This is a genomic window from Lactobacillus sp. WILCCON 0149, assembly GCF_057197965.1.
Genome location: NZ_JBUBHO010000001.1, coordinates 1,611,365 through 1,724,963, shown reverse-complemented (window position 1 = coordinate 1,724,963; position 113,599 = coordinate 1,611,365). Strand labels below are relative to the sequence as shown.

General features: G+C 51.7%; 111 protein-coding genes, 3 tRNA genes and 1 other RNA gene (2 of these 115 cut by a window edge). 102 read left to right on the top strand and 13 right to left on the bottom strand.

Annotation, left to right across the window (positions count from 1 at the left end):
• Nucleotides 1-210 carry the 5' end (the start) of a lactonase family protein gene (locus ACYVUV_RS07950; RefSeq protein WP_439775289.1) on the bottom strand. Its footprint begins 801 nt before the window's first position, so 210 of the gene's 1,011 nt are visible here — the first part of the coding sequence; its start codon is at nt 208-210; its stop codon lies off the left edge, out of view.
• Nucleotides 211-374: 164 nt separating this feature from the next.
• Between ACYVUV_RS07950 and ACYVUV_RS07945 the strand changes: the two genes are divergently transcribed.
• The 13 genes from ACYVUV_RS07945 (at nt 375) to ACYVUV_RS07885 (ending at nt 14,788) form a co-directional block, all read left to right on the top strand.
• Nucleotides 375-755: a PTS glucitol/sorbitol transporter subunit IIA gene (locus ACYVUV_RS07945; protein WP_439775290.1), complete on the top strand. Its 381-nt coding sequence runs from the start codon at nt 375-377 to the stop codon at nt 753-755.
• A 9-nt stretch (nt 756-764) separates the two neighbouring features.
• Nucleotides 765-1,946, top strand: a complete 1,182-nt coding sequence (locus ACYVUV_RS07940; protein WP_439775291.1) for an AI-2E family transporter — start codon at nt 765-767, stop codon at nt 1,944-1,946.
• Nucleotides 1,943-2,500 (top strand): tRNA (cytidine(34)-2'-O)-methyltransferase, encoded by a 558-nt coding sequence (locus ACYVUV_RS07935; RefSeq protein WP_439775292.1) that lies wholly within the window; start codon nt 1,943-1,945, stop codon nt 2,498-2,500. The genes ACYVUV_RS07940 and ACYVUV_RS07935 overlap by 4 nt, the downstream gene beginning before the upstream one ends.
• 32 nt (nt 2,501-2,532) lie before the next feature.
• Complete coding sequence (locus tag ACYVUV_RS07930; protein ID WP_002877037.1) at nt 2,533-2,928, top strand: DUF1149 family protein; 396 nt, start codon at nt 2,533-2,535, stop codon at nt 2,926-2,928.
• A gap of 19 nt (nt 2,929-2,947) precedes the next feature.
• Nucleotides 2,948-5,326, top strand: a complete 2,379-nt coding sequence (locus ACYVUV_RS07925; RefSeq protein ID WP_439775293.1) for a DNA translocase FtsK — start codon at nt 2,948-2,950, stop codon at nt 5,324-5,326.
• Between the two features lie 5 nt (nt 5,327-5,331).
• Nucleotides 5,332-6,555 (top strand): M16 family metallopeptidase, encoded by a 1,224-nt coding sequence (locus ACYVUV_RS07920; RefSeq protein WP_439775294.1) that lies wholly within the window; start codon nt 5,332-5,334, stop codon nt 6,553-6,555.
• Complete coding sequence (locus tag ACYVUV_RS07915) at nt 6,552-7,805, top strand: M16 family metallopeptidase (protein WP_439775295.1); 1,254 nt, start codon at nt 6,552-6,554, stop codon at nt 7,803-7,805. The genes ACYVUV_RS07920 and ACYVUV_RS07915 overlap by 4 nt, the downstream gene beginning before the upstream one ends.
• The gene (gene ymfI, locus ACYVUV_RS07910) at nt 7,802-8,530 is read left to right on the top strand and encodes an elongation factor P 5-aminopentanone reductase (RefSeq protein ID WP_439775296.1); all 729 of its coding nucleotides are present in this window, start codon (nt 7,802-7,804) and stop codon (nt 8,528-8,530) included. Before ACYVUV_RS07915 ends, ymfI begins: the two co-directional genes overlap by 4 nt.
• 68 nt (nt 8,531-8,598) lie before the next feature.
• Nucleotides 8,599-9,744, top strand: coding sequence for a helix-turn-helix domain-containing protein (locus tag ACYVUV_RS07905; RefSeq protein WP_439775297.1), 1,146 nt, complete (start codon nt 8,599-8,601; stop codon nt 9,742-9,744).
• A 44-nt stretch (nt 9,745-9,788) separates the two neighbouring features.
• A complete protein-coding gene (gene pgsA, locus ACYVUV_RS07900) occupies nt 9,789-10,352 on the top strand; it encodes a CDP-diacylglycerol--glycerol-3-phosphate 3-phosphatidyltransferase (RefSeq protein ID WP_439775298.1) in 564 nt (187 codons plus the stop codon).
• Between the two features lie 207 nt (nt 10,353-10,559).
• Nucleotides 10,560-11,672: a recombinase RecA gene (recA, locus tag ACYVUV_RS07895; RefSeq protein WP_439775299.1), complete on the top strand. Its 1,113-nt coding sequence runs from the start codon at nt 10,560-10,562 to the stop codon at nt 11,670-11,672.
• 148 nt (nt 11,673-11,820) lie between these two features.
• A complete protein-coding gene (gene rny / locus ACYVUV_RS07890; protein WP_439775300.1) occupies nt 11,821-13,464 on the top strand; it encodes a ribonuclease Y in 1,644 nt (547 codons plus the stop codon).
• Between the two features lie 103 nt (nt 13,465-13,567).
• Entirely contained in the window at nt 13,568-14,788 is a 1,221-nt protein-coding gene (locus ACYVUV_RS07885) for a glycosyltransferase family 4 protein (protein ID WP_439775301.1), read from the top strand.
• Between the two features lie 51 nt (nt 14,789-14,839).
• Here ACYVUV_RS07885 and ACYVUV_RS07880 read toward each other — a convergent pair whose 3' ends face one another.
• On the bottom strand, nt 14,840-15,499 hold the full coding sequence (locus ACYVUV_RS07880; protein WP_439775302.1) for a YigZ family protein: 660 nt from the start codon (nt 15,497-15,499) through the stop codon (nt 14,840-14,842).
• A gap of 44 nt (nt 15,500-15,543) precedes the next feature.
• On the opposite strand from ACYVUV_RS07880, the gene ACYVUV_RS07875 reads away from it, so the two are divergent.
• From ACYVUV_RS07875 to whiA, 18 genes are all read left to right on the top strand, one after another.
• The gene (locus ACYVUV_RS07875) at nt 15,544-16,821 is read left to right on the top strand and encodes a DEAD/DEAH box helicase (protein ID WP_439775303.1); all 1,278 of its coding nucleotides are present in this window, start codon (nt 15,544-15,546) and stop codon (nt 16,819-16,821) included.
• Nucleotides 16,818-17,504 (top strand): ComFC family protein, encoded by a 687-nt coding sequence (locus ACYVUV_RS07870; protein ID WP_439775304.1) that lies wholly within the window; start codon nt 16,818-16,820, stop codon nt 17,502-17,504. The genes ACYVUV_RS07875 and ACYVUV_RS07870 overlap by 4 nt, the downstream gene beginning before the upstream one ends.
• A gap of 79 nt (nt 17,505-17,583) precedes the next feature.
• Complete coding sequence (gene hpf, locus ACYVUV_RS07865; RefSeq protein ID WP_439775305.1) at nt 17,584-18,141, top strand: ribosome hibernation-promoting factor, HPF/YfiA family; 558 nt, start codon at nt 17,584-17,586, stop codon at nt 18,139-18,141.
• A 159-nt stretch (nt 18,142-18,300) separates the two neighbouring features.
• Nucleotides 18,301-20,703, top strand: coding sequence for a preprotein translocase subunit SecA (gene secA / locus ACYVUV_RS07860; protein ID WP_439775306.1), 2,403 nt, complete (start codon nt 18,301-18,303; stop codon nt 20,701-20,703).
• A gap of 89 nt (nt 20,704-20,792) precedes the next feature.
• Nucleotides 20,793-21,909 (top strand): peptide chain release factor 2 gene (gene prfB / locus ACYVUV_RS07855; protein ID WP_439775307.1). Its coding sequence is split into 2 segments (ribosomal slippage): nt 20,793-20,864 and nt 20,866-21,909, totalling 1,116 coding nucleotides; the frame shifts between segments, so codons are not numbered across the junction.
• A gap of 10 nt (nt 21,910-21,919) precedes the next feature.
• The gene (locus ACYVUV_RS07850; protein ID WP_439775308.1) at nt 21,920-22,222 is read left to right on the top strand and encodes a hypothetical protein; all 303 of its coding nucleotides are present in this window, start codon (nt 21,920-21,922) and stop codon (nt 22,220-22,222) included.
• Entirely contained in the window at nt 22,197-23,156 is a 960-nt protein-coding gene (gene hprK / locus ACYVUV_RS07845; protein ID WP_439775321.1) for an HPr(Ser) kinase/phosphatase, read from the top strand. Before ACYVUV_RS07850 ends, hprK begins: the two co-directional genes overlap by 26 nt.
• The gene (lgt, locus tag ACYVUV_RS07840; RefSeq protein ID WP_439775309.1) at nt 23,156-23,989 is read left to right on the top strand and encodes a prolipoprotein diacylglyceryl transferase; all 834 of its coding nucleotides are present in this window, start codon (nt 23,156-23,158) and stop codon (nt 23,987-23,989) included. The genes hprK and lgt overlap by 1 nt, the downstream gene beginning before the upstream one ends.
• Before the next feature lie 5 nt (nt 23,990-23,994).
• Nucleotides 23,995-25,011: an NAD(P)H-dependent glycerol-3-phosphate dehydrogenase gene (locus ACYVUV_RS07835; RefSeq protein ID WP_439775310.1), complete on the top strand. Its 1,017-nt coding sequence runs from the start codon at nt 23,995-23,997 to the stop codon at nt 25,009-25,011.
• 74 nt (nt 25,012-25,085) lie between these two features.
• Entirely contained in the window at nt 25,086-26,018 is a 933-nt protein-coding gene (gene trxB / locus ACYVUV_RS07830) for a thioredoxin-disulfide reductase (protein ID WP_439775311.1), read from the top strand.
• A gap of 122 nt (nt 26,019-26,140) precedes the next feature.
• A complete protein-coding gene (gene uvrB / locus ACYVUV_RS07825) occupies nt 26,141-28,183 on the top strand; it encodes an excinuclease ABC subunit UvrB (protein ID WP_439775312.1) in 2,043 nt (680 codons plus the stop codon).
• The gene (uvrA, locus tag ACYVUV_RS07820; protein ID WP_439775313.1) at nt 28,173-31,031 is read left to right on the top strand and encodes an excinuclease ABC subunit UvrA; all 2,859 of its coding nucleotides are present in this window, start codon (nt 28,173-28,175) and stop codon (nt 31,029-31,031) included. Before uvrB ends, uvrA begins: the two co-directional genes overlap by 11 nt.
• 96 nt (nt 31,032-31,127) lie before the next feature.
• Nucleotides 31,128-31,670 (top strand): HdeD family acid-resistance protein, encoded by a 543-nt coding sequence (locus ACYVUV_RS07815; RefSeq protein ID WP_439775314.1) that lies wholly within the window; start codon nt 31,128-31,130, stop codon nt 31,668-31,670.
• 120 nt (nt 31,671-31,790) lie between these two features.
• On the top strand, nt 31,791-32,594 hold the full coding sequence (locus tag ACYVUV_RS07810; RefSeq protein ID WP_439775315.1) for a M55 family metallopeptidase: 804 nt from the start codon (nt 31,791-31,793) through the stop codon (nt 32,592-32,594).
• Nucleotides 32,595-32,602: 8 nt separating this feature from the next.
• Complete coding sequence (locus tag ACYVUV_RS07805) at nt 32,603-33,661, top strand: DmpA family aminopeptidase (protein WP_439775316.1); 1,059 nt, start codon at nt 32,603-32,605, stop codon at nt 33,659-33,661.
• A 101-nt stretch (nt 33,662-33,762) separates the two neighbouring features.
• Nucleotides 33,763-34,641, top strand: a complete 879-nt coding sequence (rapZ, locus tag ACYVUV_RS07800) for an RNase adapter RapZ (RefSeq protein ID WP_439775322.1) — start codon at nt 33,763-33,765, stop codon at nt 34,639-34,641.
• Nucleotides 34,642-34,650: 9 nt separating this feature from the next.
• A complete protein-coding gene (locus tag ACYVUV_RS07795; RefSeq protein WP_439775317.1) occupies nt 34,651-35,670 on the top strand; it encodes a gluconeogenesis factor YvcK family protein in 1,020 nt (339 codons plus the stop codon).
• Nucleotides 35,671-35,677: 7 nt separating this feature from the next.
• Nucleotides 35,678-36,610 (top strand): DNA-binding protein WhiA, encoded by a 933-nt coding sequence (whiA, locus tag ACYVUV_RS07790; protein WP_439775318.1) that lies wholly within the window; start codon nt 35,678-35,680, stop codon nt 36,608-36,610.
• Nucleotides 36,611-36,678: 68 nt separating this feature from the next.
• Here whiA and ACYVUV_RS07785 read toward each other — a convergent pair whose 3' ends face one another.
• Complete coding sequence (locus ACYVUV_RS07785) at nt 36,679-37,263, bottom strand: ATP-dependent Clp protease proteolytic subunit (protein WP_008461710.1); 585 nt, start codon at nt 37,261-37,263, stop codon at nt 36,679-36,681.
• 184 nt (nt 37,264-37,447) lie between these two features.
• Between ACYVUV_RS07785 and ACYVUV_RS07780 the strand changes: the two genes are divergently transcribed.
• From ACYVUV_RS07780 to ACYVUV_RS07765, 4 genes are all read left to right on the top strand, one after another.
• On the top strand, nt 37,448-38,944 hold the full coding sequence (locus tag ACYVUV_RS07780; protein WP_484499236.1) for an SH3-like domain-containing protein: 1,497 nt from the start codon (nt 37,448-37,450) through the stop codon (nt 38,942-38,944).
• A 361-nt stretch (nt 38,945-39,305) separates the two neighbouring features.
• Complete coding sequence (gene trpX / locus ACYVUV_RS07775; RefSeq protein ID WP_439775929.1) at nt 39,306-40,286, top strand: tryptophan ABC transporter substrate-binding protein; 981 nt, start codon at nt 39,306-39,308, stop codon at nt 40,284-40,286.
• An 18-nt stretch (nt 40,287-40,304) separates the two neighbouring features.
• Nucleotides 40,305-41,201 (top strand): ABC transporter permease, encoded by an 897-nt coding sequence (locus ACYVUV_RS07770; protein WP_439775930.1) that lies wholly within the window; start codon nt 40,305-40,307, stop codon nt 41,199-41,201.
• Entirely contained in the window at nt 41,194-41,958 is a 765-nt protein-coding gene (locus ACYVUV_RS07765; protein ID WP_439775931.1) for an ABC transporter ATP-binding protein, read from the top strand. The genes ACYVUV_RS07770 and ACYVUV_RS07765 overlap by 8 nt, the downstream gene beginning before the upstream one ends.
• A 72-nt stretch (nt 41,959-42,030) precedes the next feature.
• Here the strand turns inward: ACYVUV_RS07765 and ACYVUV_RS07760 are convergent.
• A tRNA-Arg gene (locus ACYVUV_RS07760) sits at nt 42,031-42,102 on the bottom strand.
• A gap of 296 nt (nt 42,103-42,398) precedes the next feature.
• Here ACYVUV_RS07760 and ACYVUV_RS07755 point away from each other — a divergent pair.
• The 5 genes from ACYVUV_RS07755 (at nt 42,399) to ACYVUV_RS07735 (ending at nt 47,623) form a co-directional block, all read left to right on the top strand.
• Nucleotides 42,399-43,442, top strand: a complete 1,044-nt coding sequence (locus ACYVUV_RS07755) for a sugar-binding domain-containing protein (protein WP_439775932.1) — start codon at nt 42,399-42,401, stop codon at nt 43,440-43,442.
• 37 nt (nt 43,443-43,479) lie between these two features.
• Nucleotides 43,480-44,496 (top strand): type I glyceraldehyde-3-phosphate dehydrogenase, encoded by a 1,017-nt coding sequence (gene gap / locus ACYVUV_RS07750; protein WP_201330120.1) that lies wholly within the window; start codon nt 43,480-43,482, stop codon nt 44,494-44,496.
• A gap of 96 nt (nt 44,497-44,592) precedes the next feature.
• Nucleotides 44,593-45,804 carry a phosphoglycerate kinase gene (locus ACYVUV_RS07745; protein ID WP_439775359.1) on the top strand — a complete coding sequence of 404 codons (1,212 nt, stop codon included), beginning with the start codon at nt 44,593-44,595 and terminating at the stop codon, nt 45,802-45,804.
• Nucleotides 45,805-45,822: 18 nt separating this feature from the next.
• Nucleotides 45,823-46,581: a triose-phosphate isomerase gene (gene tpiA, locus ACYVUV_RS07740; protein WP_439775358.1), complete on the top strand. Its 759-nt coding sequence runs from the start codon at nt 45,823-45,825 to the stop codon at nt 46,579-46,581.
• Nucleotides 46,582-47,056: 475 nt separating this feature from the next.
• Nucleotides 47,057-47,623 carry a GNAT family N-acetyltransferase gene (locus tag ACYVUV_RS07735; protein ID WP_439775357.1) on the top strand — a complete coding sequence of 189 codons (567 nt, stop codon included), beginning with the start codon at nt 47,057-47,059 and terminating at the stop codon, nt 47,621-47,623.
• Here the strand turns inward: ACYVUV_RS07735 and ACYVUV_RS07730 are convergent.
• Together ACYVUV_RS07730 and ACYVUV_RS07725 are read right to left on the bottom strand one after the other, a co-directional pair.
• A complete protein-coding gene (locus ACYVUV_RS07730) occupies nt 47,580-48,149 on the bottom strand; it encodes an LURP-one-related family protein (RefSeq protein ID WP_439775356.1) in 570 nt (189 codons plus the stop codon). The two genes, ACYVUV_RS07735 and ACYVUV_RS07730, sit on opposite strands and share 44 nt — an antisense overlap.
• Complete coding sequence (locus ACYVUV_RS07725) at nt 48,146-49,030, bottom strand: Cof-type HAD-IIB family hydrolase (protein ID WP_439775355.1); 885 nt, start codon at nt 49,028-49,030, stop codon at nt 48,146-48,148. Before ACYVUV_RS07725 ends, ACYVUV_RS07730 begins: the two co-directional genes overlap by 4 nt.
• Before the next feature lie 161 nt (nt 49,031-49,191).
• On the opposite strand from ACYVUV_RS07725, the gene ACYVUV_RS07720 reads away from it, so the two are divergent.
• The 3 genes from ACYVUV_RS07720 to tsaE are packed head-to-tail and all read left to right on the top strand — an operon-like array spanning nt 49,192 to nt 51,377.
• The gene (locus ACYVUV_RS07720) at nt 49,192-49,875 is read left to right on the top strand and encodes a uracil-DNA glycosylase (protein ID WP_439775354.1); all 684 of its coding nucleotides are present in this window, start codon (nt 49,192-49,194) and stop codon (nt 49,873-49,875) included.
• A gap of 19 nt (nt 49,876-49,894) precedes the next feature.
• On the top strand, nt 49,895-50,884 hold the full coding sequence (gene pta / locus ACYVUV_RS07715; RefSeq protein ID WP_439775353.1) for a phosphate acetyltransferase: 990 nt from the start codon (nt 49,895-49,897) through the stop codon (nt 50,882-50,884).
• 7 nt (nt 50,885-50,891) lie between these two features.
• Nucleotides 50,892-51,377, top strand: coding sequence for a tRNA (adenosine(37)-N6)-threonylcarbamoyltransferase complex ATPase subunit type 1 TsaE (gene tsaE / locus ACYVUV_RS07710; protein ID WP_439775352.1), 486 nt, complete (start codon nt 50,892-50,894; stop codon nt 51,375-51,377).
• Between the two features lie 65 nt (nt 51,378-51,442).
• On the opposite strand, the gene ACYVUV_RS07705 is transcribed toward tsaE, so the two are convergent.
• Nucleotides 51,443-51,976, bottom strand: a complete 534-nt coding sequence (locus tag ACYVUV_RS07705) for a 3'-5' exonuclease (protein ID WP_439775360.1) — start codon at nt 51,974-51,976, stop codon at nt 51,443-51,445.
• 124 nt (nt 51,977-52,100) lie between these two features.
• Between ACYVUV_RS07705 and murB the strand changes: the two genes are divergently transcribed.
• The 20 genes from murB to ACYVUV_RS07605 all read left to right on the top strand — a co-directional run bounded on the left by murB (nt 52,101) and on the right by ACYVUV_RS07605 (nt 75,816).
• Nucleotides 52,101-52,994 (top strand): UDP-N-acetylmuramate dehydrogenase, encoded by an 894-nt coding sequence (gene murB, locus ACYVUV_RS07700; RefSeq protein WP_439775351.1) that lies wholly within the window; start codon nt 52,101-52,103, stop codon nt 52,992-52,994.
• A 46-nt stretch (nt 52,995-53,040) separates the two neighbouring features.
• Nucleotides 53,041-54,129, top strand: a complete 1,089-nt coding sequence (locus ACYVUV_RS07695; RefSeq protein WP_439775350.1) for an ABC transporter ATP-binding protein — start codon at nt 53,041-53,043, stop codon at nt 54,127-54,129.
• 2 nt (nt 54,130-54,131) lie between these two features.
• Nucleotides 54,132-54,944: an ABC transporter permease gene (locus ACYVUV_RS07690; RefSeq protein WP_484499235.1), complete on the top strand. Its 813-nt coding sequence runs from the start codon at nt 54,132-54,134 to the stop codon at nt 54,942-54,944.
• On the top strand, nt 54,941-55,744 hold the full coding sequence (locus ACYVUV_RS07685; protein ID WP_439775348.1) for an ABC transporter permease: 804 nt from the start codon (nt 54,941-54,943) through the stop codon (nt 55,742-55,744). Before ACYVUV_RS07690 ends, ACYVUV_RS07685 begins: the two co-directional genes overlap by 4 nt.
• Nucleotides 55,741-56,823: an ABC transporter substrate-binding protein gene (locus tag ACYVUV_RS07680; protein WP_439775347.1), complete on the top strand. Its 1,083-nt coding sequence runs from the start codon at nt 55,741-55,743 to the stop codon at nt 56,821-56,823. Before ACYVUV_RS07685 ends, ACYVUV_RS07680 begins: the two co-directional genes overlap by 4 nt.
• A 31-nt stretch (nt 56,824-56,854) precedes the next feature.
• Complete coding sequence (cdaA, locus tag ACYVUV_RS07675; RefSeq protein WP_270447548.1) at nt 56,855-57,694, top strand: diadenylate cyclase CdaA; 840 nt, start codon at nt 56,855-56,857, stop codon at nt 57,692-57,694.
• Nucleotides 57,694-58,644 carry a CdaR family protein gene (locus tag ACYVUV_RS07670; RefSeq protein WP_439775346.1) on the top strand — a complete coding sequence of 317 codons (951 nt, stop codon included), beginning with the start codon at nt 57,694-57,696 and terminating at the stop codon, nt 58,642-58,644. The genes cdaA and ACYVUV_RS07670 overlap by 1 nt, the downstream gene beginning before the upstream one ends.
• 25 nt (nt 58,645-58,669) lie before the next feature.
• A complete protein-coding gene (gene glmM / locus ACYVUV_RS07665) occupies nt 58,670-60,022 on the top strand; it encodes a phosphoglucosamine mutase (protein WP_439775345.1) in 1,353 nt (450 codons plus the stop codon).
• 150 nt (nt 60,023-60,172) lie between these two features.
• Nucleotides 60,173-60,985, top strand: coding sequence for a Cof-type HAD-IIB family hydrolase (locus tag ACYVUV_RS07660; protein WP_439775344.1), 813 nt, complete (start codon nt 60,173-60,175; stop codon nt 60,983-60,985).
• A 52-nt stretch (nt 60,986-61,037) separates the two neighbouring features.
• Nucleotides 61,038-62,006 carry a serine hydrolase domain-containing protein gene (locus ACYVUV_RS07655; RefSeq protein WP_439775343.1) on the top strand — a complete coding sequence of 323 codons (969 nt, stop codon included), beginning with the start codon at nt 61,038-61,040 and terminating at the stop codon, nt 62,004-62,006.
• Between the two features lie 79 nt (nt 62,007-62,085).
• Nucleotides 62,086-62,529, top strand: coding sequence for a CopY/TcrY family copper transport repressor (locus ACYVUV_RS07650; protein WP_439775342.1), 444 nt, complete (start codon nt 62,086-62,088; stop codon nt 62,527-62,529).
• Complete coding sequence (locus ACYVUV_RS07645) at nt 62,523-62,897, top strand: cupredoxin domain-containing protein (protein WP_439775341.1); 375 nt, start codon at nt 62,523-62,525, stop codon at nt 62,895-62,897. Before ACYVUV_RS07650 ends, ACYVUV_RS07645 begins: the two co-directional genes overlap by 7 nt.
• On the top strand, nt 62,897-64,813 hold the full coding sequence (locus ACYVUV_RS07640; RefSeq protein WP_439775340.1) for a copper-translocating P-type ATPase: 1,917 nt from the start codon (nt 62,897-62,899) through the stop codon (nt 64,811-64,813). The genes ACYVUV_RS07645 and ACYVUV_RS07640 overlap by 1 nt, the downstream gene beginning before the upstream one ends.
• Before the next feature lie 140 nt (nt 64,814-64,953).
• Nucleotides 64,954-65,340 (top strand): fluoride efflux transporter FluC, encoded by a 387-nt coding sequence (locus tag ACYVUV_RS07635; RefSeq protein WP_439775339.1) that lies wholly within the window; start codon nt 64,954-64,956, stop codon nt 65,338-65,340.
• A 4-nt stretch (nt 65,341-65,344) separates the two neighbouring features.
• Nucleotides 65,345-65,704 carry a fluoride efflux transporter CrcB gene (gene crcB / locus ACYVUV_RS07630; protein WP_439775338.1) on the top strand — a complete coding sequence of 120 codons (360 nt, stop codon included), beginning with the start codon at nt 65,345-65,347 and terminating at the stop codon, nt 65,702-65,704.
• The gene (locus tag ACYVUV_RS07625; protein ID WP_439775337.1) at nt 65,701-66,456 is read left to right on the top strand and encodes a hypothetical protein; all 756 of its coding nucleotides are present in this window, start codon (nt 65,701-65,703) and stop codon (nt 66,454-66,456) included. Before crcB ends, ACYVUV_RS07625 begins: the two co-directional genes overlap by 4 nt.
• Before the next feature lie 226 nt (nt 66,457-66,682).
• Entirely contained in the window at nt 66,683-70,258 is a 3,576-nt protein-coding gene (locus ACYVUV_RS07620) for a GGDEF domain-containing protein (protein ID WP_439775336.1), read from the top strand.
• 35 nt (nt 70,259-70,293) lie between these two features.
• A complete protein-coding gene (locus tag ACYVUV_RS07615) occupies nt 70,294-74,520 on the top strand; it encodes an EAL domain-containing protein (protein WP_439775335.1) in 4,227 nt (1,408 codons plus the stop codon).
• Between the two features lie 84 nt (nt 74,521-74,604).
• Nucleotides 74,605-75,063 (top strand): low molecular weight protein-tyrosine-phosphatase, encoded by a 459-nt coding sequence (locus ACYVUV_RS07610; protein ID WP_439775334.1) that lies wholly within the window; start codon nt 74,605-74,607, stop codon nt 75,061-75,063.
• 96 nt (nt 75,064-75,159) lie between these two features.
• Nucleotides 75,160-75,816 carry an NAD(P)H-binding protein gene (locus tag ACYVUV_RS07605; protein WP_439775333.1) on the top strand — a complete coding sequence of 219 codons (657 nt, stop codon included), beginning with the start codon at nt 75,160-75,162 and terminating at the stop codon, nt 75,814-75,816.
• Nucleotides 75,817-75,910: 94 nt separating this feature from the next.
• On the opposite strand, the gene ACYVUV_RS07600 is transcribed toward ACYVUV_RS07605, so the two are convergent.
• Nucleotides 75,911-77,542 (bottom strand): APC family permease, encoded by a 1,632-nt coding sequence (locus tag ACYVUV_RS07600; RefSeq protein WP_439775332.1) that lies wholly within the window; start codon nt 77,540-77,542, stop codon nt 75,911-75,913.
• Nucleotides 77,543-77,801: 259 nt separating this feature from the next.
• On the opposite strand from ACYVUV_RS07600, the gene msrA reads away from it, so the two are divergent.
• Together msrA and ACYVUV_RS07590 are read left to right on the top strand one after the other, a co-directional pair.
• Nucleotides 77,802-78,329 (top strand): peptide-methionine (S)-S-oxide reductase MsrA, encoded by a 528-nt coding sequence (gene msrA / locus ACYVUV_RS07595; protein ID WP_439775331.1) that lies wholly within the window; start codon nt 77,802-77,804, stop codon nt 78,327-78,329.
• Between the two features lie 22 nt (nt 78,330-78,351).
• Nucleotides 78,352-79,200 (top strand): patatin-like phospholipase family protein, encoded by an 849-nt coding sequence (locus ACYVUV_RS07590; RefSeq protein ID WP_439775330.1) that lies wholly within the window; start codon nt 78,352-78,354, stop codon nt 79,198-79,200.
• Nucleotides 79,201-79,259: 59 nt separating this feature from the next.
• On the opposite strand, the gene ACYVUV_RS07585 is transcribed toward ACYVUV_RS07590, so the two are convergent.
• A complete protein-coding gene (locus ACYVUV_RS07585) occupies nt 79,260-80,141 on the bottom strand; it encodes a metal ABC transporter solute-binding protein, Zn/Mn family (protein ID WP_439775329.1) in 882 nt (293 codons plus the stop codon).
• Between the two features lie 106 nt (nt 80,142-80,247).
• Here ACYVUV_RS07585 and ACYVUV_RS07580 point away from each other — a divergent pair, with 106 nt between their 5' ends.
• The 14 genes from ACYVUV_RS07580 (at nt 80,248) to ACYVUV_RS07515 (ending at nt 90,899) form a co-directional block, all read left to right on the top strand.
• On the top strand, nt 80,248-80,769 hold the full coding sequence (locus ACYVUV_RS07580) for a VanZ family protein (RefSeq protein ID WP_439775328.1): 522 nt from the start codon (nt 80,248-80,250) through the stop codon (nt 80,767-80,769).
• 82 nt (nt 80,770-80,851) lie between these two features.
• Complete coding sequence (locus ACYVUV_RS07575) at nt 80,852-81,583, top strand: YebC/PmpR family DNA-binding transcriptional regulator (RefSeq protein WP_439775327.1); 732 nt, start codon at nt 80,852-80,854, stop codon at nt 81,581-81,583.
• 168 nt (nt 81,584-81,751) lie between these two features.
• On the top strand, nt 81,752-82,723 hold the full coding sequence (gene comGA, locus ACYVUV_RS07570; protein ID WP_439775326.1) for a competence type IV pilus ATPase ComGA: 972 nt from the start codon (nt 81,752-81,754) through the stop codon (nt 82,721-82,723).
• Nucleotides 82,695-83,693 (top strand): type II secretion system F family protein, encoded by a 999-nt coding sequence (locus tag ACYVUV_RS07565; RefSeq protein ID WP_484499234.1) that lies wholly within the window; start codon nt 82,695-82,697, stop codon nt 83,691-83,693. Before comGA ends, ACYVUV_RS07565 begins: the two co-directional genes overlap by 29 nt.
• 22 nt (nt 83,694-83,715) lie before the next feature.
• On the top strand, nt 83,716-84,039 hold the full coding sequence (gene comGC, locus ACYVUV_RS07560) for a competence type IV pilus major pilin ComGC (RefSeq protein ID WP_439776416.1): 324 nt from the start codon (nt 83,716-83,718) through the stop codon (nt 84,037-84,039).
• A complete protein-coding gene (locus tag ACYVUV_RS07555; protein ID WP_439776417.1) occupies nt 84,036-84,473 on the top strand; it encodes a pilus assembly FimT family protein in 438 nt (145 codons plus the stop codon). Before comGC ends, ACYVUV_RS07555 begins: the two co-directional genes overlap by 4 nt.
• Nucleotides 84,463-84,729 carry a type II secretion system protein gene (locus ACYVUV_RS07550; protein WP_439776418.1) on the top strand — a complete coding sequence of 89 codons (267 nt, stop codon included), beginning with the start codon at nt 84,463-84,465 and terminating at the stop codon, nt 84,727-84,729. The genes ACYVUV_RS07555 and ACYVUV_RS07550 overlap by 11 nt, the downstream gene beginning before the upstream one ends.
• Complete coding sequence (locus ACYVUV_RS07545) at nt 84,698-85,315, top strand: type IV pilus modification PilV family protein (RefSeq protein ID WP_484499373.1); 618 nt, start codon at nt 84,698-84,700, stop codon at nt 85,313-85,315. The genes ACYVUV_RS07550 and ACYVUV_RS07545 overlap by 32 nt, the downstream gene beginning before the upstream one ends.
• 141 nt (nt 85,316-85,456) lie before the next feature.
• Nucleotides 85,457-86,455, top strand: coding sequence for a class I SAM-dependent methyltransferase (locus ACYVUV_RS07540; RefSeq protein ID WP_439776419.1), 999 nt, complete (start codon nt 85,457-85,459; stop codon nt 86,453-86,455).
• A gap of 33 nt (nt 86,456-86,488) precedes the next feature.
• Entirely contained in the window at nt 86,489-87,676 is a 1,188-nt protein-coding gene (locus ACYVUV_RS07535; RefSeq protein ID WP_439776420.1) for an acetate/propionate family kinase, read from the top strand.
• 66 nt (nt 87,677-87,742) lie between these two features.
• Nucleotides 87,743-88,104, top strand: a transfer-messenger RNA (tmRNA) gene (gene ssrA, locus ACYVUV_RS07530).
• A 173-nt stretch (nt 88,105-88,277) separates the two neighbouring features.
• On the top strand, nt 88,278-88,433 hold the full coding sequence (locus tag ACYVUV_RS07525) for a hypothetical protein (protein ID WP_439775790.1): 156 nt from the start codon (nt 88,278-88,280) through the stop codon (nt 88,431-88,433).
• 178 nt (nt 88,434-88,611) lie between these two features.
• Nucleotides 88,612-89,337, top strand: coding sequence for a winged helix-turn-helix domain-containing protein (locus ACYVUV_RS07520; protein WP_439775789.1), 726 nt, complete (start codon nt 88,612-88,614; stop codon nt 89,335-89,337).
• Nucleotides 89,334-90,899: a sensor histidine kinase gene (locus ACYVUV_RS07515; protein WP_439775788.1), complete on the top strand. Its 1,566-nt coding sequence runs from the start codon at nt 89,334-89,336 to the stop codon at nt 90,897-90,899. The genes ACYVUV_RS07520 and ACYVUV_RS07515 overlap by 4 nt, the downstream gene beginning before the upstream one ends.
• Before the next feature lie 57 nt (nt 90,900-90,956).
• Here the strand turns inward: ACYVUV_RS07515 and ACYVUV_RS07510 are convergent, their stop codons facing one another.
• Nucleotides 90,957-93,161 (bottom strand): LTA synthase family protein, encoded by a 2,205-nt coding sequence (locus ACYVUV_RS07510; protein ID WP_484499233.1) that lies wholly within the window; start codon nt 93,159-93,161, stop codon nt 90,957-90,959.
• A 149-nt stretch (nt 93,162-93,310) separates the two neighbouring features.
• On the opposite strand from ACYVUV_RS07510, the gene ACYVUV_RS07505 reads away from it, so the two are divergent.
• The 3 genes from ACYVUV_RS07505 to ACYVUV_RS07495 all read left to right on the top strand — a co-directional run bounded on the left by ACYVUV_RS07505 (nt 93,311) and on the right by ACYVUV_RS07495 (nt 97,130).
• A complete protein-coding gene (locus ACYVUV_RS07505; RefSeq protein ID WP_439775786.1) occupies nt 93,311-93,937 on the top strand; it encodes a VanZ family protein in 627 nt (208 codons plus the stop codon).
• A 76-nt stretch (nt 93,938-94,013) separates the two neighbouring features.
• A complete protein-coding gene (locus ACYVUV_RS07500) occupies nt 94,014-95,354 on the top strand; it encodes a glucose-6-phosphate isomerase (protein WP_439775785.1) in 1,341 nt (446 codons plus the stop codon).
• Nucleotides 95,355-95,528: 174 nt separating this feature from the next.
• Entirely contained in the window at nt 95,529-97,130 is a 1,602-nt protein-coding gene (locus ACYVUV_RS07495) for a peptide ABC transporter substrate-binding protein (protein WP_439775784.1), read from the top strand.
• Nucleotides 97,131-97,240: 110 nt separating this feature from the next.
• Here the strand turns inward: ACYVUV_RS07495 and ACYVUV_RS07490 are convergent.
• Together ACYVUV_RS07490 and ACYVUV_RS07485 are read right to left on the bottom strand one after the other, a co-directional pair.
• Nucleotides 97,241-97,313 (bottom strand) — tRNA-Gln (locus ACYVUV_RS07490).
• 5 nt (nt 97,314-97,318) lie between these two features.
• Nucleotides 97,319-97,390, bottom strand: a tRNA-Glu gene (locus tag ACYVUV_RS07485).
• A gap of 170 nt (nt 97,391-97,560) precedes the next feature.
• Here ACYVUV_RS07485 and ACYVUV_RS07480 point away from each other — a divergent pair.
• Both ACYVUV_RS07480 and ACYVUV_RS07475 read left to right on the top strand, forming a co-directional pair.
• Nucleotides 97,561-98,565 carry a serine hydrolase domain-containing protein gene (locus tag ACYVUV_RS07480; RefSeq protein WP_439775783.1) on the top strand — a complete coding sequence of 335 codons (1,005 nt, stop codon included), beginning with the start codon at nt 97,561-97,563 and terminating at the stop codon, nt 98,563-98,565.
• A gap of 15 nt (nt 98,566-98,580) precedes the next feature.
• Entirely contained in the window at nt 98,581-98,832 is a 252-nt protein-coding gene (locus tag ACYVUV_RS07475) for a hypothetical protein (protein WP_439775782.1), read from the top strand.
• 86 nt (nt 98,833-98,918) lie between these two features.
• Here the strand turns inward: ACYVUV_RS07475 and ACYVUV_RS07470 are convergent, their stop codons facing one another.
• On the bottom strand, nt 98,919-100,274 hold the full coding sequence (locus ACYVUV_RS07470; RefSeq protein WP_439775781.1) for a MurT ligase domain-containing protein: 1,356 nt from the start codon (nt 100,272-100,274) through the stop codon (nt 98,919-98,921).
• A 140-nt stretch (nt 100,275-100,414) separates the two neighbouring features.
• On the opposite strand from ACYVUV_RS07470, the gene ACYVUV_RS07465 reads away from it, so the two are divergent.
• The 18 genes from ACYVUV_RS07465 to ACYVUV_RS07380 form a co-directional block, all read left to right on the top strand.
• Nucleotides 100,415-101,017, top strand: a complete 603-nt coding sequence (locus ACYVUV_RS07465) for a thymidine kinase (RefSeq protein ID WP_439775780.1) — start codon at nt 100,415-100,417, stop codon at nt 101,015-101,017.
• Nucleotides 101,018-101,040: 23 nt separating this feature from the next.
• The gene (prfA, locus tag ACYVUV_RS07460; RefSeq protein ID WP_439775779.1) at nt 101,041-102,126 is read left to right on the top strand and encodes a peptide chain release factor 1; all 1,086 of its coding nucleotides are present in this window, start codon (nt 101,041-101,043) and stop codon (nt 102,124-102,126) included.
• A complete protein-coding gene (gene prmC / locus ACYVUV_RS07455; RefSeq protein ID WP_439775778.1) occupies nt 102,119-102,961 on the top strand; it encodes a peptide chain release factor N(5)-glutamine methyltransferase in 843 nt (280 codons plus the stop codon). Before prfA ends, prmC begins: the two co-directional genes overlap by 8 nt.
• Nucleotides 102,961-103,956 (top strand): L-threonylcarbamoyladenylate synthase, encoded by a 996-nt coding sequence (locus ACYVUV_RS07450; RefSeq protein WP_439775791.1) that lies wholly within the window; start codon nt 102,961-102,963, stop codon nt 103,954-103,956. Before prmC ends, ACYVUV_RS07450 begins: the two co-directional genes overlap by 1 nt.
• Nucleotides 103,957-104,055: 99 nt before the next feature.
• The gene (gene upp / locus ACYVUV_RS07445; RefSeq protein ID WP_002880062.1) at nt 104,056-104,685 is read left to right on the top strand and encodes a uracil phosphoribosyltransferase; all 630 of its coding nucleotides are present in this window, start codon (nt 104,056-104,058) and stop codon (nt 104,683-104,685) included.
• Nucleotides 104,686-104,794: 109 nt separating this feature from the next.
• Nucleotides 104,795-105,514 carry a F0F1 ATP synthase subunit A gene (atpB, locus tag ACYVUV_RS07440; RefSeq protein ID WP_270448249.1) on the top strand — a complete coding sequence of 240 codons (720 nt, stop codon included), beginning with the start codon at nt 104,795-104,797 and terminating at the stop codon, nt 105,512-105,514.
• Between the two features lie 18 nt (nt 105,515-105,532).
• Nucleotides 105,533-105,760 carry a F0F1 ATP synthase subunit C gene (gene atpE / locus ACYVUV_RS07435; RefSeq protein ID WP_412135881.1) on the top strand — a complete coding sequence of 76 codons (228 nt, stop codon included), beginning with the start codon at nt 105,533-105,535 and terminating at the stop codon, nt 105,758-105,760.
• 49 nt (nt 105,761-105,809) lie between these two features.
• Nucleotides 105,810-106,316: a F0F1 ATP synthase subunit B gene (atpF, locus tag ACYVUV_RS07430; protein ID WP_439775777.1), complete on the top strand. Its 507-nt coding sequence runs from the start codon at nt 105,810-105,812 to the stop codon at nt 106,314-106,316.
• Nucleotides 106,316-106,858: an ATP synthase F1 subunit delta gene (gene atpH, locus ACYVUV_RS07425; RefSeq protein WP_439775776.1), complete on the top strand. Its 543-nt coding sequence runs from the start codon at nt 106,316-106,318 to the stop codon at nt 106,856-106,858. Before atpF ends, atpH begins: the two co-directional genes overlap by 1 nt.
• A gap of 22 nt (nt 106,859-106,880) precedes the next feature.
• The gene (gene atpA / locus ACYVUV_RS07420; protein ID WP_439775775.1) at nt 106,881-108,392 is read left to right on the top strand and encodes a F0F1 ATP synthase subunit alpha; all 1,512 of its coding nucleotides are present in this window, start codon (nt 106,881-106,883) and stop codon (nt 108,390-108,392) included.
• Between the two features lie 10 nt (nt 108,393-108,402).
• Nucleotides 108,403-109,365 carry a F0F1 ATP synthase subunit gamma gene (locus tag ACYVUV_RS07415; RefSeq protein WP_439775774.1) on the top strand — a complete coding sequence of 321 codons (963 nt, stop codon included), beginning with the start codon at nt 108,403-108,405 and terminating at the stop codon, nt 109,363-109,365.
• A 19-nt stretch (nt 109,366-109,384) separates the two neighbouring features.
• A complete protein-coding gene (atpD, locus tag ACYVUV_RS07410; protein ID WP_439775773.1) occupies nt 109,385-110,824 on the top strand; it encodes a F0F1 ATP synthase subunit beta in 1,440 nt (479 codons plus the stop codon).
• Between the two features lie 11 nt (nt 110,825-110,835).
• Complete coding sequence (locus tag ACYVUV_RS07405; protein ID WP_296228114.1) at nt 110,836-111,276, top strand: F0F1 ATP synthase subunit epsilon; 441 nt, start codon at nt 110,836-110,838, stop codon at nt 111,274-111,276.
• Nucleotides 111,277-111,323: 47 nt separating this feature from the next.
• On the top strand, nt 111,324-111,554 hold the full coding sequence (locus ACYVUV_RS07400) for a DUF1146 family protein (RefSeq protein WP_439775772.1): 231 nt from the start codon (nt 111,324-111,326) through the stop codon (nt 111,552-111,554).
• Between the two features lie 85 nt (nt 111,555-111,639).
• Nucleotides 111,640-112,629 (top strand): rod shape-determining protein, encoded by a 990-nt coding sequence (gene mreB / locus ACYVUV_RS07395; protein ID WP_439775771.1) that lies wholly within the window; start codon nt 111,640-111,642, stop codon nt 112,627-112,629.
• 2 nt (nt 112,630-112,631) lie between these two features.
• Complete coding sequence (yidD, locus tag ACYVUV_RS07390) at nt 112,632-112,919, top strand: membrane protein insertion efficiency factor YidD (protein WP_003617406.1); 288 nt, start codon at nt 112,632-112,634, stop codon at nt 112,917-112,919.
• Between the two features lie 12 nt (nt 112,920-112,931).
• The gene (locus ACYVUV_RS07385; RefSeq protein WP_002880076.1) at nt 112,932-113,159 is read left to right on the top strand and encodes a DUF2969 domain-containing protein; all 228 of its coding nucleotides are present in this window, start codon (nt 112,932-112,934) and stop codon (nt 113,157-113,159) included.
• A 24-nt stretch (nt 113,160-113,183) separates the two neighbouring features.
• A protein-coding gene (locus ACYVUV_RS07380; RefSeq protein ID WP_439775770.1) for an FtsW/RodA/SpoVE family cell cycle protein crosses the window boundary here: on the top strand, nt 113,184-113,599 show its start. 775 nt of this gene lie beyond the right edge of the window; only the first 416 of its 1,191 coding nucleotides appear in the window; its start codon is at nt 113,184-113,186; its stop codon lies off the right edge, out of view.

Below are 113,599 nucleotides of genomic sequence, written 5' to 3'. Positions count from 1 at the left end.
GTCGTTTTGAAAGGCCGCGATGCCCCCCTGGCCGTTTTCATTCTTAATAGTAAAAATGAACTGGCCGTCTTTTTGGAAATAGGTTGGCCCGCCAACTTCGACGACGTTTCTTCTTTGTTCCAGATGGGCTTGGTCACCGGAGCCGATAAAGTCGAACTGGTAGATCCCGGCTGACTCGTGCTTGGTGTAGCCGCCAATTAAAATATGCAATTTAAACCTCCTTATTTACTCCACAATAAGTCTAGTTTAAATATTAAGCTTATCTTTGGCAAATGTCGATAAGAGATAGTCGTCCGTAAAGAATAATTAACAATTCTGTCCTTCTTTGCTTTAAGTTAGCAGGGAGTATGTTAGAATTTAACCAGGTGATAAAAATGAAATGGATATCTACAATTAAAGAAATCGGACCAAACGCGATCAGCGAAAAAGACCGCGTTGTAATTTTGTTTGGCCAGACGGCCAATGATGAACTGCAGGACGTTTCCGTCATTCAAGCCTTTGACGATGAACAGGCTGCCCAGGCGATCGTGCTCAAAAAGGGTGACACGGTAACCATCGACGGAACGACCTTTTTGATCAACTATGTTGGCCCTATGGCGGTCAGCAACCTGCGGGCTTTGGAACACGCCAGCCTCTTTTTCACTGACAAGCTGCCAAAGAAGCCAATGTCCAACGCCCTCTACCTGGACTTGCCAGAAGACCAGGAAATGCCTAAGTTCAGAGTCAACGACGAAATCGTTTACGAACACCTGTAGGCTGGATTGATGAAGAAAAGAGACACGAGCCTCTTTACGGAATGGGTGCTCAACAACCGCTTCAGCGTCGGCTTAATCAACGTGCTTTTGGCTCTGGTGATCGTGCTGGTCTTCAACAAGATCTCTTTTGTCTTGAATCCGGTCAACACCTTCATCAATGCCATCCTGCCGCCAGTCTTGGTGGCCATGGTCCAGTACTATCTGATGGAGCCGCTGGTGGACAAGCTGGAAGAGAAGTTCAAGGTGCCGCGGACGGTCACCATCCTGGTGATTTTTGCCATAGTAACGGTCTTCTTGATCTGGGCAATCAATTCCTTGATCCCGGTCGTCCAGAGCCAGATTGATTCTTTGGTCAAGAACTGGCCATCGATTTGGAAGAATTCGACCAACGCGGTTGACGACCTCCTGCACAGCCCGAAGTTCAGCGGCTTGCGTGATTCTTTGCAAAAGCAGATGACGTCTTTGCAGAAGAACTTTAGCAAAAGCATGGGGTCAACCGTCTCCAGTGCCCTGGGCAATTTGACCAGCGCGGTCAGCGTGGCGACGGCCGTCTTCACGACCCTGGCCACGGCACCATTTTTGCTCTTCTTTATGCTGAAAGACGGGCACAAATTGCGGCCGTTTCTGGTCAAGTTTGCTCCCCAGCGCTGGGAGCAGGCAACCAGCAACCTGCTCCACGAAGTCAACCAGGCCGTGTCCTCTTACGTGATCGGCCAGGTCTCCGTGGCCATCTGCGTAGGGATCATGTTCTTCATCGGCTATACGGTTATCGGCGAGCCTTACGGGGCAGCCCTGGCAATCTGCGCCGGCTTTTTGAACCTGATCCCTTACTTTGGGACCTTTATTGGTTTGATTCCGGCCTTGATCATTGCTTTAGTAACTAATTTGCCGATGGTGGCGAAAGTTCTGGCTGTCTTCTTTATCGAGCAGATCATCGAAACCCGGGTCATCAGTCCGCTGGTTGTCGGTAACCGGCTGAAGATGCACCCGGCGACGACAATTATCGTCATGCTGGGGGCGGGCTCAGTCTGGGGCCTGTGGGGCGTGGTCGGCGGGATTCCCGCCTACGCGGTGATGAAGATCCTCTTGACCCATATCTACCAGTACTACCGGAAGGTTTCCCACCTGTATGACGACAGTTTCCAGGATGAAGGCCAGGCTGAACAAGAAGAAAAGAAAGGAAATAAATGACCAACCATATTGTTTTGTTTGAGCCGGAAATTCCCGACAATACTGGCAATATTGCCAGAACCTGCGCGGGAACCAACACGGTCTTGGACTTGATCGAGCCCTTGGGCTTCCGCTTGGATGACAAGCACCTCAAGCGGGCCGTTCTGGATTACGGCGGTGAAGTCGAAATCCGCCGCCATGACGACCTGCGGGCCTTTCTGGCCTCTTTGCCGGACAATGCCGAGATGTACTTGATCTCCAAGTTCTCCAGCAAGTCCTACACTGACGTTGACTACACGGACGAAAGCAAGGACTACTACTTTGTTTTTGGCCGGGAAACGACCGGCCTGCCGGAAACCTTCATGCGGCAATATGAGGACCGCAACCTGCGCATCCCCATGTCTGACAAGATCCGGGCCTTCAACTTGTCCAATTCGGCGGCAATCGTAATTTTTGAAGCCCTGCGCCAGCAAGGCTTTCCCCACATGGAAAAGTCCCACCACTATGACAACGACAAGCTTAAGGACGACTACAACCGTCCTGGCCGCTACCAGCGGAACTTGCCCAAGCATTAGTGATTAAAAAAGAAATTTAATGAGGTAAAATCATGGAATTTAACAAGCAGACCCCAATCATCGTTCGTGCCTTTCACTATGACCTGCTCGACGAACCAGAAGAAAAGAACGAAGTCAACGTAGCTATCCGCCAAGTGGTTGCTACCGGCGAAGACGGTGTTGAAGATGCCGGTGAAGCAGGCGGCTACTACGAAGTAGCCGTTGTCTACGACGTTACGCCAGACGAAGACAATATCATCGAAATCAGCGGGGTCAACACCCAAGTCGTTCAGCTTTTAGGCTACCACGGCGACGGCCAGGACCTGGACCAGGAAACCTACCGTCTGCTCAGCCGGCCGCTGGTTGAATACATCGAAACCTTGACTTACGAAGTTAGCCAGGTTGCCTTGGATGAACCGATCAACTTGGACTTTGAACCTAATTTCTAAGAATTGAGCAGGTGAAAAAATGCCTCGAAAGAAAAGGCAGGCTAATCGTAAAAACAAGAATAAAAAGAAAACAGAAGAATCTTTGAGCTGGGTGGTTACCGGGATCGTCTTGATCTTGGTAGCCATTTTGGCGTTATTGCGCTTTGGCTGGCTGGGCAAGCAGCTGGCCAACCTCTTGCGGCTCTTGATTGGGGACAGCTACCTTTTGGGCGGCGCCTTTCTGGCTATTTTGGGCCTGGTCATGCTGATTTACGGGCAGCCGCCCCGCTTTGGCTTTAAGCGGACCAGTGGCTTGACTTTGGCTTACCTGGGCCTTTTGTACATTCTGGCCAGCCGCTTTTTCAATATCAGAAGCGTCCACAGCGAATTTTTGCCGGCCTTCAAGAATGTGATCTTTGAAGAATTAGCCCGGGCCAATGTCACTGTCAGTGTCGGCGGGGGCTGGATCGGGAGCTTTTTGTACGGGATCTTCTACCAACTTTTAGGTCAAATTGGGGGCCTGTGCCTGGCCATTTTGAACATAATCAGCGGGGTCTTGATGTTCTTTGACGTCAAATTCCGTGACCTGGTCGCTGCTTTTCAAAAAATCAGCCGGGCCTTCATCCAGCAAAGCAAGGACGGAGCCGGCCAGCTGAAGGAAAAGTACTCTGAGTATAGAGAGCAGCAAAAAAGGGAACCCAACAACCGGGAGAAGTTGACCGACCCTTGGGGGACTAGCCGGGAAGAAGCTAAGCCCGCAAAGCCAGAGAAAAAAGCAAAAGAAGAGAAGCAAGAGAAGAAGGCAGCCAAGCCTTCCCTGCCGGAAATCCAGGTGGCTGAGCAGCATCCTGACCCGCCAGTTACCCATTCACTGGAACTGGATGACCTGCCCAAGCCCCGCAGCCAGGCTGAAGACGACCAGAAAATGATTCTGGCTGACCAGCAGCTTGACCATGGACTGGACAAGGGCATGGTCAGCTATGACGACAACTACCAGTTCCCGCCCCTGTCTCTGTTAAAGGCTGTCCAAGCCAGCGACCAGACGAGCGACAAGGACAAAATCGGGCAAAACACGGCCATTTTGGAGGAAACCTTCAAGAGCTTCGGGGTGGAAGTCAATGTTAAAAAGGCCATCCTGGGCCCGACCATCACCCGCTATGAAGTCCAGCCAGCCGTCGGGGTCAAGGTCTCCCGGATCGTCAACCTGGCCGATGACTTAGCTCTGGCCCTGGCCGCCAAGGACATCAGAATTGAAGCCCCGATTCCGGGCAAGCCTTATATCGGGATCGAAGTGCCCAACCAAAAGGCCCAGTCCGTGGCCTTTAAAGACGCTATGGAGCACCAGGACCAAAAGGCCAAGGACCATCCTTTGATGGTGCCTTTAGGCAAGGACGTGACCGGGCAGATCATCAGCGCTGACTTGACCAAGATGCCCCACCTGCTGGTAGCCGGGTCAACCGGTTCAGGCAAGTCCGTGGCCATCAACACGATCTTGACCAGCATTTTGATGAAGGCCCGGCCGGATGAAGTCAAGCTGGTTTTGATCGACCCGAAGATGGTCGAACTGTCTGTTTACAGCGGGGTACCCCACTTGATGATCCCAGTTGTCACTGACTCCCGCCTGGCTTCCAAGGCCCTCAAAAAAGTCGTCGACGAAATGGAGCGGCGCTACAAGCTTTTTGCTGCCGGCAGCGTCCGCAACATGGGCGAATACAACCGCAAGGTGGCTGAGAACAACCAGGACGCCAGCCGGCCAGTAATGGAGCCTTTGCCGTATATCTTAGTCGTTGTCGATGAATTGAGCGACTTGATGATGGTCGGCGGCCACGACGTGGAAAACTCCATCGTCCGTCTGGGCCAGATGGCCCGGGCTGCCGGCATTCACATGATTCTGGCTACCCAGAGACCGAGCGTGGACGTCATTACCGGTTTGATCAAGGCCAATGTGCCGTCAAGAATTTCCTTTGCCGTCTCCAGTGGGGTCGACTCCCGGACTATTTTGGACCAAGTCGGCGCTGAAAAATTGCTGGGCAGAGGGGACATGCTCTATCTGCCGATCGGGGCTTCCAAGCCAGAACGGATTCAAGGGGCCTACATCGACGTCGACGAAGTGGAAGCTGTCGTTGACTGGGTCAAGGGCCAGCAAAGCGCTGAATATGATGAGGAAATGATTCCACAGGCCGGGGATGATGACGAAAAGGGCGATGACGACGTTGACGACGAGTACTACCAGCAGGCCGTGGACCTGGTCCGCCGCCAGCAGTCAGCCAGCACCTCAATGCTGCAGCGGCGGTTCAGAATCGGCTACAACCGGGCTGCCCGCCTCATTGACGAGCTGGAAGAGCACGGGGTAGTCGGCCCGCCAGAAGGCTCCAAGCCGCGCAAGGTGCTTTTGCCGCCTGAAGGACAAGAAGAATAAAAATAATGAACGAAGAAAATATCAGCATTCAAAGCAATCAAAAATTTACCAGCGGCAACCTGGGCCTGTTTGTCCGCCTGCCGCTAACCAAGCACAATATGGCCATGGCCAGCCTGCTCTGCCGCATGCAGATGAACGAAAGCGAGCTTTTTCCAGATCCCGCCATCCAGCAGCTTGAACTGCAGCAGCGCTATTCCTTCCAGTTTGAAGCAGTCGTGCAGCTTTTTGGCAAGGAAATGATCATTTCCTACCTGGCCAATTTCGTTGAGCCCCAGGAGATCCTGGACCCGGACTACAACTACCGGCAGATAGCGGAAACTTTTACCGGCCTGGCAGCCAGACCCTTGATTACGCCAAGCTCCGTCCAGCTGGCCCAAAGGCAGCTGGAAGAAGAATACCAGGAGCTCATGGCTGAGCCAAGCAACGCGGCCTTAAGCGCCTTTTTCAACAACTGGTACGCGGATCAGCCAGATTACGCGGCCAGCTTCATCGGCTCAATTGCAGATATTAAGGCCGCCACTAGCCAGGATGTCCGCCGCTTTGCTGACGCTATCAAGACTCAAGCCAGCTGCATCTTTGGTCATGTCTACGATGCCCGCCAGGTCAAGCGGCTCTTAGCCAAAAAGCTGCAAGAAGAAGGCTGGCCGGGGCTGGCCTTGGAATTTGGCAAGCGGGATCTGTTGATTCCGGCTCCTGACTTGCGGATTGAGAAAGAAGACAAGCAAGCTAAGCAGCAGGCCCAGCTTTTCCTGGGCTATGCCTACAAGGGCCAGCCAAGCCTGCAGGACTTGGCGACCGGGACAGTTTTGCGCCAGTACTTGACTGGCGACCAGTCTTCCCGGCTCTTCAGCAAGGTAAGAGAAGAAAATGGGGCGGCTTACGCGGTGGAAAGCAACTGGTATGCCGACAATGCCCTCTTTTTGGTCAACGCCGGCTTGGACCCGGACAAATTGGACCTGGCCGGGCAGATCATCGGCAAGGAAATGCAGATGGTGGCTGACGGCCGGATCGACCCGGGCCTGCTCAAGCAGAGCCGACAGGCTCTGGCCAACCGCCACTTGCTCAACCAGGACCATGCCAGCTGGCTTTTGGCTAAAGACCTCCGCTACAAGCTTCATGCCGATTACGAGGACTTCGACATGATGGCTGCCGTCAGCCGGGTGACAAGCGGCCGGCTGGCCGACTTTGCCAAGAAGCTGTATCTGAATGAAAGCTATGTATTAAAATGATCAAACCAGAAATTATCAGAAAAGACTTCCCTTCCGGCTTCAAGGCCCAGGTGATCAGGCGCAAGGGCTTTAACCAGCGCTTTTTCGGCATCATCGTCGACTTCGGCAGCGCTGATCCCCAGCCCGTGGCCGGCCTGGCCCACTTTTTGGAGCACAAGCTTTTTGCCACGGAAGAAGGCGACTTGTCCCTGGAATTTGAAAAAATGGGGGCCAGCGTCAATGCCTTTACCTCTTTCAATGAAACCATGTACTACGCCAGCGGGGTAAAAAATGTCGGCCCCATGATCGACCTGCTCTTCAAGCTGGTTGGCCAGCCTTACTTTACTGATGAGAACGTGGAAAAAGAAATTCCCATCATCCAGCAGGAACTGGCCATGTACCAGGATGAGCCTGACTGGATCCTGGGCGACCAGCTTTTGCGGGGCAGCTACGGAGACTGCAACTTGGCCATTGACGTGGCCGGGACCAAGGAATCGATTGCCAGCGTGACCAAGGAAAAGCTCCAGGCGGCTTATGACGAAAACTATGTAGCCTCCCGCATGTCCTTTGTTGCCTGCGGGGATTTTTCCGACAACCAGGTTCAGACTATTCTCCGCCAGGCCAAGAAACTGTCAGACCAATACCTGCGCCCCGGGAGCCCGCAAAAAGAAGCAGACTTAGTGCCGCTTTTATCAAGCGGCCAGGACTGGCTTTTGCCAGGCGGGGAAGTGCCCCTGTTTGCGGCAGCCATTCCTTTGCCAAACTTTAAGAAAGTCTTAGCAAGTCGGGATATGAGTCAAATTTTGCTGGAAATCATGCTAGAATCAAAGCTAGGTGCCGCCAGCCAATGGTTTGCCGGTGCCAGAAAAGCCGGCTTGGTCAGCCAGCCGCTTCAGATCAGCGTGACTTATACCCGGCAAGGGGCCTACGCGGTCTTATTGGGGATGAGCCAGGAAGCAGAAACTGTTTTAAGCCAGATCAAAGAAGAATTGGCGCCAGGCAGTCTTTTTGCCCCAAAGCAAGAAAAGGCAATGCGGCAGCTCTTTGAAATCCATAAAAGAAGCTGGCTGGCCCAAACCGTGCGCAGCTTGGACAATTTGTCCGGCTTTGCCGTGGAAATGGCTGAAGAAAGCCTGGATGAGGAAGACCTGTTTGCCAATGTTGAGCAGATGCAGGCCATGAATTTTGCTGATTACCGGGCTTATTGCCAGGAACTTTGCAAGGGCGCCAGCATTAACACTGCCCGCCTGCTTGAGGGGGAGGAAGAATGAAGCGAGCATTGATTTTCGGGGCAACCGGCGGCATTGGCCAAGCAATTGCCACCCGTCTGGCTGAGTCTGGCTGGTCTATGTATTTGCACTGCAACAGCAACTGGGAAGAGGCCAGCAAATTAGCTGAGGCATTGGCTGAAAAGCATCCCTTGCAGGACTTCATGCCGATCAAACTGGATTTTTTAGCAGGCGACGACCAGCTTAGGGCTTTTGCCAGCGGACTTTTGCCAGTCAACGCGGTTGTTTTTGCCCAAGGAATCACCAACTATGACTTTCTGGGCAGCCAAAGCTCCCAGGTTATCGACCAGATCATCAAGGTCAATTTGGAGAATCCAATCAAACTGACCAAGCTTCTGGAAGGCCAGCTCCTAAAGCAAGAACACAGCCGGATCGTCTACCTGGGCTCAGTTTACGGGGGCCAGGGCAGCGCCATGGAAGCTGTCTACAGCGCCACAAAAGGCGGGATCAGCCGCTTTGCCCAGGCCTATGCCCGGGAGGTTGCCGCCAGCCATTTTACGGTCAACGTCGTGGCGCCAGGGGCGGTCAACACAGCCATGAATGCCATGTTTTCCCCGGAGACCCTGAAGGAACTGGCAGAAGAAATTCCAGCCGGCCACTTGGCCAAGCCCAAGGAAATTGCCTACTGGGTCGACTGCCTGCTGAATCCGGAAAGCGACTACCTGACCGGGCAAACGATTTACGTCAGTGGCGGCTGGCTGGAATAGGGCGACACAGCCTGGGCCATTGTGCTATAATTTATAAACGAATTTTAAAGTGATTGAAGAGGTTAATAATGTCAGGCATTGGAGAACAATTACGTAAAGCAAGAGAGGCCAAGGGCCTTTCAATTTCCGATATTGAGAAGGCTACGAAGATCCAGAGCCGCTACCTGGAAGCGATCGAAAACAACGAATTCGACAAGCTGCCAGGCGACTTTTATGTCCGGGCCTTCATCCGGCAATACGCGCAAATCGTCGGCTTGGACGGCAAGGAATTGCTGAGCCAGTACCAAGGCGAAGTTGCAAACGAAGTCACGAATGAAGTCAGTCAGCCGGCAGAAAGCCCGGCCCAAGAAGTTCATGAAGAAGCTGAAGTGCCAGCTCCAGCAGAGCCGGCGGAAAAGGAAACAGTCCGTCCAGTCAGCCGGCCAGCCAAGCGGGAAATCGCTGAAGAACCTGCCAAGGACGCCAAGTGGCGCAAGCTGGTTCCGCGCCTGGCCCTGGGCTGCGGGATTGCTCTCCTGCTTTTGATCGGGGGGATGGTCGTTGCCAACATGAGAAAGACCGGGTCAAGCAGCCAGAAGGAAAATGCTGGCTCCAGTGTCACGATCACTTCCAAGAAATCTTCCAGCAAGAAGAGCTCATCTGCTTCTTCATCATCCAAGAAGAAGACCAGCTCAATCAAGGTTGCTTCACTTGGCGGCTCAAGCTACCGGGTAACTGGCATCAAGTCCAGCACTCCTTTGGTAGTCCGCTCAAGCAAGCAAAGCATCTACTACTACGTTTCCGTTGACAATGTGATCACCAACCAGGGGACCCTGCAAAGCGGTGAAAAGCACACGGAAACTGTCAAGAAGGGGCAGACTTTGATCGTCTACTTGGGTACTGACACTGGCGTTACGGTAACCGTTGGCGGCAAGAAGATTCCATTCACCCCAATCAACGGCACTACCCGCTTGACCATCTACCTGGGTGACAGCTCTGCTTCATCATCAACTAGCTCTGCCGCAAGCAGCAGCACGAACACTAACACCAATACCAGCACCAGCACGAGCTACAGCAGCCGGACCAGTTCTAGCGTTCAAAGTTCAGCTTCAAGCCGGCCAGCTGCTTCCAGCTCCAGCGTTCAATCAAGCTCTCAAGCTTCATCCAGCGCTGCTCCAAGCAGCCAGTCATCAGCTGCTCCGTCATCATCTGCCGCTTCCAGCAGCAAGCAATAAGAGAAGAATGACTATTAAGTCTGAAAAGTGAGGAATTTAAAGCAATGAATTTACCAAATAAACTGACTGTTTTCCGAATCTTCTTGATTCCTGTCTTCATGATCCTGCTGATCGCCCAATGGCCAGCTGGCTCATTCACCCTGGCAGGGACTGAAATTCTGTGGAGCCGGGTGGTTGCCATGATCGTTTTTGCCGTTGCTTCAGCAACTGACTGGTTTGACGGCCACATCGCCCGGTCCCGGGGACTGGTAACCAATTTTGGTAAGTTTGCTGACCCGCTGGCTGACAAGATGCTGACTATGACAGCCTTCATCTTCATGGTTGAATTGAAGCTTGCCCCAGCCTGGGTTGTAGCGATCATCGTCTGCCGGGAACTGGCTGTTACCGGCCTGCGCTTGATCGTGGTTGAAAACAACGGCAAGGTTATGGCTGCAGCCATGCCTGGCAAGATCAAGACCACCTGCCAGATGCTGTCAATCATCTTCCTGCTCTTTGGCGACATCTTCCACCTGGGCACCATTTTGCTCTACCTGGCTCTGATCTTCACGATCTATTCCGGCTACGACTACTTCCATTCATCATGGGACGTCTTCAAGGGGTCAATGTAAGCATTTAGAAAATCACTATTCTTTAAAAATGAGTATCAGCGAGGTACTCATTTTTTATTTTTTAGGCAAGTTTTGGGAAAAAAAGGCTTTTTTCTTGTACTAGTAAGTGGAGGAGAAATAATTTGAACGTTAGTTCGGATTTTTCTTGCTTTTTACCCGGCCTTCAAAGTATAATGTTTATTAGTAAGTTTCCAGGAGGGAAAAAATTTGGCTAAAGATGAAAAACAAGCTGCTCTTGAAGCTGCTTTAAAGAAAATTGAAAAGAATTTCGGTAAAGGCGCGGTCATGCGGATGGGCGAGAAGGTCGACACCCAGATCTCAACTGTTCCATCAGGCTCACTGGCCCTGGACGCGGCTTTGGGCGTGGGCGGCTACCCGCGGGGCCGGATCGTGGAAATCTACGGGCCGGAATCTTCCGGTAAGACCACTGTTGCCTTGCACGCCGTAGCCGAAGTGCAGAAGCGGGGCGGCACGGCTGCCTACATCGACGCGGAAAACGCCATGGACCCGGCTTACGCTGAAGCCCTGGGCGTGGACATCGACCAGCTGATCCTGTCTCAGCCAAACACTGGGGAAGAAGGGCTGCAGATTGCGGACACCTTGATTTCCAGCGGGGCCATTGACATTGTCGTGGTCGACTCAGTTGCTGCTTTGGTGCCGCGGGCTGAAATCGAAGGTGAAATGGGCGACTCCCACGTCGGCCTGCAGGCCCGCTTGATGAGCCAGGCCTTGCGCAAGCTCTCCGGCACGATTGCCAAGACCAAGACCATTGCCATCTTCATCAACCAGATCCGGGAAAAGGTCGGCGTCATGTTCGGCAATCCCGAAACCACCCCAGGTGGCCGGGCTCTGAAGTTCTACTCAACCATTCGGCTGGAAGTCCGCCGGGCTGAGCAGATCAAGCAGTCCACCAACGTTATCGGGAACCGGGTCAAGATCAAGGTGGTCAAGAACAAGGTTGCCCCGCCATTCAAGGTAGCTGAAGTCGACATCATGTACGGGCAGGGGATTTCCCAGTCCGGCGAACTGCTGGACATGGCCGCTGACCAGGACATCGTCGACAAGGCCGGGGCCTGGTACTCCTACCATGGCGAAAAGATCGGCCAGGGCCGGGAAAACGCCAAGAAGTACCTGGAAGAGCACCCGGACATCTACGAGGACATCCAGTCCCAGGTCCGCAAGGCTTACGGGATCGATGCTGAATCTCTGGAAGAAAAGGAAAATCCAGAGAAGATCAAGGAGCAGCGGGCTAAGAAGGCAGCTGCCCCTGCTGAAGACAAGCAAGAAGCGGCTGCAAGCCCGGAAAAGACTGATAAATAGGCCATTTTTGCCGAAAAGAAAGATTGCCAGCAAGATCGCGGCAATCTTTTTTGTTTCTTCAAATGCAGCTAAGGAATTGACTTGACCAAAAATGTAACATATGATTAGTAATGTGTGAATAATTCTAAATAAAAAGGCGACGTAACTCATGATGAATAATACTATATTTTTTCTCGCAACAGTCGCTGTAATTTTTCTTATTTCACTTGTCGTGGGATGCCTGATTGGTTATGCCATCCGGAAGAATGCCTGGGAAACCAAGGCAGAAAACGCCCGGCAGAGCGGGGAGGCAATTTTGGCCAAGGCGAAAGCCGAAGTCGAAGTAGCCAAGGCCGAAGTCCAGGCGCAGAAACAGGCCGCCGAAGCCGTTAAGCGGGATGCTGAAACGGAGAAGAAGGCCAAGATCCTGGAGGCCCAGGAAGAAATCAGGGATTACCGGCAGAAGGTTGAAGACGAGCTGAACGCGCGCCGCGATGAAGCGGCCCGCAAGGAAAACCGCCTTCAGCAGAAAGAAGATACCCTGGATCACCGCAGCAGCCTGCTCGATGACCGGGAGAAACAACTCACACAAAGGAAAGACCAAATCAAACAGCAGGAAGAAAAAGCTGCTGGTTTGCTGGAAGAAGCGCATGGGCTGGTAGAGAAGCAGAATGACAAGCTGCTGGAAATCTCCCGCTTAGACGAAGAAGAGGCCAAGAAGATCGTCTTGGCCCAGGTCTCCGACCACTTGACCAAGGAGAAGGCGGAGATGATTCGGGCTAACGAGGAAGAAATCAGTGCCAGAGCCGACCGCTTTGCCCACCAAATCATCGTGGATGCCATCCAGAGCAGCGCGGCGGATACGGTCGCGGAAACGACCGTGTCAGTCGTGGATTTGCCAAATGATGACATGAAGGGGCGGATCATTGGCCGTGAAGGCCGGAACATCCGCTCCTTTGAAGCCATGACTGGGGTTGACCTGATCATTGACGATACGCCAAAGACGGTTACCTTGAGCGGTTTTGACTCCATCAGACGGGAAGTTGCCAAGCGGGCCCTGCAGAAACTGATCAAGGACGGGCGGATTCATCCGGCCCGGATCGAAGAGATGGTTGACAAGGCGCGCAAGGAAGTCAACGACGATATTTACGAGGCCGGCGAAAGTGCCTTGATGGAACTGGGCATCCACCGGATGAACCCGGAACTGGTCAAGATCCTGGGCCGGTTAAAGTACCGGACTTCCTATGGCCAGAACGTGCTGGCGCACTCGATTGAAGTCGGGAAGCTGGCCGGGACCATGGCAGCTGAACTTGGTTTGGATGAAAAATTAGCGGTTCGCGCGGGATTATTACACGATATTGGCAAGGCAATTGACCACGATATCGAAGGCTCCCACGTAGAAATCGGTGTTGAATTGACCCGGAAATACCATGAACCGGACCTGGTGGTCAACGCGATTGCTGCCCACCACGGCGACGTGCCGAAGCTCTCCTTTATTGCTGACCTGGTTGTGGCGGCGGACACGATTTCCTCCGCCCGGCCTGGGGCCAGAAGCGAAAGCTTGGAGAACTACATCCGCCGCTTGACCGAACTGGAAGACATTGCTGGCAGCTATGACGGCGTCAAGCAGGCATATGCCATCCAGGCCGGCCGGGAGGTCCGCGTAATGGTTGAGCCGGCCAAGATCTCAGATGATGAGACCACGGTTCTGGCCCACGAAATCCGGGACAGGGTCGAGAAAGAACTCGATTACCCAGGCAATATCAAGATCACCGTAATACGGGAGAAACGTGCCGTGGCAGTTGCCAAATAATAAAGAAAGTCCAGATTGATTTCTGGACTTTTTTGTTACCATTTGGCAAATCGCCTTAAAGCCCGGTATAATTAATTCAACTAGACTCAGAAAGCAGAATTTCATGTTTAAGATTATCGTTGACCTTTTTTTACTGGTGATCATCCAAGTGGCGATCACGCCTTTCATCCGGCGCCTGGCCTTTGTCCTGGGGGCAGTGGACAATCCTAACGCCCGCCGGGTCAACAAGAAGCCTATGCCGACTATCGGGGGGCTGGGAATTTTCGTGACCTACAACATCGGGACCTTCATTTTGCTCAGAGAGCAGTTCCCGACCCACGAGCTTTTTGCCCTCCTGCTGGCTTCCAGCGTGATCGTCTTGACCGGGATGATTGATGACATTTTAGAACTCAAGCCCGGGCAAAAAATGGCCGGGATCTTTGTCGCGGCCATGATCACATACTACTTGGCCGAAGTCAGGATGACAGAGCTGAACATTCCTTTTACCGGCCAGACTATCAACCTGCCATGGTATCTCAGCCTGCCGGTTACCATCTTCTGGATCCTGGCCTTGACTAATGCGGTCAACTTGATTGACGGCTTAGATGGCCTGGCCGCCGGGGTCTCCTGCATCTCCCTTTTGACCATGGGGATTGTCGGCTACTTCTTCTTGCGCAACCAGGGCCTGTACGTGCCGATTGCCTGCTTCATGCTGGCGGCTTGCCTAATGGGCTTTCTGCCTTACAACTTTAACCCGGCCAAGATCTTTTTGGGCGACACTGGGGCCCTCTACTTGGGTTTCATGATCTCGGTATTAGCCTTAAAAGGCTTGAAGAACGTGACCTTCATTTCTCTTTTGGTGCCGGTGATCATCTTGGGCGTGCCGATCTCTGACACGGTCTATGCCATGATCCGCCGCAAGCTGAACAAGAAGCCGATTTCCCAGGCGGATAAGCACCACCTTCACCACCAGCTGATGAACCTGGGCTTGACCCAAAGACAGACGGTGCTGGTGATTTACGCCCTGTCTTTGATTTTCTCTTTTGTGTCCATGCTCTTCCTCTTGTCGCCGCTCTGGGCCATGGCCCTCTTGCTGGTCGGTCTCTTGATCGCTGTTGAGCTCTTTGTGGAATCGATTGGCCTTTTAGGGGAAAAATACAAGCCCCTCAGCCACTTGATTAACCGCTTGGTCCTGCATAGCACCCACACCAAGGAGCCAGACGTTGAAGTCTGGCACCAGGGTGAGGCCAAGCCCCAGAAGTGGCAGGAGCGGTCTAAGGGCGGCCACCGGCCGGCTGACAAAAAGGCTACTGGTAAAAATAGCGATAAAGATAAAAAACAATAAAACTGAACAGATAAAAGAAATGACCAAGCAGAAATGCTTGGTCATTTTTGGTCAGAATCTTTTTTCGCCGCTTTTGACGGGAATTTCGTTATAGCGCTGGTCACCCTTGATCAGGTCTGGTTCCCCGTTTAAGAGCTCGGTCAAATCGCTGATGAAGGGGTCAATCTGGTCCAGGTCGAGGTAGACGGAAATGGTGATGTTTACGCCGTATTCAGTGCCGGCAACATAGACCTCTTTCTCCTTGAGGAAGTGGTCGACCTTGTCATAGCGGTTGTAGGGGATGGTAAAAATCAATTCCTGTTGCTTGACCCGCTTGACGATGCCGATTGCTTCAGCTGCTTCGCTGACGCTGGAAGAATATGCCCGGATGAGGCCGCCGGCCCCTAATTTGATTCCGCCGAAATACCTGGTCACGACGACGGCGACATTTTTTAGGCCCATCAATTGCAGAGTCTTTAATTCCGGCACCCCGGCTGTCCCGCTTGGTTCGCCGTTGTCGCTGCTTTTGACCCGGTCATCATTGATGCCCAGGGTGTAAGCATAGGTGTTGTGGGTGGCGTCGTGGTACTTTTTGCTGGTAGCGGCGATGAAGTCCCGGGCTTCTTCTTCATCCTGGATCCGGGCAAAAGTCGCGATAAAGCGGCTCTTCTTGATGACCAGCTCATGCTGGCCGTTTTCTTTGATCGTTAAAAAATCTGCTTCTTTTGACAAAAAATCATCCCTTTTTGGTGTATTAGTTAGTGGAGGCGAAAAAAGTGACAGAAGAAAAAGAATCTCTGGCCGGCCGCCAATGGCTGGTTGACAAAGTGGATAATAGCATAAAAGAGGGGCAGACGGCAATTCCTGCCATAGAAAATGGCATCTGCCAGCGCTGCGGCAGCTCCTGCTGGGCGCGTCTGCCGTCGGGATTTTTGTATTGCCGCGCTTGCGTGGGCCTGGGCCGGCTGGATGAGGGCAAGCTTTTGGTCCGGCAAGCCGCTAGCGGCTCTTATCCGGCTAAAGCGGGGATGACCTGGACTGGGCAGCTGCAAGAGCGCCAGGAGGGCGTGAGCCGCTTTTTGCTGGAAAAATTCGCGGCTAAAGAGGACTGCCTGGTCGAGGCCGTGACTGGGGCGGGGAAAACGGAGATGATTTTTCCCTTATTGGCTGAGGCTTTCAGCCGCGGCTGCCGGGTGGCTATCGCCACGCCCAGAATCGACGTGGTCAATGAGCTTTATCCCCGCCTGGTGGCCGCCTTCGGGGAAGTGGAGATCGGCAAGTATCATGGCCGGGAGGAAAAGCAGCCCGCCAATGAGCAGCTGGTCATCTGCACGACCCACCAATTGCTTAAGTACTACCAGGCCTTTGATCTTTTGATCATCGACGAGATCGACTCCTTCCCTTATGCCGGCAATCCCCAGCTGCATTTTGCCGCGGGCAATGCCGTTAAGAAAACGGGCAGCCGGGTCTTTTTGACGGCGACGCCGCCAGAGGACCTGCTGAAAAAAGTCAAGCAGGGGAAACTGGCCGTCGTTAGGCTCAACCGCCGCTTTCACGGCTACCCCTTGCCCGTGCCCCGGCTTGACTTCTACATTAAGCCCTTTTTGGCCAAGGGCCGCCTGCATCCCAAGCTGGCCCGGCGGATCAAAATGGCCGCGGAAAGTGGCCACCCCCTTTTAGTCTTTTTGCCCAGAATTTCCCAGATGCCCCAGTATTTTTCCGCCGTCAAAAAGCTCCTGCCAAATAAACGCCTGGCAACAGTCTACGCCCAGGACCCGGACCGGCTGGAGAAGGTGGAGAAATTCAGAAAAGGAGAGCTCGACCTGCTCTTGACGACCACAATCTTGGAGCGGGGGGTTACTTTTAAGCATGTCTGGGTGATCATCGTGGCGGCTGACGATGAGATCTATTCCGCCGCTAGCTTAGTCCAAATCGCCGGCCGGGTGGGCAGAGACAAGCAGGACCCGGACGGCTTGGTCTTGTTTTGCTACCGGCGCTACAGCCGGCAGATCAGAAGCGCGGTCAAGCAGATCAAGGAGATGAACCGGGGATGAGCCTTTGCCTTTTTTGCGACCAGGTTTTTACCGAAGACCTGGATATCAGGCGCCTGCTTTTGCCGGGCAAAATTAAGACTTCCTGCCTCTGCCCAGCCTGCCGCAAGCAGTTTGACCAAATCGGCCCTGTCTTTTGCCCCCAGTGCGGCCGCCGGCAGGCTAATGGGGAAATCTGCCAGGACTGCCAGAAGTGGCGGCGGATCTACCAGGGAGATTTTTTGCAAAACCAGGCAGTTTACTGCTACAACCAGGCCTTTCACGACTTGATGGTCCGCTACAAGCGCTACGGGGACTACCTGCTCTGCCAAGTCTTGCAGGAATTAGCCGCCCCGGCTGTCCAGAAATTAGCAGCTGACTACTACGTGCCTGTCCCGACTTCACCCGAGCACCGGAAGAAGCGGGGCTATGATACAGTCTGGGAAATTTTTAATCCTCTTTTGCCTCTAACTCCGCTTTTAGCCAAGAAGGCAGGGGCTGGGGCCCAGGGAGAAAAGGACAAAAAAGCCCGGATGCAGGCCAAGCAAAATTTCTTTCTAAATCCGGAATTTAGGGGTAAAATAACAGGCAAGATCATCCTTTTGGATGACATTTACACCACAGGCCGAACGCTTTATCACGCGCGCGACGCGATTGAAACGGCTTTTCCTGAATGCCAGGTCGAAAGTTTTTCAATTAGTCGCTAAATATTTTCACAAAGCGCTTTCAAGTTTGGTATAATATGGGTGTAAAGAAACCGCGCAAGCGGGAAAGGAGATAATTATTATGTTAAAGTACAATGTTCGTGGCGAAAATATTGAAGTCACTGAAGCTTTGAGAGACTATGTTGAAAAGCGCTTGACCAAGTTGGAAAAGTACTTTGATCTGAGCCAGGACGTAATCGCTCATGTAAATCTGAAGGTATACCGTGACCACTCAGCTAAGGTTGAAGTAACTATCCCGCTTCCATACCTGGTTTTGAGAGCTGAAGAAACTACGGATGACATGTACCGCAGCATTGACTTTGTTTCCGAAAAGCTTGAACGCCAAATCAGAAAGTACAAGACCCGCGTCAACCGCAAGAGCCGGGAAAAGGGCGTAGAAGAATTCTTTGTTCCTGAAGAAGCTCCGGTTGAAGAAGAGAAGGAAGAAAAGGCTCCAATGTTCAAGATCGTCCGCAACAAGCGGGTTAACTTGAAGCCAATGGACCCAGAAGAAGCCATCTTGCAAATGGACATGCTGGAACACGACTTCTTCGTCTTCCAAGACGCTGAAACCAACGGCACCAGCGTGGTTTACCGCCGCAACGACGGCAGCTACGGCTTGATTGAAACTAACGAATAGTTTTGCCGGATATCTAACTGAATACTAAGGCAGCAAGCCAGGCAGGGCACGATAATTATTGTGCCCTGCTTATTTTTGTAGATTATTTTAATTTTTGGCAGTTACATGTTAAAATTATTCTGTGATTTTAGACTAAATATCAGAATTAAGGACGATTAGATGGCAAACATTTTAAAGAAGTTATACAACGCTGACAAAAGAGAACTTAAGCGTTTTGAAAAAATTGCTGACCAAGTAGAGTCATACGCTGACCAAATGGCCGCTCTTTCTGACGAAGAATTGCAGGCCAAGACGCCGGAATTCCGCAGCCGCATCGAAAAGGGCGAAAGCTTAGACGACCTGCTGCCGGAAGCCTTCGCCGTATCCCGGGAAGCTTCCAAGCGGGTCTTGGGCCTGTACCCATTCCGCGTGCAGATCCTGGGTGGGATTGCCCTGCACCGGGGCAACATTGCCGAAATGATGACCGGTGAAGGTAAGACCTTGACGGCCACCATGCCGGTTTACCTCAACGCTTTGTCCGGCAAGGGCGTGCACGTTGTTACTGTCAACGAATACCTGTCCAGCCGTGACGAAACTGAAATGGGCCAGCTCTACCGCTGGCTGGGCCTGACGGTCGGCTTGAACGTCAGCACCATGTCCCCGGAAGAAAAGCGGGAAGCTTACGCTTGCGACGTAACCTACTCAACCAACTCCGAACTGGGCTTTGACTATCTCCGGGACAATATGGTTGTCTACAAGGAACAAATGGTTCAGCGGCCGCTTAACTACGCCATCATCGACGAAGTTGACTCCATCTTGATCGACGAAGCACGGACGCCTTTGATCATTTCCGGTGAAGCTGAACAAGCCAACGCCGACTATGTCCGGGCTGACCGCTTTGTCAAGAAACTGGTTGAAGACAAGAGCGACAATGACGCTGATGACGATGAAGACCACGGCGACTACAAGATCGACTGGCCAACCAAGACCATTTCCCTGACCAGAACCGGGATCCAGAAGGCCTGCGACCACTTTGGCCTCAAGAACCTTTACGATGTTGAAAACCAGAAGCTGGTTCACCACATCGATCAAGCCCTGCGGGCCAACTACATCATGCTCAAGGACATTGACTACGTGGTTCAAGATGGTGAAGTCTTGATCGTCGACTCCTTTACCGGCCGTGTCATGGAAGGCCGGCGCTACTCAGACGGCCTGCACCAGGCCATCGAAGCCAAGGAAGGGGTCAAGATCCAGGAAGAATCCCAGACCCAGGCCACGATTACTTACCAGAACTACTTCAGAATGTACAAGAAGCTGGCCGGGATGACCGGTACGGCCAAGACTGAAGAAGAAGAATTCCGTGAAATCTACAACATGGAAGTCATCACTATCCCGACCAACCGGCCAGTCATCAGACAGGACATGCCAGACCTGCTCTACCCGACCCTGGACTCCAAGTTCAAGGCCGTGGTTGACGAAATCAAGCAGCGGCACGCCAAGGGCCAGCCAATCCTGGTCGGCACGGTGGCCATTGAATCTTCTGAACGCTTGAGCCACATGCTGGACAAGGAACACATCCCGCACGCTGTCTTGAACGCCAAGAACCACGCCAAAGAAGCAGCCATCATCATGAATGCCGGCCAAAGAGGGGCAGTCACGATTGCCACTAACATGGCCGGGCGTGGGACTGACATCAAGCTGGGGCCTGGCGTCAAGGAACTGGGCGGTTTAGCCGTAATCGGGACTGAAAGACACGAATCCCGCCGTATCGACAACCAGCTGCGGGGCCGGTCCGGCCGGCAGGGTGACCCGGGCTACACCCGCTTCTACCTGTCCCTGGAAGACGACTTGATGAAGCGCTTTGGGGGCGACCGGGTCAAGGACTTCCTTGACCGCCTGTCTGACAATGACGACGACAAGGTTATCGAAAGCCGTTTGATCACCCGCCAGGTTGAATCTGCCCAGAAGCGGGTTGAAGGGAACAACTACGACACCCGTAAGCAGACCCTGCAATACGACGACGTTATGCGGATCCAGCGTGAAATTATCTACAAGGAACGGATGCAGGTCATCGATGAGCAGAAGTCTTTGAAGAGCGTCTTGATGCCAATGATCCACCGGACTATTGACCACCAAGTGGACATGTTCACCCAAGGCGACCGGTCAACTTGGCGCCTGGACTCTTTGCGTGACTTCATCGTGTCCAGCCTGGCCAGTGAAGAATACGTTGATTCAGAAATCGACTTTAAGACCTTCACGCCAGATGCCCTTAAGAAGCAGCTTTACCAACTGGTTGAAGACAACTACCAGGAAAAAGAATCTGCCCTGGCTGACCCGGAACAAATGCTGGAATTTGAAAAAGTGGTTATCCTGCGCGTGGTTGACGAACACTGGACCAACCATATCGACGCTATGGACCAATTGCGGCAGTCAATCGGGCTGCGGGGCTATGGCCAGCTTAACCCACTGGTTGAATACCAGGACTCCGGCTACAACATGTTTGAAGAAATGATCAGCGACATCGAGTTTGACGTGACTCGCCTCTTCATGAAGGCTCAGATCAGAAACAACTTGAGTCGTTAATAAATTATAAAAGAGGGGGCGGGAGCCTCCTCTTTTTGGTTATAATCTAAGTAAGTCAAAACAAGAATTTTTAGCAAAGGAAAAAGACAATGGAAATCAGTGAAATTCAAAATGCTTTAGACGAGTTGCGGACCCGGCTTAACCACTTCAGGGGGTCTCTTTGACTTCGATAATATCAGCGAAAGCATTGAAATCAACGAAGCTAAAATGGCGGAACCGGGTTTTTGGGACAATCAGGAAAAGGCCCAGAAATTGATCAGTGAGACCAACTTGCTTAAGGAAAAGCGGGACTCCTTCCTGGCCTTGGAAAAAGACCTAACCGATGAGGAAACCGCCCTGGAATTGCTGCGCCTGGAAGCAGATGAAGACTTGCAAAAGGACACCGAAGACCAGCTGGCCAAGCTGCAGGAAGAGTTCCACCAGTATGAACTGAGCCTGCTCTTGTCGGGCGAGTATGATGACCACAATGCCTTGATGGAAATCCACCCAGGCGCCGGCGGTACTGAAGCCATGGACTGGGGCAACATGCTGCTCCGGATGTACCAGCGCTATTGTGACTCCCGCGGTCTGAAATTTGAAGTCAACAACTTTGAGCCAGGCGATGAAGCCGGCTTAAAGAGCGTCAGCGTCCGGATTTCCGGCAAGAATGCCTATGGGCTGCTCAAGTCTGAACACGGAGTTCACCGCCTGGTCCGGATTTCGCCTTTTGATTCAGCCAAAAGACGGCACACTTCTTTTGCCTCGGTTGAAGTTATCCCTGAAGTCGATGACTCCATTGAAATCGACATTGACCCGAAGGACCTCAGAATCGACGTCTACCGGTCATCCGGGGCGGGCGGCCAGCACATTAACAAGACTTCCAGTGCCGTCCGGATCACCCACATTCCAACCGGGATCGTGACGACTTCCCAGGCCCAGCGCTCCCAGTTCCAGAACCGGGATACGGCCATGAATGAAATGCGGGCCAAGCTTTTCCACCTGGAAGAAGAAAAGAAGCGCAAGGAAAAGGCGGCCTTGAAGGGCGAGCAGCTGGATATTGCCTGGGGTTCCCAGATCCGGTCTTACGTCTTCCACCCTTACAGCATGGTTAAAGACCACCGGACCGGCTATGAAACTGCTGATGTGAGCGGAGTCATGGACGGGAAGCTGGATCCCTTCATCTATGCATACCTTCAGTGGCGTTTGAGCCAAGAGAACCCAGAATAAGAGGAAAAACATGTCATTTATCACGATTGTACTGCTGGTTTTGGCGGCTGTAGTTGCCCTGGCCCTGCTCTCGGTTTTCTTCAAGGCCTTGATCGCCTTGCTGCCGGTGGGTCTGGTCGTAATTTTGCTTTTATGGCTCTACTACCGCTTTTACTGGCGGAAAAAATACCAGCTGCCCAGCCGGCCGGAATCCAGTTGGTTCAAGCCAGGCCAGGCAGATCCGGAGCGGCCGCGGAAACAGGCGCAAGATGTGACAGTGCGAGATGTTGATGAGAGTGAGGCACATGATGACGAACAAGGTAAAACTAACTGAACTTATTAATGACAATTCCAACCTGCGGGTTCTGCAGGGACAAGAATATGTGGCCGGCAAGAAGATTACGGTTTCCGACGTTTACCGGCCGGGACTGGAATTAAGCGGCTACTTTGATTTTTACCCGGCTGACCGGGTCCAGCTTTTGGGCAGAACAGAAATCTCATACGCTGCCCGCCTGGATCACGACCTGCGCCGGCGGGTTTTTGAAAAAATCTGCCAAAAAGAAACTCCCTGCCTGCTGGTTTCCCGCAATCTGCCGGTGCCAGCTGAACTGAAGGAGGCGGCGGAAGCAGCCGGGACTCCGATTTTGATTTCCAACGACACCACGACCTACTTGATGAGCATGATTACCCAGTACCTGGCCGTGAAGCTGGCCGAAAGAAGCAGCGTCCACGGGGTCTTGGTCGAAGTCTTTGGGATGGGGGTTCTCTTAACCGGGGAATCCGGGGTCGGCAAGTCCGAAACTGCCCTGGCCCTGGTTCAGCACGGTCACCGTTTGATCGCTGACGACCGGGTGGACGTCTACCAGAGGGACCACGAGACCGTGGTCGGGGAAGCCCCACGCATTTTGAAGCACTTGATGGAAATCCGGGGGATCGGGATTATTGATGTCCTTAAGCTCTTTGGGATTGGGGCCATCAAGGACGAAACAGAGATTTCCCTGGTCATCAACCTGACCAACTGGGACTCCAAGGCCAATTACGACCGCCTGGGCTTCCAGGAAAACACCCGGATCATCTGCGGCATCGCGGTGCCGCAGGTCACCATCCCGGTTAAGGTCGGCCGGAACATGGAAAATATCGTGGAAGTGGCCGTCATGAACTTTAGAGCTAAGGCCATGGGCTTTGACGCGGCCAAGACTTTTGACGAAAACTTGACTAGCTTGATCGCGGAAAATACCGAAGAAGAACAGCGGGGTGAAGACGACTAGTGACTTTAGCACTGAATCCAATTGCCTTCAGTATCGGCAACATTCATGTCCGCTGGTACGGAATCATCATCGCCTGCGGAATCCTGCTGGCCACCTTCATGTCCATCAGAGAAGGGCAAAGACGGCAGATTATGAGCGACGACTTCATCGACCTGCTCTTGTGGGGCGTGCCGATCGGCTTTATCGGGGCCCGGATCTATTACGTCATTTTTGAATGGGGCTACTTCTCCCAGCACCCGGATGAGATTATCGCCATCTGGAACGGGGGGATCGCCATTTACGGGGGCTTGATCGCCGGGGCAATCGTCCTCTTGGTCTTCTGCTACCGGCGCTTCTTGCCGCCATTTCTGGTCCTGGACATCGTGGCACCTGGCGTGATGGCGGCCCAGGTCCTGGGCCGGTGGGGCAACTTCATGAACCAGGAAGCCCACGGGGCCAAGTGCAGCCTGCAGTATCTGCAAAACCTTCACTTGCCCCAGTTCATCATCGACCAGATGTATATTAATGGCAGCTACTACAAGCCGACCTTCTTGTATGAATCCTTCTTCAACCTGATCGGCTTGATCATTATCCTTTCCTTGCGCCACAAGAAGCATCTTTTTAAGCAAGGGGAAGTCTTCATGTTCTACCTGGCCTGGTATTCCGTGGTCCGCTTTTTCGTGGAAGGGATGCGGACGGACAGCCTTTATATCTTCGGCGTCATCCGGGTTTCCCAGGCCCTCAGCCTCCTGCTTTTAATAGCTGTGGTTATTTTATTTGTCTACCGGCGTGTCAAAGTCAAGCCAAAGTGGTATCTTGATGGTAGCGGTCTAAAATATCCATACGAGAGGTAGAAAAAATGACAAAAATTTCCGTTTTAGGCGCCGGTTCCTGGGGGTCAGTCCTGGCTTCCATGCTGGCTGACAACGGCCACGAGGTGGCCCTTTACGCCCACCGGCAAGTTATTGCTGATGAGATCAACCAAGACCACACCAACTTGCACTACATGAAGGACTGGACCTTGAAGCCGAGCGTCTGGGCCAGCATCGACATGGGGCAGGTTCTAAAAGACTGTGACATTATCCTCTTTGCTGTGCCGACCAGCGCCATCCGGTCAGTGGCTAAAGCAGTCCGGCAGTTTTTGGACGAAAGTGGCCGCCAGCCTTACCTGGTTTCGGCCACCAAGGGGATTGAGCCGGGGACTAAAAAGCTGGTTTTGCAGATTTTTAAAGACGAAATCTACCCGGATGGCTTTGACAAGATGATCGTCCTGTCCGGTCCCAGCCACGCGGAAAATACCGCCCAAAAGGACCTGACGGCCATCACCTTAGCTTCAACCAGTCTGGACAACGCGGCCAAGATGCAGAAGATTTTTTCAAATGACTACGTCCGCTTCTACACCAGCAACGACCCAATCGGGGTCCAGGTCGGCGGAGCCGTGAAGAATGTCATCGCCATCGCCGCCGGGATCCTGGCGGGCCTGGGCTACGGGGACAATGCCAAGGCGGCCTTGATGACCCGGGGGCTGGCGGAAATCACCCGCCTGGGCGTGGCCTTTGGCGGCCAGCCTTGGACCTTCAGCGGCCTGTCCGGGATCGGCGACTTGATCGTCACTTGTACATCAGTTAACTCCCGGAACTGGCGCTGCGGCTACCAGCTGGGCCAGGGCAAGCCATTGGATGAAGTTTTGGCCAACATGGGCCAGGTGGTTGAAGGGGCCACGACCGTCAAGGCCGTCCACGAAATTTGTGACAAGTATTCTTTGGACATGCCGATTTCAGCTTCCATCTACAAGGTCCTCTATGAGGGAGCCCAGATCGACGATGAGATCAAGCTGATGATGAGCCGGCAGATGGGACCGGAAATCAGAATCTAAGCAGGGGGGCTTGCAATCTTTTGCAAATCCTGTATTATATTACTTGTAAAAAGTAAGTAACAAGGAGGCTGTTTATGACCAAAGAAGTTGACGTAGTAATCATTGGTGCCGGTCCAGCCGGCATGACGGCGGCGGTTTACGCGGCCCGGGCCAACCTGAAGACGGTGCTCTTAGACCGGGGGATTTACGGGGGGCAGATGAACAATACTGCCGACATCGACAATTACCCGGGCTTTGTGGAAGTCCAGGGGCCGGAATTGGGCGAAAAGATGTACCAGACCGTGCAAAACGCCGGGGCCAGCTATGAATATGGCGACGTCCAGGCCGTCAAGCTGGAAGGCGACTACAAGCGGGTGATTACTGACAGCGAGGAATACCTGGCTCCAGCCGTGATCATCGCGACTGGCTCAGAGCACAAGCACTTGAACGTGCCGGGGGAGGAAACTTATTCCGGCCATGGTGTTTCTTACTGCGCCGTCTGCGATGCAGCCTTCTTCAGAGATGAAGACGTGACTGTGATCGGCGGGGGCGACTCAGCCATCCAGGAAGGGCTCTACCTGGCCCAGTCTGCCAAGTCAGTCACGGTCGTTCACAGAAGAGACCAGCTGCGGGCCAAGCCTGAACTGCAGGAGAAGGCCTTCAAGCACCCGAAGATCAAGTTCGTCTGGAACGCCTTGACCGAAGAAATCGTCGGTGAAGACGGCAAGGTCAGCGGGATCCGCTACAAGGACAAGGTCAGCGGGGAAGAGAAGGAATTTGCCACCAAGGGCGTCTTCATTTACGTGGGCGTTTTGCCAGTGACCAAGGCCCTGGAAGACCTGGACATCTTGGACGAAAACGGCTGGATTCCAACTGATGAATTGATGCGGACCCGGCAGGAAGGGATTTTCGCGGCCGGCGACGTGCGGCCAAAGGACCTGCGCCAGGTCACGACCGCCGTTGGCGAAGGCAGCGTGGCCGGGCAGGAAGCTTACAACTACCTGCAAGCCAAGGGATTTTTGAAATAGATATTCAAAGCAGCGGACAAAAAGTCTGCTGCTTTTTTCTTTGAGCAAAATATTGTTAGAATCTATGTTCGGGTAGTAAAATAGAGTACGACTGATTATTGCAAGTTTAAGGGGGGAGAACCGTGATCAAGCGGCAAGACAACAACAAATTTGAACTCGTCTCACCATATAAGCCCGCTGGTGACCAGCAGCAGGCCATCGACCAGCTCGTGGCCGGCTTTAAGGCCGGCGATAAAGAGCAGATCCTCAAGGGAGCAACGGGGACGGGGAAGACCTATACCATGGCCAATGTAATTGCCAAAATGAACAAGCCGACCCTGGTCATTACCCACAACAAGACCCTGGTTGGCCAGCTCTACAATGAATTTAAGGAATTTTTCCCAAACAATGCCGTGGAATACTTCGTTTCCTACTATGACTACTACCAGCCGGAAGCCTACGTGCCCCAGTCAGACACTTATATTGAAAAAGACGCCTCGATCAACGATGAAATCGACCAGCTGCGGCACGCGGCTACCAGCGCCTTGATGTCCAGAAACGATGTCATCGTGGTGGCTTCTGTTTCTTGCATCTACGGCTTGGGTGACCCAAGAGAATACGCGGCCAGCGTCTTAAACGTCTACACCGGCCAGGAATACGAAAGAAACACCCTGCTCAGGGACCTGGTCAACATCCAGTACGACAGAAACGACATCGACTTCCAGCGGGGCCGTTTCCGGGTTCGGGGCGACGTCGTGGAAGTTTTCCCGGCCGGCTATTCTGACCGGGCCTACCGGATTGAATTTTTTGGCGACGAAATCGACCGGATTGTCGAAGTCGACCCCTTGACCGGGGAAGTGCACGGGGTCAGAGACAGCATCTCCCTTTTCCCGGCAACCCACTTCATGACCAATGATGAGCAATTGGCCGGCGCTATCGACCGGATCAAGGCCGAAATGGATGAGCAGGTCAAGAAGTTTGAAAAAGAGGGCAAGCTGCTGGAAGCAGAAAGAATCAAGCAGCGGACCACCTATGATTTGGAAATGCTGAGAGAAGTCGGCTACACCAACGGGATTGAAAACTACTCCCGGCAGATGGAAAACCGCAAGGCCGGTGAGCCGCCTTACACCCTTTTGGACTTCTTCCCCAAGGATTCTTTGATTTTAATCGACGAATCCCACGCTACCATGCCGGAAATCCGGGCCATGTACAATGGGGACAGGAACAGAAAGCAGACCTTGATCGACTACGGCTTCCGCCTGCCGTCAGCTTTGGACAACCGGCCCTTGAAGCTGGAGGAATTTGAGCAGCACGTCAACCAGATCATGTACGTGTCAGCCACCCCGGGTGACTACGAATTAAACCGCACCAGCCGGATCGTGGAACAAGTCATCCGGCCAACCGGGCTTTTGGACCCGAAGATCGAAGTCCGGCCAATTGAAGGGCAGATCGACGACCTGGTTGCTGAAATCAACTTGAGGATCGAAAGAAACGAGCGGGTTTTTGTCACCACTTTGACCAAGAAGATGGCCGAAGACCTGACCGACTACTTGAAAGACCTGGGCATCAAGGTCCGCTACCTGCACTCGGACATCAAGACTTTGGAAAGAATGCAGATCATCCGGGACCTCCGCTTGGGCAAGTTTGACGTTTTGATCGGGATCAACCTGCTCAGAGAAGGGATCGACGTGCCGGAAGTTTCCCTGGTTGCCATTTTGGACGCGGACAAGGAAGGATTCCTGCGGGCTTACCGGCCGCTGATCCAGACTATGGGCCGGGCTGCCCGGAACGCCAATGGTGAGGTCATCATGTACGCTGACCGGATCACCGATTCCATGAAGCTGGCGATTGATGAAACGAACCGCCGCCGGGCCATTCAGATGAAATTCAACGAAGAGCACGGGATCGTGCCAAAGACTATCATCAAGCCGGTTCGGGACATGATCTCCGTGGTCAAGGCCGACAAGGAAGCAGAAAAGTCAGACTCCTTCGCCGACCTCAACTTCGATGAACTGACGGCCAAGCAGAAGAAGCAGATGATTAGCAACTTGCAAGAGCAGATGCAAGAGGCGGCCAAGCGCTTGGACTTTGAAAGCGCGGCTAACCTCCGCGACGCAATTATCGAGCTGGAAGGCTCGGTGAGAAAACCGATTAAGAAGAAAGGCAAGGACTTCAATGGCAGATAGAAAAATCGTCATCCGCGGTGCCCGCGAGCACAATTTAAAAGACATCGACGTAACCATTCCCAAAGACCAGCTGGTCGTTATTACCGGCCTGTCCGGCTCTGGCAAGAGCTCACTGGCTTTTGACACCCTGTATGCTGAAGGCCGGCGCCGCTATGTCGAATCCCTGTCCAGCTATGCCCGTCAGTTCCTGGGCCAGATGGACAAGGCGGACGTTGACTCAATCGACGGCCTCAACCCGGCTATTTCCATCGACCAGAAGACGACCTCCCACAACCCCCGCTCAACAGTCGGCACGGTTACTGAAATCAACGACTACCTCCGCCTGCTTTGGGCCAGAGTCGGCCACCCTTACTGTCCAAATGACGGCACCTTGATCCAGCGGCAGTCGGTGGACCAGATGGTGAGCCGGATCTTGGATTTGCCGGAAAGAAGCAAGATCCAGCTTTTGTCTCCGGTCATCCGGGGCAAGCGGGGCGAGCACAAGGAAGTTTTTGCCAGAATCCGCCGGGCCGGCTATGTCCGGGTGATCGTTGACGGCGAGATGCACGATGCCAGCGAAGAGTTTGCCTTGGAGAAAAACAAGCGCCACGACATTGAAATCGTGGTTGACCGCCTGGTTATCAAAGACGGGATCCGGTCCCGCCTCTTTGACTCGGCTGAAGCGGCCCTGCGCCTGTCTGAAGGCTACATGGATGTTGACGTAATTGGGGGCGAAAAGCTCAGCTTCTCTGAATACTATGCCTGTCCTCTTTGCGGCTTCACGGTTGGGGAAATGGAGCCCCGCCTCTTCTCCTTCAACGCGCCATTTGGGGCCTGCCCGGCCTGCGATGGCCTGGGGATGAAATTGGCGGTTGACCCGGACCTGGTGGTTCCGGATAAGGACAAGAGCTTAGCTGATGGTGCCCTGGCTCCTTGGGCAGGGTCAAAGTACTACATGGGGATGCTGGAGCAGGCCTGCCAGGCCTTGAAGATCCCGATGGACAAGCCTTTTAAAAAGCTGACCAAGCGGCAAAGAGACATCATTTTGAACGGGTCAGACAAGGAAATTCACTTCCACTTGGAAGGCGACTTTGGGGTCAACGACACCAAGCAGCCTTTTGAAGGGGTGATCAACAATGTCGACCGCCGCTATGCCAAGCCAATGTCCAAGTTCATGCAGGAAGTCATGGGCAAGTACATGACCGAGCTGCCCTGTGAGGTCTGTGGCGGCAAGCGGCTTAATGAGAAGGCTTTAGCAGTCAAGGTAAATGGCAAGAACCTGGCTGAGGCCAGCGATTTGTCAATCAAGGATGCCCTGGCCTTTTTCAAGGAAGTTGACTTAAGCGAGCAGGAAGCAGCCATTGCCAAGCCGATTTTGAAAGAAGTCTGCGACCGCTTGAACTTTTTGGTCAGCGTCGGCCTGGACTACTTGACTTTGTCCAGATCAGCCGGGACTTTGTCCGGTGGGGAAGCCCAGCGGATCCGTCTGGCCACCCAGATTGGCTCCAACCTGTCAGGGGTCATGTACGTTTTGGACGAACCTTCTATTGGCCTGCACCAGCGGGATAATGACCGCTTGATTGCATCTTTGAAGCGGATGCGGGATTTGGGCAACTCCTTGATTGTCGTTGAACACGATGATGAAACCATGCGGGCAGCAGACTATTTGATCGACATGGGACCAGGCGCCGGCAGTTTTGGCGGGGAAGTCATGGCGGCCGGCACGCCGGAAGAAGTCATGGCCAATCCAAAGTCTTTGACCGGCCAGTACCTGCGGGGAGAAAAGTTCATTCCAGTTCCATTGAAGCGGCGCAAGGGCAGCGGCAAGAAGCTGAAGCTGACCGGGGCAGCGGAAAACAACTTGAAGAACATTACCGTTGAATTTCCATTGAGCGAATTCGTGGTCGTGACCGGGGTTTCCGGGTCCGGCAAGTCTACCCTGGTCAACCAAATTTTAAAGAGAGTCCTGGCCCAGAAGCTCAACCATAATTCCGCCAAGCCGGGCAAGTATGAGAAACTGACCGGCTGGAAGAATATCGAAAAGGTGATCGACATTGACCAGAGCCCGATCGGCCGGACGCCGCGGAGCAACCCGGCGACCTACACCAGTGTCTTTGACGATATCCGGACCCTTTTTGCCCAGACCAATGAAGCCAAAATGCGGGGCTACACCAAGGCCCGCTTCTCCTTCAACGTCAAGGGCGGGCGCTGCGAGACCTGCCACGGGGACGGGATCCTCAAGATTGAAATGAACTTCCTGCCAGACGTCTACGTTCCTTGTGAGGTCTGCCACGGCCAGCGCTATAATTCCGAAACCCTGGAAGTGACCTACCGGGAAAAGAACATTGCCCAAGTTCTGGACATGACCATCAGTGAAGCCTGCGACTTCTTCGTCAATATTCCAAAGATCCACCGCAAGCTGCAGACCATCGTTGATGTGGGCCTGGGCTATGTCAAGCTGGGGCAGCCTGCGACCACTTTATCCGGCGGGGAAGCCCAGCGGATGAAACTGGCCAGCGAACTGCAAAAATTGTCGACTGGGAAGAATTTCTATATTCTGGATGAACCAACTACCGGTCTGCATACCGATGACATCAAGCGTCTTTTGGAAGTCCTCCAGCGCCTGGTTGACCAGGGCAACACTGTTTTGGTAATTGAGCACAACCTGGACGTAATTAAGACGGCTGACTGGCTGATCGACCTGGGGCCGGACGGCGGTGAGCGGGGCGGCCAGGTGGTTTGCACGGGGACGCCGGAAGAAGTTGCGGCTTGCCCAGAGTCCTGGACTGGCAAATACCTCAAGCCGGTTTTGGACCGGGACAAGGCTTTGACTGAAAAGAGCCTTGCAAATAAAGAAAAAGAATCTTAATTCGCCCCTAAACCTTTTTCGCAAAATATTGTAAAATGAAAGCGGAAGCCAAAATAATTGTCAGAATTTTTGCATTAGTGTGAAAGGATGATTCTTATGTTTGATTCCGGCTTTAACGAAAAACGCGGTTTTGACTGGGGCGTTTTTATCGCGGGGGTTGTCTCCGTCGTTTTGAGCATTTTTCTCTTTGCCAACCCTGGCAAGGGCTTGCGGGGCCTGGTCATCATTTTGGCCGTCTTGTCGATCATGCAGGGGATCGCTTGGATCTCCATGTATGCTGGCTTTCACGGGATTTTTGGCCCGTCTTGGACCACCCTGTTATCGGGGATCTTTGACATTTTAGTCGGGATCTTCTTCCTGTGGAATAACAAGGTCGGGGCATACACGATTGCTATCGTGGTCTCCATTTGGTTCATCGTTGACTCGGTGATCGGGATTGTCTTTGCCTGGCACCTGCGTTTCTTTGAGACCGGCTGGTATTTCTTCTTCAACCTGCTCTTGAACATCCTGGGCCTGGTTGTCGGAATTATGCTTTTGTTTAGACCGGTTATCGCGGGGATGAGCACGGTCTACTTGATCGCGATCTACCTGATGATCTTCGGGATCAATGAGATTGCTTTGGCCTTCATGCACCGTTAAGCATGTCAAACTGCCGATACTTAACAGATTGTTTAAGTGTTGGCAGTTTTTTTGATGGTAAAATGTAAGCAAGCAGTAAAAAAGTGTAAGGAAAAAGCAAAAGCAGGGGAGGTTAGGCAAATGGAGAAAAAGATTTATATTTCCTGCGACATGGAGGGCTGCGCCGGCGTTACCAGCTGGGAGCAGACCCATTATGGGCATAAAGGCTACGACCTGGCCCTAAAAGAAATGACCAGGGAAACCGTGGCCGCGGTCAAAGCCTGCCAGAAAGCCGGCTATCAGGTGACGGTCAAAGACGGGCACGAAGACGGGATCAACCTGGACCCGGCCCTTTTGCCGGCAGGAACAGAACTGATCCAGGGCTGGGACTCTTCACCAGAAGAAATGATGGCTGGCATTTCCGCTGACTATGCCGGGGCAATCCATATTGGCAGCCATTCCCCGGCTGGCTCCAGTGAAACGCCCCTGGATCACACGGTGGAACATGGCTGGTATTCCTGGGTCAAGCTGAACGGAGAATTGGCTTCGGAATTTACCTTTAACAGCCTTTGCGCGGCCCAGTACGGGGTGCCTTCATTTTTCCTGGCTGGGGATGCCGGTATCTGCCGGCGGGCGGAAGAATTTTGCCCGGGCATCGTGACCTGTGCTACCAAAAAAGGGGTGGGCAGCGCGACTGTTAACAAGAGCCCGAAGGAAATAGAAGCGGCCATCATGACCGGGATCAAGGAAGCCTTGGCGGGTGCGGGCGGTCTGCCGCTTTTAGCTGACGAATACCTGCTGGAATTTTGCTTTTCTTCAGCTGGCCGGGCCAGAGCCGCCTCTTTTTATCCAGGAGCTGAAAGAGCAGGCGAGCGGGTCGTTTCCTACCGGGCCAAGAGCATTATGGAGCTTTTGACGGCGAAAATGTTCATGACGGAAATCTGAGGTGGAAGATGGGCTTAAAAGGAGAACTGTTTTTGCCCCGGGCCTATCAAACCGGAGAAAAAAACGACATAACCGATGTTCCGGGGGTTAAGGTGGGCCAGGTAACCCTGCGAAAGGGCGGGGTCAATACCGGCGTCACGGCAATTTTGCCCGGAAGTGATATTTTCAAGCAAAAAATGCTGGCCAGCGGCCAGGTCATCAATGGCTTCGGCAAAACGACCGGCCTGGTCCAGATCAATGAGCTGGGCACTTTGGAGACCCCGGTCCTCATGACCAACACCCTGGCCGTGGGGACCTGCTGGACGGCCTTGACCCGCTACATGCTGGACCGCAATCCGGAGATCGGTCTCACAACCGGGACGGTCAATCCGGTCGTGATGGAGTGTAACGACGGGGACTTGAACGATATCAGATCCCTGCCGGTTAAAGAAAGTGATGCTCTGGCGGCCCTGGCTTTGGCTGAAGAGAATCCGCCCTTGCAAGAGGGCAACGTAGGTGCTGGAACCGGGATGCGCTGTTTAGGCTTTAAGGGCGGCATTGGGTCAGCCTCCAGGCTTTTGGAACTGGGGGGCAAAAAATACCACTTGGCCAGCCTGGTTTGCGCTAATTTCGGGGCTTTTGGCAAATTGCGGGCCGGAGGCCGGCTGTTGGGCCAGGAATTAAAAGCCGCCGTTTTGGCCCGGGCAAAAGCAGAAAATAACCAGCTTTATGACCGCTATCAAAAAGACCAGGGGTCAATCGTGATGGTGATCGCCACCGACCTGCCCCTCTCTAGCCGGCAACTTGGCCGCCTAGCCCGCCGCAGCGCGGTTGGCTTAGCCAGGACCGGGTCGTATATTGGGGACGGGTCCGGCGATATCGCCTTGGCTTTTTCCACGGCGCAAAGAGTCAGCCATTTCGCCAAAGAAGCAGAAAGCTTCAGCTTTTTGCCAGACAGTCAGCTGGACCCGGTCTTTGAAGCCGGGGCGGAGACGATCGAAGAAGCGGTTTTAAGCGCTCTGGTGCACGCGGAGACCCTGACTGGATTTAAGGGGAGAACGGTCTATGGTCTGCGGGATTTTTTATAATAAGAGTGAAGAATAGGAATGCAGGCAGGGCTAATTGATTGCCAAGACGCGGCACGCCCGGTATGATAGAATTTAACGTTTTAAGGGAGCAATACGGAATCATGCATGAAAAATACAAGAAACAGCTGTTGATTTTGACGGGGATGAGCGGGGCCGGCAAGACTGTCGCCGCCCACTCACTGGAGGACGTCGGCTACTTCGTGGTCGACAACCTGCCCCCGGAATTGCTGGGCAATTTCTGGGACCTGATGAACACCTCGGAAGATTTTGAAAAAGTTGCCGTGGTGATCGACCTCAGAGTCAAGTCCTTCTACAAGGACCTGATCGACGAAATCAACTCCCTGGAAGACAGCGGCCAGACCCAGGCCACGATCGTCTTTTTGGAAGCTTCTGACGACACCCTGGTGGCTCGCTACAAGGAAACCCGCCGCCTGCCGCCATTGGCGGAAAATGGCCGCCTTTTGGACGGGATCCGGGATGAGCGCCGCCTTTTGACCCCGGTGAGAAACCGGTCCAACTACATTTTGGACACTTCCAAGATGACGCCAAAGGAGCTGAAGCAGAAGCTGCAGAGCAAGTTTGGGGCCCTCCACAAGCCAAAATTCGGGATTGAGGTCATGTCCTTCGGCTTCAAGTACGGGATGCCGATCGACGCCGACATCGTCATGGATGTTCGCTTTTTGCCCAACCCCTTCTACATTCCGGAACTGCGTCCCTTCACGGGGCTGGACAAGCGGGTCTTCAACTATGTCATGGACAAGGACGAAACCAAGGTCTTCTATGGCAAGCTGCTGGACCTCTTGTTGACGGCAATTCCAGGCTACATCAACGAAGGCAAGGAAAAACTGACGATTGCCATCGGCTGCACGGGCGGTCAGCACCGCAGCGTCTCGATTGCCCAGCAGCTGGCGCGCGACTTGTCTGAAAAATATCCGGTTGACATTACCCACCGGGAAATCAGCCGTTATCTCAGAAAGTAGGAATTCAGCATGTCTTTAGGCGAAAACAAGATCATCCGCATCATCAAGCGCCGCCGGCCCCGGGTGGTCGTTATTGGCGGGGGGACCGGCCTGCCGGTTATTTTGCAGGCTTTGAAAAAGCAGGACGCGGAGATCACGGCAATCGTGACCGTCTCTGACGACGGCGGTTCATCCGGGATCATCCGCAACTATATCAACGTCGTGCCCCCGGGCGATATCCGCAATGTTTTGGTTTCTTTGAGCGACCTGTCGGAAGAAAAAAAGCAGATCTTCCAATACCGCTTTGACTCAAAGGACTCCTTTTTCTCCGGCCATGCGATTGGCAACTTAATTATCGCGGCCTTAAGTGAGATGCAAGGGAATATTTTTGACGCTGTCCAGACCTTATCGGCCATGATGGAAGTCGACGGCCACATTTATCCTTCTGCTAACGAGCCTTTGACCTTGAACGCGGAATTCATGGATGGCAGCCAAAGCAGCGGGGAAGTGGAAATTACCAGCCAGCACAAGCAGATCAAGCGGGTCTGGGTAACGGCCGATGACGGTGAACCGGCGGCTCCCAGTCCGGTGATTGAGGCCATCATGCAGGCTGACGCCATCGTTTTGGGGCCGGGGTCACTGTTTACCTCAATTCTGCCCAACCTGATGATCCCTAATGTCGGGCAAGCAGTCCGGGAGACCAAGGCAGAAGTAGTTTACGTCTGCAACATCATGACCCAGGCCGGGGAAACTGTCGGCTTAAGCGATGCTGACCATGTCCGGGTCATCAACCAGCACCTGGGCGGCAACTATATCGACACGGCCCTGGTCAACGGGGCCCAGATTGACATGAGCAAGTTCCACCCGGAAGACTATGATGAATACTTAAAGCCGGTCGCCAACGATTTTGCCGGCTTGAAGGCGCAGAACTGCCGGGTGATCACGGATGACTTTATCGACCAAAGAAGTGGCCTGGTCTTCCATGACGGCGACAAAGTGGCCAGGGAAATCATCGACCTGGCCCTGCAGGAAATGTTTAAGAGAAAGTAGGAAGTTAATGGCGAGTTATGCCAGTGAGGTAAAAAAAGAGCTGACTTCAATCGAGGTCCATCCCGAGCACGCCAAGGCAGAGCTGGCGGCCTTTTTGCGGATGAACGCGGTTTTGAGCCGGCATGACGGGCAAATGAGCCTGGACATCGTGACGGAAAACCCGGCCATTGCCCGGCGGATTTTTTCCCTGATCAAGACGGCCTACGGTTTTGAGCCGCAGCTGATCGTGACCAGGAAGATGAAGCTGAAGAAGAACCACCAGTACCTGGTCAGAGTGGCCCAGATGGTCAGCGAGATCATGGCGGATCTGGAGATCTATTCCCCGGAAAAAGGCTTCATCACTGGGGTGCCGGACAAGATCAAGCATTCAGAGCAGCGGTCGATGTCCTACTTGCGGGGGGCCTTTTTAGCCAGCGGCAGCGTCAACAATCCGGAAACCAGCCGCTACCACCTGGAAATCTACTGCACCTATGCCAACCACTGCCAGGACTTGCAGGAGATCATGAACAAGTACTTCGACTTAAACGCCAAGGTGACGGCCCGCAGAAGCGGCAGCATCGTCTACTTGAAAGAAGCGGAAAAAATCGGCGACTTCCTTCACGTGGTCGGAGCGGTCAATGCCATGCTGGCCTTTGAGGATTTGCGGATCATGCGGGACATGCGCAATTCCGTCAACCGCCTGGTCAACTGTGACACGGCCAACCTCCGCAAGACGGCCAGCGCGGCGGCCAAGCAGGTGGAAGACATTGAACTGATCGAAGAAAAGCAGGGCCTGGAGTCTTTGCCGGAAAAGCTGGCCAGCCTGGCCCGCTTCCGCCTGCAGCACCCGGAACTCTCCCTTAAGGAACTGGCTGAGCAGGTTCCCGATGGCCCGATTTCCAAGTCCGGGGTCAACCACCGCTTGAAGAAACTGCATGAGATCGCGGAAAACCTTCGCTAATATAAGACAAAAGAAAAATCCAGACGGCTATAGCAGTCGTCTGGATTTTCTTTCCGCTAAAAAGCGGATTACTTGTTTTGGTTGACCATGATGTCGTCGATCAAGCCGTAGTCCTTGGCTTCCTGGGCGGTCATGTAGTGGTCGCGTTCAGTGTCGCGCTTGATGGTTTCGATGTCCTGGCCGGAGTCCTTGGCCAGAAGTTCGTTGATCATCTTTCTGGTCTTCAGGATTTCTTCAGCGGCAATCTGGATTTCCGTGGCTTGCCCTTGCGCCCCGCCCAAAGGCTGGTGGATCAGGACAGTAGCGTGCGGCAGGGCAAAACGCTTGCCCTTTTCGCCTTCGGCCAAAATGATTGAGGCCATGGAAGCTGCCATACCGGTGGCAATGGTGGAAACTGGGGACTTGATGAAGTTCATGGTGTCCACGATAGCCATGCCGGAAGTAATTACGCCGCCTGGTGAGTTGATGTACATGTAAATGTCTTTAGTGTTGTCTTGCGCGTCAAGGAAAAGCAGCTGGGCGATGATGGAGTTGGCCATTTGGTCGTTGACTTCACCGCTCAACATGATGATCCGGTCCTTCAGCAAGCGGGAGTAAATGTCATAAGCGCGTTCGCCGCGGGCCGTTTGTTCAATAACTGTAGGTACTAACATAATTTTCCTCCTAGTGAATTTGATTAGCACTCATTTGGATACAGTGCTAATTAAAACACTCCTGGCCCGGTCTGTCAAACTTGGAGCACTCTTTTTCGAAAAATAAACCGGTGCTATAATGTCCTTGTGTGGAAAGGCTTTTTTAGCCGGAAAAATCTGATTTATGTAGAAAGTGAAAAAAGAAATGAATAAGAAACTGCTTTGCTCGCTCCTCTTGGCGGCAGCCTTTGCCGGCCAGGCCAAAACGGCCCAGGCGGCTACGGTCAGCAAGATGCCGGGGACGAAAAACATGGGGATCTATGCCAAAGTGACAAGCAAGGGGGCCAGCAAGAAGCTGACGACCACCAAGTACTTCAAATACAGCAAGATCCAGTCAACGGCCAGCAAGAAGACCAAGAAGGGGACTTATGCATACATCTATGCCAACGGTCGTCCATTAGGCTGGGTTAGTGAAAAATGGTTCGTCAGAAACAAGATTTCGGCGGCCAAGCAGATTTACCTGGTCAAAGATGACAACCGCTTCAACTACAAGGATGCCATCAGCTATGTCACTGACGCTCACGGGACCATGGTGGACCCGGCGAATGGCGCGGTTAAGGCCAGTCTGTCCGGAGACAAGCTGACTTTTACCTATGGCAAGGCCAAGACGGTTGTTCAAGTAGTGAAGACGGCCAACCCGAACCGGGCGCTTAAGCCGGCCGTCACTGCCAAGAAGGGGCCTAAGGAAGTAGCCAGCACGAGAAGCCACTCCGGCAGCTCCAAGAACTGGAATGCCGCTCACCGCTACGGCGTAGAGACCAGCAGCAACCGCTGGAGTAGCGGCGGCTTGACTTTGGCTACCCAGCTTTGGGAGCCGCGCAACTTGAGCCTAGAGACCAATGACTGGCAGCAGGTCGGCCCCGTTATGGAAGGGTTGGCCGTAAATGGCGGCTGGGCTTACAGCAGCTGGTACCGGTCTGCCGCTGCCAGTGACCAGCTTAAAGGCAACATCGTAGCCTTTAACATGAAGAAGCTGAACAAGTACCAGGCCCAGTACCTGTCACCGCGCAGCTACCTTTACAAGAAGCTGAGTTTTAGCAAGTTCAAGACTTACTCCCAAAATGTCAAGGTGAGTCCGTACCTGCGCCTGGGCCACGGCCAGTCCCTGGGGGCAAGCGCAAAGTACATCTATGTTCTGGCCAACGAAAACAAGCTGCCGGGCGGGGCAAGCAATGGCTTTTACTCTGAAGAAATCCTGCAGCTGAAGAAGAGCGACTTGACTCTCAATAAGGTCTGGACCATCCGGGTTGACGTCGGCACTTCCGGCCGCTACTTCCACAACGCGGCTTTTGTGGGCGACAATACCATGTACGGGGTCTTCCACAATGCAGCTTACGGCCGCTATGAATTCTGGCGCTTGAACCTGGTCAACGACCGTTGGCAGGTCAGCCAGGTAACGGCCAGCCAGAGCCACTTTGTCAAGCAGCAGGCTGGCAATTCTCCAGTCCAAGGCTTCAGCGTGGGCGGCGGCAACATGTACCTGGCCTTCAACAACTTGATCTTCAAGCTGAAGACTGACGGGACTTACCAGAAGACCTGGAAGCATGTCTCCAACCGGGAAATCGAAGGCCTGGCCAGCGATGGCGGCCAGCTTTATGTCCAACTGGCCCAAAGAGGGGAAATTCTTTCCGGCCACTGGTAAAAAGAAATAAAAAATCCCCTTGACAGGGGAAAGGCTTTCCAGTAAGATTAGTTAAAAATAAATTAAATGTTAACCGAGAGGTAAAAAAGATGAACTTTCAAGCAATGGTAAAAGAAAGCTGGCAATTCAAGTAGAGATTGTTTCGCGGGGCGATTCAATCTGTTTTGGCTTGAATTGCTGTCTGAATTGCTGAAAGTTGATCAGGGTCCGGATAGTAAATAATCTATCCGGATTTTTCTTTTTGAGACAGTAAAGGAGGATCCAGGCGGATCCTCCTTTTTATTTTGCTTTCGGTTCGTTTGTTTTTATTTTTCCCTTTGTTTCAAAAAATAGTTTTTGATTTAATTTGCGAGGTAATGGAATGAAAAAGGTGCTCGCGGCCTTTGCCGCAATCTATCTCTTTTTGGCAGCTGCCCTTTTTATCAACATCAAGCCGGCAGCGCAGAAGAGCAAGGAAGTCAGAGTAGGGGTCTTGACCCTGATGCGCCACCCGGCCCTGGACGAAATTTACCGGGGCTACAAGGCGGGCCTGGCCAAGTCGGGCTACAAGGTCAAGATCGACTACCAAAACGCCAACAATGACCAGAGCAATCTGAAGACCATGGCGGAAAAATTAGTCAACAGCCAGGACCAGGTCCTCTTCGGGATTACGACCCCGTCATCTCAAGCCCTGGCCAACGCGACCAAAAAGAAGCCAATCGTCCTGGGGGCAGTGACTGACCCTAAGGGGGCGGGCCTGGTGAAAAACAACAAGCGTCCCGGCGGCAACATCACCGGGGTCAGCGACCGGGCGCCGATCAAGCAGCAGCTCAAGCTGATCCAGCGCTTTTTGCCCAAGCTGAAGACCCTGGGGATCATCTACACCTCAAGCGACAGCTCAGCCGTTTCTGGCTACAAGCAGATCGTCAGCTACTGCAAGCAGATGGGGATCAGCTACAAGGCTTACTCCATTTCCAACAGCAATGACTTGAACCAAGTTTCCCAGCAGATGCTGACCCAGGTTGACGCGGTGATCGTGCCAACTGACAACACGATTGCCGGGGCCATGCAGACCCTGGTTAAAAACGCCAACGCGGCTAAAAAGCCGGTCTTCCCGGCTGCTGGCACCATGGTTAAAGACGGGGGCCTGGCCACCTACAGCGTGGACCAGTACCAGCTGGGCCTGATCGGGGCCAAGATGACTGTCCAGATCTTAAAGGGCAAAAAGCCCGGCGACATGGCCATCCGCTATGTTGAACACGGCACGCCATACCTTAACCTTAAGGAAGCCAAGAAGCTGGGCATCAAGGTTCCGGCCAGCTTCTTAAAAGAAGCCAAGTCCAAGGGGACCATCTACAAGTAATTTGCAAGGAGGATTTTTATGAATTTGATCGTATCGGCAATCGGCCAGGGCTTCTTATGGGGGCTTCTGGGCCTGGGCCTCTTTCTCAGTTTCAGAATCATGAACACCACGGATATGACCGTGGAAGGGACTTTCCCTTTAGGCGCTGCCGTTTCAGTCAGCTTGATCGTGCAGGGGACCAACCCCTTTTTAGCCACTTTGGCCGCCTTTGGGGCCGGAGCTTTAGCTGGCCTGGTCACTGCCCTCTTGATCACCAAGGGCAAGATTCCCAGCCTTTTAGCCGGAATTTTGACCATGACCGGGATTTACTCCATTGACTTGATGGTCATGGGCAAGTCCAATGTCTCCCTTTTGGGCAAAAAGACCATCTATTCTCTGCCATTTTTGCAAAAACTGCCCCAGTACTTTGACAGCGTTGCTGCAGGCACCATCTTGATGGTTCTGGTAACTTGCGCTTTGATCTGGTTCTTGTCAACTGACTTTGGCCAGGCCTTCATCGCCACGGGTGACAACCCGCAGATGGCCAAGTCACAGGGGATCAGCCCCCAGCAGATGACGGTGGCAGGCCTCATGATCTCCAACGGCCTGGTTGGCCTCTGCGGGGCAGTTGTCGCCCAGAGCAACGGCTATGCTGACGTGAACATGGGGATGGGGACGATCGTTATTGCCCTGGCCTCTATTATTATCAGTGAGGTTGTCTTCAGAAACCTGGGCCTGGCCAGCCGCCTTTTCGCGGTGACCCTGGGCAGCATTATCTACCGCCTGCTTTTATTGGCGGTCCTGCAGGTAGGTCTGTCTTCAAACAACTTGAACTTGATTTCTTCACTGGTTCTGGCCGCCTGCATGATGCTGCCGCAAGTTGAAGAAAAACTCCGCCTCAAGCAGACTTTTATGAAAGGACTTAAGCATGACTAGTCAAAATTTACTGGAACTGACCGATTTGGAAGTGGTCGTCGGCCGCGGCACGAGTGAGGAAAACAAGATCCTGGGCAAGCTCAGCCTCAAGATCAAGCCAGGCGACTTTATCTGCCTGCTGGGCGGCAACGGGGCCGGTAAGAGCACCCTGCTCAACGTTTTGGCTGGGGCCATCCAGCCGACAAGCGGGCAGATCCTGCATGCCGGCAAAGACATCAGCAAGGAAAGCGAGGTCAAGCGCAGCAGCTACATCGCCCGGGTCTTCCAGGATCCCAAGATGGGGACGGCGCCCCGGATGACTGTAGCCGAGAATTTGCTTTTGGCGTCAAAAAGAGGGCAGAAGCGGGGACTGAAATTGCGCCGGCTGAAAGAAAACATTCCGGCCTTCAAAAAGGCCCTGGAGAAGGTCAACCCTGACCTGGCCGGCAAGCTGAACCTGCCGGTTGACCAGCTCTCAGGCGGCCAGCGGCAAGCCTTGAGCTTCGTTATGGCAACTTATAACAAGCCGGAGCTCTTGCTGTTAGACGAGCACACCGCGGCTTTAGACCCCAGATCCAGCCGCAAGCTGATGGAGGCAACCGATGAGCAGATTCGGGCTCAAAAGATCACCGCGGTGATGATTACCCACCATATGGAAGATGCCTTGAAGTATGGCAACCGCCTCTTGGTTTTAGACCACGGTCAGATCACCCATGACTACCAAGGCCTGGCCAAGCAGGACCTGACTTTGCAGGATCTAGCCGCTCTCTTTGACTGATAAAGAGAAGGCAAAACAAACAGAAAAAGACAAAAAGAAAACCGCTGCTGAAAAGCAGCGGTTTTAATATGATGGACCCCCTGGGAGTCGAACCCAGATTTCAAGAACCGGAATCTTGCGTGCGATCCATTACACTAAGGGTCCCAATCACAGTTATTAATTATAGCAGAGATTCAGAGAATGGGAAGGGGGAAAAGCAAAAAAATTGTAAAAACTTGTAAAGTATCTGCGAAAAAGGTCAAGAAAGTTATAAAACAGGCTTTTTGCCCGGGCAGGGTCAGAAAAAAACTTGCATACGGAGCGAATTCTGTTATACTAAGAGTGTCGAGAGAGAAATGGAGATTGAAGCGAAGTCTTGTTTCTCTTATATTTTTAAGCAATGTGGGACAGGAAACGACAACAACATGGTCGGAAAACGTCCCACTAGAAGGATGGTTACTTTGAACACGGATTTATCCCTGCTCGAACTGCTTGTTCCCGATGCTTTAAAGATCTTTCGACAAAGATATCTCATCCTTGAACAGGTCAGCCTGCATGCTCCGATCGGCCGCCGGACGGTGGCCAAGCAGCTGGGGCTGAGCGAACGGAACATCCGGACTGAAACTGATTACCTGCGTGACCAGGGTCTGATCGAAATCAAGAATTTCGGGATGTTCTTGACTGAAAAAGGAGAGAGTGTTGTAAAAGATGCAGCACCGATTGTTGATCGACTTTTTAATGCCAGCCAAGCAGAAGTATGGTTGGCTCAGGCTTTAGGAATTGATCGGACAATTATCGTGGCTGGCGACGCGGACCTGCAAAGCCGGGTTTATGACCTGGCGGGCGAAGAGCTGAATTCAGCCTTGAATTTGCTCTTGCCTCTGGCAGACTGCATTGTCACCGTCATGGGTGGCAAGACAATCGCCAAAGTGGCTAAGAAGCTGAACCGCAGCTTGAGTGAGAACCGGAGCTTGATCTTCGTCCCTGGCAGAGGGGCGCTGGGCGGTCGGGTCAACACGGAAAGCAACGCGGTTGTTCAGGAAATGGCCCGGGCGACTGGCGGCAGCTACGAATCCCTCTTTTTACCGGAACATGTTTCCAAGGACGCTTACCGTTCTTTGGTCCGGGATCCGGAAATCAGCGGGGTGCTGCAGGATATCTCCCAAAGCGATGTCGTGATTCATGGCATTGGCCTGGCCAGTGAAATGGCCAGGAGGCGGGGCTACGATTCTGTTGCCCTGGCCCGTCTGCGGGAGAACAAGGCCGTCACCGAATGTTTTGGATGTTTCTTCGATGAAGAAGGCCACGTTGTCGAACGCATCAGACAGGTTGGATTGCAGTTCGAGAACCTAACGAACGTCCCGCATATTCTGGCAATTGCCCTTGGCACGAGAAAGGCCAAGGCTATCAAGGCCTATATGCGCAACGCTCCTCATCAAACCTGGCTTATCACTGATGAGGCAGCCGCAAATCAGATTTTAAACGGGTCTTCCCGCTTAAAATAAAATGTTGTTTATAGTTCTTAAGGAGGACTTTTCGAATATGACAGTTAAGATTGGTATTAACGGTTTTGGCCGTATTGGTCGTTTGGCATTCCGTCGTATCATGGACTTGGGTGAAGAAACCAAGGACATCGAAGTTGTTGCTATCAACGACTTGACTACTCCAGCTATGTTGGCTCACCTGTTGAAGTACGACTCAACTCACGGCACTTTCGACCACGAAGTTTCAGCTACTGAAGACTCACTGGTTGTAGACGGCAAGAAGTACCGCGTATACGCTGAACCACAAGCTCAAAACATTCCTTGGGTTAAGAACGACGGCGTTGACTTCGTTCTTGAATGTACTGGTTTCTACACTAGCAAGGCTAAGTCACAAGCCCACCTTGACGCTGGTGCAAAGCGTGTCTTGATCTCAGCTCCAGCCGGCAACGACTTGAAGACTATCGTTTACTCAGTAAACCAAGACACTTTGACTGCTGACGACACTATCGTTTCAGCTGGTTCATGCACTACCAACTCACTTGCTCCAATGGCTAACGCTTTGAACAAGGAATTCGGTATCGAAGTTGGTACTATGACTACTATCCACGCTTACACTGCAACTCAAAAGGTTTTGGATGGTCCTGACAGAGGCAACAACTTCCGCAACGCTCGTGCCGCTGCTGAAAACATCATTCCTCACTCAACTGGTGCAGCTAAGGCCATCGGTCTGGTATTGCCAGAATTGAACGGCAAGCTTGACGGCCACGCACAACGTGTTCCAGTTAAGGACGGTTCAGAAACTGAACTTGTTACTATCTTGGACAAGAAGGTAACTGCTGAAGAAGTTAACGCAGCTATGAAGAAGTACGAAAGCCCATCATTTGCTTACAACGCAGACCAAATCGTTTCTACTGACGTATTGGGCATGACTGCTGGTTCAATCTTCGACCCAACTCAAACCCAAGTTATCACTGCAGGCGACAAGCAACTTGTTAAGACTGTTGCTTGGTACGACAACGAATACTCATTCACTTGCCAAATGGTTCGTACTTTGTTGCACTTTGCTACTCTTTAATTTAAAGTTCTCTAAATTGAATTAGTAGTGTGAAAGAAGGCGGAGGGAAATATCTTCCTTCCGTCTTTTTTCGATGAATATAGGAGATTTTTTTCAATGGCTAAATTGATTGTTTCTGACGTAGACGTTAAGGACAAGAAGGTTTTGGTTCGCGTTGACTTCAACGTGCCGATTAAGGACGGCGTTATTGGCGACGACAACCGTATCGTAGCTGCTTTGCCAACCATTAAGTACATCATCGAAAACGGCGGCAAGGCTATCTTGCTTTCCCACCTTGGCCGGATCAAGAGCGATGAAGACAAGAAGAGCTTGAGCCTGGCTCCAGTTGCCAAGCGTTTGAGCGAATTGCTTGAAAAGCCTGTAACTTTCGTACCTTCAAACGAAGGCAAGGAAGTTGAAGACGCTATCAACAACATGAAGGACGGCGACGTAGTTGTTTTGGAAAACACTCGTTTCCAAGACATCGACAACGACTTCGGCAAGCGGGAATCAAAGAACGACCCTAAGCTGGGTGAATACTGGGCATCATTGGGTGACGTATTTGTAAACGACGCCTTCGGTACTGCTCACAGAAGCCACGCTTCAAACGTTGGTATCGCTACTGCCATGAAGGCTGCCGGCAAGCCTGCAGCTGCTGGTTTCCTGCTTGAAAAGGAAATCAAGTTCCTGGGCAACGCTGTTGCTAACCCAGTTCACCCATTCGTAACTATCCTTGGTGGTGCTAAGGTTTCTGACAAGATCGGCGTTATCACCAACTTGATTCCAAAGGCTGACCACATCATCATCGGTGGTGGTATGGCTTACACCTTCTTGAAGGCTCAAGGCCACAAGATCGGCAAGTCCCTGGTTGAAGACGACAAGGTTGAATTTGCCAAGGAATTGTTGGAAAAGGCTGGCGACAAGCTGGTTCTGCCAATCGACAACGTAGCCGCAACTGAATTCAACAACGATGCAGCTTCAGAAGTTGTTGGCCAAGACATCCCAGACAACGAAATGGGCTTGGACATCGGTCCTAAGACTGTTGAACTCTTCAAGAAGACTCTTGAAGGTGCCAAGACTGTTGTTTGGAACGGGCCAATGGGCGTCTTCGAAATGCCAAACTTCGCCAAGGGTACTTTGGAAGTTGGTCGTGCTTTGGCTGACTTGCCAGACGCTACTACTATTGTCGGCGGTGGTGACTCAACTGCTGCTGCCAAGCAATTGGGGATCGCTCCTAAGTTGACTCACATCTCAACTGGTGGTGGCGCATCTCTTGAATACCTTGAAGGTAAGGAATTGCCAGGTATCGCTTGCGTTTCAGACAAGTAGTTTAGGAGGATTTTTCAAATGTCACGTACCCCAATTATTGCTGGTAACTGGAAGCTGAACATGAACCCAAAGGAAACTGTTGAGTTCGTAAACGCTGTTAAGGACCAATTGCCAGACCCATCAAAGGTTGAATCATTGATCTGTGCACCAGCAGTTGACCTTGACGCTTTGCTGAAGGCTGCCGAAGGCTCAAACCTGCACGTCGGTGCAGAAAACTGCTACTGGGAAAACTCCGGTGCCTTCACTGGTGAAAACTCTCCAGCAGTTTTGAAGGAAATGGGCGTGCAATACGTCATCATCGGCCACTCAGAACGCCGTGGCTACTTCCACGAAACTGACGAAGACATCAACAAGAAGGCTAAGGCTATCTTTGCCAACGGCATGACTCCAATTCTTTGCTGCGGTGAATCACTGGAAACCCGTGAAGCCGGCAAAGAAAACGAATGGGTTGTCAGCCAAATCAAGGCTGGCTTGGAAGGCTTGACTAGTGAACAAGTTTCCAAGCTGGTGATCGCTTACGAACCAATCTGGGCGATCGGCACTGGCAAGACTGCTTCAAGCGACCAAGCAGAAGAAATGTGCAAGACTATCCGTGAAACTGTTAAGGACTTGTACAACGAAGAAACTGCTGAAAACGTCCGCATCCAATACGGCGGTTCAGTAAAGCCAGCCAACGTTAAGGAATTGATGGCTAAGCCAGACATCGACGGTGGCTTGGTTGGTGGTGCTTCACTTAAGCCAGACTCATACCTGGCTTTGGTAAACTACCAAGACTAATTTTTGACTGTCATATCAAAAACGCTCCCTCGGGAGCGTTTTTCTTTTTGCCTTTTTTACTTCTCTATCTTCTTTCTCTTTTGTTCTTTTTGCTTTTTAAAGTTTTTTTCTAAAAAATCTCAGTCTATTTGTTGACACCGCTTACAAAGGTGGTATTATATAAGTGTAAACAAAAGGAAAGAGTTAATATTCAAGGAGGATACTCCACCAGAAAGTTTAGCTTAAATTCGCAGAGCATAACTAAATTAGGCTCGGGAAAGGACTGAGACCACCATAAAATGTAGTCGACAATTGAAGATAGAAGAAGTTCCTAACGGTTAAGTACGTGAGTAGATTAACTGTTAGGAACTTTTTGTTTGCCCAAAAAAGCGGTAGATTATCATTTTTCTTCTGACTATAGTAACATGAATTGTAAGATCAAAAGTTATATAGAAAATACAAAGAAAACAAGAATTCAGAAGAAAAGGAGAAAAATATGATCCGCAAGGCAAGGAAAAGCGACTTTGAAGCAATTTACCCGATTTTGAACCAGATCTTTGACGAGATGGACATGGACACCATCAACCGCCTGCCGGAGAGCCAGTTCTACGACTTGATGCGGCTGGGCTTTATCTCAGAAAACTACCGCTATTCCTACAACCGGATCTGGGTCGAGACTGACGAAAATGACCGGGTCAGAGGGATGATCTGCATGTACCCGGACAAGGCCCAGGGCATTATCGACGTGGTTCTTAGAAAAGAAATGGCCAAGGTTGGCCTGCCGATGACCACTGATATCTTCACCGACAAGGAAGCCCAAAAGGGCGAATGGTACATCGATGCCTTGGCGGTTTCTCCTAAGGACTGGGGGAAGGGGATTGCCAGCCGCTTGCTGGAACTGGCTCCGAAACTGGCCAAGAAGCATGGCTACAAGAAGATCAGCTTGAATGTGGATCTAGAAAACCCTCGCGCACAGCAGTTATACTTGCGCAAGGGTTTCGTAACGACTAATTCAATGACTATTGGCGACCGCGTTTACGACCACATGGTAAAAACAGTCTGAAGAAGCTGGCCGTGCTGGTCGCCCGCCGGTTGAGATTCGGGAACAAGTCCGGCAAATCGAGCGGGGTAACGTGCCACTGGGTAAAGAGAACTGCAATCAAAAGGATGAAGGGAGTATCTTCCTCCCGGCTGATCTGGCAGGTCAAGGTAATCCCCTTGTCGGCAACGACCGTGTCAACGGAAGCAACCTTCTTGAAGCCGCCGCGGAAGGAGTAGCTGCCTTGCTTGACGCTGCCATTGACCCAGTAGTTGAGCCGGGTAATGTAGAACAGGTTGGTCTGGCGGCTGTTGACCTTCTTGACGTGGACCAAGGAGTGGTGAATCACGTCCAGGGTGTAAGAGGCAATTAGGCCTGTTCCGTCGCTAAAAAGGCGGCCGATCTCTTCACCGCTGGTGTCCAGCAGGTAAAGGGTGTGGTTTGGATTGTCCAGGCGGCCGCGGATTGATCCAAAAGGCTTGCCTTCCTCGTCAGTGATTGGAATCTGGCCCGTGCGGCCTTCTTGGGTCAGGTAGAGAGTGTAAATCATTGGTCCTGCTCTTTTTGGTTGTCAGCAATGATCTTGTCGATAGCCCAAGCTACCCCGTCTTCATTGTTGCTCTTGGTGACGAAGCTGGCAATCGTCTTGATCTGCGGAACGGCATTGCCCATGGCCACCCCGGTACCGGCAGCCTGGATCATGCTTTCATCGTTCATGTTGTCGCCGATGGCCGCGATTTCCTCGCGCTGGATGCCCTTGGCCGCCGCGTAGTCCAGCAGGGACTGGCCCTTTTGCGCATTAGCAGCGTTGATTTCGATGTTGTCGGCCGCGCTGGAAGTAATTGAGAGCTTGTCGATTTGTTCAATTTCCTTGATGACGTCAGTGAAAGCGTACTGGCCCCGGGAATCGAAGACCAGGATCTTCATTACTTCAGTGCCTGGTTCATCCATCAAGTCTTCATAGCTTGGCACCTGCTGGATGCTGACGATGGCTGGCTTGCTGGCTGAAACCAAAACGGCCTGCTTGAAGGTCAGCATAGGGTTCAGTTCCACCATCAAGTGGGCCACGTTGGTGATCCGCTGGCTCAAGTCTTCTGAGTAGACGTGGTTGCTGGTGACCAGTTCGAAGTAGAAGCCTTCTTTTTTAAGCAGGCGGCAGATCTTCTTGGCGGTTTCCAGCTTCAGGGGATTCTTGACGATCAGGTTGCCAGCCGTGTCGAAGACCAAGCCCCCGTTTAAGTTGATAAAGCCGCAGTTAATTCCGTATTCTTTAAGCATGGGCTGGGATTCATGGGGTGCCCGGCCGCTGGCGACCATGAATTCAATCCCGTTTTCTTGAGCCCGTTTGATGGCTTGCACATTGGCGTCAGAAATTTCCATTGAAGAGTTCAGCAGGGTCCCGTCCAAGTCACAGGCGATCAGTTTAATCATGTTATTACCTCCTTGTTGTTATCGATTTCATAATAACATAAAGGAGGAAGTTTGATTACAGGAATACATTTCTTTATTTGAAAAAAGTTGTCGTGAATAATTTCACTAGTTCCTTTAAATCAAGGGGCAATCATGGTAAGATTGACTAAGGTGAATTACAGATGAAACATTTTATTGGAAATGATTGGGACCAGGTCCTTGCCCCGGTTTTTGAAAGTGATGAATATCACACGCTGCATGATTTTTTGAAAGAAGAATACCAGACCAAGCAGATCTATCCGGACATGTACCATATCTTTACGGCCTTCAAATTGACTCCTTTTAAAGATACCAAGGTTGTCATTTTGGGCCAGGACCCCTACCACAATCCCGGCCAGGCCAATGGCATGAGCTTTTCCGTCATGCCGGGTACGCCCCTGCCGCCGTCCTTGCGCAACATTTATAAAGAACTCTATGACGACGTTGGGGCTCAGCCGGTAAACCACGGCTATCTCAAGCGCTGGGCTGACCAGGGCGTCCTCTTGCTCAATGCCGTTTTGACCGTGCCATATGGCCAGGCTAACGGCCACCAGGGCAAGGGCTGGGAGGCGGTGACAGATGCTGCTATTAAGGCCTTGAGTGAGCGGGGACAGGTCGTCTTTATCCTGTGGGGCCGTTTTGCCCAAAACAAGATTCCCTTGATCGACCAGGAAAAGAACGTCATTATCAAGTCAGCCCACCCGAGTCCTTTTTCGGCTAACCGCGGCTTCTTCGGCTCCCGGCCCTTTTCAAGATGCAACGCGGCCTTAGAGGAGTTCGGCCTGGCTCCGGTTGACTGGCAATTACCGCAAAACCCGGAAGCATGATTTTTTGAGGAGATTATTGATGGAAGTTTTTGAACAATTAAAGCAATTGATTAAGCAAAAAGACAAGCAGCGGATCGTTTTCCCGGAAGGGGAGGACCCGCGGATCTTGACGGCGGTCAGCCGCTTGAAGCAAGATGACTTGGTTGAACCGATCGTCTTGGGGCAAAAGGACCAGGTCCTGGCCCTGGCGGAAAAAGAAGGCCTGGACATGACCGGGATCGAAATCGTGGACTACCAAAACAGCCCGGACTTTGACCAGATGGTGGAAAAGTTCCACGACCGGATGGCCGGGGGCAAGCACTTCCAGACCATGGAAGAAGCTGAAGCAGCCTTGCGTGATGCCAACTTCTACGGGACCATGCTGGTTTACACCGGCCAGGCCGACGGGATGGTGTCCGGGGCGGCCCACTCAACGGCGGATACGGTCCGGCCAGCCCTCTTCATTTTGAAGACCAAGCCGGGGATGCACCGGATTTCCGGCTCCTTCATCATGGAAAGAGGAGAAGAAAAGTATGTCTTTGCTGACTGCGCGATTTCCATCGACCCGACCAGCGACCAGCTGGTTGAATTCGCGGCTCAGTCAGCCGCTACGGCCAAGATGATCGGGATCGACCCGAAGGTGGCCTTCCTCAGCTTCTCAACTCACGGCTCAGCCAAGGGCCCGCAGGTGGACAAGGTGGCGGAAGCTGCCAAAATGTTTAAGGAAAAGTACCCGGACATCCCGGCTGACGGCGACTTGCAGTTTGACGCGGCCTTCGTGCCAGCCGTTGCGGAACTTAAGGCACCTGGCTCAGCCGTAGGCGGTCAGGCCAATGTCTTCATTTTCCCGGAACTGCAGTCAGGCAACATCGCCTACAAGATTACCCAGCGCCTTGGCAACTTTACGGCAATCGGCCCGGTTTTGCAGGGGATTGCCAAGCCGGTCAACGACCTCTCTCGGGGCTGTAGCGCCGATGATGTCTACAAGATCGGGATTTTGACGGCGGCTCAAGCCGTAATGGAAGGTTAAAAAGCAGATGACAGAATTAGCAATCAATTCCGCTGCTGACATGCAGGCTTTTGGCGCCGCTCTGGCCCAAAGTGCCCAGCCCCACGACCTTTTGCTCTTAAAAGGGGACCTGGGGGCCGGCAAGACCACGATGACCCAAGGCTTTGGCCGGGCTCTGGGGATTAAGCGGCCAGTCAAGAGCCCGACCTTTACCCTGGTTCGGGAATACCGGGAAGGGAAGCTGCCCCTTTTTCACATGGACTTTTACCGGCTGGAAGGCGATGACCTGGCTTCAATCGACTTAAATGACTACCTGGCTGAAGAAGGCGTGGTCATCATCGAATGGCCCCAGGTGATCCAGGCTGACCTGCCCAGCGACTTTTTGGAGCTGGTTTTGACCCGGGTTGACGACTCCTGGGATTCAACCAAGCGCTTGGTTGAGCTCGTCCCGCACGGGCAAAGAGCGGCTGCCTGGGCAGAAAGCGCCTGCCGTCTTTACCAGGAAAAGCAGTAAAGAAAAAACAAAAAGCAAATACAAAAGCAAAAATGGACCAGCTTGCTGCTGATCCATTTTTTTGCCTAGACTTGGTAGACAAATTTCTTCAAAAGCTCGCTGCCCCGTTTTTCCTCTTCTTTTAAGAGGATGCCGGCGCAGGCTTCGCTGTCGCTTAAGGCGTTATGGTGGTGCCAAAGCTCAACGCCTAAAAGGTCAGAGACAGTGTTGAGCTGGTAGTTTTCCAGGCCTGGCTCCAGCTCCCGGCTGACCTTGAGGCTGTCTAACACCAGGTAGTGGGGCTCGGCAATCCCGTAGCGGGCCAGGGACTGCTTCATCACATTGCAGTCAAAGCGGGCATTGTGGGCCGCCACCAGCATCCCCGGCTGGAAAAGAGGCTGGATCTTGGGCCAGACCTCGGCCATGGTCGGCGCCCCTGCCACGTCTTCCGCGGTAATATCGTGCACCTTGACCTGCTGGGCGTCAAAGGCCATCTGGGGATTGATGACCGTGTAGAAGCGGTCGATAATCTTGCTGCCTCGCACTAGAACCAGGGCTAAAGAGCAGGCGCTGGCCGGGTGTTGGTTGGCAGTTTCAAAGTCCATGGCGACGAAATTCATCATTTGTAAAAGCCTCCGTTTGAACATAAGTCAAATTAAGCCAAGCAAACTTGGTCCAAGCTAGTATAACACAGCGTGAATGCGGTAAAATATCAAAAGGAAGATTTAGAGGAGGCAATTTTAATTGAAGCTGTATGATTTAAAAGCGCAAGGACTTGATTTGCAAGAAAACATTCCTTTGAGCCGCTATACTTTTACCCAAACCGGGGGACCGGCTGAATACCTGGCTTTCCCAAAGAATTTGGCAGAGCTGCAAGGGGCCCTGGCCGCGGCCAAGGAAGACCAGCTGCCGGTTACGGTAATTGGCAACGCGTCTAACTTGATCATCCGCGACAAGGGGATCAGGGGCCTGGTTTTGATCTTGACGGAAATGAAAGAGATCAAGGTCGAAGCTAATAAGGTCCACGCCCAAGCCGGGGCCAGAATCATCGATACCTCTTTCGCGGCAGGGAATGCCGGCCTGTCTGGCCTGGAATTTGCCGCGGGGATTCCCGGCTCAGTTGGCGGAGCCGTCTTCATGAACGCTGGGGCTTATGGCGGTGAAACCAAAGACTGCCTGGAAAGCGCCACGGTTGTGACCAGAGACGGTGAGGTCAAGACCTACACGAACTCCGAGTTGCATTTTTCTTACCGGCACTCCCTTTTGCAGGAAAATGATGAAATCGTCATTGAGGCAACTTTTGCCTTAAAGGCAGGTGACAAGCTTGCAATCTTGGACCAGATGAACTACTTGAACGCTCTCAGAAGCTACAAGCAGCCACTGGAATATCCATCCTGCGGCTCAGTCTTCAAGCGGCCAACCGGTCACTTTGTCGGTCCGATGATCATCAAGGCTGGCCTGCAGGGCAAGCAGATCGGCGGGGCCCAGGTGTCGACCAAGCATGCCGGCTTTATCGTCAACAAGGGCGGAGCCACGGCAACCGACTATCTCAATTTGATTCACTATATTCAAAAGACGATTAAGGAAAAAGACGGGATTGCTTTGCAAACCGAAGTCCGCATCATTGGCGAGGAATAATGGATTAGAATAGAAGATAAAAGAAAAAGAAAAACAGGAACAGCAAATGGAAATTATTAAGTTAGATCACATCACCAAGCAGTATGATGATGGCTTTGTAGCCTTGAAGGACATCAACCTTGAGCTTGAGTCCGGCAAGTTCTACTCTTTGCTGGGGCCATCAGGTTCAGGCAAAACGACGATTTTGCGGATTATTGCCGGCTTTACGGAAGCATCAGCCGGCAAGGTCTATTTTGACGGCCAGGATATTACCAATCTTGACGCTTCAAAGCGGCATATCAATACGGTTTTTCAGAATTATGCTCTTTTTCCGCATTTGAATGTCTATGAAAACGTTGCTTTTGCCTTGAAACTGCGCCGGCGGCCGGAAAGCGAAATCCGGGAAAAGGTCAAAGATGCCTTGCATACTGTCCGCCTGGATGGTTATGCCAACCGGGAAATTTCCGAACTTTCCGGTGGCCAGCAGCAGCGGGTGGCGATCGCCCGGGCGATCATCAATGAACCTAAGGTGCTGCTTTTGGACGAGTGCCTGTCAGCCTTGGACAAGCGCCTTAGAAAAGAAATGCAGTTTGAACTCCGGGCTATCCAGAAGAAACTGGGGATCACCTTTATTTTTGTCACTCACGACCAGGAAGAAGCACTGGCTATGAGTGATGAAATTTTCGTCTTAAACGACGGGGAGATCCAGCAGAGCGGGACGCCGGTGGACATTTACGACGAACCAGTCAATGACTTCGTTGCCCGCTTCATCGGGGACTCCAACATTTTGTCTGGCCGGATGATCCGGGACTTTGCCGTGGAATTTGCCGGCAAGAATTTTGAATGTGCCGACGCCGGGATCACCCCTGGGGAAAAAGTTGAAGTCGTCCTGCGGCCAGAAGATCTGGACATTACGGAGCCAGCCGCTGGCAAACTGCTGGTGACAGTGCAGAGCCAGCTTTTCTTGGGCGACCACTTTGAAATCAAGGCTGTTGGCCAGGACGGCTTTGAATGGCTGATCCATTCCACCAACGGTGTCCAGATCGGCCAGGAAGTCGGCATCTTCTTTGATCCGGAAGACATCCACGTCATGCGGCTGGGCGAAACCGAAGAAGAATTCGATGCCCGCCTGGAAACTTATGAAGGTGAGGACTAGCGATGAAAAAGAACCGGCTTTTGTTTCTTTTGCCTTACCTGCTTTGGATCGGCCTCTTTGTGATTGCCCCGCTGGTCCTCATCTTGGGCTATTCACTGACTGATGCTCATAGCCATTTGACCCTGCAGAATTTCAGTGCCTTTTTCTCTAATGGCACTTTTTTGCGGATGATGGCTAATTCCTTTTGGTATGCCCTCTTGATCACCTTTATCTGTCTGCTGGTCTCTTATCCGACAGCCCTGGTTTTGACCAGGCTGAAAAACCAGCAGTTCTGGCTGATGCTGATCATTTTGCCGACCTGGATCAACCTTTTGCTCAAGGCTTATGCCTTTATCGGGATTTTTTCCCGAAGCGGGATGGTCAACCAGTTTCTCGGACTCTTTGGCATTGGCCTGGTAGGAATCATGTTTACCGACTTCGCCTTTATTTTCGTGGCGACCTATATCGAAATTCCCTTCATGGTCATGCCTATCTACAACTCGCTGAAGGAAATTGACCCGGCTCTTTTAAGCGCCAGCTCAGACCTGGGGGCCAATTTCTGGCAGACCTTCCGCTATGTGATCTGGCCTTTATCCTGGCCGGGCGTTGAATCTGGCATCCAGGCCATCTTCATCCCGTCTCTGTCCCTCTTCATGCTGACCCGCTTGATCGGGGGCAACCGGGTGATCACCCTGGGTACGGCAGTTGAGGAGTATTTCCTGACGACGATGAACTGGAATATGGGGGCGACTATCGGGGTAATCTTGATTGCCTTGATGTCAATTGTGATGCTGCTGACTTCGCGCAAGCAGCACAAGAAGGAAATTGAATTATGAAAAAGACCATTTGGGGCAGGGTGTACTTTGGCCTGGTGCTGCTGATCCTCTACCTGCCGATTTTCTACCTGATCTACTTTTCTTTCTCCAGCGGTTCCAGCATGGACCATTTCCGCCATTTTACCTGGGAGCACTACCAGACCTTGTTTGCTGACAAACGGCTTTTGGCCATCTTGCTGGAGACGATCATGCTGGCTCTTTTGTCCAGCCTGGCGGCAACTATTTTGGGGACTTTTGGGGCCATTGCCATCCAGCGCAGCAAGGAGGCTTCCCGCAAGGTCCTCCTGTCTTTGAACAATATCTTGATCGTCTCACCCGACGTTATTATCGGGGCCAGCTTCCTGATCCTCTTTACCGCCTTGGGCTTCAGTCTGGGCTTTGCCTCCGTCTTGCTCAGCCACATCGCTTTTTCCGTACCGATCGTGGTTTTGATGGTTCTGCCCAAGTTGAAGGAAATGGACAATTCCCTGGTTGACGCGGCCCGGGACCTGGGGGCAAACAACTACCAAGTCTTCAGCCAGGTCCTCCTGCCGGCCCTTACGCCGGGGATTTTGTCGGGCTTCTTCATGGCCTTGACCTACTCCTTGGATGACTTTGCGGTTACTTTCTTCGTGACCGGGAACGGCTTTACCACTTTGTCTGTTGAAATCTACTCCCGGGCCCGGCAGGGGATTGACCTGGAAGTAAATGCCTTGAGCACGATTATCTTCTTGTTTGTCCTGCTTTTAGTCGGGGTCTACTATTTCCTGGCCAAGCGGCAAGGCAAGAAGGCTAATAAGCTGGGAGGGCTGCTGCGATGAAAAAAATACTTTCCGCGGCCCTGGCCATCCTCTTGGTCAGCTTCGGCCTTTTCCTGGGGGCGCAGAAATTGGACAGTTCCAGCGGCGGCTCCGCGTCAAGCAAGAAAGACTTGATCATTTACAACTGGGGTGACTATATTGACCCGGACCTAATCACCAAGTTTGAAAAGCAGACCGGCTACCATGTCATCTATGAGACCTTCGATTCCAATGAAGCCATGTACACCAAGATCAAGCAAGGCGGGACGGCTTATGATTTGGCCGTGCCGTCTGATTACATGATCACCAAGTTGCGCCGGGACAATCTTTTAGACAAGATTGATACCAGCCGCTTGAGCAATTTTAAGTACATCGGCAAGGAATTTTTGCACAAGTCCTTTGACGAAAAGAATGAGTACTCAGTCCCTTACTTCTGGGGCACCTTGGGTATCGTCTACAATGACCGCTATATCAAAGAAGGTGAGATCAAGACATGGAATGACCTCTGGAAGAAAAAGTACCGGGATCAGATCCTGCTGGTTGACTCAGCCCGCGATATCATGGGCATGGCCTTGGTTTCCATGGGTTATTCCATGAACGACACTAATTCTGCCCACCTTAAGGCAGCTAAGGCCAAGCTGGACAAAATTGGCAAGAACGTCAAGGCAATCGTGGCTGATGAACTGAAGATGTACATGGTGCAAAATGAAGCCTGGATTGGGGTCACTTACTCCGGGGAAGCCGCCACGATGATGAACCAAGATTCACATATTCACTATGTAGTACCGGCCCAAGGTTCCAACTTGTGGTTTGACAACATCGTCATCCCTAAGACTTGCAAGAATAAGGAAGCAGCTTATAAGTTCATCAACTTCATGCTGGATCCGAAAAACGCGGCGCAAAATGCTGAATACATCGGCTACTCGACCCCGAATACCGCGGCTCAGAAGCTATTGCCAAAATCCGTCCGGGAAGATGCACAGTTCTACCCGCCAATGTCGACAATCAAGAATTTGGAAGTTTATCGGGATCTGCCAAGCAGCAAGGTGCAGGAATACAATGACCTCTTCCTGGAGTTCAAGATGTATGCCCGCAATTAGTTGACAGAAGAATGTAGAAAGGGAGAATTTTATGCAGTTTGATTTTGCAAGTCTGTGGACCTGGCATACCTTGTCGGTGGTTCTGGACGTCTTGATCACCTGGTATTTTATTTACCACTTGACCCTTTTGATCAAGGGGACCAAGGCAGTCCAGCTGGCCAACGGGATCATTTTGATCATGGTAGCCAGGGTCTTGGCCGGTTGGGCCCAGCTGACGACCGTTACTTTTATTTTGGACCAGATCGTTTCCTGGTCAGTCATCGGGATCATCGTCATCTTCCAGCCGGAAATCCGCCGGGGTCTGGAGCGCCTGGGCCGGGTCTCCCTGTTCTCTGATTCGGAAAACAGCGAGCGCGAGCAGCAGGAGAAGCTGGTCAAGGAGCTGGACAAGGCGATCCAGTACATGTCCAAGCGCCGGATCGGGGCCTTGATTACCCTGGAGCAAAAGACCGGCCTGGAAGAATATGTGGAAACAGGGATCAAGCTTGATGCTCTGGTTACCGGGGAATTGCTGATCAACATCTTCATCCCCAACACGCCTTTGCACGACGGGGCGGTCATCATCAAAAATAACCGGGTTCAAGTAGCTTCAGCCTACCTGCCCCTGTCTGACAATGCCATGATTCCCAAGAGTCTGGGGACCAGACACCGGGCAGCTGTCGGGATTTCTGAAGTAACCGATGCCATCACTGTGGTCGTTTCTGAAGAAACGGGTGGGGTGACCATCACCAGAAACGGCCAGTTCATGGTTGACCTCAGCCAGCAGGAATACCTCAAGTACCTGCGGGCCGAACTGGTCACTGAAGAAAAGAAGAAGCAGCCATGGCCAATCCGCCTGGCCCGGGGCATCTGGAACTGGGGGGATAAATAATGCACAAACTGATTGAGCAAAAATGGTTTTACAAGCTTTTTTCCCTGCTTTTGGCCATCGTCTTGGTTGCCTTCGTTGACAATACCCAGGTCAACACCAGCAACCAGACCAAGGTCCAGGAAACGGCCAGCACTGAGCAGAGCCTGAAGATGGCCCTGCAAGTGTCAGTGGACGCTGACAAATACTATGTCACCGGTTATCCTTCTAAGATCAAGGTGACCTTGGAAGGGCCCAATGCCCTGGTTACTTCTGCTGTCAACACCCAGAATTTCCGGGTCTACATTGACCTAAGCAAGCTGGGCGTCGGCAGCCACCAGGTCCCGGTCAAGGTCAGCGGCCTGCCCAGCCAGGTTTCCTACAAATTGTCGCAGAAAAGCGTGAAGGTCAACATTCAAAAGAGAAAGTCCCGCACTTTGCCGGTCCAAATAGGTTATAATAAGAATGCTGTTGCTCAAGGCTATGACATCGGCACGCCGACAGTCAGCCCGGAGACGGTTGAAGTCACCGGGGCCCAGAGCGAAGTGAAAGCGATCGACCACGTGCAGGCCCAGCTGGTCGTGCCGAACGGCAGCACCGAAACGGTGCGGCGGAATGTTCTCTTGGCGGCATATGACGCCAAGGGCCACCAGCTCAACGTGGTGATCAGTCCGGCAACGGCCCGGGTAACCCTGCCTTTGTCGGTTTCTAAGAAGACGGTTAAGCTGAAGCTGAATGCCAGTCATGGCTCAAGCAAGAAAGTTTACTCCTTGACTGCCAAAGAGGAAAAAGTTACCCTCTATGGGCAAAAGGAAGCCCTAAAGAAGATCAGTTCCCTGACTTTGGACGTTGATCTGACTAATATCAAGTCTTCGGTCACCAAGTCCTTCCGCCTGCCAGTTCCAAGCGGGGTTGCCTGGGTTTCGCCAGGCAGCGTGGACGTCCAGATCGAAGTCAGCGATTCGAACAACTAGAAATTAAAGAAAGGTTCTTTGCAACATGCTTAAATATTTTGGTACTGACGGTGTTCGCGGTGAAGCCAACAAGGTTTTGACCCCGGAAATGGCCTTTAAATTGGGCCGGATGGGTGGCTATGTGCTGACCAAGGAAAAGGAAGACGGCGGTCAGGCCCGGGTGCTGGTTTCAAGAGATACCCGGATTTCCGGTGAAATGCTGGAATACGCCTTGATTTCCGGTCTTCTGTCAGTCGGCATCGAAGTTCTGGAATGCGGAGTCATGACCACTCCAGGCCTGTCCTATCTGGTCCGGGCTCAAGGGGCTGATGCCGGCGTGCAGATTTCCGCTTCTCACAACCCAGTTGAAGACAACGGGATCAAGTTCTTTGGCAGCGATGGCTTGAAATTGTCTGATGCCAAGGAAGAAGAAATCGAAGAACTGATCGATGCCAAGCAGGACATGCTCCCGCGGCCATCAGCCAACGGCCTGGGCACGGTAACCGACTTCCGCGATGGCAGCAACAAGTACATCCAGTTCTTGGAAAACACTATTCCTGAAGATTTGAGCGGGATCAAGGTCGTGATCGACGGGGCCAACGGGGCAGCCAGTGCCTTCATCTCCCGTTTGTTTGCTGACCTGGATGTTGACTTTACCACTATTTCAACCCACCCGAACGGGTTGAACATCAACGACCACTGCGGGGCAACCCACACTGAGCATCTGCAAGAAGAAGTAGTCAAGCAGGGTGCCCAACTGGGCTTGGCCTTTGACGGGGATGCTGACCGCTGCATCGCGGTTGACGAAAACGGCAACGAAGTCGACGGCGACCACATCATGTACGTGATCGGCTCCTACTTGGCTGACCACGGCCGCTTGAAGAAGGATACGATCGTCACGACCGTCATGAGCAACCTGGGCTTCACCAAGGCCTTAGAGCGCCGGGGGATCAAGAATGTCCGCACCCAAGTCGGCGACCGCTACGTTTCTGAAGAAATGCGGGCCAACGGCTACAGCCTGGGCGGGGAACAATCCGGCCACGTGATCATCAGCGACTACCACAACACTGGTGACGGGATGCTGACTGGGATCCACTTGATGCTGGTGATGAAGAAGACTGGCAAGTCCTTGACTGAACTTTTGGCCGACTTCAAGGAATACCCGCAAGTTTTGGTTAATGTTCCAGTTAAGGACAAGAACAGCTGGAAGGACCACCAGGCAGTTGTCGATGCTATTGACTCAGTTGAAAAGGACATGGCTGGCGACGGCCGGGTTCTGGTTCGCCCTTCAGGTACTCAGGAACTGCTCCGGGTCATGGCTGAAGGCCCAACCCAGGAAATCACCCAGGAATACGTTGACCGGATCGTCAAGGTAGTTACGGCTGAAATGGGCGAATAAAAAGAAGCAAGTTAAGAAGCTGTAAAGCTGAGAACAAGGAAAGTTCAAATTGAGCTTTCCTTTTCTTTTGGATGGATTTTTTCTTTTTTTACGGGAAAAATTCTGCAATAATTAAGTAAGAATAGGCTTTGGACTACATAGGAGGAAAATATGGCGATTAAAATGCTGGCCATCGACTTGGATGGCACCCTGCTGACAGACAGCAAGACGATTTTGCCAGGGACTTACAAGGCTCTGCAGGAAGCAAAAGCAGCCGGGATCAAGATTGTGCTGACTTCCGGCCGGCCCCTGTCAGGCATTAAGGGCTACGCGGAAGAATTGGGCTTAAGCGGCAGTGAAGAGTACGCGATCCTCTTCAACGGGGCCGTGGTGCAAAACCTGGACGGCCGGGTCTTGATCAGTCACGAATTGGATTTTGGCGACTTCAATACCCTGCTTCATATGCAGCGGCTCAGCGACGTCAACCTGGATTTTGAAACTCCAGAGCGTTTTTATACCTTGGACAAGAAGATTTCCATCCGCATGCAGGTCGACGGGGCGGAAACCAAGAACCAGCTTTGGATTCAAGACAGAAGCGACTTCAAGAAGGACTTTACCTTTGCCAAGGCGGTCTATCAGTGCGATGACCCAGACCAAGTTGATCGCCTGTGGAACCGGCTGCCAGACTGGTTCTTCCAGACTTACGCGGTTGTCCGCAGCTGGCCGGAAGTCGTTGAAGTCGGGTCACTGGCCGCTTCAAAAGGCTACGCCGTCAGCGAACTGGCCTCAAGACTGGGCCTTTCGGACAGTGAAGTCATGATTTTCGGTGACCAGGGCAACGACCGGTCCATGTTTGAAATTCCAGACTTCAAGCGGGTAGCCATGGGCAATGCCATCGACGAGATCAAGGACCTGGCTGACTACGTTACCGACACCAACGAACGCGACGGGATTGCCAAGGCCCTGCGGAAATTAGTTCTATAAGAGAAAAGGACAGATCTGCGGATCTGCCTTTTTTCTTTTTCAGGAGGAAAAAATGACTACAGCAGAAATTGAAGAGAAAATTACCGGTATTTTTAAAGAGGCGGTTGGGCAAAAAATCGTAAATGGGGTCTCCTATGCCATAGTTGACCAGGAAAGGCTCAGCCAGCACTACCTGGGCCAGGCTGAGCCAGGCCAGCTTTACGACCTGGCTTCTTTGACCAAGGTAGTGGGGACGGCCAGCGGGATCTTTAAAGAAATAGATGAGGGGAAAATCAGCTTGAAGGACCGGGTAGGAGACTTTTTCCCGGCGGCTTTTCCGTTTGTTACAGTAAAAGACCTGCTTTTGCACACCAGCGGCTTGCCGGCAGACTTGGACAATGTCTGGCAGTACCAAAGCCCGGGGGAGGTCTGGCAGGCGGTATTAGCCACTAAGCCTCTTTATTTGCCCGGCCAGGAGTCAGTTTATTCCGACCTCAACTTCATTATCTTGGGCAAAATCCTGGAGCAGGTCAGCGGGCAAAACTTGAGCAGCTTTTTGCGGGAGGAAATTTTTGCCCCATTGGGCATGCGGGAGACCGGCTTTTTGCTCAAAGGAAAAAGAGACCGCTTTGTCAAAACTGAGATAACTAAGGAAAGAGGACAGGTCTGGGGGACCGTCCATGACGAAACCGCCTGGCAGCTGGGCGGGGTAGCAGGCCACGCGGGCCTGTTTTCAACGCTGGATGACTTGGCCTGCTTCAGCCAGGCATATTTGACGACGGATAGTCCGCTTGTTGCCAGTTTGTTTGACTATGATTGCTTTGAGCGGACCCTGGCCTGGATCCGCTGGCAAAAAGGCCGCCGCTTTCTCTGGCATACCGGCTTTACTGGACCTGGATTAGGCTTTGATTTTGAAAATGGGCGGGCTCTGGTTATTTTGGCCAGCTCCGTTTACCCTAAGCGGGGCAATGAGGCCTGGCTGCTGGCCCGCCGGCAGGCCGCCAAGACTTTTTTCGCCTGCGGCTACCGGGAAGGAAATTAAGAGTAAATTGTTGACAAATGTAAACATGAGAGTAGAATAGTTTTTGTAAAGGTTACAGATGTAAACAAGGAGGAAGAAGATGGAAGAGGAATGCCGGATTTCAGCTGCTGAATGGCAAGTCATGCGGGTGGTTTGGACCCTGGGCCAGGCCAATAGCAGCCAGATTATCGATCAGCTGGAGGCAAAATGTGCCTGGAGCCCGTCAACGGTCAAAACTTTGCTACGGCGCTTGGAAAAGAAGGGCTTTTTGCAGGTTGACCGGCAGGAACGCCGCTTCGTATACCGGGCGGCTAAAGCAGAAGGCGAAGCCATGCATGAGAGCTTGACGGCGGAATTTGCCGCTATGTGCGACATGCATAAGGGAGAAATGCTTCTGCGCTTGCTGGACGACCTGCCTTTAAGCAAAAGCGACCTTGAGGCAATTGCCAAAAAGGCGGCCGAAAAGGCGAAGACAGCTCCGGAAAAAGTTGAATGCAATTGTTTAAGTACTTGTGAGCATATGGAAGGTGGACAGGAATGTTAGTTAATGTGTTAGTAGTCTTGGGTGCGGCAGCTTTGATCGGCTTGATTGCCTGGTGGTTTTTCGGCAATTTCCAACAGAGCAGCCAGCAGGCAGATCTTGCAAATGGCCGCCAAGAAGGCCAGGTAGTCGTCAAGGGCGGCTATGAGCCGGAAGTTCTCTATTTAAAAAAGGGCGTGCCGGCGGAAGTAACTTTTAAGATGGAAGACAAGACAGCCTGCCTCAGTCACGTGGTCTTTTCTTCTTTAGGCGTGGATAAGGACTTGAGCAAGGAAAAGCTGACCAAGGTCCAAATCCCGACTGACAAGGCCGGGGAAATTGGCTATGCCTGCGGCATGGATATGTTTCATGGAAAGATCGTGGTTAAATAATGGAATTAACTAATTGGCGCCGCTTTTGGCTGTCTCTGATATTGTCGCTCCCGATGCTGGTCCAGATGCTTTTGATGGTCTGGGGGATCATGCTGCCAGGGGTCAAGACTTATTCGCTGATCGCCACCAGCTTGATCATGCTGGTCGCGGCTGGGCCCTACATCCAAAGCGCCTGGGCAGCTTTTAAGCGCCACCAGGCCAACATGAACAGCTTGATCGCCATTGGCACCAGCGTGACGTATTTTTACAGTCTTTTTGCCTACTTCACCGGCCGGCCGGTCTACTTTGAAAGTGCGGCTTTTATCTTGATTTTCGTTTTGCTGGGGGATGCCCTGGAAGAAAAAATGCATGACCGGGCAGCAGCTTCACTCAATAAGCTGCTGGAACTGCAGGCCAGCGAAGCCGAGGTCAAGCGGGGAGATGACTTTGTCAAGCTTCCTCTGGACCAGGTCAAGGCCGGCGACATAATCAAGGTGCGGCCGGGCGGCAAGGTGCCGGTTGACGGCCGCCTGCTTTCCGGGCAAAGCAGCGTCAACGAAGCCATGGTGACCGGGGAAAGCATGCCGGTTGAGAAAAAGCCGGGCGACAAGGTGATTGGGGCAACTATCAACGGCAGCGGCAGCTTCTTGATGGAAGCTGAGCAGGTCGGGGAAGAGACCATGCTGGCCCAGATCGTCCAGGTGGTCAAGCAGGCCCAGAACTCCCGGGCCCCGATTCAGAAACTGACTGACAAGGTAGCCAATTACTTTGTGCCGGCGGTTTTGATCACCAGCATCCTGGCTTTTGCCATTTGGCAAGTCTTCAGTCCGGTAGGGCCAGTCCAGGCCATGCTCTACGCTGTTTCCGTTATCGTGATTGCCTGTCCCTGTGCCTTGGGCCTGGCCACGCCGACGGCCTTGATGGTGGCCAGCGGCCGCAGCGCCCGGATGGGCGTCTTGATCAAGGACGGGGAAATTTTGGAAGCAGCGGCTAAAATTAAGACCATTGTTTTTGACAAAACCGGGACTTTGACGGTTGGCCAGCCAAAGGTGGTTGACCAGGTGGGGGATAAGGAAAGCCTCAGCCTGGCGGCTAGTCTGGAAGCAAATTCTGAACACCCCTTGGCCCAGGCCATCGTAAATAGTGCTAAAGAAGCCGGCCAGTCCCTTTTGCCGGTCAGTGATTTTTCAGCTGAAGAAGGCAGGGGCGTGGAAGGCAAAGTCGCTGGACACTTAGTTAAGGTCGGCCGGGCTGACTATGTCAGAGCCTCAGAAGCTTGGGTGAAGCAGGCAGACGGCTTGGCTGAAGCTGGCAAGACGGTGGTTTTTGTCCAAAAAGATGCTGCCGTCATTGGCCTCTTGGCCTTGCAAGATGCTCCCCGCCCAGAAGCCAAAGCTGTCTTGGGTGAGCTCAAAAAGCGCGGAATCAAGACGGTGATGCTGACTGGTGACAACCAGCAGCTGGCGGAAAAAATTGGCCGGCAGCTGGGCGTTGGCCAGGTCGAAGCTGGCCTTTTGCCAGGAGAAAAGGCTGACCGCTTGGCCAAATTGAAAGAAGAAGGGCCAGTAGCCTTTGTCGGCGACGGGATCAACGACGCTCCGGCTCTGTCACTAGCTGACGTTGGCATTGCCATGGGCAGCGGGACTGATGTGGCTAAAGAAGCCGGCGGCATTGTTCTAATGACCAGCAGCCTGACTGGGGTCTTGCGGGCACTTGACTTGTCTAAAAAGACCTTTACCCGGATCAAGCTAAACCTCTTCTGGGCTTTGATCTACAATTTGATTGGGATTCCAGTTGCTGCCGGCCTCTTCTCCTTTATTGGGGTCAGTCTCAGTCCAGAAATGGCTGCTTTGGCCATGGCCTTCAGTTCAGTATCAGTCCTGCTTTCGTCACTGATGCTGAACTGGAGCAAGATTGCCGGGAATGGCAATAGATAATCTGCAAAATAGCAAAAAGCTTTTATAGCCTTAAAAGTGGAAACGCCAGCCAGGCGCTTCCATTTTTTGTTTGCCTTTGAAGCGCTTTCTGATGTAATCTAGTAATTAGTGCGTTATTACGATGCAAGATGAGGTGGACAATGGATGCAGCAAAAAATTATCTTAGCGTGGCTTTTTTTGCCTTTTTCGGCGGCCTGGCCCGCTATGGCTTAACAGCAGCATTTTCTTTTTATGGGACGGTGATTGCCAACCTTTCAGGCTGCTTTCTGCTGGCCTTTCTGACCTACTTTTTCTTGAAAAAATCAAGCGCGCGGGCTTGGCTGACAACGGGCCTGGGAACGGGCTTTGTCGGAGCCTTTACGACTTTTTCCAGCTTTAACCTGGATGCCTTCAAGCTCTTGATCGGCGGACAGAATCTGGGGGCCTTGGTCTACTTCATCGGCACGATCGCGGTCGGTTTCCTTTTTGCTTGGTTAGGCAAAAAGGCGGCCAACTTTGCCGCAGACAAACTTTTGGAAAGGAGGTAACAAGATGATTTTCGCGGTTGGATTTGGGGCCAGCCTGGGGGCGGTAGCCCGCTACGGCTTGACCTGTTACGGCAAGAAGCACTGGATGAAGGGAACGGCTTTTCCTTGGCCGACGCTTGTGATCAACTTGACGGGTGCCTTTTTGCTGGGCCTGGCCTTTGCCCGGCAGCTGCCAGTGGTTGTCTACGCTTTTCTGGGCACCGGCGTTTTGGGCGGCTTTACGACTTTTTCTACCTTGAACACGGAAATGGTCTCTTTGGCTGAAAATGGGCAAAAGCGCGTCCTTAAGCGCTACCTGTTGGCCAGTTACCTGGGCGGGGCTGTCCTTTTGACTTGCGGATATTATCTTGGAAGCCTGCTATGAAAAAAAGTCAACAAATACTGCGCAAAAGCCTGTGCACCCTGGCTGCCATAGTCTCCCTGGTGGCTCTGTTGAGCAGCCCCGTTACTTTTAAAATGGATGAGACCAAGGACTATGCTTCCAGCTTGATTGACACTTTTGCTAACCAAAGCGATGGCAGTGCCATGTCGATCGCGGCTAAAGCAGCGGTTGAATCGGGCTTGAAGGAAGATCTGGTCGCCCAATTGCCAGACAAGGTAGAGATCAGTGAGTCCTATCTCAGCCTTTACCGGCTGGTTTCCCGCTACCGGGAAAACAAGCAGCTGAAGTCCAGCGACTTGAAGCTGCCAGCTAAAAACAAGGTCCAGCTTTTTATGGATGATTTGATCCTTTACCTGGTCAACAGCGAACTCAAGGTGCATGAAGGAGAATTGCAGCAGATTACCCAGATCTACCAGCTTTCCTTATGGATCATCTGCGTCCTGTATTTGCTTGGCGTGGCCCTGCTGTTTTTTAACCGCTATCTGTCCTGGCTGCCATTTTTACTGGGGTCAGTCAGTGCCTTTGGCTTCCAGGTCTTTATCACGCATACCCTGACGGAAATGGTCCAGCAGGAAGTCTATTCCAAGATGTACTTTACCTACTCCTGGGGCAGCTGGGTTGGCTTTCTTTTGGCCCTGGTCCTGGCTGGCTATCTGCTTTACGCGGACATTTGCCGCTACCGGGCAAAAAAAGAGCCAAGCAAGGGTGCTGATCAAGAAGCCAAAAATGATTAAAATAGTTTTTTAAGCCAAGACGGACAGTCTTGGCTTTTTGTTTTTGCAGGAAAAATGATGTTTTACTTTGAAAGGGTGACTCTACTTGCTCTGGTATAACAACTTTTATATAATATAAAGAATAGGTTAATACTGGATAATCGATATTGCTTTAATTATAGCTTAATTTATGTTTAAAAATTAAAGGCTGATTTTGGCGGAAGCATCGGTTTTTAGGAGCGTATTTATGAGAAAAAATGATGAGCAGGCTGAGCTGGCTAGAATCGCTGAAAGCGAAGCTCCAATAGCACTTTATCAATTAAAGGATAACCATATTAAAGTCGTGGCCGTGTCCAAGGGCCTGGGCGAGCTCTATGGCCTGCCTGCAGCTGACCTCAAAAAAATGCTGGGCCAGGACCTCTTCGCGGGTCTTCATCCCGATGACCTGGCCTTGGTGCAGGCGGATTTTTCTTCCTTTGTCAAGCAGGAGACGGGCAGCTATGAAAAATTTTACCGGATCAAGCTGCCAGGGCAGAAGGAATATTCTCTCCTGCAGGCCCAAGGAAAGGTGGTCGAGCTTGACCAAGAGCCTGCCTTCATGGTCTGGTATACGGAAATGTCACCATCCCGCTTTCAGCAGCTGCTGGCTAGCGACCGGGTTATCCTGAAAGCAGGGAGAAATCAGGCTAAGCATCTGCGCGATGACTTGACCGGCCTGCCTAAGGCGGCCTACTTTTATGAGCTGGCTGAACAGGGTTGCCGGGAACTTTTTAAAAAGGGCAAGCAGCCGGTGATGCTGGCCTTCAATCTGATTGGCTTCAGCCACTTCAACCGCCGCTATTCCTATGTTGAAGGCAACCGCCTTCTGGCGGCCTTTGCTGATTTGCTTAGGCGAAATTTTGGAGAAGAATGTTGTGGTCATTTTACTGAAGACAATTTCTATGCTTTTACGGAGCATGAGAATCTTGAAGACCGGCTGGCTGCCTTTCTTAAAGAAAGCCGGCAAATCAATGGCGGCCGCAGCCTGTCAGTCCGTATCGGGATTTATGACGCTGGCAGCCTGGTTTATGAAGACATTAAAAAGGTCTGTGAATACGCCGCGGTGGCCTGCAACGACAACCGTAAGGACGTTAATGCCCATGTCGCTTATTTCACCAGCCAGAACCGGAAAAAACTGGAACTGGAGAACTACATCCTTTCCAACTTTGACCAAGCCTTGAAGGAAGGCTGGATTGAACCTTTCTACCAGCCAATCGTCCGTATTTTAAACGGGCAGAGCGGAAACTGGGAGGCCCTGGCCCGCTGGCGCAAACCGAATGGCGGGCTGCTGCTGAATGAGCAGTTTATTCCGATTCTGGATAAAGCAGGGGTATTGTATCAGCTGGACTTGTACATGGCTGACAAGGTGATTGCTGATCTGAAAAAGATGCAGGGAAAAGGCTACCTGGAAGTTGCTATTTCCCTCAACCTCTTCAGTTCAGAATTTGACCAGTGCAATATGGCTGAGGAGATCAGCCGGAAGGTGAAAGCAAGCGGCTTGTCACCGGAATTCATTGTCATTGAGATCAGCAATGACACCCGCAATCTCAATGCTGACAAGATCCGGGAACAGATCTACTTGTTTAAGGAAAAAGGTTTTTCCGTCTGGGTTGACAATTTTGGTGAAGGCTACTCCTCAATTGGCTTGATCAAGGACAATTCTCCTGTTTCCTGCATTAAGTTTGATGCAAGCTTTATCAAGGATCCCGACCAAAAGCGGTCAAAAACCGTTTTGAAGAAAATGGTTGAGCTGGCTGAAGAGCTGAGTATCGATACGATTGTCGAAGGGGTGGAAAATGCCGATCAATTGCTGGCCTTAAGGGAAATCGGCTGCGCCGCGGCCCAAGGCTACTATTTCGGCCAGCCACTGCCTTTTGACCAGGCGGTAAAGAAGTGGATCGAGGGTCCGGAAGCCAACATGGAACGCTTTAGCGAATCAGACTACTACAACAGCGTGGGCATGATGAGCCTGGAGCGGCCCCACTTCATGCAGGAAAGATACAACAGCGACTTGACCTTTGATGATCCAGACCCAGTTTTGGACCGCTACTTTAAGGGGACCCCGCTGGGCTTTTTGGAATACAGGGACGGCAAGCTCTATTACTTAAGAGGAAATGAAGGCTATACCCACTACTTGATCAGTTGCGGGTCAGTGACCAAAGAAGAAATGGAAGAGCACCCCTTCGCGACTGAGCTCAAATCAGTTGGCCCCCAATTTTTCAAGGACCTTAAGGGCTGGATTGATGAAGAATACTGGAAAAGCCACAAGACTGAGTGGCACTACAGCGTGCACAGCTATCCCAACAACCTTTACGTTGAGGGCTACCAGCGGATTCTGTCATACAATCCCCACACGGACGCTTATGCCTTGATTGATGTTCTGACCTCTTATAATGCCAACCAGGTTTACCATGACCCCGCCAGGGGCGATCTAGGGGTAACGGCCAACTTCAGCTTGAATGCCGACCAGTATCGGGACATGCCGATTCCTTTCATCATTTTGTCCCCAATCTACCGGGAAAAGAAGGTCGTTGACATGCAGTACATCTACGTCAACCAGGCCTACGCTGAAATCATGGACCAGAGCCGGGAAAAGCTGCTGGGCAACAAGATGTCTAATTTCGTCAAGCTGAAGCTAGATTTCTGGATTAAGGAGATTTTTGCTAGCGATGCTGGACAGATCCGGAAGGGCATCTTCCACTCAAAGACAGGACACTGGTATGAATACATTACAGCCAAGGCTTCGGTTCCTGGTACACGTTCTCTGGTCATGATCAATATTGACGAGCAAAAGCGCAGCGAGCGGGAGATTCAGCAAAAGCAGAATACCACCAATGAAATCGTTCAGCTCTCAGAAATCCTGAACGTTGAAAATGACCAGATGGAAACAGCTATCAACAAGGGGCTGGCCAAGCTGGGTCTGGACCTTGGGGCAGACCGGGTTGTCGTAATGGAAGGCGAAAATGACCTTGTCAAAAATACTTATTGCTGGAATCGGCCAGGCTTGAAATCTGCACAAAAGAGACAGCAGCAGATCAACTTGCCAGATCTGGATAGCCAGCTGCAAGAGCTGGTTGGTCAAGACAGCATGTTTTTGGCTGATCAAGCTGAAATTAGTCTGCGCTTTCCAGGAATTGTTGCGACCTATGATGATGATTACCAGTTAAAGAATGTTCTTTTGGCGCCGTTTTATGAGCGTGGCCGGATTCGCGGCACTGTTGTGGTGGAAAACCTCGATGCCGGCTTAAACATGGACTTCCACAACTTGATTGAACTGGCGGCTGACTTCGTTGGGGCCAAGGTCATGGGCTTGAACTTGGTACAGCAAAGAGATACTGACGTTTTGACCAAGCTGAATGACCGCCACCCTTACCTGGCCAAGCTGAACTACTACAAAAAATCGCAAGCCTCAAGAACCGTTGGCGTGGCTTTTATGGACTTGAATGGACTGAAAGAAGCCAATGACGAGCTAGGCCACGATGCCGGGGATGAACTGTTGATTTCGGCGGGCCAGATTATCAGCCAGGCTTTTGGCCGCGACCATGTTTACCGGGTCGGCGGGGATGAGTTCGTGGTTTTGGATGACCAGAGCAGCCGGATGGAATTTGAAGCCCACTGCGCGGCTTTTGAAAAGAGCATGACCGTGCCAGGGACACCGTCAATCTCAATTGGAGCCGAATGGTGTCCAGACTCTCACTACTTGCAAGAATCGGTCGAGAGAGCCGACCGGAAGATGCAGCGGCAGAAGAACGACTTCTATAAGTCACACAAGCGCTACCGCTGATATCGCCTGGGAGCAAAGAGAAATGAGGTTTAGTGATGAAGAGAAATAATCATGCCATTTTCTATTCGCTGATCATGGCCATAATCGTGCTGGCCCTGGGCATCGTCAGTTTCTGGGGCCGGGGCCAGGGGAATTTTAAAGGCATTTACTCAACGGCCCCCTTGACTGACATTGAGCAGAAATGGACTGATAAGAACGGTAAGGCAGTTGACGCCAGGGAACTTAAACCCGGCAAAGATGGGACGCTGACGATTTATTACCGCCTGCCTAAAAAGGTGAACAGCCAGGACAAGATTATTTTTTTCTCCAGATACATCAAGCAGATCGATGCTTATATCGGGCAAAAGAAGATCTATTCCAGCCACCCGGAGATCGCGGCTGACTGGCTGGGCCTGACGGAACATTATGAGAGTTTTACCAACAGCATCAGCCTGCCAGCTGGTTCAGCCGGCAAGCAGGTCCGCTTGACTTTAAAGGGCTTTTACCAGCCAGTTGGCAAGCTTACAGCCTGCAGTCTGGGCAATGACGGGGCCTTTTTGGCCAATTATGTTAGAAAAAATGCCTTGCGGGTGGCCATGGGGATCATCTCAGCTGTCTTGGGACTGACTCTCTTGCTGTTTGCCTTCTTTGCTCCTTTGGAAAGCAAGTTTAAGCGGAGCTTGATCTATTATTCAATTGCTACAATCCTGTTTTCTGTCATGCAGATGCAGGAAGAAATGCAGCTGACGGTACTTTTTGGCCAATATCATGTCTGGCGCCTGTTTACCTATCCGGTGATGATCTTGATGCCATATTTGCTGATCATGGCGATCAATGAGCAGCTGGAATATCCTAAGCAGCTGTATACTAACTTTGCTTTTGCTTTAAGCATGCTGGATCTGTTTTATGTTCTTTGGCGCTTTTGGAGCAAAGGGGAAGACCTCGCCAGTGACGGCCCCTTTTTGATCATTATGATCATCGCTGCTTTTGTCAGCGCGATTGCCATGATTTTAGGTGACATCTACCAGGCTTATAAGGCGGCAAATGAAGCAAAAAGAGAAAAGGAGAATGACTCCAAGCAGGAATCAGTGAAGGCAGCTTACAAGACCAGACAGCTGATTCACTGGTCCTACTTCGCGACTTTCGTTATCATCCTTGTATGTATCGGCATAGATGCATACCGTTATCTCGCTCTAAAACACGCGATAGATGATTACGCGGCTTTGCGCTATGGCTTCTTTTTCAGCCAGATTCTGATGTTCAGACAGTACTTCTTGTCAGAACTGGACAATATGCAGCAAAAAGGTCAGGATGACACTTACATAAAGATGGTCAACTATGACCGCTTGACGGGCCTTTATACCCAGTACTACTTGACGCAGAAAATCACCAAAGAACGGGAAGAAGACCCGTCAATCATGCCGGCCATCGTTTACATCAACTTGGCCAAGTTCAAGCTTTACAACGTGATCAATGGCCACGAAAAAGGTGACGAATGCTTGAAGCAGGTCGCGGAAATCCTGCGGGATATTTTTGGCCCGGACAACCTGGCCCGGTTCGGGAACGACCACTTCGTTATTTTTGACCAGGACAACGACGGGGTTATGGACCGGATCGAAGAAGCCAACCGCCGGGTCGGACAGATCGACTTGTCCTTTAAGCTTTACCTAAAGGCCGGGATCTACTATTCTGATGGCAGCAAGAGCATCGAAACCGAATGCGACTATGCCAAGACGGCCTGCGACGAGGTCAAGGACGGGGCAGAAAAGTGCTACCGGGTCTACACTGAAGAATTCAGTGAACAATCAGCCTACACCAAGTTCGTGGTCGACCATATTGATGAAGCGATCGCTAACGGTGACATCCAGGTCTACTACCAGCCGCAAGTACACTTGATGAACGGCAAGCTGGCCGGCCTGGAAGCCTTGGCCCGCTGGAATGACCAGACCAGGGGCTTCATGTCACCAGGCCGCTTCGTGCCGGTCCTGGAAGCCAGCAACTTGACCTACAAGCTGGACTTGTATGTCTTGGAAGAAGCGGCTAAATTGATCAAGCACCAGCTGGACACAGGCGGCAAGATCGTGCCGATTTCCTTCAACCTGTCCCGGACTGACTTCGTGACCAGCGACCCTAACCAGGTCCTTCTGGATTTAGTTAAAAAGTATGGTATTCCCCGGGAAATGCTGCGGGTGGAAATCACCGAAACCATCCTGACTGAAGACCCGGTCAAGATCAAGAAGGCCATCGACCGTTTCCACGCCAATGGCTTTGAGGTTTTGATGGACGACTTCGGCAGTGGGGCATCATCCTTGAACACCTTGAAAGAGTACGGCTTTGATGAAATCAAGCTGGACATGATCTTCATGCGGAAGTTCGACGAACGGAGCAAGAAGGTTATCAAGCCGCTAATTTCCATGGCCAAGAGCCTGGGCGTTCATACCCTGTGTGAAGGGGTGGAGAGCAAGGAACAGATTGCCTTCTTGAAAGACGTGGGCTGTGAAGTAGTTCAAGGTTACTATTATGGCAAGCCGAATACCTTCCAGGAAGTGGTTGACCGCTTGGAAGAACTAGGCGTTGAATGGGAAGGGCTGGATGAAAACTCCTACTTTGAAACTGCCGGTTTGGTCGACGTCAACGTTGACCAGCCGTTGGCCATCATCGATTATGACCGGGCAGCAGAAAAGTTTACCGCCTACTATCTCAATACTGCTTTTCGTTCTTTTGCGGCGCAAATTGGGGTCGTTCTGGCTACTGACCGTTCTTTGTCCTGGCAAGACCAGGCCAGCCAGGAGAAAATGTTGGCCTTTGCCAAAGCAGCTGCCCGGTCAACCCATGAACAGCTAACCAGTTTAACGGTTTCTGCCCGGGAATACCAGCTGAGCTTCAAGATGCTAGTCAATTTGCAGGGGCATGCTTTATTCAAGGTCTTGCTCTTATCCAGCCAGGCCCAGGAAAAGCAGGCAAGTTCCGGCAGATTTGAAGACCTGCCTTTGCCTTATGTAGTTGTCCGGCCATTTTATGACCAGGCCAGCCAGCAGGCAGACTGTGAATTTGTCTCTGTCAACCAGATTTTCAGCCAGCTCTTGCAGCTGCCTAAAGAGGAATTGCTGGGTAAAAAGCTGACGGCAGCCCTGCCAGGAGAAGAAGCCCAGTGGTCCAGCCTGCCTTTGGAAGTCCTTCGGACCGGCCGGGCCAGCAGCCACCGCCTTTACAGCAAGCATATGGAGGCTTGGTGCGAATTTACCCTCCTGCCAGCCGTTCAGCCGGCTTGTGTGGCTATGGCCTTTACCAGGATCGAAGACAGTGCTCCGCGCCTGGCGGCTCTTAAACGGGCCGGCAGCCTGGCAGCGCAAAGCGCGGCTTTGGCCCGGACTTTGAACGGACCAGAAGACCATGCTTCTGAGATCAACTTCTCCTTGGCTGAAGTAGCCAGCTTGATCAAGCCTGAAAGAGTCTACATGTTCTCTGCTGGCAAGGATAAGGCAGAGCTTGAATATGAATGGAGCAAGAAGTCCAGTCTTATGGGCAAGATTTCAGATGCTCTGTCAGAGAAAATCGTATCTTACTGCGAGCGCCTGCGGGGGCAGAAGCCATACCTTTACATCAGCGATATGGAAAGCCTGCGCTTTGACCGGGAACTATATGACTTGAACCGGAAGAATGTCCGCATTCTGCTCTACCCGCTTTTTACAGGCAAAAAGCTTTTAGGCTACTTGGGGGTAGAAAACTTCGATGCAGATCAATTAGCTTATGCCAAGGACTTGCTGGGCGAATACTCCCGCTATCTGGCAGCCAAGCTAAGCGTAGTTAGCCGCTTGCAGCAATTGGCAAATCCGGCAGCCAGCGACCACTTGACTGGTCTTGGCGGGGCCGGGGCTTACCAGGAAAAACTTGAGAAGCTGAAGAGTGACCGGCAGCCAGCCGCCTTGCTCTACCTGGACCTCTACAATTTGCGGGACTACAATGCTGACCACGGCCCGCAGGAAGGGAACCTGCTCTTGCAGCAGACGGCCGACTGGCTGGCTGAGAGCTTTGATGTCCGCCAGCTCTACCGGATCAGCGGGGAAGAGTTCGTGGCGGTCATGCCAGAAGCCAGCGAAGCAGATCTGAGTGCCAAGCTGCAGGAAGTCAAGGACCGGCAAGCCGGAGAAGACCGGATCAAGCTGATCTGGACCGGGAAGGTCTGCGACTACCCAAGACATATCCTGGACGCGGCCAAGCAGCTGGACCAAGCTTTAAATGACAAGAAAGCTGAGATCTACGCGGCAGCCAGCCAAAATTAAGAAGGAGACGCCAAGGCGTCTCTTTTTTCTTTAAAAAAGCTGCATGCTATAATATTTCTTACACTTTAGGGAAAGGTGACAAAAATGCGGAAAATTTTGTTTTTATGTCATGGCAACATCTGCCGGTCGCCAATGGCCGAATTTATCATGAAGCAGCTCTTGGATGAGGCCGGCAAGGCTGACCAGGTTGAAGTTGCTTCAGCAGCCGTGACGAGCGATGAAATCATTGGCGGAGTTGGCAATCCGATGGACTCCCGGGCCCAAAGGGAACTGACCAAGCACGGGGTGCCTTTTAGCCAGCACCGGGCCCAGCTCTTGACCCGGGAAGACTATGACAAGTATGACTACCTGATTGCCATGGACAGTGAGAACTTCATGGCCATGAACCAGATCTGCGGGGGTGACCCGGAAAGAAAGCAGTACAAGCTGCTCCAGTTTGCCGGTAGTTTTGATGATATTGATGACCCATGGTACACGAATGACTTTGACCAGGCTTTCGAGGACATCAGCCGGGGCTGCCAGGGCCTGTTAGACCAGCTTTAGGCCAGGAATTTACGAAAACGCTTAAAGCGAGTACAATTAAGGGTGTAAGTTGTAAGAAAATTTTTAATTGTTTATGGCAATAGTAAGGATTTGTTTATGAAAAAGTATGTCATTTTGCACCCGACCGGCCGGATCTCCCGCCTGGTCATCAAGCACTTGCTGGCTGACCCCCAGTTCAGCGATGTTGAACTGGAGCTTTTGACCCAGCGGCCGGAACTTTTAGCTGACTTGGCAAAGGCTGACCGGATCAAGCTGACCGAAGGGGCAGCGACTGACCTGGACAAGATCAAGGAAGTCACCAGGGATGCTGACCTGGTCTTTTTGGGCAAGGTTGACGACAAGAAGTTCACGGTGATCAGCCGGAACTTGGTCAAGGCAAGCCAGGAAAACGGCTTTGACCGGGTGATCGAACTGAGCCTGGCCGGCCTTTACTACGAAATTCCCGGGGAATTCGGCACCTGGGTTGACGAATGGGTGGGCTCTGGCCGTTTTTTGCCAGCCAGAGAAGCTGCCCACCGCCTGGAAGAAGCAGACCTGGACTACACCTTGATCAGAATGCCGGCCTTGACCGACTGGCCAGATGTCAAGTACTCCTTGACCGGCCGCTATGACGAATTTGTCGGCACCTCTGTCTCAAGAGCCAGCGTGGCTGACCTGGTCTTGAAGATCATGGCCGATCCCGCTCAGTACTCCCGCGCCAGCGTTGGCATCTCCCAGCCGGAAACGGCGGGTTATGTCCGGCCAGTTTACTAAAGACAGAAATTGTAATTTAAGCAAAATGAAAAGATCTGCACGCTCGTGCAGATCTTTTTTGTCTAACAATATTGTTTTTTAGTCCTTTTTGTCTTTACCGGCTGACTTTTGCCCCTTTTGGCAAGCGGCGGCCGATCAGCCAGACAGCTAAGAGGGCAATGGCTGATTCAATGACAATGTAGAGGGCCCGCAGCTTGATATTGGTCCCGCCCAGCCAGACATTGAAGACGATTGAGCCCAGGACAATAGTGATCATCCAGGTCCATTGCTGCTGGTCAAAGGCCAGGCCATATTCTTCTTCTCTTCTGCGGATGCCCGGGAAGATCCCGCCCAGGCCGATCAAGACCAGGCAGGCCACGATGTTGATGGAAAGTTCATACCACCAAACCCAGCTGCCTTCCTTGACGTCTTGGGGCATAAAGCCTAAAACAGTAGCGATAGCCGTGACAGCCAGGAGGGCAAAGCCGACCCACCAGGCAAAGGTGTCGTTTTTAATGTAGCGGTAAACTGACGGGTACTTAGAGGAATTTTTGCCCCGGACCTTCATGAAGGAGTAGAAGATCCAGCAGGTAACTGCCGGTGAAATGATCCCGTTCAAGTTCAAAAGCCAGTTAAAGATATCGTTCATGTCTGGCAGGAAAATCCCCAGAACCATGATGAAGCCGCTCAAAAAGACGGTTAAAATGTAGCCGTTGATCGGTAGGCCATCCTTGTTGGTCTTCTTGAGGAACTTCGGCATGTACTTGTCCCCGGTGTCGGAGATCAGCATTCTGGTCATGGCATCGAGCAAAACAGACAAGAGGGCCACGTTGTAGAAAAATGAGGCCCAGGCATAGATGTAGACAAACAGGTTGCCCACGCCAAACTGCTTGCCCATAGCACCGAAGACGTAGTATTCACCGTTCATCTTCAAGTCGTTTGGCATGTGGTTGGCATCGATGTAGATGCCCAGGGCAATTGAGCCAAAGATGGTCAAAAAGCAGGTCATGAGGGCCAGAGCGATCATGGCTTTAGGGAATTCCCGCTTAGGGTCCTTCATCCGGGTCACGTAAGGGGCGACCAGCTCAGACCCGTTGACGGCATAGATCAGCATCCCCACGGTTGAGAAGTATTTAAGGTCAAACTTGGGGATGATGGTCTTCCAGGTAAATGGCGTCGCGGTCTTGCCGCCGGACTTGGCCAGGCCGGCGAAGGCCAGAAGCACGAAGAGGATAGTCATGATGAACATGGCCCAGCCCCCGATGTTGGACAGAATTTCCATTGACTTGGAGAATTTGTGTTCCAGCAGGGTCAAAAGGATAAAGATGACAAAGGTGATGGCCGTGAACATGGCGGTTGAAAGGAATTTCGGGTCCTCAAACTCGTCAGTCCCGGTCAGCCCCCAGCCAACGTCGACCAGGAGGCAGTTGGCCGTGTCGACCACGTAGGGAATCGAAGCGGCCCAGTAGGTCCAGGCCGTGAAGTAGCCTAAAAATTCACCGTCAGTGGCTCTGACCCAAGAGGAGAGGCCACCGCCTTCATGATTGAAAACTGAACCCAGGTGGCCAACGATCAAAGCGTAGGGAACCACGTAAAGGAACATCATCAAAACCCAGGAGGTGATAACCGCCATCCCTTGGTTTTGGAAGTTGTACATGATGTCTTCCAGCCCGATGACCGTGACAAAGGCCATCATGGCTAAAGTCTGCCAGGAAATATAATTTCCCTTTTTATCTAATTCGTCCATAAAAAATCCTTCCTGTTAAGCAAATTTCACTAACAAGAAGTCTGGCCCGGGGACTTGTTCAGCGATACCATTTTCATCTCCAATCTAGCAATTATTAATTTTTTTAAAAGCAAAATCTATTTTACATTACTTATGAAGGGAAAAACAGCCTTTTAGCCATGATAGCGGTTCCCGGGCGAATATTTTCTGAGCAGAAGATTTCCTATCTTTTTTCTTTGGAGTACAATTAAAGACAAGTTAAATTTGACGAGGTGATTTTATGGAGAAAAAATTGGACAGCGCGATTTTCGCGGGCGGCTGCTTCTGGTGCATGGTTGCTCCTTTTGACACTTTGCCGGGCATCGAGAGCGTCACGGCTGGCTATACGGGCGGCCATGTGCCCAACCCGACTTATGAGCAGGTTTGCAGCCACACGACTGGCCACACGGAAGCGGTCAAGATCGTTTTTGACCCGGATCTGATGACTTATGAGGACCTGCTTGGCTACTACTGGCAGGTGACGGATCCGACTGACGCCAGCGGCCAGTTCCAGGACCGGGGAGACAACTACCGGCCGGTGATTTTTTACAATTCACCAGAGCAGAAGGCGGCAGCGGAAAAGTCCAAGCAGGAACTGGAGGAAAGCGGCCGTTTTGATGATCCGATCGTGACCGAGATCGAACCTGCCGCGCCATTTTATGAAGCTGAAGACTACCACCAGCAATTTTATTTGAAGCATCCGGACCGCTACGCGGCTGAAGAAGCCGGAGGACGTGCCCAGTTCATCAAGGAGCACTGGGGCAAGTAAAAGGATGACAAGGGGGGACGGCATGAAGAAAGGTTTAGTGATGGAGGGCGGCGCCATGCGGGGCCTGTACACGGCCGGGGTGACCGACGTCCTTATGAAATACGGGATCAAGTTTGACGGGGCGGTTGGCGTTTCAGCCGGGGTGGCCTTTGGCTGCAACTATAAGTCCCTGCAGCCTGGTCGGGTCTTGCGCTACAACCTCCGCTACGGCGGCCGGCCCCAGTTTAAGAGCTGGCGGTCCTGGCTCAAAACAGGCGACCTGTACGGGGCGGACTTTTGCTACTACACTTTGCCAGAGCGCCTGGATCCTTTTGACACGGCAGCTTTTGCCAGAAACCCGATGGACTTCTGGTGCGTGGCAACGGATGTAGAGACGGCCCAGCCAGCCTACCACAAATTGACCACTGGCAAGGGGCGGGACGTGGCCTGGATCCGGGCCTCAGCCTCGATTCCCTTCTTTGCCCGGCCGGTCAAAATCGGCAGCCACGCCTACTGGGACGGGGGCGTCAGCGATTCAATCCCGGTCCGCTTTCTCTTGGAAAAAGGCTATGATAAAGCTGTGGTTATTTTGACCCAGCCAGCCGGCTACCAGAAAGAGCCGTCACGCCTGCAGCCAGTCGTTGACCGGGTCTTGAAGAAGTACCCGGCTGTCGTGGCGCGCCTCAAGCAGCGGCACCAGGAATACAATGACTGCCTGGCTTATATCGCCAGAGAAGAGGCAGCTGGAAAGCTTTTTGTCTTCCGGCCCAGCCAAGATATTGACGTCAGCGCCATGGAAAAAGACCCAAAGCGGCTTAAGGCGGTCTACCAGGTCGGCGTCAGGGATGCCAGCCGGCAGATTGGGGCCTTGAAGGAATTTTTGAAAGATTGATGACATACAAAAACGGTGACTGAGGATGCAGTCACCGTTTTCTTATTCAATTCTATTCCTTATTCAGCCAATTTGGCCAGCTTCTGGTAGTTGGCCAGCATCCAGTCGGCGTAAGCCACCTTGTTTGGCATGGTTTCGCGGACTTCCAGGATCGGGATGCCCTGCTTTTTAGCCTTCTTGACGAAGGACTTGACCATGTCTGAGCTGGCTTGGGTGTTGTTGACGAAGAAGGCGATCTGCTTTTTCTTGATGGCCTCATTCATCTTGGCAATCACGGCCGCGCTTGGGTCAGTTTCCTTTTCAGTAGCTTCTTCAAAGTTCTTGTTGCCGATCTTGAAGCCGGTCCGCTCTAAAGCGTAGTCAAAAACCGGCTCGCTGACAAAGACCTGCTTGGCCTTTTCGCCCTTGATCTGGTCAGCGACTTGGTCGATCTTGTCGATCTTTTTCAGGTACTTTTTGGCCTGGGCCTGGTAGTAGCTGGCATGCTTCTTGTCAATTTTGCTCAGCTCCTTGACCAGGTAGGCGACGTACTTTTTCGGCATGGACAAGTTGTACCAGATGTGGGGGTTGGCGCTGGAATCCAGCTGCAGCAAGTCTTCCCCGACCTTGACGGCCTTCTTGTCGTTGGAGGCGGCCAGGTTGTCCATCCAGCTGTCATAGCCCATCCCGTTGGCGACAATGATGTCGGCTCCAGCTACCGTCTTAGCGGCGTTGGTCGTTGGCTCGTAGTCGTGGGGGTCGGAATTGCCGTTGGCGATCAAGGCGGTAGCCTTCCCGTATTTGCCGACGATATTTTGGGCGATGTCGGCGTAAATGTTGGTCGAAGTCACAATCTTGATCTGGCTGCTGGAAGTCTTTTCATTTTTTGCGCAGCCGGCTAAAAAGAGAGTAGCCAAAAAAAGAATTGGCCAGATGATTAACTGTCTGTGTTTTTTCTTCATGTCTTTTCCTTTCAAGATCTGCAGCTCGCCTGCAAATCATAATAGAATACGGGAAAAAATCGTAAAAGTCAAGCATCAGCATTTGATCGATGGTAAAATAAACGACATGAATGATTTTAAGTTTAGTAAAAGAGAAAAAGTTTACCTCCTCCTGGCCCTGGCCGTTTTGGTCATGCTCTTCATCTCAAGCTCGATGACCTACCATGAGCAGAAAATGAAGGCAGGTTTCATCCATACCTACCTGGGCTGGCTGGAAGATTTGATTCACCGGCTCAATATTTATTACGGCGGGGTCTGGCACAATGTCAAGACTGACGGATCGGCCGGCTTTACCCAGTTCGTGGTCCGGAAACTGGCCCATTTTACCAGCTACTTCTTCTACGGCCTCTTTGCCTACCTAGGTTTGCGGCGAGTTTTTGTCATCAAGTGGACCGGGCCCCTCTTTGTCTGGGCCAGCGCCTTTGCCTTCGCGGCTATGGATGAGTTCCACCAGTTTTTGACCGGGGACCGGACGCCGAGCGTACACGACGTGATGCTGGATGCCAGTGGAGCGCTCTTGGCCATTGGTTTGGCGGTGATTTTTTATCAAATAAAGCAGGGGCGGGAGCGAAAAAAGTCGGCCATTTAAGGGCTGAAACCGTTGAATTTCTGCCTTTCCTGAGTTATGATAAAAAAGTTGATTATATTAATTACAGAAAGAAGGATCCTAAATGTCAGGACATTCAAAATGGCACAATATTCAAGGCCGCAAGAATGCGCAAGACGCTAAGAGAGGGAAGGTTTTCCAAAAGCTCTCCCGTGAAATTTACATGGCTGCAAAGAGTGGTGGTCCTGACCCTTCAGGTAATCCAAGCTTGCGTTTGGTCATGGACAAGGCACGTGCTGCCAACATGCCAAAGGACAACATCCAACGGGCCATCAAGAAGGCTGAAGGCAACTCAGATGAACACTACGATGAAGTAACTTACGAAGGTTACGCACCGGGCGGCGTTGCCATCCTGGTTGAAGCTTTGACTGACAACAAGAACCGGACTGCCTCATCCGTCCGCGTGGCCTTTACCCGCAACGGCGGCAGCCTTGGTGCTACTGGGTCAGTTGCCTACATGTTCGACCGCAAGGGCTACATTGTAATCGACCGGTCAACTACTGACGCGGATGAAGACCAAATGCTGATGGACGTCATGGAAGCCGGCGGCGACGACCTGCAAACCAGCGACGACGCTTACGAAATCTACACTGACGCCAAGAGCTTTACTGCTGTCCGCGATGCTTTGGAAAAGGCCGGCTACAAGCTCGCAGTTTCCGAACTGACCATGGTGCCGCAAAACACCACTCCAGTTCCAGACGACAAGAAGGAACAATTCGAAAAGCTGGTTGACGCTTTGGAAGACGACGATGACGTTTCCAACGTTTACACCGCTGCAGCTGACGAAGAAGAATAATTCAAGCTGTAAATTAAGCTATACAAGACGCGACTTTCTTAGGAAAGCCGCGTTTTTTTATGCTCTTTTGCGATTTTTTGGAAAAATTTTGACTTCTCAGAAAAAAATCGGCACTTTTGGCGTACTAGTAAGTGGAGGAGGAAAAAGAGAAAAAGAAAGGAGGACCTTGTGGAAGTTGAGGACAAAGCCCGGCAAATGCTGGAAGAAGCGGTTAGGATCCGGGCCAGTGACATCTTTTTCCTGCCCAAGAAGGGCGGATATAAATTGCGCCTGCGGGCTGGGGACTTGGAAGAAAGGCCGGACCTGACCCTGGAAGCGGGCAATGAATTAGTCAACTGGTTCAAGTACCAAGCCGAAATGGATATTGCTGAACACCGCCGCCCCCAGGTTGGCAGCATGGCTGTCAATTTATCGGGGCAGGACTACTGGCTCCGCCTTTCCAGCGTGGGCGATTACCGGGGGAAGGACTCATTGGTCATCCGGATCATCTATGCTTTGGGGGAGAGCCGGTACTTTTTCCCGGACCAGTTTAAGGACCTGGTGGACCTCTGCTGGCGGCGGGGGATGATCGTGACCAGCGGGCCAACGGGGTCGGGGAAGACCACGACCATGTATGAATTAGCCAGAAGGCTCAGCCAGACGAAAATGGTGATGACTATTGAAGACCCGGTGGAAGTGTATGAGGAGAGCTTTTTTCAGGCCCAGGTCAATGCCGGTGCCGGGATCAGCTATGCCAGCCTGTTAAAGGCGGCCCTGCGCCACCGGCCGGACGTCTTGATCATCGGGGAAATCCGCGATGAAGAGACGGCCCATTTGGCGGTTGACGCGGCTTTAAGCGGCCACCTGGTTTTAGCCACAGTGCATGCCAAAAGTACCTACCAAACCATTTCCCGCCTGGAGAGCCTGGGAGTTAAAAATAACGAGCTGGTCAACTGCTTGACGGCGGTGTCCTACCAGCGCCTTTTGCCGGGTAAAAAGGGCCCGGCCTGCCTGCTGGACTTGGCCAGCAAGGAGGACTTGCTGGCAGCCTTAGCACAGCCGGTCAGAGGGAATTTCGCCGTTTGGGAGGAAAACTTAAGCAAGCTGGTGGAGAAAGGAGAAATTACAGAAGATGTGGCAAGGCAATATAAAGGCGGCTAGGCTGAAGCAGAGTGAGCAGGTGGAGCTGCTGGCTTTTTTGGCCAATTGCCTCAAGAACGGCTTTTCCTTGACCAAGAGCCTGCAGCTGTTGCCCCTGCTTTGGCCCAAGCGGAAAAAGCAGCTGGCCCGGCTGGATGAACAGATGCGGCAAGGAGAAGACCTGGGCCGGCTTCTGGCGGGCCTGGGCTTTAACAAAACGACCGTAACCCAGCTGGACATGGCAATAAGTCAAGGGCGGCTGGATGAATCTTTGGCCCAGCTGGCCCTTTTGGGGCGGATGAAGAATGAGCAGGTCAAGAAGTTGCAGGGAGAACTGGCCTACCCGGTCGTTTTGGCGGGGATGATGACCTTGATTTTGCTCTTCATGCAGAAATTTTTGTCGGTAGAATTTGCCGGCAGTTCCGCCAAGCAGGGGGATCTGCTCTTGCTTGTTTTAGTCTTTTTGCTGGTCTTGGTCATCATGTTAGTCGTTATCGCGGCAGCTTACATGAAAAAGCAGGACTATCAGTCTTTTAAAAAGTTCTTGACCTGGCCACTTTTGGGGCCGGTGGTGGCCTTGTATGGCCAGTACTTGATCTCCTATGACCTGGGCATGCTTTTGGCCAGCGGCTTTTCCCTGCAGCAGATGTGCGACTTTGCCTGCCGGCAGGCGCCGGGGTCTCTCCAAGAAGAAGTGGGCAGGCGGGCAAGAGACGCGATTTTGCGGGGCAAGAAAGTAGAAGAGGTCATCCAGAAGGAGCCATTTTTATGCCAGGACCTCTTGATGCTGCTGCAAGCGGGCAGTGAGCGAGGAGAGCTGAGCCGGCAGTGCCTGCTTTTGTCCCGGCTTTTGTTTAGCCGCCTGCGCCAGAAACTGTCTAAGCTGATTGTCAACGTGCAGCCGGTCTGCTTTATCTTGATCGGCCTGTGCATTATTGGGATGTATTTGAAGCTGCTTTTACCAATATACGACAGCATGCAGCAGCTTTAGTTTTTGAGGAGGAAAAAAGCAAATGAAACATTTAAGACGATTCTGGCCAAAACGCCAGCGGGCTTTTACCCTGATTGAAATGGTGATCGTGGTGGCCATCATCGCGACCTTGGTTCTCTTGATTTCGCCAAATTTGCTAGCCCAAAAGGACCATGCCGACAAGCGGACCAACGATGCTTTTACCACGACCATCCGGACCCAGGTGGAGCTATATGAGGAAAATACGGGCAATACCCCGGCCTCTTTCCAGGAAATGGTGGATGCCCACTACTTGACGCAAAAGCAGGAGAAGCAGGCTGAAGACAAGAAGCTGGCGATTGGTGACTTCGCCAAGAGCGGAGAATGAGGCAGAAGGCCTTCAGCCTGCTGGAGACGGTGATCACGCTGGCCATCGCGGGGATGCTGCTGGGAATCGGGGAGATGAGCTTTCAAGGCTTTGAGGACAAGATCAATTTTGACCGCTTCTGCCGGCAGGCGGCGGGACTTTTTCAAGAGAAAATCAGAAGCGCTGCTATTACGGGAAAGAGGGTCGTGATCTACAACCAGAGTGAACAAGGCAAGCTTGAAGTCATTCAAGACGGCAAACATGAGAGCCTCAAGATTCCGGATGGGATTACGGTTTATACTTCTTTCAGCGATAAAACCGGCCTCAGCATCACCAACGACGGGATCACCAGCCAGCCGTTTACCTTGAGAATCGTGAAGAATGATAAGGGGAAAGAAGAGTATGTTAAAAAATACACCTTTTTGCTGCCATGGGGGAAGATCAATGAAAAGTAAGCAGGCAGGCTTTTTAGCCCTGGAGGCAGTAGTGGCTTTGGCTATCGTCTGCATTGCTTTAAATACCGCGGTCACCTGCCTCAGCGGGCTTAAAAAGCTGGAGCAAGAGTCAAGCCAGCGGGCCAACCAGGCTCTGGCCTACCGGATGTTGAAAGAGTGCCCGGTCAAGCGGGTTAAGGTCAGAGACCACGAGTATGTCTTGACCGGCAAAGGAGACCTGTATGATGAAACCCAGCGGAAGATTTGCCAGAAGTAAGGCTTTTAGCCTAATGGAAACCATGGTCGCCCTCTTGGTGACGGTGATTTGCCTATCTCTCTTGTCCTCATGCCTTAAGCTTTTTACCCTTTTTGAAAAAGACCGGCATGACCCCAATGAACTGGCCTTTTCTTACGTCCAGTTCTCCAAGTTTTTAAAAAAGGACAGCCAGCGGACCTATATTGATCTGGAGAATTCCAATCCTTTGAAGATCATGTTCATCAAAGAAGAGAAAAAGGACGACAAGACGGGGGAAGAAAAAATAGACAAAGTTGGCTATGTTCTGGAAATGGACAATAGCGGAAATAATCTTCGGGTCAGAAGATCCGGAATAAATGGCGGCAACATGACCCTGATGCCAATCTGGGGGGCAACGTTCGCGGCCAAAGATGGCTTGATGGAGGTTCATATCAATGAACATGGGAAAAGGTCAATTTTGTATTTTAAAGTCGACAAGGCACCGGAAAAAGACAAGGAGGCTGAGAAAAAGACTGAAGATAAGAAAACAGACCAAGTTAAGCCGGCAAAAGGGGAGCGCTCTGCTGACCAGCGTGCTGCTGCTAGCCACGACCATACTGCTGATTGAAAGCTACCTGGATGCTTATAAACACGTTATCCGGATCAACCAGCTGCTGGCAAATTACTTATGGGGCGGGTGAAATTTCTTGCACCTTTCCTTGTAAATCATTAGAATTGGTATGTATTGCAAAGAAGGGTGGACTTAGTCATGAATAGAATTGAAGAACTGTTTGGGCAGACTTTAGAGGCCGTTGAATGCCTGCAAGAAGCCTTGAACGTATCCCTGGCTGATGCCTTGGTGGAAACTTTTGACAACCTGGAAAGCGGGGAAATCCGCGTGGAAATGGGAGCTCCGGACCAAAAGACGGTGGCTGAGCTTAAAGAGCGCTACGCGGCTTTAGACTACAAGAACTGGTCAAAGGCCCAGAAAGAGCAGGTCTATGGCCTCCTGGTCCTTAAGGCCATCAATGACGACGGGCGGGATGCCAACCAGATGCCGACTCCGCCGCTTTTGGCCACGGTCTTGACCCTGTTTATGGACAAGCTCCTGCCTAAGAAAAAGCAAGTCCTGCTGGACCCGGCAGTTGGCAGCGGCAACCTGCTCTTCTCAGTTGACCAGCAATTGGCGGCCCAGAATCATTCAGAAGACCGCTTTGACCTGGTTGGCCTGGACAATGATGAAGAAATGCTCAATTTGGCCGACGTGGCCGCCCACTTGGCGGGACTTAAGGCCGACTTTTACTGCCAGGATGCCTTGACCGACTGGCCGGTCAAGCCAGACGTTGTGGTCAGCGACCTGCCGATCGGCTTTTACGCTAATGACGACAACGCCAAGAACTTTGACCTCCGGACCAAGGAAGGGCACGCTTACGCGCACGTCCTCTTCGTTGAGCAGATCGTCAAGAATCTGGCTGAAGACGGTTTTGCCTTTCTTTTAGTGCCGCAGAACATGCTGACTGGGACGGTTGGGGCCGACTTTATGCCATGGCTGGCCAGCAAGGTCTACCTGCAGGCGATCGTGCAATTGCCAAGCAGCTTATTCCAAAGCAAGATAAATCAAAAAAGTATCCTTATCTTCCAAAACCACGGCCAAAGCAAGCCGCCGAAGGAAGTTTTGCTCACAAAGCTTGAGAACCTGAAGAAGGAAGAATCTTTGGTAGCCCTTAATATTAAACTGAACGAGTGGTATACTAAAAAAGATAATTAAGTTTGTGAAGTGAGTAAAAGGAGTTTTTTAATAATGGATAAGATTTTAGCAATCAACTCTGGTTCATCTTCATTTAAGTATAAGCTGTTCTCATTAGCTGATGAGAGTGTCTTAGCTTCCGGCCTGGGCGACCGAATTGGTATCGATGGTTCAAGCTTCTCAATGAAGTTGGCTGATGGGACTAAGCATGAAGCAGAAGTTGACCTGCCAAACCAGGAAGCAGCCGTGCAAACCCTGCTGGACTGGCTGAAGGAATACGGCGTTATTGAAGACGTTAAGGAAATTGTCGGCGTTGGCCACCGGATCGTGAACGGCGGGGAATTGTTCCCAGACTCAGCAATCATCGACAAGGACAACATCCACAAGATTTTTGACTTGACTGACTACGCTCCTCTGCACAACCCTGCAGAAGGCCGCGGCATTCAAGCCTTCATGAACCTGTTGCCGGGCGTGCCGCAAGTCGGCGTCTTTGACACTTCCTTCCACCAGTCAATGGACGCGGTTCACTACCTCTACTCATTGCCATATGAATACTACGAGAAGTACAAGGCCCGCAAGTACGGCGCCCACGGCACTTCCGTCCGTTACGTGGCAGGCAGAGCCGCTGAAATGCTGGGCAAGGACCTGAAGGACCTCAAGCTGGTTGTCTGCCACCTGGGTTCAGGTGCTTCAGTTACTGCTGTTAAGGATGGCAAGTGTTACGACACTTCCATGGGCTTCTCACCATTGGCTGGGGTAACCATGGGGACCCGGTCAGGTGACGTTGACCCGTCAGTTTTGCAGTACATCATGAAGAAGGAAGGCATGACCGACTTCAACGAAATGATTGACATTTTGAACCACAAGTCTGGCCTTCTGGGCATTTCTGGTATCTCCAGCGACATGCGCGACATCCGGGAAAGCAGCGATGAACGGGCCAAGCTGGCTGATGAGATCTTCATCAACCGGGTAGTCCGCTACGTTGGCTCCTACATTGCTGAAATGGGCGGGGCAGACGCGGTTGTCTTCACTGCCGGGATCGGTGAACACGACGATGAAGTTCGTGAAGACGTGATGAAGTCCCTGTCCTTTATGGGCGTTGACTTTGACGAAGAAGCCAACAAGGCTGGCGACGAAGGCTTCATCACCAAGGAAGATTCCAAGCTGGCTGCTTTGGTAATTCCGACTGACGAAGAATTGATGATCGAACGCGACGTTGTCCGTTTGGCCAAGCTTAAGTAAAAGTTTTTAAGCAGAATATTTGAGGACATGGTCATTTTTTGCTAAAATGATCATGTTCTCTATTTCGGGGATGTTTTGGGATTCGACAGGCGCAGACCCGCGCTGGTTGCGATTCGTAGGTTACGTCTACGTTAAAACGTTAAACAGTTTAAATTAACTGCAAACGAAAACTCATACGCTGTAGCTGCTTAGTTCAGCCCAGCTGCCAATAGACTGCCTGCCCGTGGTGGTCTTGCGGTATCAACCTTACGGGATACGCTTGCTTATCACACCTGAATAAGCAAGAAGAGACTAACAGGTTAGCCGTGGCTGTTTGGCCCTGTCATATGGCGTTTTGCCCCGGTGAAGCTTAAATAATATGACTATGATCGTAGAGATTAGTGACGGGATGCGTTTGGACAGGGGTTCAATTCCCCTCATCTCCATCTGTTTAAGTAAAGAAGGCGCGTGTAGTTGATGCACGCGTCTTTTTTCGCCTTTTCCTGTTTTTTCAGAATAAAATAACAGATGCAATAAATTGCAAACAAATCAAGAGTATAATAAAAAGAGTAGAGACAATGGTTATTGCCTGTTAATACGCTATGAGTGCAGGGGGGCAACAATGAAACTCAAACAATTTTTGCTGGGCGAATATAGCTGCCAGAAAGTCAATGAAAATGGCCGGACCAAGCTCAAGGTTGAACTTTCACCGGGCTTGTTGCCAACGGCTCTCTTTGCCTGGGCTGTTTACAAGTTCCTGACAAGCGAGGACGATTAACAGCAGTTTTTTTACTTTGGATTTTAAGTAAAAAAACATATAATTAAGGCAATTAGTCCCGGTTTTGTGAAGAGGCTTTTCAATGTTTTTTCACAGAATGATTGGCGGCTTTTGATACTTTTTTGCTAGGATTAAAATATGGTGCAGAACGCACAATTATTTGCTAAGGGGTTAAAAAATGAAGATCTTAATGGTAGAAGATGACAAGTCAGTTTCACAAATGATGGAATTGTTCTTCAAGAAGGAAGGCTGGGAACAAGTTTCCGCCTACGACGGTGAAGAAGCAGTCGAAATTTTCCAGGCCCACCCGCGGGACTTTGACATCATTACTTTGGACTTGAACTTGCCAAAGAAGGACGGGATTCAAGTAGCCAAGGAAATCCGCCGGATTTCTGAAACTGTGCCGATTATTATGCTGACGGCCCGCGACAGTGAATCAGACCAGGTTCTGGGCCTGGGCGTCGGGGCTGATGACTACGTAACCAAGCCGTTCAGCCCAATCGCCTTGATTGCCAGAATCAAGGCCTTGCACCGGCGGGTAATGCTGGAAGGGCAGCCAAGAAACCTGCCGAAGAACATCCCAAGCAACGACTTCGACCTGGAAACCAACCACATCCGGATCTCCAAGAGCCGGCGGGAAGTCTACTTCGACGAAAACCGGGTTGAAGGCTTGACGCCAAAGGAATTCGACCTGCTCTACACCATGGCCCAAAAGCCAAAGCAGGTCTTCTCCCGGGAACAGCTCCTGGAACTTGTCTGGGGCTACGAATACTTCGGTGAAGAAAGAACTGTCGACGCTCACATCAAGAAGCTGCGCCAGAAGCTGGAAAAGTCCGGCCCGCAGATCATTCAAACCGTCTGGGGCGTGGGCTACAAGTTTGACGATTCACAGGTTAACGCATGAAACTGATTTATCAGCATATTCTGAGTTTTTTGATAGTTATCTTGACTTCGGTCATGATCATTGGCTTTTCAACGATCAATTACCAGAAGGAACAAGCTTATCAAAGCAACTACACGCGCTTGGAAAGTTATGCCGAAAATCTTTCAACCCTGCAGCTGTACTCTAAAAAGACACAGAGCAAGAATTCACCGCCAGTTTTTTCCGCGGATTTCTTGCAAAAGTTTTCCTTCGTCATGCGGGATGAAAATCTTAAACTGTTTTTGATGGACAAGAACTTTAAGACGACATATCCCCTTGGCGGCTATGACATTTTAAAGAAGTCAGCTAAATCGATGCTGAAAAAGGGGCAGGTTGTCCGGATCAAGGACGACCACAGCAGCGAGCAGCGGGATCTTGCCCCGAAAATCCAGGGCCGGGTAAAGCGGGACGGCTTAAGAAAGCGGAGCAACCGCCTTTTCGCCGCTGAAAGCTATACCTGGGTCGTGGTTCCCCAGATCCAAGGATCAGGGTCAAACAAGAAGGTGGTCGGAGCCATCATGATTGGTTCCCGGGTCAAGGACGTCCTGCAGACCGTCAGCCAGGCCAAGGCTAACCTGGCCAGGGCCCTGGTGATCACCTTCGCGGTCAGCCTGATCTTGAGCTTTGTTCTGGCCTACTACCAAACCGGCCGGATCAAGAAGCTTTCCCTGGCTGCCCGCAAGGTCGCTGACGGTGATCTCGATGTGCAAGTTGACCACCGCCACGCTGATGAAATCGACGACCTGGCCGAAAACTTCAATGAAATGGTTCAGTCCTTGAAGGCCTCGAATGAAGAAGTCAAGGCCCAGGAAGAGCGAAGGGACCAGTTCATGCAGGACGTGGCCCACGAAATGCGGACGCCTCTGACCACGATCAATGGCCTTTTGGAAGGGATGAAGTACGATGCCATTCCAGAAGAATCAATTCCGGAGTCCATTGACCTCATGAGCCGGGAAACCAAGCGCTTGATCCGCCTGGTCAACGAGAACCTGGACTACGAGAAGATCAGAAGCGGCAAGATCCAGATGATGAAGTCCCAGTTCAATGCCCGGACGATTATGAATGACGTTCAGCAGCAATTGAGCCAGAACGCGGCTAAGAACGGGGACAAGATCATCCTCGATGCTCCGGAAGACCTGCCTGTTTATGCTGACCAGGACCGCTTCAAGCAGATGCTGGTAAACTTGACCCAAAACGCGATCCAGTTTACCAATGACGGTACGATCACGCTTAGGGGCCGGCGCTTCCAGCATGGGGCAACCTTTAGCGTCCAGGATACTGGGATTGGGATGACCCAGGAGCAAAGCAAGTACATCTTTGAACGCTTCTACAAGGCTGATCCGGCCCGGGCCCGCTACGGCGGCACCGGTGAATCCGGCCTGGGTTTGTCGATCGTTCTTTCCCTGGTCCGGCAGCATGGCGGGGAAATCAAGGTGACTTCCAAGCCGCATGAAGGTTCGACCTTTACGATCACTCTCTTTGATGAAGGGCATGAGAAGCACTACGATAAAAAGGACAAGAAAGAGTCCAAAGATAAAGAATAGCGACTAAAAAAGCTTACCGGCAAAGCCGGTAAGCTTTTTGCTTGTTCTGTTTTTGCTCTATTTAGTTTCCTTGTTGCTGGATTTACTTGAGCTGGATGAACTAGAAGTCATGCTCTCATTCGCGGAGCTGGACGAGGACAGAACGCTTTCCGGGATCTGGGTAATCTCGCTTTGCCGCTTGGCCAGTTCACTAGCATCAGTCTTGTAGAGCTTGCTGGTGTCGCCCTTTTGGCTGATGAGGGCTGTTGACTGCTTGCCCAGCTGCTCAATCAGGTCCATCATCTGCTGGTAATTAGTGCTGTAGTTGTAATCGCTTGGGATAACCGGGCTGAAACCCTTTGGCGTGTAATAGCGGAGCAGGTTCTTGTTGTTGAGGGTATCGGAATAAGACAGGGACTTTTTGCCATAAGCAGCCAGTTTCTTGACTTCGGCCTTTTGCTTTTTAGTCAGCTTGGTCAAAAGCTTGCCGCTGGCGGCATAGACATTGCCTTTGCTGGTCTTGCCCCCGATCAAGACATATTTTGGACTGATGACCGTCCCGTTTCTGAAGACGACGATCTGTTTGTGTTTAGCCGACAGAATGTCCGTGCCGAACTGGATGTATTGCTTGCTGGAAATGCCCAGCAGGTGGAGGATGGTTGGCAGGACGTCGATTTCACCGGCCAGGGTTGACTTGATCCCGCCCTTTAAGTTTGAAGCATGGATCATGAAAGGCACCTTCTGCATCTGAGCAGTGTTGTAGCTGGACCAGTTCTTTGGATCCTTGCCAATTAAAGGCGCAAGGGTGGTGTACTCTTCATTGCTCAAGCCGTAGTGGTCCCCGTAGATGACGATCATCGATTTATTGTAGAGGCCTGATTTTTTTAAGTAGGTGAAAAATTCCTTCAAGGCCTGGTCCAGGTAGTGGGCGGTCAAAAAGTAGTTGTTGATCGTCGCGTCGCTGGTTGAGCTGGTCTTGAAGTCCGGGTCTTGGTCAGCTGTATCCAGTTCAAAAGGCGTGTGGTTGGTAACCGTAATGAACTTGGCGTAAAAAGGCTGCTGCATTCTTTCCAGGTACTTGACGCTTTCAGCGAAGAGAAGCTTGTCTTTCAGCCCATAGCCGGCACTGTCCCCGCTTTCCTGGCTGAAGTAGTTCTTGTCAAAGAAGTAGTTGTAGCCCATGTTCTTGTAAACGTCGTTCCGGTTCCAAAAGCTGCCGACATTGCCGTGGAAAACAGCGGAAGTGTAGTTGCTGTTTGCCCGCAAGATCTGCGGGGCAGCTTGGAAGGTGTTGCTGGAGCCCAAAGAAGTGAAGAGTGACCCGTCGGAAATCCCATAGGTACTGGTTTCCAGCATGTTTTCCGCGTCACTGGTTCTGCCTAGGCCCACCTGGTGGTAGAAGTTGCTGTAAGACAGGGTATGTTTGTTTTTATACAGGGAATTGAGGAAGGGGGTGACTTCCTTGCCGTTGATCTTTAAGCCGATCAAGAACTGCTGGAAGCTCTCCAGGTGGATGATGATTACGTTTTTCCCTTTTTCTGCCCCAAAGTACGCGGAATTAGCTGGAGCATAGTTCTGCTGGGTAAAGTTGATGATCTTGTTCAATTCGCTGGTTGAGGCATTCTTGGTCACGGTGGAGCTGGATTCGTTCTTGACGGCATCATAAACCGTGAAGGCGTCAATACCCAGGTACTTGACCACGTAAGTCCGGTCAAAAGTGTTCTTGAGCAGGCGGGGCCGGTTGCATTCAGCCACCATCATGTTGAGGCCCAAAACGAAGAAGCCGAAGGACGTAATGGCAAAAGTCCTGGAAAAGCCGTATGACCGCTGGTCGATCTTGATTACTTTTACCGCCAGCAGGATGACGATGACGATCAGGTCCAGCCAGATTAAAATGTCGCTGGGGGCAAGAAGAGCCGCGCTGGACTTGCCTAGGCCCTGGGAGACCTTGCTGATGTTGGCCATGGTCTTAACCGTGATGAAGTCGGTAAACTGCCGGTAGTAAAGGACATTGGCAAACAAAAGCGCCGTGTTGGCAAAGTCAAGCGTCAGCATGGCGATGTAGGAGGCCAAAGGCTTGGAAAAGTAAAAGCCCAGACTGATCAAAATGATGCTCATGCCCAGGGGGCTGAACCACATGATGATGTGCTGGAGAGGATTGGCCAGGCCCAGATTGAAGTCGCAGTAGGCGACAAAGAGGTATTTCAGCCAGTAGCAGATGACCAGGAGGGCCAAAAAGCCAGTCCGGCTTTGAAATTTGCCGAGAAATTTGCTGTGTTTCAATTGTAGTTCTCCTTTAATAACTGTCTTAATTTTAAAGGTTGTGACAAAAATAGACAAACATTTCTCCAGAGTTATTGCTTTCTTAAAATTCTTCCCCCGGAAAAGCTTGTATAATTTAAGCAGACTCTAGTAGATTGGACCCAGTGAGCATGTTGTTTTTAGCACCTTTATACAATTATTTAGCCAGCCAGTACGCCACCAGGATCAATCACTTTGCCTTGATCAAGTTAACCCTGCAGGGCCTGGACAAGACGATTTTTTACTTCCTGCTCTTTGCTCTGGTCCGGGTCATCTGGCTCTTGGCTGTCCGTAAAAGGCGCGGGCTCTGGTCGGAATTTGGCCTCTGGCTTTTCGTCTTTTACTTTCTCCTGGTGCTGATGCTGACGACCTTCAGGTCTTCATATTTCCCTTGGGAACTGAATTTTCACTGGGACCGGCCTCTCAGCAACATCAACCTGGTCTTCATGAAGAATACCTGGAAACTGGTTTATGCCCAGAGCAAGGTCGACTTTTACTATAACTCCCTGGGCAATATCCTGGCCTTCGTGCCTTTCGGGGCCCTTTTGCCCAATTTGCTCCAAGTCAAGCACTGCTTTGGCCGGGTCTTTTTCCTGGGGGTCCTGGCGTCGGTGACGATCGAGATCCTGCAGTTTTTGCTCATGACAGGGGTCAGCGACATTGACGACGTCTTCTTCAATGCTTGCGGGGTCCTGCTGGGCTATGGGCTCTATTTTTTGCTAGGTCAAATTTGTGTAAAAAAACGCAATAAAAGCTAGCAATGAAAGGGCAACAATGATATTATTATCTTGTGAATGATTTATTTAACATTTTCTAGTGAGGAAGCATAAATCAATGAATAGTGTAGTAAGTTTTGACAGTAGTAAATTGACTCCTTTCGTTCACGAAAACGAACTGAAGGAAATGCAAGCAATGGTTAACGCCGCTGACAAGGAATTGCGCGAAGGCACTGGTGCCGGCAACGACTTCCGCGGCTGGCTGGATCTGCCGGTTGACTATGACAAGGACGAATTTGCCCGTATCAAGAAAGCAGCCAAGAAGATCCAAAGCGACTCCGACGTTTTGATCGGGATCGGGATCGGTGGCTCATACTTGGGTGCCCAAGCAGCCATTGAATTCTTGAACTCATCATTCTACATGGCTGAAAAGAGCGACTATCCTAAGGTTGTCTTCTGCGGCAACAGTCTGTCAGGCACTTACTTGTCAGACTTGATCAACTGGCTGGGCGACAAGGACTTCTCCTTGAACATCATCTCCAAGTCCGGTACCACCACTGAACCTTCAGTTGCCTTCCGGGTTTTGAAGGCCAAGCTGATTGAAAAGTACGGCAAGGAAGAAGCAGCCAAGCGTATCTACGCAACCACTGACCGCCAAAAGGGTGCCTTGAAGACTGAAGCTGACGCTGAAGGCTATGAAGAATTCGTAGTTCCAGATGATGTTGGTGGTCGTTTCAGCGTTTTGTCAGCTGTTGGCCTTTTGCCAATCGCTGCTGCCGGCTGCGATATCGACGCCTTGATGCAAGGTGCCGCTGACGCCCGGGCTGCTTACACTGACCCTGACGTAAGCAAGGACTCTCCTTACCAATACGCTGCCTTGAGAAACATCCTTTACCGCAAGGGCTTCACTACTGAACTTTTGGAAAACTACGAACCAAGCATCAGAATGTTTGGCGAATGGTGGAAGCAATTGATGGGTGAATCAGAAGGCAAGGACCAAAAGGGCATCTACCCGTCAAGCGCCAACTTCACGACCGACCTGCACTCACTTGGCCAATACATCCAAGAAGGCCGCCGGAACTTGATGGAAACTGTTGTCCGCGTTGCTGGCCCACGGGCTGACGTGGAAATTCCAAACGACGAAAGCAACCTGGACCAACTGAACTTCCTGGCCGGCAAGACTATGAACTACGTCAACGACCGCGCTTACGAAGGCGTTGTTTTGGCCCACACTGACGGCGGGGTTCCAGTTATGACTGTCAACATCGCTGACCAGAGCGAACACACTTTGGGCTACTTGATCTACTGGTTCGAATTGTCAGTTGCCATTTCCGGCTACCTGAACGGGATCAACCCATTCAACCAGCCAGGCGTTGAAGCCTACAAGCGCAACATGTTCGGCCTTTTGAACAAGCCAGGCTACGAAGACTTGCACGACGAATTGGCAAGCCGCCTGTAATTTTTCACAAATGAAATTAAGAAGAACAAGATCCGCGGATCTTGTTCTTTTTTTATGCAATTTACTGTTTTTTGCCTAAAAAAGATAAAAGAATCACATTAAGTGCTACAATTTAAGGGAAGCAAGCAGAGCATTGCTTATGTTACCGTTTTAGTAAGAGGGGGGTAAAGGAAGATGTCATCAAGAAAAATTGTCTTGACTGGACTTGCTTTAGCTGCTTTAACGTTAACAGCTTGCAGCAAGCAGGAAAGCAGTCAGAAGGAGCAGGATCTGAACTGGTCAGTCGGCGGGGAAATTACTACGATGGACCCGTCCAAGGCCACGGACGTGGTCAGTTTCAGCCAGATGATCAACTCCATGGAAGGACTCTACAGAAACAGCAAGGACGGGCAGAGCCCGGGCCTGGCTACCAGCGCCCAGGTTTCCAAGGACGGTTTGACTTACACTTTCAAGCTGCGCAAATCCCAGTGGAATGACGGCACGCCCGTAACTGCCCAGGACTTTGTCTATTCCTGGCGGCGGACCGTCAATCCCAAGACCGAGGCTGAGTATTCTTATCTTTTCTCCGGGATCAAGAATGCTGATGCCATTCAAAACGGCAAAAAGCCGGTTTCCAGCCTCGGTATTAAGGCTGAGGGCAAATATAAGCTGGTCGTCACTTTAGAGAAGCGGATGGCCTATTTCAAGGACCTCATGGCCTTTCCGGTCTTTTTCCCGCAGGAAGAAAAAGCTGTCAAAAAATACGGGGACAAGTACGGGACGGCTTCCAAGTACATGGCTTATAACGGGCCATTTGTCCAAAAGGGCTGGACGGGGTCCAACCTGTCCTGGAAACTGGTCAAGAACCCGGACTACTGGGACAAGCAGAGCGTCAAGCTTGACCAGATCAGCTTCACGGTCAACAAGACGGCGACTACCGCCTACAACCTCTACCAGTCAAACAAGATCGATGCCCTGGGCCTGGACTCTAATTTGACCAAGCAGTTCAAAGGCAAGAAGAACTACTACAGCCTCTCTAACGGGGGGACCTACTACCTGGAGCTTAACGAAAAGAACCAGGTTCTGGCCAACAGCAACATCCGCAAGGCCATCTCCCTGGCCATCAACCGGGAGAACCTGATCCGGATACTGGGCGGCAACAACCAAGTGGCCAATACCTACACGGCCAAGGGCTTGACTGAATATGACGGGGAAGACTACACCAGCATGATTTCTTCATCCGCCAAAGACCTCTACAAGTACCAGCCAAGCAAGGCCAAGGAATATTGGCAAAAGGGCTTGAGTGAGCTTGGCAAGTCCAGCTTGACCTTGAACCTTTTGACTAGTGACAGCGACGGGGGCAAGAAGACTGGCGAAGCCCTGCAGAGCATGCTGGAAACCCAGCTGCCAGGGCTGAAATTGACGGTTACCAGTGTTCCGTTTAAGACCCGTTTGGCCCGGCGGGAATCCGGCCAGTTCCAGATCTGCGGGTCAGACTGGATTGCTGACTTCGGTGACCCGATTTCCTTCCTGGAACTTTTGACCAGCAAGAACAGCTCTAATTACGGCTCCTGGAAAAACAGCCAGTATGACAAGCTGATCGCGGCTTCCAAGAACACCAATGACCAGGAAAAACGGCTTAAGGACATGAGCGAAGCTGAAAGCATCCTGCTTGATGATGCCGGCGTCATCCCGCTTTACTACGAAGACGATGCCTGGCTGATCCGGTCAAACGCCAAGGGCTGGATCTGCAAGCGGAGCGAGTGGAATTTCAAGGAAGCCTACGTGACTAAGTAAAGAAAATTGAACAGGTAAAAAAGTGCTAGACCAGATCTAGCACTTTTTCATTTGCTCTGAAAAGGACAAGAAAAAAGGCAAGCTCCAGAGGAACTTGCCTTTCGGTATTATTGCGATGTCCGGGCTCGAACCGGAACATTATGGATTCAGAGTCCACTGCCTTACCAATTTGGCTACATCGCAGTAAATCACCCGTACGAGAATTGAACTCATGACTCCACCTTGAGAGGGTAGCGTCTTAACCACTTGACCAACGGGCGAAGTTTGTGTTCGAATTACCGACATTCATTATTATGCTTTCTTTGCAAGAAAAAGTCAAGGCTTCCAGCAAAAAAAGTCTTAAATATTTTCAAGCTGACTTGGAAAGGGTGAAAACTGCCGTATAATAGAGCTAATTGCCCGCACGGGCCTTTTAGAAAGGAGTCGCCGCTTGCTTAATTTTCCTAAAACCCAGTTGCTGATTGAAAGCCTGGTTTCTGAAAGAATTGTTCCCGGAGTCAACTACGCCCTCTTAAAAGGGGAGCAGGTTTTTGCCTCGACTTTGGGCTTTGCCAGCATCTATCCAACCAAAAGCCAGCTGAGCCCCTTTGCCTACTATGACTTAGCCAGCTGCACCAAGGTCTTGGCCACGACCGCCGCTTTTTTGCAGCTGAGAGAAGAGGGAAAGGTTGACTTTGCTGACCCCTTGCAAAAATACGTGCCGGAATTCAAGGACAGCCGGGTCCGCCTGAGCCACCTTTTGACCCACACATCCGGCATCCGGGGCTGGATTGAAAACCGGAATGCCTTGTCCGGTTCGGACTTGATGAAGGCGATCGTGGGCTTGCCGGTGACCAGCGAATTTAACCGGGTCGTCCGCTACGCTGACACCAACTTTGTCCTCTTAGGACTGGTTTTAGAGCGGATTACGGGCAAAGCGGTCCAGGATTTGGCCAGTGAGCGGATTTTTCAGCCAGCTGGCTTAACTGAAACGACCTTTGCCCCGCCAAAAGACGAGTGCGTGCCAACGGAATTAGTTGACGGCCAGGTCATTCAGGGCTTCGTCCATGATCCCAAGGGCCAGCAATTAGGCCGGCGGTGCGGGTCAGCTGGCCTTTTCAGCACCGTCAGCGACCTGGTCAAAATGGGGCAGGGCTACATGGGGGTCAGTGACCTTTTGCCATTAAAGAAAGAGACAATCCAGGACCTCTACCAGGTCAAGACGCCGGCCGGCCTGAAAGCCCGGTCCTGGGGCTGGAACCTGGTCTTTGACCCTAAGGAAAACTATCCCATCATCTACCATACCGGTTTTACCGGCACCTTGGTCTTGTTTGACCAGGTCAAGCAGTCCGGCTTGATTCTTCTGACCAACCGGGTCCACCCCTCCCGGCACAACCAGATCTTTTTGACCATGCGCAGCCGGATCATCAACGCTTTTTTGCAGGAAAACCGCTAGAAAGAGGACCAACACATGAAATTGAGCAATAAGCAAAAGGGCTGGCTGCTTTTAGCCGTTTACGGCCTGGTTATCATCATCCTGGGCCGCGTGAACAGCCGGATGTCGCCCTATTATGCCATCACCGCGATCGCGGCATTCGCCGTAGCCCTAATCGAAGGTTTGCTTTTTGCCTTCAGTAAAAACGCGACCTACAAGGCAGTGACCTTTTTTGCCGGCTTGGTTGCCTTGATCAATGTAGTCGCCGTCTTGACTACGGCAATCTAAAAAATCCCGCGGCTGACCGCGGGATTTTTAATTTGCTTTTTTATTCTTTTGTCTTTTTCTTTTTTGCCTTACTTGTCCTGTTTATGCTAGTTGATTCTTCTCTTCAAGACGCCTTTTTCAGCAAAGACCTGCCGCAGGTGCAGCATGGCCGTGTAGGTTGAAAGAATGTAGATCTTGTCGGTCGGCGTCTTTTCAAAAGCGGCCGGCAGCTGGTCAAAGTCACTTTCAATGACCAGCTTGTCCGGGTCAAAGCCGGCAACTTCCAGGCGGAAGGCCATGTCTTTATGCCGCTCGCCGCCGACGATGACCTGGTCGATCTTGGACCGGTCCAGGCTTTCAAAGTTCCCGTCCCAGATCCAGCTGGTGTCGATGCCGTCAGCGTGGTGGGCGTTTAAGAGGGCAGCCAGGCTGTAGTGATCCTTTTCCGTGTCCAGCAGGCTGAGGACTTCGTTTAAGCCAACCGGGTTCTTGACCAGGATGATGTTGATCTGCTTGCCCTGGTAGTGGATCAGTTCCTGGCGGCCGAAGATGCGCTTGTTTTTGGCAAAAGCCGCCGCGATTTCATTGGCGGAAACGCCGAATTCTCTGGCACAGGCAAAGGCAGCCAGGGCGTTGTAGATGTTGTAGGTGCCGCCGATGTTGATGGCGAATTCCTTGCCTTCGATGGTGAACTTGATCCGGCTTGGGGTCTGCTCACTGATCTTTTCCAGCTTGTAGGTTAAGTCCGGCCGCTTGTAGCCGCAGTTCGGACAGAAGAAGTCGCCTAAGTTGGCATAGGAAATTGCGTGGTAGTGCAGGATCTGATTGCACTTAGGGCAGAGGACCCCGTCAGTGTTGACGGCGGCCTTGAGGTCGTTTTGCGGCTGGTCCTGGTCAGTTTCAAAGCCAAAGAAGACTTTTGGATTCGGCAGGTCGACCGAAGAGAAGATGCTGGCGTCACCATTAGCGATGATGGTGGCCTCAGGTGCCAGCTTGATGCCGTCGACGATCTTTTCATAGGTCGTGTAGATTTCCCCGTAGCGGTCCATCTGGTCTCTGAAAATGTTGGTCAAGACAAAGGCCTTGGGGTGGACTAACTGGGTTACGGCCTTGACGTTGGCTTCGTCAACTTCCAAAACTGCAAGTTTCCGGCTGACTTTTTTCTGGCCATGGGCCAAAAAGGCGGTTACGATCCCCTGGGCCATGTTGGAGCCGGACGGGTTGGTCAAAATGTCGCCGTATTTTTCCTTCAAAGTCTGGGTGATAAGGGCCGTGGTCATGGTCTTGCCGTTGGTCCCGGTGACGATGATAGTTTCATAGTCCCTGCCCAGCTGCTCAAGGACGTTTGGGTCAAGCTTCATGGCCAGCTTGCCGGGGAAGCTGGTCCCGCCCTTTAAGACATTGTGCAGGAACCAGTAAGAGGACTTGCCGGCAAAAGTTGCGATGTTGGATTTAAAACTCATGATTAACTTCCTATTCTGCATTAAAACTATGATAAATCTTACCATAAGACGGAAAGTTTAGCGGCTAAAATGCGACGCTTTTAAACTTTTGCAAAATACACTATACTTATTTGAGCGAGATTAATACAAAGGTGGAGAATATGGCACAGTTTTTTTTCGAATACGGAGCGATGGGCAGCGGCAAGACGATTGAAATTTTGAAGGTTGCTCACAACTACGAGATTCAAGGACGCAAGGTGGCTTTATTGACCAGCAGCGTTGACACCCGGTCCGGCCGCGGCGTGGTGGCTTCCCGGATCGGGCTCAGCCGCAGCGCCCGGCCAATTGAGCCGGACCTGGACCTCTTTGAATACATCGCGGCTTTGAACCAGCAAGAGCAGGAAGCGGACGGCCATCCTTTGGCGGCGGTCTTGATTGATGAGGCCCAGTTTTTAAAAAAGGACCAGGTTATCCAGTGCGCCAAGGTTGTTGATGACCTGCACATCCCGGTGATGGCTTTTGGCCTAAAGAATGATTTTCAGAATCATCTTTTTGAAGGCAGTGAGTATCTTTTGCTTTATGCTGATAAAATAGAAGAGATGAAGACGATTTGCCACTTTTGCGGGCACAAGGCAACCATGGCCCTGCGCTACAAGGACGGTTTGCCCGTCTATGAGGGCGAGCAGGTGCAGATTGGCGGCGACGAGGCTTACTACCCGGTCTGCCGCTTCCACTATTTCCACCCCGATCAGGCAAGAGACTAGTTTTTATTGGAAGGATTGATTAAATGGACAATGTAATGGCACAGCTGGAAAGCTTGGAAGTGCGCTATGAAGAAATTCAGGAAATGATGGCGGACCCGGAAGTCATCGCTGACACCAAGCGCTACATGGAAATTACCAAGGAAGAAGCTGACATGCGGGAAGTCGTGCAGAAGTTCCGCAAGTTCAAGGCCGACAAGGAAGAAATCGCCGGCAACAAGGAAATCATCGCTGATGGTTCAGACGCTGAGCTGGTTGAGATGGCCAAGATGGAAAACTCTGAGCTGGAAGACGAAATCAGCAAGCTGGAAGACGAAATCAAGATTTTGATGCTGCCAAAGGACCCTAACGACGACAAGGACATCATCATGGAAATCCGGGGGGCAGCCGGCGGGGATGAAGCTTCCCTGTTCGCGGGCGACCTTTTAAGAATGTATGAAAAGTACGCTGAAAACCAAGGCTGGAACGTCTCTATTGTCGACAGCGAACAAACTGAGGTTGGCGGCTACAAGCGGGTGGCCATCATGATTACTGGCAGCAAGGTCTACTCCAAGCTGAAGTATGAAAACGGGGCCCACCGGGTGCAGCGGATCCCAGTAACCGAATCAGCCGGCCGGGTGCACACTTCAACCGCCACTGTTGCCGTCATGCCAGAATATGAACAAGTTGACATCGACCTTGATCCAAAGGACATCCGGGTAGACGTCTACCGGTCATCCGGTGCCGGCGGCCAGCACATCAACAAGACTTCCAGTGCCGTCAGAATGACCCACCTGCCAACTGGCATCGTGGTGGCTATGCAGGACCAGCGGTCCCAGCAGCAAAACCGGGCCAAGGCCATGGAAATCCTGAAATCCCGGGTTTACGACTACTACGAAAGCCAGAACCGGGACAAGTACGACGCCAAGCGTAAGAACGCCGTCGGCACTGGTGACCGGTCTGAAAGAATCAGAACCTACAACTACCCGCAAAACCGGGTGACTGATCACCGGATCGGTCTGACCTTGAACAAGCTGGACCGGATCATGAACGGGGAGCTGGACGAAATCATCGATGCTTTGACGGTTTACTACCAAACCAAGCAATTAGAGGAGCTGGCTGAAAATGCCTAAGAGTTTACGAGAAATGCGGATTGAGGCCAGTGAACTGGCTGAAAGCGCCCGGAGCGAGGAAATCGACTTTCTTCTGGCTGAGCGTCTGGGGATGACGCCGAGCGAATACCAACTTAAGCAGGACCGGGAATTGACTGACGCTGAAGTCAAGCAGGCCAGAAAAGACATGAAGCGCCTGGCTAAAGGGGATTCGCCCCAGTACATCCTGGGCTATGCCTGGTTTTTAGGCTACCGCCTGCGGGTTGCTAAAGGCGTGCTCATTCCCCGCTTTGAAACTGAAGAACTGGTTGAATGGGCCCTGGAGCACTTAAAAGATGGCGACACCGTTCTGGACCTGGGGACCGGGTCAGGCAATATTACCGTGGCCCTGGCTAAAGAAGCCGAAGGCAAGGGGATTAAGGACCTGCATTTTTACGCCAGCGACATTAAGGACACGCCTCTTAGAATCAGCGAAGAGAACTTTTTGGACTACGGCCTGGACGTAACCACCCGCAAGGCCAACGTTTTGCTGGGCCTGGGCAAGTTTGACCTGATCATTTCCAACCCGCCTTACATCAAGCCAAGTGAAAAGAACGTGATGGACAAGAGCGTTCTGGCCAATGAACCAGAAGAAGCCCTGTTTGGCGGCCAGGACGGCCTGGCCTTTTACCGGAAGTTTGCTGAAGAAGTCAGAGACCACTTGAATCCAGGCGGCCGCTTCTTCATGGAATTTGGCTTCAGCGAGGAAGATGAGCTGAAGGCTCTGTTTGCCGAAAAATTGCCGGACTTCAAGGTGGAATTCCGCCGCGACATGGCCGGCAAGCCGCGGATGCTGTTTGGGGAGTGGCAGAAATGATGGAAACCAAGATTTTTAAACGGGAACAATTGGATGAAGCAGCCCGCCTGCTCAGCCAAGGGGAGCTAGTTGCCTTTCCAACCGAAACTGTCTACGGTCTGGGGGCTTTGGCCACCCGGGATGATTCAGTCAAGAAGGTCTACGCGGCCAAGGGCCGGCCCAGTGACAACCCCTTGATCGTGACCGTAGCTGACGAAGCCATGATGCGGCCTTATGCTAAGGAAGTGCCGGAGCGGGCAGAGAAGTTGATCAAGCACTTCTGGCCAGGTCCCTTGACTATCCTGCTTTTAGCTAAAGAAGGGGCCCTGCCGGAATCTGTAACTGGGGGCCTGCCAACGGTTGCCTTCCGCTGCCCGGACGATCAGCTGACCCATGACTTGATTGCCAAGCTTGGCTACCCGATCGTCGGGCCTTCGGCCAACACTTCAACCAAGCCGAGCCCGACTACTGCTCAGCATGTTTATCATGACTTAAAGGGCAAGATTGCCGGGATCGTCGATGGGGGTGAGACTGAAGTGGGCCTGGAATCAACTATCGTTGACTTGTCAGTTACCCCAGCGGTCGTTTTGCGGCCGGGCAAGATTACCCCAGAAGAAATCAGCCAGGTCTTAGGCGAAGAAGTCTTGATCAACCGGGGCCAGGTAAGCGACAAGGAAGTGCCGAAGGCGCCGGGGATGAAGTACCGCCACTACGCGCCAAGTGCCCAGGTTTACGTGGTTGACCAGGCGGAAACTTTTGCCAAGCTGGACCTGGATGCTTCTTGCGGGGTTATGGCAAGCAGTGACCTTTTAGAGGAATTGCCCCTGCCTGCAGAAAATAAATTCAATTTAGGCAAAAATCTGACCGAGGCTGACCACAACCTATTTGCCGGCCTCCGCTATTTTGACGACCGGTCAGAAATTAAAACTATTTATGTAGAGGGCTTTGAACAAGGAGAGGAAAGCCTGGCCTACATGAACCGGTTAAACAAGGCTGCTGGCGGCCATCATGTCTAACCTGTACAATTCACGGCTTTTAAAAAAGAAATGGCTTTAAACCATTTCTTTTTTTATTTATAATAGAGATGACATGGTATTTTTGAATGGAGGAACTATATGGGAAAGTTCACTGTGTTAAACCATCCATTGATCCAGCACAAGCTGACGATTATTCGCCGCAAGGAAACTGGATCAAATGAATTTCGGAGAATCGTTGGCGAAATCGCCGGTCTGATGACCTACGAAATCACCCGCGACCTGCCTTTGCAAGACGTTGAAATCGAAACGCCAATGGGCAAGACGGTGCAAAAGGAACTGGCCGGCAAGAAATTGACCATCGTGCCAATCCTGCGGGCCGGCATGGGCATGGTCAACGGGGTTTTGGAAATGATTCCGTCAGCCAAGGTCGGCGTCGTTGGCATGTACCGCGATGAAGAAACCTTGAAGCCGGTAGAATACTTCTTCAAGGTTCCTAAGGACGTTACGGAACGTGAATGCCTGGTCGTTGACCCGATGCTGGCTACTGGCGGTTCCGCCAACCTGGCCATCGAAGCCTTGAAGAAGCGGGGCGTGACTGACATCAAGCTGGCTGTCCTGGTTGCTGCTCCAGAAGGCGTCAAGGCCGTGCAAGACGAGCACCCGGACGTTGACATCTATGCGGCTGCCCTTGACGACAAGCTGCTGCCAAATGGCTACATCTTCCCAGGCCTGGGGGATGCAGGTGACCGGATCTTCGGGACTAAATAATTAAAAAATCGCCAATAAAAGCGATTGCAAAAGTTCCAATTCATTTTTATTGGTGTACAATAAATGACGTGTTCGAAGAATTCAACACAAGAAGGGAGGTCACGAAGAATTGGAGAAATCACTTGTCTTCAATATTAACGGTACCGGACTGAATGTCGACATGGTTGGCATTATCGGTTCGACCTTGATGGCAATTGTGGTTTTTGCCATTTGTTACGCTCTTTCACGTAAAGTTGAAATGAAACCGAACAAGAAACAAAATGTCCTGGAATACCTGATCGATTTTACCGACGGGATTGTCAAGGACAACGTCGAAGACCCGGCTGCGCAAAAACATCTGTCTCTTTACGCCTTTGTTTTGTTCCTTTTCATCTTCTGCATGAATCAACTAGGGTTGTTCTTGGAAGTGAAAGTCGGTGACTATATGGTCATCAAATCACCAACTGCTGATCCAGTGACGACGATGTCGTTCGCGATGATGACCTTGCTTCTGTCATTTACCTTCGGGATTCAGAAATTTGGCACTAAGGGCTACCTGCAGAACTATGCACGTCCTGTTGGTTTCCTTTTGCCGATTAACATCATTGAAGAATTTACCAACTTCTTGACGTTATCACTGCGTCTCTACGGTAATATCTTTGCGGGTGAAGTCCTGCTGACCCTGATCGGGAACCAGCTGGGGCCAAGCATGGGGATTGTAACCAGAATCCTGGCTGCGCCGCTCGCAATGATCTGGCAAGGTTTCTCTGTCTTCATTGGCTCTATCCAGGCGTATGTTTTTGTAACTCTTTCTATGGTTTATATTGGCAAGAAGGTTACACAAGAATAATTTTTCGGAGGTTTTATTATGACTACAGGTTTAAAGGATTTAGCTGCTGCACTTGTTGCTGGTATCGCTGCTTTGGCTGCTTCATGGGGGAACGGTAAGGTTATCTCAAAGACGATCGAAAGCATCGCCCGCCAACCAGAAAGTGCTGGTAACTTGAGATCAACCATGTTCATCGGTGTTGGTTTGATCGAAGCCGTTCCAATCCTGGCTATCGTTATCGCTTTCTTGATTTTGTTCCTTAATTAATCAGACGTTAATTTACATTAGTTACTAAATTGAGAGAGAAGGATTGTCGATGGAATTTCAACCAGTATTCGCCGGCGCTGAAATCTCAATCATTAATACCCTTTGGTATTTAATCGTATTCAGCATCCTTTTGCTGGCCGTCAAGCACTATGCTTGGGGCCCGGTAAAGGACATGATGGAGAAGCGCCGTCAGAAAGTCATTGATGACTTGGATCAAGCTGCCAGCGACCGTAAGAAGGCTGAAACTTTGGCCAATGAACGGGAAGCAGCCTTGAAGAATTCAAGACAAGAAGCAACCCAGATTCTCTCCGATGCCAAGAGTAATGCGCAAAAGACCGGCAAGCAAATCGTCAGCGAAGCCAACGATGAAGCTTCCGCTATCCGGGAAAAGGCCAAGGCTGATGCAGCTCAAGCGAAGACTGACGCCTTGAACGAAGCCCGCGACGAAGTTGCTGATCTTTCTGTGACGATTGCGGAAAAGGTAATTGCTAAGAACTTATCTGCTGCTGATCAAAAAGATTTAGTTGATCAGTTCATTAAGGGGTTGAACGATTAATGGCCTTAAGTAGAGAAGAAACGGCAAGACGCTACGGAACGGCGATCTTTGATTTTGCCAAAGACAGCGGCAAGACAGAGCTCATGTTCAGCGAACTGACTGAATTGAAGCAGGCAGTTCAAGCAGAGCCCCGTTTTGTCCAGGTTCTGAGCAATCCTGTTTTGGACGCCAAGCAAAAGAAGAATCTTTTGACGGCGGTTGAACAGGGCTTTTCTGCAGAGCTTCAAGAAGTTCTGAACTTCTTGCTTAGCTATGATCGTTTTGACAACTTGGTTGACATCATTGATTACTACATTCACCTGTACAATGTTGCCAACCACATCGGAACGGGTGTCGCTAAGACTGCAGTGAAGCTAGATGAAGATCAGCTGCAGCGCCTTGCAGACAGCTATGCCAAGAAGTATGGCTTGCAGGCACTTCATCTTGAAAATGAAGTTGATCCAGAAATTATCGGCGGCGTGGTCCTTGAGGTTGAAGGCCGCGTGATCGATGGCTCAGTAAAGCATCGATTGGAGAAAATCCGCGCCGTATTAACAAAGTAAGTATTATAAAGAGGTGAAACCATTGAGCATTAAAGCGGAAGAAATCAGCTCTTTAATCAAGCAGCAACTTGAACACTACGACGATAAGCTGGACATCGATGAAGTCGGTGTCGTAACTTACGTCGGCGATGGTATCGCCCGCGCTCACGGCTTGAACAATGTCTTGTCAAGTGAGCTTTTGCAGTTCGACAATGGTGCCTACGGTATCGCCCAAAACTTGGAAAGCAATGATGTTGGTATCATCATTCTGGGCAAGTTTGACGACATCCGCGAAGGCGACCGCGTCAAGCGAACTGGCCGGATTATGGAAGTTCCAGTTGGGGATGCTTTGATTGGACGGGTTGTGAATCCACTGGGCCAGCCAGTTGACGGCTTAGGTGAAATTAAGACTGACAAGACTCGGCCGATCGAGTCCAAGGCGCCAGGCGTTATGCAGCGGCAGTCAGTCAACCAGCCTTTGCAAACTGGTATCAAGGCAATTGATGCGCTGGTGCCAATTGGCCGTGGTCAGCGTGAGCTGGTTATCGGTGACCGTAAGACTGGTAAGACCAGTTTAGCGATCGACACCATTTTGAACCAAAAAGGGCAAGACGTAATTTGTATTTACGTCTCAATTGGTCAAAAGGAATCAACTGTCAGAGCACAAGTTGAAACCTTGAAGAAGCTGGGGGCGATGGACTACACCATCGTCGTTGAAGCTGGTCCGTCAGAACCAGCGCCAATGCTTTACATTGCGCCATATTCCGGGACCGCGATGGGTGAAGAATTTATGTACGCCGGCAAGGACGTCCTGGTTGTCTTCGACGACTTGTCCAAGCAGGCTGTTGCCTACCGTGAACTTTCCCTGCTGCTTCGTCGGCCGCCTGGCCGTGAAGCCTACCCAGGTGACGTCTTCTACCTGCACTCACGTTTGTTGGAACGGAGTGCTAAATTGAGCAAGGAACTGGGCGGTGGCTCACTGACTGCTCTGCCATTCATTCAGACTGAAGCCGGGGACATCTCCGCCTACATTCCAACCAACGTTATTTCCATCACTGACGGACAGATCTTCTTGCAAAGTGACCTGTTCTTCTCAGGCACGCGCCCAGCCATCGACGCCGGGGCTTCTGTTTCCCGTGTCGGCGGGGCCGCGCAGATCCCAGCCATGAAGAAGGTTGCCGGTACTTTGCGGACCGACCTGGCTTCATACCGGGAACTGGAAAGCTTTGCCCAGTTCGGCAGTGACCTGGACCAAGCAACGCAAGCCAAGCTGGCCCGCGGCCGGCGGACCGTCGAAGTTTTGAAGCAGCCGCTGCACAAGCCGGTTGCCGTTGAAAAGCAGGTTGTCCTGCTTTACGCTTTGACGCATGGCTTTATGGACGCGGTACCAGTCGATGATATTGCTCGCTTTGAACAAGAACTTTACACCGACTTTGACGCCAACCATGCTGATCTGTTAGCTGAAATCAAGTCAACTGGCAAATTGCCAGATGAAAACAAGCTTCAAGAAGCTATTCAACAATTTGCATCCAGCTTTTCATCAAGTAACAAATAGGAGGTAGACTATGCCTGCATCTTTACTTGAATTGAAGAAGAGAATTGCTTCTGTCAAGCAAACGAGTAAGATTACTGAAGCCATGCACATGGTTTCAGCAGCTAAACTGAATCAGACTGAAAAAAGAGACAAGGGCTACCAGGAATACAACCAGCTGCTCCACCAAACCGTGTCGCGGCTGATGAGTGCCAGCGTGATCAATCACTTGAACAAGGCCAACTACCGCCTGACGCAAGACAACATTGACTCCATCGACTACGATGACGTCTTTGGGATGGGGATCATTTCTGACATGATCAAGCCACGGGCTGAAGTTCATTCCGTTGGCTACCTGGTAGTTACCGGTGACCGTGGTCTGGTCGGCTCCTACAACAGCTCAGTCATTAAGCAGATGATGGGCCTGGTAGCCGACGACAAGCTGCAGGGCAGAGAGTCCAAGATCCTGTCAATCGGCAGCGTCGGCTCCCAGTTCTTCAAGAAGAACAACTTGAACGTTGTCTATGAAAAAGACGGCGTTTCAGACGTGCCGACTTTCAAGGAAACCCTGCCAATCGTTTCAACGGCGATCAAGATGTACTTGAACGGCGTTTATGATGAACTGTACGTTTGCTACACCCACCACGTGAATTCTTTGTCTTCAGCCTTCCGGGCCGAAAAGATGCTGCCGATCGTCGACCTTGACATCGACACCGCGGAAGCCAAGGAAAGCAAGAAGATTGAATTTGAAGTTGCCCCTGACATTGACAGCGTTTTGGCAACCTTGCTGCCGCAATTCGCGCGGGCGGAAATCTATGGTGCCATTTTGGACGCCAAGACTGCCGAACACGCAAGTTCTATGACAGCCATGAAGAGTGCCACGGACAATGCCAAGGACCTTGTTTCTAGTCTTAGTTTGCAAATGAACCGTGCAAGACAAGCACAAATCACTACTGAATTGACTGAAATCGTCAGTGGTGCGAATGCACTTGAATAAGAGAAAAGGAGGTAGAAGTTTGAGTCAAGGTGAAATCGTTCAAGTAATCGGCCCTGTTGTCGACGTCAAGTTTCCTATTGGCAAAGACCTGCCAGACATCAACAATGCCTTGAAGGTCATCAAGTCAGACGACGAATCGATTATCCTTGAAGTTACTCTTGAACAAGGCGATGGCGTTTTGCGCTGCATCGCGATGGAATCTACCGATGGCCTTCGTCGTGGGATGAAGGTTGAAGACACTGGGAGCTCAATTTCCGTACCAGTTGGTCCGGATACCTTGGGCCGGGTCTTCAACGTTTTAGGTCAACCGATTGATGGTGGTCCAGAATTTCCAGCTGACCACCCTCGCTCCGGGATCCACAAAGAAGCACCTAAGTATGATGAATTAACTACTAGCCGTGAAATCCTGGAAACTGGTATTAAGGTTATCGACTTGCTGGAACCATATCTGCGTGGTGGTAAGGTCGGTCTGTTTGGTGGTGCCGGGGTCGGCAAGACCACGATCATCCAGGAATTGATTCACAACATTGCCCAGGAACACAACGGTATTTCCGTCTTCACTGGTGTCGGGGAAAGAACCCGTGAAGGTAACGACCTTTACTTCGAAATGAAGGCATCCGGCGTTTTGGAAAAGACTGCCATGGTCTTCGGGCAGATGAACGAGCCGCCTGGTGCCAGAATGCGGGTCGCTTTGACCGGTTTGACGATCGCTGAATACTTCAGAGACGTTGAAGGCCAGGACGTGTTGCTCTTCATCGACAACATCTTCCGGTTTACCCAGGCCGGTTCCGAAGTTTCCGCCTTGCTGGGCCGGATTCCGAGTGCCGTTGGTTACCAGCCAACTTTGGCAACGGAAATGGGTCAATTGCAAGAAAGAATCACTTCCACCAAGAAGGGGTCAATTACCTCTATCCAAGCCGTTTACGTGCCAGCCGACGACTACACTGACCCAGCGCCAGCGACTACTTTCGCCCACTTGGACGCGACGACCAACTTGGAACGTAGCTTGGTTGAACAAGGTATTTACCCTGCCGTTGACCCGCTTGAATCAACTTCCAGTGCCCTGGACCCAGAAATTGTCGGCCAGGAACACTACGACGTTGCTACCCGGGTTCAGCACATTCTGCAACGCTACCGCGAACTGCAAGACATCATCTCAGTTTTGGGTATGGATGAATTGTCAGACGAAGAAAAGCTGATCGTTGCCCGGGCACGTAAGATTCAGTTCTTCCTGTCACAAAACTTCTTCGTTGCCGAAGTCTTTACCGGCGTTCCAGGCTCATACGTTCCAATCAAGGAAACGATCAAGGGCTTCAAGATGATCCTCGACGGCCATCTTGACGACTTGCCTGAAGATGCCTTCAGAGGCGTTGGTCCGATCGAAGACGTTTTGAAGAAGGCGCAAAAGATGGGGGTTACCCCAAGCGATCCGGAAGCAAAAGCCTTATTAGAAAAGTAGGTTGATGCATCATGGCAGAAGCAGAGAAACTGTTTAAGATCAATATCGTTACGCCAAACGGGTTAATCTATTCTCACCGTGGCAGCTCCGTCTCAATGCGGGCTATTGACGGCGACCGGCAGATCTTGTACAACCACCTGCCGATTTTAACTCCGCTCACGATTGGTGAAGTCAGGGTCCAACGCGGCGCCGATGTCGACCACAAGGTTGATCACATCGCCGTCAGCGGGGGGATCATCGAATTCGCCGACAATGTGGCGACGATTATTGCCGACAACGCAGAACGCGCGCGCAACATTGACCTCAGTCGGGCTGAAGCTGCCAAGCAGCGGGCCGAGGCGCACATCAAGGAAGCCAAGGAAAAGCACGACGAGCAGTCATTGGAACGGGCTCAAATTGCTTTGCGGCGGGCTGTAAACCGGATTCACGTTTACGACGCGCTGCACAAATAAGGGAAAAGAGCGGATTTATTCCGCTCTTTTTTTATGGTAGATTTTATATGAGACAACTTGGAATTCACGCAATCATCAGCTTGGTGATCTACTTTGTTTGCATTGCCTTAGCCTTTCAGGCGATCAAAGCCGTCAGAATCGAGAAAATCATTCGGTCTAACCGGGTCTTTGAGGCCCAGGTCTTCTTAATTTTCACGGCGATTGCCCTGGGCTATACAGTCGGCCAATTTTTGATCGCCTTGATAGATACTTCATTGCAGCTCTCTAATCTCTTTTAAAGAATCGGTTAAAGCTAGGCGGAATCCGCTATACAGAGGGCTTTTATGGTACAATTAAAATTAATATGTTATGGAGGAAATAGACGTGTCAAAAGATATTGGTATTGATTTGGGGACCGCGAACGTTTTGATCAACGTTTCCGGCAAGGGCATTGTGATCGACGAGCCATCCGTGGTTGCCGTGGATACGAACACCAACAAGGTGGTCGCTGTCGGCACTGAAGCTTATGAAATGGTTGGCCGTACTCCTGGCAACATCCGCGTTATCCGGCCTTTAAAGGACGGGGTAATTGCTGATTTTGACATTACTGAAGCCATGCTGAGCTACTTTATTGAGAAGCTGAACGTAAAGGGCTTCATGAGCAAGCCGAACATTCTGGTCTGCACCCCGACTGGAGTAACTTCAATCGAGCAAAAGGCAATCATCCAAGCCGCGGAAAAGTCTGGCGGCGGCAAGGTCTACCTGGACTACGAGCCTAAGGTAGCAGCTGTTGGGGCCGGCCTGGACATTTTCAAGCCGCAAGGGAACATGGTTATCGACATCGGTGGGGGGACGACTGACATCGCCATCCTGTCCATGGGTGAAATCGTGACTTCCAAGTCCCTGCGCTATGCTGGTGACCGGATGAACCAGGCGATCGTCAACTACATCAAGGCAAACCATCAGCTCTTGATCGGGATGCGGACGGCTGAAGCCATCAAGATCGAAATTGGTGCCGCTACTGACCCAGACCCGGACGCAAGCATGAATGTCCGCGGCCGGGATACCATTGACGGTTTGCCAAAGCAAATCAAGGTAAGCAGCTCTGAAGTAACGGAAGCCCTGCAAGATGGCCTGCAAAGCATCATTGATGCTACCAAGCAGGTTCTGCAGGAAACGCCGCCAGAATTGTCTGCCGACATCATTGACCGGGGGATCATGATTACTGGTGGTGGCGCCCTGCTGAAGAACATCAACAAGCTGATTGCCGACAGTCTGCAGGTTCCGGTTTTGATCGCTGATTCACCGCTTGAATCAGTTGCCCTGGGCACTGGCATCCTGCTGCAGCATATTGAAAAGCACGAACGTCACTAATAATGCGTCAAATAATGATTCTTCTAGTCCGCTTTTACCAGCGGGCAATTTCACCGATTTTGCCGGACAGTTGCCGTTTCTACCCGACCTGCTCCAGCTATATGATCACCGCTTTGGAAAAGCATGGTCCGCTTTTGGGACTGCTGATGGGTCTGGCGAGGATCCTGCGCTGCAATCCATTTAACCGTGGCGGGGTGGATCCGGTGCCGGACAAGTTTACCCTATTGCGCAACCCCCACCCAGAAGAATATGAAGACGAAATTATTGCCAGAAAATTCCACAGTCACTAACGAGGAGGGAATATGTCAAGAAATCAAGAAAACATCGGGATCGAGGTCAACGAACTGTCTGGCCGCCGGGTACCGACTTGGGAAGTAGTCATTCCGAAGAAGCGCCAGATCGGCTTGATCGAGCAGGTTGACGGCAAGTTCAGGGTAACCAGCAGCAAGTCCAAGAACGTGATGTTTGCCAAGAGCCTTGATGCCGGCATCAACGACCTGCTGGCCTACTTCACCTTGCACGAAAAATAATTTTAACGAATAAAGTGATAGTTAATGGCAAAAGTTCAAGAAGAAAGCAAATGGTATGACCGCATTGCCTGGGGAGTCGTGATTCCCGTGGTTTTGCTGTCATTCGTCAGTTTTTATTCAATTTACAACGCGTCGGTTAACGACTCGACCTATGGGACGCCAACCAGAACCGTGGCCATGCAGATTGTCTGGTACACGGTTTCCTGGCTGATGGTAGCCTTCATCGTCCGCTTTGACGCCGAGCAGATCTTCAAGCTGGCCCCCTACCTGTATGGGCTGGGGATCATCCTGCTGATCGCGGTCCTTTTCCTGTATGACCGGACAACGGCCGCCAGCAGCGGGGCCAAGAGTTGGTTTGTCGTTGGGCCCGTCAGCTTCCAGCCTTCGGAAGTCATGAAGCCGGCCTTTATCCTGCAGCTGGCCAGAGTAGTCAGAGAGCA

What these genes read in the sequence shown, in the direction of transcription:
- ACYVUV_RS07945 (WP_439775290.1), top strand. Translation starts at nt 375, where the DNA reads ATGAAATGGATATCTACAATTAAAGAAATCGGACCAAACGCGATCAGC.
- ACYVUV_RS07940 (WP_439775291.1), top strand. Translation starts at nt 765, where the DNA reads ATGAAGAAAAGAGACACGAGCCTCTTTACGGAATGGGTGCTCAACAAC.
- ACYVUV_RS07935 (WP_439775292.1), top strand. Translation starts at nt 1,943, where the DNA reads ATGACCAACCATATTGTTTTGTTTGAGCCGGAAATTCCCGACAATACT.
- ACYVUV_RS07930 (WP_002877037.1), top strand. Translation starts at nt 2,533, where the DNA reads ATGGAATTTAACAAGCAGACCCCAATCATCGTTCGTGCCTTTCACTAT.
- ACYVUV_RS07925 (WP_439775293.1), top strand. Translation starts at nt 2,948, where the DNA reads ATGCCTCGAAAGAAAAGGCAGGCTAATCGTAAAAACAAGAATAAAAAG.
- ACYVUV_RS07920 (WP_439775294.1), top strand. Translation starts at nt 5,332, where the DNA reads ATGAACGAAGAAAATATCAGCATTCAAAGCAATCAAAAATTTACCAGC.
- ACYVUV_RS07915 (WP_439775295.1), top strand. Translation starts at nt 6,552, where the DNA reads ATGATCAAACCAGAAATTATCAGAAAAGACTTCCCTTCCGGCTTCAAG.
- ymfI (WP_439775296.1), top strand. Translation starts at nt 7,802, where the DNA reads ATGAAGCGAGCATTGATTTTCGGGGCAACCGGCGGCATTGGCCAAGCA.
- ACYVUV_RS07905 (WP_439775297.1), top strand. Translation starts at nt 8,599, where the DNA reads ATGTCAGGCATTGGAGAACAATTACGTAAAGCAAGAGAGGCCAAGGGC.
- pgsA (WP_439775298.1), top strand. Translation starts at nt 9,789, where the DNA reads ATGAATTTACCAAATAAACTGACTGTTTTCCGAATCTTCTTGATTCCT.
- rny (WP_439775300.1), top strand. Translation starts at nt 11,821, where the DNA reads ATGATGAATAATACTATATTTTTTCTCGCAACAGTCGCTGTAATTTTT.
- ACYVUV_RS07885 (WP_439775301.1), top strand. Translation starts at nt 13,568, where the DNA reads ATGTTTAAGATTATCGTTGACCTTTTTTTACTGGTGATCATCCAAGTG.
- ACYVUV_RS07870 (WP_439775304.1), top strand. Translation starts at nt 16,818, where the DNA reads ATGAGCCTTTGCCTTTTTTGCGACCAGGTTTTTACCGAAGACCTGGAT.
- hpf (WP_439775305.1), top strand. Translation starts at nt 17,584, where the DNA reads ATGTTAAAGTACAATGTTCGTGGCGAAAATATTGAAGTCACTGAAGCT.
- secA (WP_439775306.1), top strand. Translation starts at nt 18,301, where the DNA reads ATGGCAAACATTTTAAAGAAGTTATACAACGCTGACAAAAGAGAACTT.
- ACYVUV_RS07850 (WP_439775308.1), top strand. Translation starts at nt 21,920, where the DNA reads ATGTCATTTATCACGATTGTACTGCTGGTTTTGGCGGCTGTAGTTGCC.
- hprK (WP_439775321.1), top strand. Translation starts at nt 22,197, where the DNA reads ATGACGAACAAGGTAAAACTAACTGAACTTATTAATGACAATTCCAAC.
- ACYVUV_RS07835 (WP_439775310.1), top strand. Translation starts at nt 23,995, where the DNA reads ATGACAAAAATTTCCGTTTTAGGCGCCGGTTCCTGGGGGTCAGTCCTG.
- trxB (WP_439775311.1), top strand. Translation starts at nt 25,086, where the DNA reads ATGACCAAAGAAGTTGACGTAGTAATCATTGGTGCCGGTCCAGCCGGC.
- uvrA (WP_439775313.1), top strand. Translation starts at nt 28,173, where the DNA reads ATGGCAGATAGAAAAATCGTCATCCGCGGTGCCCGCGAGCACAATTTA.
- ACYVUV_RS07815 (WP_439775314.1), top strand. Translation starts at nt 31,128, where the DNA reads ATGTTTGATTCCGGCTTTAACGAAAAACGCGGTTTTGACTGGGGCGTT.
- ACYVUV_RS07810 (WP_439775315.1), top strand. Translation starts at nt 31,791, where the DNA reads ATGGAGAAAAAGATTTATATTTCCTGCGACATGGAGGGCTGCGCCGGC.
- ACYVUV_RS07805 (WP_439775316.1), top strand. Translation starts at nt 32,603, where the DNA reads ATGGGCTTAAAAGGAGAACTGTTTTTGCCCCGGGCCTATCAAACCGGA.
- rapZ (WP_439775322.1), top strand. Translation starts at nt 33,763, where the DNA reads ATGCATGAAAAATACAAGAAACAGCTGTTGATTTTGACGGGGATGAGC.
- ACYVUV_RS07795 (WP_439775317.1), top strand. Translation starts at nt 34,651, where the DNA reads ATGTCTTTAGGCGAAAACAAGATCATCCGCATCATCAAGCGCCGCCGG.
- whiA (WP_439775318.1), top strand. Translation starts at nt 35,678, where the DNA reads ATGGCGAGTTATGCCAGTGAGGTAAAAAAAGAGCTGACTTCAATCGAG.
- ACYVUV_RS07785 (WP_008461710.1), bottom strand. Translation starts at nt 37,263, where the DNA reads ATGTTAGTACCTACAGTTATTGAACAAACGGCCCGCGGCGAACGCGCT.
- ACYVUV_RS07780 (WP_484499236.1), top strand. Translation starts at nt 37,448, where the DNA reads ATGAATAAGAAACTGCTTTGCTCGCTCCTCTTGGCGGCAGCCTTTGCC.
- trpX (WP_439775929.1), top strand. Translation starts at nt 39,306, where the DNA reads ATGAAAAAGGTGCTCGCGGCCTTTGCCGCAATCTATCTCTTTTTGGCA.
- ACYVUV_RS07770 (WP_439775930.1), top strand. Translation starts at nt 40,305, where the DNA reads ATGAATTTGATCGTATCGGCAATCGGCCAGGGCTTCTTATGGGGGCTT.
- ACYVUV_RS07765 (WP_439775931.1), top strand. Translation starts at nt 41,194, where the DNA reads ATGACTAGTCAAAATTTACTGGAACTGACCGATTTGGAAGTGGTCGTC.
- gap (WP_201330120.1), top strand. Translation starts at nt 43,480, where the DNA reads ATGACAGTTAAGATTGGTATTAACGGTTTTGGCCGTATTGGTCGTTTG.
- ACYVUV_RS07745 (WP_439775359.1), top strand. Translation starts at nt 44,593, where the DNA reads ATGGCTAAATTGATTGTTTCTGACGTAGACGTTAAGGACAAGAAGGTT.
- tpiA (WP_439775358.1), top strand. Translation starts at nt 45,823, where the DNA reads ATGTCACGTACCCCAATTATTGCTGGTAACTGGAAGCTGAACATGAAC.
- ACYVUV_RS07735 (WP_439775357.1), top strand. Translation starts at nt 47,057, where the DNA reads ATGATCCGCAAGGCAAGGAAAAGCGACTTTGAAGCAATTTACCCGATT.
- ACYVUV_RS07730 (WP_439775356.1), bottom strand. Translation starts at nt 48,149, where the DNA reads ATGATTTACACTCTCTACCTGACCCAAGAAGGCCGCACGGGCCAGATT.
- ACYVUV_RS07725 (WP_439775355.1), bottom strand. Translation starts at nt 49,030, where the DNA reads ATGATTAAACTGATCGCCTGTGACTTGGACGGGACCCTGCTGAACTCT.
- ACYVUV_RS07720 (WP_439775354.1), top strand. Translation starts at nt 49,192, where the DNA reads ATGAAACATTTTATTGGAAATGATTGGGACCAGGTCCTTGCCCCGGTT.
- pta (WP_439775353.1), top strand. Translation starts at nt 49,895, where the DNA reads ATGGAAGTTTTTGAACAATTAAAGCAATTGATTAAGCAAAAAGACAAG.
- tsaE (WP_439775352.1), top strand. Translation starts at nt 50,892, where the DNA reads ATGACAGAATTAGCAATCAATTCCGCTGCTGACATGCAGGCTTTTGGC.
- ACYVUV_RS07705 (WP_439775360.1), bottom strand. Translation starts at nt 51,976, where the DNA reads ATGAATTTCGTCGCCATGGACTTTGAAACTGCCAACCAACACCCGGCC.
- ACYVUV_RS07695 (WP_439775350.1), top strand. Translation starts at nt 53,041, where the DNA reads ATGGAAATTATTAAGTTAGATCACATCACCAAGCAGTATGATGATGGC.
- ACYVUV_RS07690 (WP_484499235.1), top strand. Translation starts at nt 54,132, where the DNA reads ATGAAAAAGAACCGGCTTTTGTTTCTTTTGCCTTACCTGCTTTGGATC.
- ACYVUV_RS07685 (WP_439775348.1), top strand. Translation starts at nt 54,941, where the DNA reads ATGAAAAAGACCATTTGGGGCAGGGTGTACTTTGGCCTGGTGCTGCTG.
- ACYVUV_RS07680 (WP_439775347.1), top strand. Translation starts at nt 55,741, where the DNA reads ATGAAAAAAATACTTTCCGCGGCCCTGGCCATCCTCTTGGTCAGCTTC.
- cdaA (WP_270447548.1), top strand. Translation starts at nt 56,855, where the DNA reads ATGCAGTTTGATTTTGCAAGTCTGTGGACCTGGCATACCTTGTCGGTG.
- ACYVUV_RS07670 (WP_439775346.1), top strand. Translation starts at nt 57,694, where the DNA reads ATGCACAAACTGATTGAGCAAAAATGGTTTTACAAGCTTTTTTCCCTG.
- glmM (WP_439775345.1), top strand. Translation starts at nt 58,670, where the DNA reads ATGCTTAAATATTTTGGTACTGACGGTGTTCGCGGTGAAGCCAACAAG.
- ACYVUV_RS07660 (WP_439775344.1), top strand. Translation starts at nt 60,173, where the DNA reads ATGGCGATTAAAATGCTGGCCATCGACTTGGATGGCACCCTGCTGACA.
- ACYVUV_RS07655 (WP_439775343.1), top strand. Translation starts at nt 61,038, where the DNA reads ATGACTACAGCAGAAATTGAAGAGAAAATTACCGGTATTTTTAAAGAG.
- ACYVUV_RS07650 (WP_439775342.1), top strand. Translation starts at nt 62,086, where the DNA reads ATGGAAGAGGAATGCCGGATTTCAGCTGCTGAATGGCAAGTCATGCGG.
- ACYVUV_RS07645 (WP_439775341.1), top strand. Translation starts at nt 62,523, where the DNA reads ATGTTAGTTAATGTGTTAGTAGTCTTGGGTGCGGCAGCTTTGATCGGC.
- ACYVUV_RS07640 (WP_439775340.1), top strand. Translation starts at nt 62,897, where the DNA reads ATGGAATTAACTAATTGGCGCCGCTTTTGGCTGTCTCTGATATTGTCG.
- ACYVUV_RS07635 (WP_439775339.1), top strand. Translation starts at nt 64,954, where the DNA reads ATGGATGCAGCAAAAAATTATCTTAGCGTGGCTTTTTTTGCCTTTTTC.
- crcB (WP_439775338.1), top strand. Translation starts at nt 65,345, where the DNA reads ATGATTTTCGCGGTTGGATTTGGGGCCAGCCTGGGGGCGGTAGCCCGC.
- ACYVUV_RS07625 (WP_439775337.1), top strand. Translation starts at nt 65,701, where the DNA reads ATGAAAAAAAGTCAACAAATACTGCGCAAAAGCCTGTGCACCCTGGCT.
- ACYVUV_RS07620 (WP_439775336.1), top strand. Translation starts at nt 66,683, where the DNA reads ATGAGAAAAAATGATGAGCAGGCTGAGCTGGCTAGAATCGCTGAAAGC.
- ACYVUV_RS07615 (WP_439775335.1), top strand. Translation starts at nt 70,294, where the DNA reads ATGAAGAGAAATAATCATGCCATTTTCTATTCGCTGATCATGGCCATA.
- ACYVUV_RS07610 (WP_439775334.1), top strand. Translation starts at nt 74,605, where the DNA reads ATGCGGAAAATTTTGTTTTTATGTCATGGCAACATCTGCCGGTCGCCA.
- ACYVUV_RS07605 (WP_439775333.1), top strand. Translation starts at nt 75,160, where the DNA reads ATGAAAAAGTATGTCATTTTGCACCCGACCGGCCGGATCTCCCGCCTG.
- ACYVUV_RS07600 (WP_439775332.1), bottom strand. Translation starts at nt 77,542, where the DNA reads ATGGACGAATTAGATAAAAAGGGAAATTATATTTCCTGGCAGACTTTA.
- msrA (WP_439775331.1), top strand. Translation starts at nt 77,802, where the DNA reads ATGGAGAAAAAATTGGACAGCGCGATTTTCGCGGGCGGCTGCTTCTGG.
- ACYVUV_RS07590 (WP_439775330.1), top strand. Translation starts at nt 78,352, where the DNA reads ATGAAGAAAGGTTTAGTGATGGAGGGCGGCGCCATGCGGGGCCTGTAC.
- ACYVUV_RS07585 (WP_439775329.1), bottom strand. Translation starts at nt 80,141, where the DNA reads ATGAAGAAAAAACACAGACAGTTAATCATCTGGCCAATTCTTTTTTTG.
- ACYVUV_RS07580 (WP_439775328.1), top strand. Translation starts at nt 80,248, where the DNA reads ATGAATGATTTTAAGTTTAGTAAAAGAGAAAAAGTTTACCTCCTCCTG.
- ACYVUV_RS07575 (WP_439775327.1), top strand. Translation starts at nt 80,852, where the DNA reads ATGTCAGGACATTCAAAATGGCACAATATTCAAGGCCGCAAGAATGCG.
- ACYVUV_RS07565 (WP_484499234.1), top strand. Translation starts at nt 82,695, where the DNA reads ATGTGGCAAGGCAATATAAAGGCGGCTAGGCTGAAGCAGAGTGAGCAG.
- comGC (WP_439776416.1), top strand. Translation starts at nt 83,716, where the DNA reads ATGAAACATTTAAGACGATTCTGGCCAAAACGCCAGCGGGCTTTTACC.
- ACYVUV_RS07555 (WP_439776417.1), top strand. Translation starts at nt 84,036, where the DNA reads ATGAGGCAGAAGGCCTTCAGCCTGCTGGAGACGGTGATCACGCTGGCC.
- ACYVUV_RS07550 (WP_439776418.1), top strand. Translation starts at nt 84,463, where the DNA reads ATGAAAAGTAAGCAGGCAGGCTTTTTAGCCCTGGAGGCAGTAGTGGCT.
- ACYVUV_RS07545 (WP_484499373.1), top strand. Translation starts at nt 84,698, where the DNA reads ATGAAACCCAGCGGAAGATTTGCCAGAAGTAAGGCTTTTAGCCTAATG.
- ACYVUV_RS07540 (WP_439776419.1), top strand. Translation starts at nt 85,457, where the DNA reads ATGAATAGAATTGAAGAACTGTTTGGGCAGACTTTAGAGGCCGTTGAA.
- ACYVUV_RS07535 (WP_439776420.1), top strand. Translation starts at nt 86,489, where the DNA reads ATGGATAAGATTTTAGCAATCAACTCTGGTTCATCTTCATTTAAGTAT.
- ACYVUV_RS07525 (WP_439775790.1), top strand. Translation starts at nt 88,278, where the DNA reads ATGAAACTCAAACAATTTTTGCTGGGCGAATATAGCTGCCAGAAAGTC.
- ACYVUV_RS07520 (WP_439775789.1), top strand. Translation starts at nt 88,612, where the DNA reads ATGAAGATCTTAATGGTAGAAGATGACAAGTCAGTTTCACAAATGATG.
- ACYVUV_RS07515 (WP_439775788.1), top strand. Translation starts at nt 89,334, where the DNA reads ATGAAACTGATTTATCAGCATATTCTGAGTTTTTTGATAGTTATCTTG.
- ACYVUV_RS07505 (WP_439775786.1), top strand. Translation starts at nt 93,311, where the DNA reads ATGTTGTTTTTAGCACCTTTATACAATTATTTAGCCAGCCAGTACGCC.
- ACYVUV_RS07500 (WP_439775785.1), top strand. Translation starts at nt 94,014, where the DNA reads ATGAATAGTGTAGTAAGTTTTGACAGTAGTAAATTGACTCCTTTCGTT.
- ACYVUV_RS07495 (WP_439775784.1), top strand. Translation starts at nt 95,529, where the DNA reads ATGTCATCAAGAAAAATTGTCTTGACTGGACTTGCTTTAGCTGCTTTA.
- ACYVUV_RS07475 (WP_439775782.1), top strand. Translation starts at nt 98,581, where the DNA reads ATGAAATTGAGCAATAAGCAAAAGGGCTGGCTGCTTTTAGCCGTTTAC.
- ACYVUV_RS07470 (WP_439775781.1), bottom strand. Translation starts at nt 100,274, where the DNA reads ATGAGTTTTAAATCCAACATCGCAACTTTTGCCGGCAAGTCCTCTTAC.
- ACYVUV_RS07465 (WP_439775780.1), top strand. Translation starts at nt 100,415, where the DNA reads ATGGCACAGTTTTTTTTCGAATACGGAGCGATGGGCAGCGGCAAGACG.
- prfA (WP_439775779.1), top strand. Translation starts at nt 101,041, where the DNA reads ATGGACAATGTAATGGCACAGCTGGAAAGCTTGGAAGTGCGCTATGAA.
- prmC (WP_439775778.1), top strand. Translation starts at nt 102,119, where the DNA reads ATGCCTAAGAGTTTACGAGAAATGCGGATTGAGGCCAGTGAACTGGCT.
- ACYVUV_RS07450 (WP_439775791.1), top strand. Translation starts at nt 102,961, where the DNA reads ATGGAAACCAAGATTTTTAAACGGGAACAATTGGATGAAGCAGCCCGC.
- upp (WP_002880062.1), top strand. Translation starts at nt 104,056, where the DNA reads ATGGGAAAGTTCACTGTGTTAAACCATCCATTGATCCAGCACAAGCTG.
- atpE (WP_412135881.1), top strand. Translation starts at nt 105,533, where the DNA reads ATGACTACAGGTTTAAAGGATTTAGCTGCTGCACTTGTTGCTGGTATC.
- atpF (WP_439775777.1), top strand. Translation starts at nt 105,810, where the DNA reads ATGGAATTTCAACCAGTATTCGCCGGCGCTGAAATCTCAATCATTAAT.
- atpH (WP_439775776.1), top strand. Translation starts at nt 106,316, where the DNA reads ATGGCCTTAAGTAGAGAAGAAACGGCAAGACGCTACGGAACGGCGATC.
- ACYVUV_RS07415 (WP_439775774.1), top strand. Translation starts at nt 108,403, where the DNA reads ATGCCTGCATCTTTACTTGAATTGAAGAAGAGAATTGCTTCTGTCAAG.
- ACYVUV_RS07405 (WP_296228114.1), top strand. Translation starts at nt 110,836, where the DNA reads ATGGCAGAAGCAGAGAAACTGTTTAAGATCAATATCGTTACGCCAAAC.
- ACYVUV_RS07400 (WP_439775772.1), top strand. Translation starts at nt 111,324, where the DNA reads ATGAGACAACTTGGAATTCACGCAATCATCAGCTTGGTGATCTACTTT.
- yidD (WP_003617406.1), top strand. Translation starts at nt 112,632, where the DNA reads ATGCGTCAAATAATGATTCTTCTAGTCCGCTTTTACCAGCGGGCAATT.
- ACYVUV_RS07385 (WP_002880076.1), top strand. Translation starts at nt 112,932, where the DNA reads ATGTCAAGAAATCAAGAAAACATCGGGATCGAGGTCAACGAACTGTCT.